Consider the following 115343-nt stretch of genomic DNA (forward strand, 5'->3'; position numbering starts at 1 on the left):
AGTACCTCCTACGGTGCCGAGCTTGGCATCGACTCCACCCAGCTGGTGGTGGCACTGCTCGTCACGCAATTCGTGGCCTTCCCCTGCGCGATTCTGTACGGCCGACTGTCCGGCCGGTTCGGCAGCAAGACGATGATCACGGCCGCAGTCGTGGCATACATGTGCATCGTGTTCTTTGCCGCGTTCTTTCTGAAGTCGGCCGCGGAGTTCTGGATTCTGGCGATTCTGGTCGGCATGTTCCAGGGCGGCATCCAGGCGCTCTCCCGCTCGTACTACGGCAAGATCATTCCCAAGGATCACGCCAACGAGTACTACGGCTTCTACGATATCTTCGGCAAGACCGCGAGCATCCTGGGCACGTTCCTCGTGGCCACCACCACGTCGATCACCGGCAACGCCTCCCTCGGCGTGCTTTCCATCGCCATCCTGCTGGTGTTGGCGTTCGTGTTCCTCCTCCTGCAGAAGGACCCAACGCAAGCGTAATGTCACCCATCAATCAGCAACAGGAACGCCGAAGCAGCAATAAAAACGGCAGATCCTACCGCCCGAGCCGCGACCTGAAACAATGTAGCCCTGCACAACGCACATATTTTGACAGGGCGGTAGTTGTCGCAAATTCTGCGACAACTACCGTTGGTGAATCGAACGCTATAATCAGAAACTTTCAGATGCTGAGTTCCATGCAGTGCCCCCTGTGACCGCAATGCGGGCAGGTAAGCTTGCGTGTCTTGGGCGTGTGTGCGGCGAATACGAACTCTCGCATACCCGGCTGGAAGGTCTCATGGCAAGCCGGACATAGGTACTGCACGCGGGAGCGATAGTACTTCGTCGCCGCAACGGCGAGCGCAATCGCCAGCAGAACGGCGACCGGCAGCGGCCACCATACGTCTGTCATCACACCGATGACGAGGCATGCAATTTGCAACAAAGTCGCGGGCAATCCGATTGCCAGCATGACCAAATATGTGGTGCGCAGGGAATGAGTGGTTGTGGTGTTCATAACGGTTGCCATGTCGGTTAATGTTGGCGATACGAAGTCAGACGCCGAGACCGTCAGTGCTTTGCGCAGCTGCAAGCAGTCATCAAGACGTTGCTTCTGCTCGGCGATACCCGACTGCAAGGATGCCGTCTGCTGATCCAGCAAATCAACCAGCACCCGTTCCGGCCGCTCGTCCGACAGAATCGAGCGAATCCGCTCCAGCTTGAAGCCGAGTCCTTTGAGAAAAAGGATGACCCGCATCCGCTCGACCTCTGCAGTCCCATACAGTCTTCGGCCGCCGTCGCTGATCTCATTGGGAATCAACAGACCTTTGGCGTCGTAGTACTGCACGGTTCGCACACTCACACCAGTGAGTTTGGCGATGTCCCCTGTGGTGCATCGGCTGTCCGTTTCATCGTCCATCGACATGGCCTAACCTCCTTTCACCAAGCAATATGCCGCATTACGCAACGTCACAAGCAACATATGACGCAACGTCGACCACAAAACCTTCACATATAAGCGGACTGTGGAAAGACATCCGACCATCGCAATTGTGCACTGGTTCACAGTGAATACCCCGAACCAGTTAGACGGCAGAACAGCATTACAGCCACACCTGTTCTTCAGGCTTTACCTCGCCGACCGCATTGGCCACACGTATGGCATCATTCCGACTCAATCTACCGGTGAATCCCTGTAGATCCGACCAGAGGAACCGCACCAGCTGCGCACAGCGAGCGGTCGTCAGATGGGTAAGCCCGGCATGCTCATACTCGGGCAGTTGCACATCGCCCGCCCCATGCCAGGTTGGATTGCTGGTCAGTTTCACAGCCACTCCGCCGTCATCGTCGGCTTGTATGACGATGGCGGCCACGTAATGGTTGCGTGATTTCGTCGGATCATCCTCGAACCGCACCTGCATGCGATACACGTCGAAGACATGCAATTGCTCCGGAACCGGCATCAATTCCGGAATATCATGATTATTCGCCATCGCGCCACGCCTTGGGCAGTACGGCAACACCATCGGCGCCCCGGCTTGGATTCAACACCATGGCGTTCGGCACTTCGACCACCGGATATCCCTGTTCGTCGACCCCACGGTACGTAACTCCATTGGCGGCAACATGTCCCGCGCGAGGCAGCACGGGTTCAGGCGCCTTCACCTCGAACGGAATACGACGCTGCGACACCAACTGCACGCTGGCCATATTCACGAACGTATTGAAATTCAATCCCATGGAATCAAGAATGGCGTTCACTTCAGCTTTGAGATCATCATCCATGCGAACAGTGGTAGTGCTCATAATGAATCCTTTCCAAAGCCAATTGTATTACTAATGACTTCTTTTCTCAATATAATCCGTAGGATGCTTAACGCTTTTGCATCATGACCTTGACATCGGGACAATCCCGCGTGAAACCAATCTCTGCCTTTGCGCTCATCAGCTGGGGAGCTCACGGTCACACTCATGCGTCGCAGACCACGAGCCTCACGCGCCTCCTCATTCCACATCTGTGTTAACAACATGTGTTAATCGCATGCATCGCCACCATGATTCCCCAATGATTTCGAGGGTTCCCCGGTCTCACTATTGTTTCTTCCCTAAGACCGCCTCAATCATCGGCACCTTCCTGGTAGCCACCACCACGTCCCTGACCGGCAACGCCTCGTTCGGCGTGCTCTCCATCGCCGTCCTGCTCGTCGCGGCGCTGGTCTTCCTGCTGCTGCAGAAAGACCCGACGCGAAACTAACTAATTTGCGACGCGCAATCAGCGCTCGCGATAATCCTTGAACAGTTGGATGGCGGTGGCCGCGATTCCGCACAGCACGCCGCCGATAGGCCATGCGACCCAGAACATGCTTGTAACGCCGGTCGACCAATCACCGCGCAGAGCAGCTGGGCTCAGGAACAGCAAGCACAGGCCAATCAGCGTGGCTATCATCATGATGATGCCGCATACCGCGCCGGTCAGTTTGGCGTAGAAATCCTGCTCGCCCGCATGCTCCTTGCGGTCGTCCTCGGCCGCTTTGTTGTATGCGTTGATATTGAGCAGACTGTATCTCATGCCGCAGTAGACAAACCCGAAAACACCGGGCGCACAGAGCAGCAGAAAAATTGCGTTGGGCCAGCCATCGGAGACGCCGAGCATGTCATCGGCATACACCGTCACCGCAATGCCAATCAGAATAGCCGAGATGCCACCGACGATGCCGATTACCAGCAGCCGCAATTCTCGGCTGCGGTCCTCCCCGGTGTAGAAATCTTCTACGTATGGGTGACGCCGTTTGAAGTCAATACGCGACAGACCTCCTGGAATCAGCATCGCCAGCCCCGCAATCACACCCACACAGACGCACAGAAACGTCAGAAAATCGTTGAGCGGCGTCGCTCCGAGAATGGAATTGCTGGAATCGAACAGGTTGCCGATGCCAACCCCGGCGACAATCGCAGCAACACCGCCGGCAATCAGCAGCGCGAATCGGCGGCGATGTTCATCGTAGCCAGTGATATCCTGCGCAAGCTCCGCGATAGGAGCGATTATGCCCGCCGTTTTGGAAGAAGCGGCTAAAGGCGATGCCGTCTCAGCCGAGGAGTCAACATTCGACGAACCGGCCGCAGAAGCCGACGCGGCAGGCCGACTCACATCGCCAAGTACCAGATCATCAAGCGTGCAGCCGAACAGGTCGCAGATCATAAGCAGCTTGTCCATCTCGGGATAGGCCTTTTCGGATTCCCATTTCGAAATGGCCTGACGCGAGACGCCAAGCAACATGGCCAATCGTTCCTGGGTCAGGTTGCGTTGCGCACGTAGGTACTGCAGGTTAGCGCGAAAACTCATTGGAATGTCCCTTCATACGTAATCTTTATCATGTCATGTTCGGCCGATGGGCTCACTATGGCATGCCGTCCATGTCACCCGCCACCATCTTTGGGTTGCAATCGCCGGTTATTCGAGCGCAACCACAAGTTGCATCGGCGGAATTCCGCCATTCCGTTGACCTGAGCAGCTTTAACATCGCACTCCACGAGACCGAAGCTTTTCCAGCTATGCGAGGGCAGCTTGTCTCACCTGCCACCACGAATCCGCTTCGACCCACGTACACATCTGTGTACAGCAGCGCTCGCAATCGGTTACCTACGACCCATATGATTTGCTGAGCGACCGCAAAACACGCAATAGCCGAGACAACACCGTCAGCGTTAAAGCTTAAGGCGACTACTTGCCCAATAGTCCGGAAATCTGGCTGATGATGTCAGCGGGCAGTCCTGCTTGTTCGGCAATGGATCCGAGGTCCAGATTGGCACCCTGCTCCTGAATTGCGCCAGCGACCTGACTGATCTGGTCGGCGGAGATGTTTTCCTCCGCCAGCGCCTGCAGCTCGTCAAGTCAGTCGGCGTTCAAATGGTCGCCAACGACCTGTTGATTTCACCCAACTGATCGGCATTGAAATGCTCACCGATTACCGCCGGCAAATCACCAATCGAACCGAGATTGAAATCCCCGCCAAGCACATTGCCTAGATTGTCTGCGGCAGAATTTTTCAGGCTATCGAACAGTCCCACATGTGCCGCTGGTACTGCTTGTTCAGCAACTGCTGCAGAGCATCGCACAGACCCTGCATCAATCGCCGCTCTTCGGCAGACAAGTCCCGCGTCTTACGCATCACAGCCCACGCCATCAGCCGCCGAAAAACTGGCATTGGTATCAGCTGAAGCCGCCGCTTCCACGTGCGTTGATTCTCAACCATGCTCATCAATTCGTCGCGAGCCTCTTGACCCATATCCCGAGCCAGCGAACACGTATTGGACAGCACCAGTCCCTCGATGCGTTCGGGATGGAACTTCGCCACGATTTGCGCGATCACGCCACCCAGCGACTGCCCAACCAGCCACACATGCTCATCCAACCCGTCCAGCAGGCTAGCGACGGCCCGCGCAAGCTTGGCGTTCGTGGTGAACTGCTCCTGATAATCAAACGTAATGACCGAATAATGCTCAGCGAATCGCTCGAAATGCAGATAGAACAGGTCGGGCAGCCCGATGCCGCCTGGCAACAGCACAACCGTAGCGCGGACGACGGGATTGCGATAGTACCGATATGAGAATTCCGCGCCGCCCGGCAATTGCATGGTTTGTTGCGAGTATCGCGCGCAGAACGAGGCAAGATTACTCATTGTCGATATCCCTTTCGATTGGGAGGCCTCACACAAAATCGCGTCTCTCGCTAATTGCGTGAGCCAACATGACTCCGATTGCGGGAGCGCAACACCGGTAGCGCCACTAATGCAGACATAGGCGTCCGGCAAATGGGCCAGATGGGCAAATGAGCACAACAAAAAAACTCAGCGTACGTTCTTCATCGCCGAAAATAGTCCGGGAAATCGTACGTTGAGGGACCGAATGCCCAAGGGGAAGCAAAAACGCTCGCAGTATATAGCTAGCGAGCGCGAATCTCAGGTGGGCGATGTAGGAATCGAACCTACGACCCCTTCGGTGTGAACGAAGTGCGCTAGCCGCTGCGCCAATCGCCCGAGGCAGTGATGAAAAAACCGGCAGTCACCTGCCGGCAATCCATCAAGTGGGCGATACAAGATTCGAACTTGTGACCCCTTCCGTGTCAGGGAAGTGCGCTACCACTGCGCCAACCGCCCGGGTCATTCTCCAGCCGAATCAATCGCGATTAATTGGCCTTTCGAGAGCGGACAACGGGACTCGAACCCGCGGTCTCAACCTTGGCAAGGTTGCGCTTTACCAACTAAGCTATGTCCGCATTCGTCACCCTCACAGGCAACAGATGTTAAAGATACGCGCTCCGTTGGAGAAATGCACCTGCCCTGCGTGTCCCGCGGGTTTTCGGGCTTTGCGGCCAATCACCGAGTCCGCCCATGAACGTAGTTCGCCGTAGCCGCATACAGCAGCCATGCGGCGGGCATGGCCAGCATGGACAACGGATAGAACCATTGAATCGGCGCATTGCCGTACAACAGTCCGCCAACAATCGGCCCCAATGACATGCCCAAATCGATGCCGGCGTAATACGTGCTGTTGGCGATGCCGCTGCACGCAAACAAGTGGCCAAATGCGACGTTGGCCACGATTTACTGAGTAATGAGCGTGTTCCACGCCCGCAGCCACCGATTCTTCGCTTAAGGCGAAGTGGTTGTCAGCGCGGCAACTGCACAATGAGAGCGTTACCAACAACCAATGCAAACCCGCCGGCAGCCGTAGCCGCCGCCCGCAAGGCCGTGGTTGAGGCCGACGGCGTGTGGATCTTCTCCCCCGAATACAACTACAGCTACCCGGGCGTGCTCAAGAACCTGCTCGACTGGCTGTCCCGCCCGCTGGAGCCGTTCCCGGCCGAGTCCGCTTCCGTGATGGTCGGCAAGAAGGTCGCCCTGTCCGCTGCCGCCGGTCAGTCCGCCGGCGCCGGCACGCTCGCCAAGCTCAACGAGGTGCTGGGCTTTGGCAAGACCGAACTGCTGCCCACCGACAAGCAGGTCGGAGTGGCTCTGGCTCCCGAGGCTTGGGGCACCGGCAAGCTCACCCTGTCCGATGAAGACGAGGCGCGTCTGGCTGCCGAGGCTGACGCCTTCCTCGCGCTCGTTGCAGAGTAGTTCATACTCGCAATAGCCGAGCCCAATAATCTTTCAGAACGTAAAAATCCCTCCGGTTCCTCTGACCGGGGGGATTTCTTATACGTCATCGATTACGCATAGATTCAATGGCGGCAATGTCACCGCCGCCAAGGGTTAGCTCATGCGATAATCAATACCCTCCGAGACAGTGACGCCCAATCACGACGTGAAATTGCGAGTTTTTCTTTAGCGAGAGGCATCTCAGCCTGATCAAGCGACTGGACACATGCCCATCTTCGTTCAAAGAGGTACATTTGAGACTTTGCAGAAAGCTATCTGCCTTCAAAGGGGTATTGAAACTCTGATATCGCAAGTATGAGCGTTGATATTCCAACGAAGATACTCGCGGTCTCGCAGTCTAGGTACTCCTTTGAAAGTAGATGACATTCTGCAACTTCTTTGGAAAGCTGATTTAGAGGTCTGAAAATATCTATCTCCATTTCGAGAGGCGGATGCGAACCGTTCCGAAGGTCTAATTCCATTTCGAGGGGCTGATTTGAACCGTTCCGAAGGTCTATCTCCGTTTCAAGGGGCTGATCATCCTATGCACCACGAGTATCAATGGCATAACGTCAACGCCATTCCGCCGTTTTTGCGTCTTGTCTACTTGGGCAACAACCCCTTGAAACGGAAGTAGACTTCCGGCGAATGTCAAATCTGCCCCTTGAAGTGCGAGAAGCCCCTCCTTCACGGAGGGGCTTCTCGCACTTTGTTAATTTTTATCTCACTGAGGCTGTGTCAGTGAGAAAAATATGCGAGGCAGCTCCCCTCAACCGAGGGAAGCCAGGGGATATCAAGCCTCGTAGTAGCCGTCGGCACCGAGACGGGCGTCCGGGTTGAGGAGCATGGCCTTTTCGACCTCGTGGTGGTCGTAACCGCGGTGATCCTCGTGGAAGCGACGGTTATCGATCGGCTCGTAGAGCGCGGCGCGACCCATCATGCCTTCCTCGAGGTGACGCTGGCCTGCAGCCAAGCGCGCGTTGGCACGCTCACGCCAGGCTTCCAGCGCGGCCTCGCCATCGGCCTTGGCCACGGCGGCCTCGAAGGCACCGGGGTGAACCAGCGCCACGAAGCCGGAGACGTGTCCGAAGCCGAGCGAGGTGGCCAGACCGGCCTTGACCGGGCGACCAGCGGTCTCACGACCGAACTCGTCCTCGCCGCCGCCGATGCGCAGGGGCTTCCTGACCCAGACCATATGGTCGTCGCGCTGGAGTTTCGGATCCACGCAGTCGAGCGATGCGTTCGCCGGAATCACGCCGGACTTGAACAGCTGCGTCAGACCGTTGACTTGGAAGATGCAGGCACCGCCCTTGGCGTGGCCGGTGAGCGTCTTCTGCGAGATCACGAACAGCGGGTTGCCGTCGGTGCGGCCGATGGCGTGGGCCAGCGTGTTGTGCAGCTCGGATTCGTTCGGGTCGTTGGCATTGGTGGACGTGTCGTGCTTGGAGACCACGGCGATGTCGTCGGCTGAGACGCCGAGCTTGGCCAGGTCGTGCACGAGCTTGGAGTCCTTGCCACCGAGGCCGGCAGCCAGGGCACCGAGGCCCGGAGCCGGAATCGAGGTGTGGGCGCCATCCGCGTAGGAGTGGATGAAGCCGACCACGGCAGCGACCGGCAGGCCGAGCTTCTCGGCGATGTCACCGCGGGTCACAAGGATCGTGCCGCCACCCTGGGATTCCAGGAAGCCGCCACGGCGACGGTCGTTCGCACGGCTGAAGAAGCGCGCGTCGATGCCCTTGCCGTACATTTCCTCCGAGTTGGCAGTGGCGTTCATGTTGCCGAAGCCGATCACGGATTCCACGCCGATGTCGTCGATTGCACCGGTGACCACGAAGTCGGCCTTGCCGAGGGCGATCTTGTCAACGCCCTCCTCGAGGGAGACGGCTGCGGTGGCGCAGGCGGAGACGGGCTGGATCATGTTGCCGTAACCGCCGATGTAGGACTGCATCACGTGAGCCGCGACCACATTCGGCAGGGCCTCCTGCAGGATGTCGGTCGGAATCTCGTGATTGAGGAAGCGGTCGAGGTACAGCTTGCGCATCGACATCATGCCGCCGAAGCCGGTGCCCTGGGTCGAAGCCACCAGCGAGGGGTGGATGGACTCGAGGATTTCGGCCGGGGTGAAGCCGGCGCCCAGGTAGGCGTCCACGGTGGTGACGATGTTCCACAGGGCGATCTTGTCGACGTCGCCGACCATCGAGGCGGGGATGCCCCATCGGGTCGGGTCGAAGCCCTTCGGGAACTGGCCGCCGACCGTGCGGGTCATGGTGGCGCGGCGCGGCACGCGGATCATCGAGCCGGCGTGGCGGGTCACGTTCCATTCGCCGGATTCCTCATCCGGGGCGATAGTGGTGTGAGCCTCGTCCAACTTGACGTATTCGGCGGCGACTTCGCGGGTGGGCACGGAGAAGGTGACGTCGTGGTCGAGGAAGACCTCGGCTTCTTCTTCATCGGCGCCGTCCTTGTAGTCGTCGCCCATGCCTTCCTCGAACGGGCGGATGCCGGAGCGGGCCACGACCTCGTCGTGGTAGCGCTCGGCGATGTCCTCTTCGGGCACCAGGTTGCCGTCGGTGTCGTACCAGCCGGGCTTCGGGCTGTCGGCCCAAGTCAGCAGGCCCATGTTCCATGCAAGTTCGAGCACTGCGCCGGCAGACAGATCAACGGTGCCGTCCGGGTGGATGCCGAGTTCGGCCTGGGTGCGCGTACGACCGGAACCCCACGGGCCCAGCTCACCGACGGAGACGATGACGATTTCGTCCTCCGGGCGGGCGGTGACGTTCTGCCAATCGGCAAGGTCGACCGGGGCCTGCTTGGTGACAATTGGGGTGGGCAGAGCCTTGAGAGTGGAGCCTGCGGCGCCGCCCTCCGGCTTCTCTCCCTCAATCGCAGCCTTCTCAGAGGAAGCTTCCTTCTCCGCATCGGCCATGGCCTCCGCGCGCAACGCCTTGATGTCGATGGGCTCGGAGCCAAGGCCACCGGTCAGATCTACGTCGAGCGGAGCCTTGAGGGCCTGCTCGCGCGATTCTGCGGTGCACAGGTCGAGCAGTCTGGCCGCAATCTGCGCGGTGGAGTAGGTGTGAATGCCGTGGCGCTCGACGACGGCGACCAGCGGGTCGTTGCCGCCCATAAGGCCGGTGCCACGCACCCAGCCAATCTTCGGGTGAGCGAAGGTGACGCGGCTCGACCACACCTTTTCGGCGCGGGCGCGATTGACGATGGCGTCGAAGGCGCTCTTGACCTCGCCGTAGGCACCGTCGCCGCCGAACACGCCGCGGTTCGGGGAACCGGGCAGCACCACATGCAGCTTGTGCTGCACGTTGGTGTCGGCACCGATGTGGCTGAAGCCGGCGATGGCGCGTTCCACGCCCCACAGCATCAGTCGGGCCTGCGACTCGAACAGGTCGCCGGAGTCGGCAAGCGTGCCGTGAACCGGCGGGGCGGCGAACGGGAAGAACAGGGTCGGCTCCCACGCGGGCTTCAAGATCGTGGTGGTGGCACCAGAGGTCTTCTTCTGCTCGTGGCCCACCCAGTCGACCAGCGCGTCAACGTCGCGATAGCTGGAGAGATTGGCCGGAACCAGCCACAGCTTGGCGTTGCCGGTGGCGTGCTCGCGGTACGCCTGCTTCGCCCAAGCCTTGATGGACGGCTTGAAGCTGTGCGAGGTGGCCACCACGGTGGCGCCGCCTGCGAGCAGGCCTTCGACCACCTGAGCGGCGATGGAGTTCGGGCTCACACCGGTGACAATGGCGATGTCGTTCGCGTAGCGGGAGGCGTTCTTGTCGGAAGTAACGGATTCGAGGGCTTCGGAAGCGGCCTTCTGGAAGGCGGCCTTGAGCTCATCGTTGTTCGACTTGTCGGCGAACCACTGGGCTTCGGCGGCGATGGTCTTGCCAAGGCCGATGAAGCTGCCGTTCAGAGCGGCGGGGTCGTTGTCGTAGTAGGCGCGGGCGAGGTCTTCGCGGGCGGAGGCCCAACGGTCATCGAAGAGGATGGCCTTGTTGGCATCAAAGCGTGGAGCGACCTGCTTGGGCCAGTCGGAGCCGAGCTCGGCTTCGACCTCGGCCACCACGGCGGCATTCTCGTCCTCGGATTCCTCCGGAGCCGGAGCGGCCACGCCGAGCTCGTTCAGCACGAAGCGGGCGGTGGCGGCAAGCACGCCGTTGGAACCGGTGACCTTCTCGGCGAAGGCGTCGAGTGCGGCGGAATCGACCACGGCACCGCCAGCGGCACCACCGGCGGACGGCAGAGCCACGGCAACGCCCTTAAGCTGGGCGACCACTTCAACAGCGGCGTCGATCAGCTTGTCGGCTTCCGGCTTGTTCTGCACGGCAGCGGTCGGCAGCTTGGCCAGGTCACCGCCACGGGAGCTGGAGCCCTCGCGGGTATCGAGCAGCAGTGCGGCAAGCACGCTGGCCACCCAGCCTTCGCCGAGCTGCCACACGTTGGCCACACGGTCGCGGATGTACTGCTGCTTGACGCCGGCGGCACCGAACAGCGAGCGCAGACGATCGCGCAGTGCCTCGGAGAGCACGGCACCGAACGGCTTGTAGTTCGGGGCGGCCTTGTTGACGATTTGGGCGAGCTTGTCGAGCGTCGCCTCGGCGGCACCGTCCACGCTGGCCACGCCCAGCTCGGAGCTGATGTCCATGAGCAGCTGGTTACGGCGAGAGGAAACGCCGTTGGTCAAGGTATCGGTGGTGTCGTTGCTGCCGATCTGGTCAAGACGAACCTTGGCGGCGTATGCCATGAGGACGCCGATGCCATCGGAGGCTTTGAAGGGCAGGTCTGCGACGGCGGCACCGGACGGGGTGCCGGCGGGAGCGGCAAAAACCGGAGCGGCCGGTGCGGGAGCAGCGGCAGCAGCCGGCGCTGCGTCAGCGGCTGCGCTCGAGCCAAGCTTGGCGACGGCGGAACCGCCGGCGGGAGCGGTTTCGACCGGAGCCGCGGTCTCTTCCGGCTCGTCGTCGGGAACCAGCGAATCGGTGTCGGTCATGTAGACGCGGCCCTCATCGCGGCCGACGTTGTAGACCACCGTGTCGTTGCCGGCGAACTCGGGCAGACGCAGGGTCTTGGCACCGAGGTTGGCGAGCGTCGGAGCGTTGCCGAGGCCGACTTCGACGTACTCTTCGACGCCGAGACCGCCCTGTTCACGCTTGCCGAACAGCAGTGCCTGGGTTTCGATCCAACGCACCGGGGAGGCGAATTGCCAGGAGAGCAACTCAGTGAGCAGCAGTCGGCCGAGCTTCTGGTCATCGGCGGCGTAGGAATCCCACACGGCCGGGTCATCCAGTGCGGCCTTGATACGCTCGGAAGGCACGACTTCGAGGATCTTGGCGGCGAATTCCTTGGTCATCTCGAACGGCGAAGCCACGAGGTTCGGAATGTAGCGGTCCACCAGACGGCCACGGTAGTCGATGTAAGCGGGCAACAGCGCGTCGAGCTTGTCGCGGAATTCCGGCACGCCCTTGCGCAGCAAGGTGGAGTGGAACGGCACATCAATGCCGGGCACCAGCATGAACGCGGGCTTGCCGCCGAATGCGGCCACGCGACGGGCGGAATCGGCCTTCAGCGCCTTGAGACCGGCGATCGTGCCAGCGATGGCGTACTGCTGGCCGGCGAGGTTGTAGTTCACGATCTCCAGGAACTCGCCAGAGGCCTTGGCCACGGATTCCACGTATTCCTTGACGTGAGCGTCGTCCACACCGAACTGGTTCGGGCGCAGGGCACCCATGCGGTAGTTGGAGCGGCCCTGGGCGTCACGCTCGATGAGGTGGTGCATGGTGGAACCACGGTGGAACACGAGCTCCAGTACGGTTTCCAGCGGAATCACGTCGGCGAATGCGGACAGCGCGTTGTACTCGCCGAGCGAGTGGCCGGCGAAGTAGGCGGGCCAGATGTCGGCGCCGGCTTCGCGCAGGCGCGCGGTCTGGGCAAAAGCAACCGTCGCGAGCGCCACCTGCGTGAACTGCGTCAGGTTGAGCAGGCCTTCGGGGTGACGGTAGGTCACGCCGTTGGCGGTGAGCTCCTTCGGGTTATCGCGCACAAGACCCAGGATCGAGAAGCCGAGCTTGGCGCGGGTGAGCTTGTCGGCGCGCTCCCACACGTCGCGGGCGGCGGCGGACTTGGCGCGCTCGTCCAGAACCATGCCCTGCTTCTGAATGCCCTGGCCGGGGTAGACGAAGGCGGCGCGAGGCGCGCGGACCAGTGCGGTACCGCGGGAGACTAGCTGGCCGTCGATACGGCAGGTGACTTCGAGGGTCATGCCGCCGTGGCGCACCTTGCCGACGCGCTCCACGGAGATCTCGACGGTGTCGTCGAGCTGGACCATGCCGTACATGTTGTAGGTCCAGCCGGCAATCTCGTAGTGGGCGCCCTTCTCGTCCAGTGCCTGCACGGCGTGCTGGGCGGTGGCGGACAGCCACATGCCGTGCACAAGCGGGGCGGCCAGACCGGAGATGCGGGCGCCGCGCGTGGAGGTGTGAATCGGGTTGAAGTCGCCGGAAGTGCGGGCAAAGGCGGTCATGTCGTGCGGAGCGACGACCTTCACACGGCGCAGCAAGCGGCGCGGCGTCGGAGCGACTTCCGCGTGCTCGGCATCGCCGAATTCAGGAGCGTCAGCCGGCAGAGCGTCAGAGTAGACGCGGCCACGAATGGCGAAACGCTCGGTTTCGCGGGCGAGCAGCGTGCCGTCGGCAGCGGTATGAGTCACGTGAATCGTGACCACACGGCCGGAGGCGGACTCGAAGTAGTCCTCAGCCCAAGACTTCAGCGTGATGGTTTCGCCAGTGTGCTTGAGCAGATCCTCCTCGTTCACCTCAAGTTCGATGAGGTGGTCGAGGTGGACGGCGTTGAGCAGGCCTTCGATAACCGGGTAGCCCTTGACGTACACGGAGCCGAGCGCCGTGTAGATCGCGGGCCAGGCCGGGCCGACCAGCGCATCAGGGGCAATGCGGCTGGGTTGCAGGGTGGAGGGCAGAGCGGCACCGGTGGCCGCCTCATGGTCAAAGCCGAGGTTGGCGGACAAGGTGTAGGTGGCAGTGGCGGTACCGAACGGCCTGTTCTGAGCGGTCTCTCCCTCAGTCACGGCATTCGCCGTGACAGCTCCCTCGTCAGAGGGAACAGACAGGGTGGGCATCGCGGTGAGCTTGTCGCCGGTGATGGCGGTGTTGCCAATGCCGGCGGTGGCGGCGAGCATTGCGTACACGTCCGGAATCAGACGCTCGCGATCCACGACCGGCACTCGGCCAAGCTCGGTTCCTTCCACGATGAGCGGAATGACGATGTCACGAACGGCGTGCTTGGAGGTGCCGCCGTCCGGGTCGTTGTCCCAGTAGGTGTCGAGGTGGATATCCAGATCGTACTTGCCGGCCGCGGCGTCGAACGCGCGGATTTCATAGTACTGATCGCCCAGAGCGGTGCCGTAGGCGGGGTTATCGGTGATGTGGCCGACCCAGGAGATGTTCGGGGACTTGCGGATGAAGTCCTCGGCAGAAACAGCCTCGCCAAGTGCGGCGAAGTCGTTGTTTTCGGCGGCATTCTGCTCGGCCTTCACGCGCTCGATGGCCGCGTTCTCGAAATGGCCGAGGATATCGGCGATCGGCTCGTCCACGGTGGTGATGCCGGCCACGGAAATCGGGCCGGGGATGGCGCGCACGGAATCGGCGGAATAACGCTGATCCTCGGACTGCCAGAGCTGGTCCTGTCCCCACCAACGCAGCAGATCGTTGTCGATGACCGGCACGAACGGCATGGGCTTGGGGTATTCGCGCACGAGCACCGGGAACCAGGCCACGTCGGCCGGGACCACCTTGAGTTCGGCGGTCTGCGGGTAGGCCAGAGCGAGCTTTTCCAGCGCGGGGGCCGGATCGGCGAGAATGCCGTCGCGGGTCAGCAGGCCGGCGGCAGCGGCCTCATCGGCAGAAACGCCGTCGGCGGCGAACAGCTTGGAGGTGAACTCGCCGGAGTCGGTGTCGTTCGCACGGGCTTCGATGCGCTGCAGCAGGTGCTGGAATCGGTCGGCGTAAGTCGGGTCGGCCCATGGGAAGGCGAGTTCGGCGAAGCGCTGTGCCCACTCGAGGTAGGTCATGGAGGCCAGATCGCCGAAGTAGGGCTTGGCGGTCTTGTTCAGGGCCTCGATGATTTCCTTACGGCGGGAGTCGAGCTCCTCAGGATGCTTCATGACGCGTACAAGCAGGCGGCCGCATTCGGCGGAGTCGTTCTCGAGCTCATAGATGTCAGCGTGCAGGTGGCTCAGGCCTGAGGACATGCCACCGACCGACTTGCCGGACGGCACCCAGTGGGCGGCCTGCGGGGCGAACACATCATCGGACTTGGCGTCGGCCGGAATGCCGGGCGTCTTGACGAGCATCTGCTTGACTTCGGGGCTGGTGTGGGCTTCCTTGGCGGTCATCGCAGCGGTGCCGATAAGCACGCCGTCGACCGGCATGTCCGGCAGACCGTAGGCGTGGGCCCACTGGCCGGAGATGTAGTCGGCCGCGCGTTCGGGGGTGCCGATGCCGCCGCCGGCGACCAGCACGAGGTTGTCGCAGGCGCGCACTTCGGCGTAGGTGGCGGCGAGCAGGTCATCCAGGGCTTCCCAGCTGTGGTGGCCGCCGGCCTCGCCGCCTTCGACCTGAATCATGATGGTGGTGGGGGCCACGGCCTTGGCGATGCGCACGACCTGACGAATCTGGTCGACGGTGCCGGGCTTAAAGCTCACGTACGGCAGACCATCGGCCTGCAGGTTCTTGATGAGTTCCACAGCCTCGTCCAGCTCGGGGATGCCGGCGGAAACGACCACGCCGTCAATCGGAGCGCCGGAAGCACGCTTCTTGGGCACGATGCGGGAGGAGCCGAACTGCAGGTTCCACAGGTAGCGGTCCATGAACATCGCGTTGAATTCAACCGTGCGGCCTTCCTCAAGCTCGTCTTCGAGGGCGGCGATGTGGCGGTCGAACACTTCGGCGGTCACCTGGCCGCCGCCGGCAAGCTCGGCCCAGTAGCCGGCGTTGGCGGCTGCGGCCACGATTTCCGGCTCCACGGTGGTGGGGGTCATGCCGGGCAGCAGCACCGGCGGCTTGCCGGTGAGCTTGGAGAACTTGGTGACCAGCTTGGCGCCGGCCGGGGTCTCGATGACGCGCGGCGCGAGTGCCTTCCAGTTCTGGGTGCGCTCGGGCTCGCTTTCCAAGGTGGAGAGAGCGGAGCGTTCGGACAGCGTGGTGGCTTCGACCACGCCGATGCCGGTGCCCTGCACCACGTTGCCGATCAGCTTGCCAAGCGTGTTGCCAGGGCCGAGGTCCACAATCCACAGCTTGGCCGGGTCGGCGGCGTTGAACAGCGCCTTGACGCGGGCATTCCAGTCCACATGGTTGAGCAGCACTTCCTCAGCGAGTGCGCGGGTGCGATCCTGGTCAAAGCCGCAGGCGCCAGCCCAAGACACGGTCTGCTCAACAGCTTCGGCCATGAGCGGAGAATGGAAGGGCAGGGTGACTTCGAGGTATTCGAGAGTGGGGTTGAACACAGTGCCGCCGTGGAGCTTCTGTTCACGCAGCTTGGCCTGGTGCTTGTGCTCGCGCTCGGTTTCGAGGGCGAGTGCTGCCAGGTCTTCCGGGTGGCCGGAAAGCACGTGGTGGTTGTCGGAGTTGGTGACGGCGATGGAGATCGGGCCTCGGGCGTTGTTCACGCGCTTGACCAGAGCCTCAACCTGTTCGCGGGTGGCGCCCTTGACGGAGAGCATCGGGCTGGCCTCGCCGTACTTGGGGTTCAGGCCCAGTTCGCGCACGCGGCGAGTGCCGGCTGCACCGATCAGGGCGGCGACGGCCAGAATCTCGTCGAGGGTCTTGCCGGCGGCTTCGATGGAGCCGGCGGCCTCGATGGCACGGGTCATGTGCACGGCGAGCACGCCCTGGGAGTGGCCGAGCACGGCAACCGGCTTGGCGGCGGCCACACTGTAGCCAAGGTGTTCCAAGTCGAGCAGGGCGCCGAGCTGGGTCAGGGCCACGCCTTCCACGGATGCGGTGGCGTCGGCTGCAGCGCTGAGGCGGGCCGGGTTCGGGGTGAAGCCGAACAGGTCGACCGGACGACCGGTGGTGGCCAGCAGGTCAGAGGCGGCCGGGGCGAGCAGTCGGTTGGCTGCGGCGACGTGGCCACGCAGGGCCTCGTCAAGACTGGGATCGGTGGTCTGGTCTGCCAAGGCGACCGGCCACGGGGTGGACTGGCCGGCGAAAGCGAGCGCATGAGGCTCGGTGGTCAGGCGGTTGAGGAAGAAGGTGGACATTACTTTCCTTACTTGTGTTTTGGTTGACGTCTTCAAAAATCAAAGTGGCTGGTTGCCATGGTGTTTGGTGGTGCGCTTGATGCGGCGCTTGGTAGCAAGCGTGGCCAGCGATTCGACGATCACTTCACGGGTTTGTTCGGGGTCGATCATGCCGTCGATCTGCCCGATTTCCAGCGAGAGGTTCGCGTTGACGGTGCTGGTCTCGTACTCCTTGATGTACTTGGCCCGCAGCGCATCGACGTCCTGTCCGGAGGCTTTGGCCTTGGCCAGGTCATGGCGGTGGATGATGTTCACCGCGCCGGCCGCACCGAGCACCGCGATCTGGGAGGAGGGCCACGCGAAGTTCAGGTCCGCGCCGATGGCTTTGGATCCCATCACGATGTACGCGCCGCCGAACGCCTTGCGCAGCACCACGGTCACCATCGGCACTTGCGCGTTGGCGTAGGCGTAGATCACCTTGGCGCCGCGGCGGATGATGCCGGCGTGCTCCTGGTCGGAGCCGGGCTTGTAGCCGGGCACGTCCACGAGGGTGACCACGGGCAGGTTGAACGCGTCGCATAGTCGCACGAATCGGGCGACCTTCTCGGACGAGTCGACGTCCAGGATGCCGGCGAGCACGTTCGGCTGGTTCGCCACGATGCCGACCGGCTTGCCGTCGATGCAGGCGAAGCCGACGAGCGCGGAGGCGCCGAACAGTTCCTGCACCTGCACGAATTCGCCGTAATCGACGATGCAACGGATCACTTCGAGCATGTCGTACGGCTGGCGTTCGTTGGCGGGCACGATGGTGGCGAGTCGCTTGGCGGTTTCGCGTTCGGCGCGGGTGGCGGCGTAGGCGTAGACCGGCGGCTTGCTTTCGCTGTTGGACGGCAAGTAGGCGAGCACGGTGCGCGCGTAGTCGATGGCATCCGATTCGTCCTCGCCGAGGTAGTGGGCCACGCCGGACACCCGGTTATGCACTTCGCCGCCGCCGAGGTCGGCCATGGAGATGGTCTCGCCGGTCGAGGCCTTGACCACGTCCGGTCCGGTGACGAACATGTTCGAGTTCTCGCGGGTCATGATGATGAGGTCCGTCAGTGCCGGGCAATAGACGGCGCCACCGGCGCAGGGGCCGAGGATCAGGCTCAGCTGGGGCACGAAGCCGCTGGCCTCGCAGGTCTTGCGGAAGATGCGGCCGTACTGGGTCAGGGCGGCCACACCTTCCTGGATGCGGGCGCCACCGGAGTCCACGATGGCTACGATCGGCACTTTGAGGTCGATGGCCATGTCCATCAGTCGGCAGATCTTCTCGCCTTCGGCGGTGCCGAGGGTACCGCCCTTGACGGAGAAGTCCTGGGCGTAGACGGCGGCTTTGCGGCCGTAGACCTGGCCGAAGCCGGTGATGACGGCCGCACCGGCGTTGCCGCCGGCGATGTTGCCGCCCTGGAAGCGACCGATCTCCTCAAACGTGCCAGTGTCGAAGAGCAGGTCAAGGCGTTCGCGCGCGGTTTTCTTGCCTTTGGCGTGCTGTTTGTCGCGGGCGCGCTCTTCGGCGGCGCGAGCCAGTTCGGCGGCCTTGACCACGGCGGTGCGCAGCGGCTGGTGAGCCGGAGGCTGGGAGGCGTTGGTCGCCGAGGTAGCAGTCACGGCATTGACGGCCGGCGAATCCATAATGTCAGTCATTGCCGCCCTCCTTCTTGGAGTCCTCGGCCTTGGCCACATCCAGAGTGACCAACGTGTCGCCGGCTTCCACACCATCGGCTGGACCGACGAAGATCTTCTTCACTTCGCCTGCGGCCGGCGCGTACACGTAGTTCTCCATCTTCATGGATTCGAGCACCACCAGCAAGTCGCCCTTGGCCACCTGCTGACCTTCGGACACGTTGATGCGCGTGACCACGGCCTGCATCGGGGACGCGATGACGCCGGATTTGGCGCCATCGTTCGCCTTGGCGGCGCCGGAGGCCACATTGTGCAGGCCTGCGCCGCGCAACGGCTGAGTGGGTCGCTTGGCACCGCGGGCGCGGGCCGATCCGGTGATGTTCTCCACGATGTCGAGCGGCACGGTGAGCTTGACGCGGCGGTTGTTCATCTCGATGACAAAGGTTTCGGACGTGGACTTGTCGGACGCGGCAGGAGCTGCGGCACCAGCCAGCGATGCCGGCTGACCCGAGCTGGCGGAAGCCGGTGTGCGGTTCAGGTACGTGCGTTCCAGCCACTTGGTGGACACGGAGAACGGGTGACCGTTCTCGGCGGTGAAGTCGTCGTTGCGGAAGATCTCCTTGAACAGCGGAATCGGCGTGGGCACACCTTCGATCACCAGCTCGTCCAGCACACGGCGCACACGGGCCACGGCGTCAAGGCGGTTCTGGGCGGTGACGATGACCTTGCCCATCATCGAGTCGAACTTCGGGGAGATGGTGTCACCCTGCTCCACACCGGTGTCGATGCGCACACCGGGTCCGGCCGGCCACTGAATCTTCTCGAGGGTGCCGGAACCAGGGGTCAGGTTGGTGACCGGGTCTTCGCTGGTGATACGCAGTTCGAAGCTGTGGCCGCGCGGCTCAGGGGCACGGGTGAGTTCACCGCCCGCTGCAATGTTGAGCTGTTCGCGCACCAGGTCAAGGCCGCTGACCTCTTCGGACACGGTGTGTTCCACCTGCAGACGCGGGTTGACTTCCAGGAAATACACCTTGCCATTCGGGGTCACCATGAATTCGCAGGTGCCCAAGCCCACATAGCCGACCGTGGTAAACAGGCGGCGGGAGTACTCCTCCAAAGTGCTGACGATTTCCTCGGGCAGGAAAGGCGCGGGGGCTTCTTCCACAAGCTTTTGGTTGCGGCGCTGCAGCGAGCAGTCACGGGTGGAGTACACGGTGAAGTTGCCGTGCGAGTCGCGTCCGGACTGGGTCTCGACGTGGCGTGCCTTGTCCACGAACTTCTCGATGAAGTATTCCTTCAGATCGCCGCCTTGCAGCGCGTCGTGGTTCATGTAGAAGCGGCGCAGTTCCTCGTCGTCATGCACCACGGTGATGCCGTGGCCGCCACCGCCATCGGTGCGCTTCATCATGATCGGGTAGCCGTGGGTGTGTGCGAAGTCGAGCAGGGTACGCACATCGGTCACCGGTTCGGACAGACCTGGCACGGGCGGTACCTTGGCACGCAGGGCCACGCGGCGGGCGGTGATCTTATCGCCGAGATCCACGAGCGCGGTGTGGTGCGGGCCCACCCAAATGGCACCGGCATCCTCGACCTTTTGCGCAAAGCTCGGCACTTCAGACAGGAATCCATAGCCGGGGTGCACGGCGTCCGCACCGGTTTTGTACAGGATGTCGATCAGCAGATCCTCGTTGAGGTAGGTGTCCTTGTAGGTGTCGCCGGAAAGCAGGTATGCTTCGTCGGCCATGTCCACATAGCGGCTGTTGCGATCCTGTTCGGAGTAGACAGCCACGGTGGAGATACCCATCTCCTTGGCCGTACGCACTACGCGAAGCGCAATCTCGCCTCGGTTCGCAATCAGCAGTTTTTTGACAGTATGAGCCATAACGTCAAATTGTGCCCTTGATATGAGGTATGGGACAAGCTGAGTTCGCACAAAACATATCATCGGCTTTTGTAGGCCATGAACAAACGAGTGCGTAAGTTCCGGGAGCGTAACCGCATGCCCACGCACCCCTTAAGACTTGGAACATCAGGGTTTTTGGCGCTATTGACCAAGCACGCCGGAAGTTGACGCCATTCATGTATTCGTCAACTTACAACAAACCAGAATCGGAAAATTTGTGGGTTATCACGAAATCGCACGAAACCGAACACTCCTACGATGGCAACCGTAAGTTCGGGGGAAGGCTCAACGTACAGGCGGATACAGCCAATGGATCGGCACTCGATTCAGGCATCAACCGCCTCGTTCCGCAGTCGATGGTACGCATGCCAAGCCGTCCGCAATATGGACGGCTAATGCGCATCAAGGCCACATAAGGCCACGGCACTCCCACTCCATCGCATACCGCCTGCCAGTAACGGCGATAGCACACAACATAGGGGTATTCATCATGCAGACTTCACACACCACCTCATCCACTGCGGCCACCGCATCACTCGGCCGCCGCATCGTCGCCGCTTCGTGGAAGCCGGCGCTGTTCGCCGTACTGATGTGGCTGTCCGCAGCCGCAGGCGCAATCCCGATTCCGGGCACACCGGTACCGATCACCCTACAGACTTTCGTGGTGATGCTTGCTGGTCTGATGCTGCCGTGGCGTCAGGCGGGTTCCGCCGTCGCCGCTTACCTGGCAGCTGGTGCAGTCGGTCTCCCGGTGTTCGCGGGCGGCGCTTCCACCATGGCTCTGGTCGGCCCGAGCGCCGGCTTCCTCTTCGGATTCCTGCCTGGCGTGATTGTTATCGCGCTGCTGCGCGGTAAAGCCAACACCTCGTCCGCTTCCGCCGCCGCTCTCACCGCAGGCCGCTACCTGCTGACCGCTCTGGTTGGCGGCGTCGTGGTGGTGTACGCCCTTGGCTTCGTCATTCAGTCCGCGCTGACCGGCGTACCGATCGCCGCCGTGGCCTTGGCTTCCATGGGCTTCGTCGCCGGCGACGCCATCAAGGCAGTCGTCGCCTCCTTGGCCGCAGCCGGTCTGTCCAAGCTCGGTCGCTGACCTACAGCACTCCTACATCGGCGGTGCGGACCGTATGGTCCGTGCCGTCTTCTGTTCTTAAGATCAATGAGGCATCTTCATTAAGCCCGATTGCCTCACCAATCAGCGTGGTGCCATCGGTGAAGTGCGCCTCGACCTGACGGCCGCGCGCCCAACATACCGCCTTCATCTCTTCACGCAATGCCTCGGCCTGCCCGTGCGGATCCGCAATGAACGCTGCCAAGCGCTCTCGGAAGCCCTCAACCTCACGTTCGGCCACCGCGTCACGCATCTCGTTGAACGACGGCAACCCCGAAACGTGCAGCTGCAGCGAAGTCGACTGCGGCGTCGGCAAACGGCTCGCGCCCAACGCCAAATTCAGGCCGACCCCGAAGACGACGACAACATCATCATCAGCTTCCCCGTCCGGCAACAACACCAGTTCAGAGAGCAGTCCGCCGAGCTTGAGCCCGTGGCAGAACACGTCGTTTGGCCATTTGAGCTCCAAAAAACAATCCTGCTTATTCGGAGCGGCGCCATATTCCTTAATCATGCCGTTCAGCGCATCGAGCGTGACCAGGCCCGCAATCATCTGCAGCCAGCCGTTCACCGATTCGTCGGTGGCGATCGCGCGAGGAATGCGCACGGCATAGGACATCGTTGAGCAACGGCCAGGCTGACTGATCCAGGTATGACCATTACGCCCTCGTCCGGCGCTCTGCCAATCGGTGGCGACTACACCGACGGCAAGCGTGCCGCCCTTGCGCTCAGGCAGCGTCAACGACCCGTCACCTATCATGCGCGCAGCCAACGCGTTGGTCGAATCAGTCTCGCCCACGGCGACTACTTGATCTGCAACGGCTTTGGTTCTCGGTAGCTGCGGCGTTGCAGCTTGCAAAGCAATCATCATGGGAACTACGTTACCCCGATTTGCGCGACCAGATTCCCGATGTCTCGCGAAAAAGCGCACAAAACCGCCCATTTTCGGCCAATACCTCGGTGTGAACGCTCACACGTGAGCAAAGTCACACCATGCAGATGGCCCGCATACGATTGCAGTCATAGCGGCCTTGCCTGCGTCTGCAATCCACCGGCGAGACGGCGACCATCACACATCTGCATCCGTTGACCTGTGCGGCTACCATAGACTGTCATGACGTCACCAGCCTCTTCACTGCCTGCTGCCGCAGCCCACCCGCGCCTTGCCCGTGTGGGCGCTGCTGCACGGTGGATGCTGGCCGTACTGGCTTGCCTGTGGCTGGCACTATGCACAGCGGTGGGACCGTTGTACTGGGATTTTGAAAACGGCACCATCGCCAATTGGAATTGGACCAATACCGCATTCTTTGTGCTGTCGTTTGCCATCTACCTTGGGCTCATCGTGATTATGGTGCGCTTTGCGGCAGGACAGCGCGTGCTGCCACGGGCGATCAGCGGGAGACTCAGCCGGGCCGGGCAGCAGCACAGCAATCAGGCTCTCGAACCATCGCAGTCCCAGTCCGTCGTCGCCGACTCCAATGTCTCCAAGCGTCACGCCACCGCTGCGTCCCGCTTCGCCACCTTGGGCCGTTGGATCACCCGCGGCACGAATCGGTTCTGGAAGCTCGCACTCGTGTTCTTTATCGGTTGGCTGTGGGTGCCGACCACCCTGCTGGCCGCATTCGGCGCGGATATCCGCTCGCAAATCCGCGAATTCAGCTGGGCCTGGAACCAATGGACCGGCCTGCAACAGCCGTATATCGGCTTCTTCTCCTTCGTGCCAATGGACATCTACCCCACCGCGCACTATATGTGGCCGCCTGACTCCACTTATCTGACCGACCAGCATAACGTAGTGCTCACCGTGTTCTACGGTGCGGTGGCCGCATTCTCGCGATATCTGACCGGCTCGAACGATGCAGGCATCGTGGCGCTTGCCGCTGGACAGATGCTGCTCGCCGTATTCTGCTGCGCCGCAACCGCCAACCGATTCCTCAATCGACCGTGGATGGGCGTGGCTCAGTCAACCAAGGACAAGAACGGCTCCAGCACCAGCACCGGCAGCGTATCCTCGACTACCAGCGCGCGCATCGCACAGGATTCCGCACCCCAGCTTGCCGGGGGGCGTGCCCGATTCCTGATTCTTGTGTTCTTCCTGTGCTGCCCGCTGGCCGTGTTCGCCACGATCTCCATCACCAAATCGCCGCTGTTCGCCTTCTCGTTCGTCTGGTGGTTCGGCATCTGGTATGAGCTCACCCAGACATGGAAGCCCGCGGGAAAGCGCAAAGGTCTGACTGCTACCGCACCCATCCGCTTACCACGTCATAGTTTTGTTGCGTTCGTTCTTTCCACTGCAGTGATGCTGATTTCCGCGAAGTACGCCTGGTACATCATCGCCCTACAGATCGTGTTGGCGCTCATCGCCGACCGCCGTCGTTGGACAACCTACGTCGTGGCTCTGCTTATCCCCACCATGCTGATTCATGGCGGCATCTCTCTTGCAATCTCCTCCGGGGCGATTATCGGCGGCGACCCCATCGAAAGCCGCGGCGTGCAGTTGCAAATGATCGCCCGTGTGGCCAGCCGCAATCCAGAAGGCATCTCGGAGGAAGCCAAGAAGAATCTCTCTGACGTGTTCAATCTGGACCAAATGGCCGACGCCTATTCCCAGCAAGATGCTGACCCGGTGAAATCCTCAGGTATTCAAGCCAAGAAAGTCAGCTACAAGTGGCGCACGGTGACGCCCGAGGACATGACCAATTTCAATAAGGCATGGTTCGAAATCGTCAAGGACAATCCGGTTATCGCACTGGATGCATTGCTGGCCAAGTGTTTCGGCTACTTCAATGTGACCGACCAGCCATACGTGTCGATGGACTACTACGTGACCAGCGACTACGTGCAGAAGAACTCCACATGGATTAAGAGCTACAACCACAACTGGCGCGAGCAAATTACTGGATTCACCCGGAGCTGGGGCAAAATCCCGGTGATCGGCTGGATTACGCACGGCAATTTCTATGTGGTGATGACGCTGCTGATCGGTGCCGCCGAAGTGATTCGCCGCCGCTGGCTCACACTGATGACCCATATTCCACTACTGTTGCTTATGGGCGTGATGATTACCGCACCGGCCAACAACTTTGAACGGCACATGCTTCCGGTGGCGTTCGTGTTCGGTTTCGTAGTGCTCACCTATTGGCGTGAATCCTTGGTCGAACGTCGGATTGCTCGGCAGGCACAGTCTTCAGCATCGACGACAATGACCCTGCCGCAATAGTTGCGTAAAACGATTGACAATGTGATGCCGGCAGAATCGTTGTCCAGTGCCGGTACCGCCAACGCTAGACTGGTATATATGTCAGATTTTCTCGAACTACTTGCCGCCGACGCCGCCAATTCGTCTGATTTCACAGACCGTTCCGGCATCTCTGCGACCGACCGTGCACGCACTGTGCTGTTCGAGTGCCTGTTCAATCATCTGGCCGACGACCGCGTGGCCTCGCTCTTCACCATCCTTGGCTTCGAGCATGATTTTACCTGCTACGCCATTGCCGGCTACCCCGCTCGCTCCGCCGCCCGCAGCCGTGTTGACATTGAAAAGATCGTGGCCGATTTTGGCGGAACATGTCTGACTGCCGAACGTCCGATAACCGGACTCACAGGCGCTGACAATGGTACGGGCCGTACCGCTGTTGTGGCCCTGATTCGTCCGGTCGGTGCGGCCACACCGGAAATCATCTGTAACACCATCGCCCCGGCTTTCGACGCCGACCGTCCTATCGCCTTGGGATCGCAACGTACCGGCGCCGAAGGCGCCATGCGATCCGTTCAGGCCACGCTGTACTGTCTGAGAGCCGCTCCGGCCTTGGCTGCCACCGCGCAGTCCCTCCCCCGCCCGCTGCGCACCGATGACGCGCTGCCAGAACGCGCGCTGATTGGCGACGAAGATGCTCGCGACGAGCTGATCCGTGTGGTGTACGGTAGCCTAACCGCTGCAGGACCGGATGACCCTACATTGCTGACCGTCTCGACGTTCCTGAAATACGGGGGATCACTGGAGACCTGTGCCAAGGAACTCAATGTGCACCCCAACACCATCCGGTACCGTCTCAAGCGTGCAGCGGAATCCACCGGCTGGGACGCCACCGACCCGCGTGAGGCGTACGTGCTTATTACGGCCATCGCTCTAGGGCGTATGGCCACAGCGCAGTAAATCGTTTTTTCGTGTTCCCCGCTGGCATGCGCTGAATCGTATCCCATACCAATTCAGCCTATGACGCGACAGGCCTCATCAGACAAGGCAGACGAAGGCCACTGCGGCTATTGCAGGGCGTTGTCTCGTACAGTAGGACTGAGCCGCCCCCAGCCGGCTGTTGCCGACATGCAGCGTGAAATCACCCAACCCAACAACCAACCTGCATATAGCAAAAGGCGGCTCCCACCACAGTGGGAACCGCCTTGATTAGCTACTCGGAGCTAAGCCCGATCAGGCCAAGGTGTTCGGATCAACCGGAACGCCCGGGTTCATCGTGGAGGTGATCGTTGCCTTGGTCAGGTAACGGCCCTTCACGGTGGACGGCTTCAGACGCTTGACTTCGTCGGCCACGGCCTTGAAGTTCTCGTCCAGAGCGGACTCGTCGAAGCTCATCTTGCCGATGAGGAAGCTCAGGTTGCCGTTCTTGTCGACACGGAACTCGATCTTGCCGCCCTTGATGTCCTTGACAGCCTTGGTGACGTCCATGGTCACAGTGCCGGTCTTGGGGTTCGGCATCAGGCCACGCGGACCGAGCACACGACCCAGACGGCCGACCTTGCCCATCATGTCCGGAGTGGCAACCACGGCATCGAAGTCGAGGAAGCCGCCCTGAACCTTGGCGATCAGGTCATCATCACCGACGATGTCGGCGCCGGCCTCGGTGGCCTCGGTGGCCTTCGGGCCACGAGCGAACACGAGGACCTTGGCGGTCTTACCAGTGCCGTGAGGCAGGTTGACGGTACCACGCACGAGCTGGTCAGCCTTGCGCGGGTCAACGCTCAGACGGAACACAGCCTCGACGGTCTGGTCGAAGTTGTAGGAGGGCATGCTCTTGAGCAGAGCAATGGCCTCGTTGGCGGTGTAGAGGTTGTTGCGATCGACGCGCTCAGCGGCTTCGCGGTACTTCTTGGAACGCTTTACCATCTGTCCTTCTCCTTATCAGTCCGTAACCGTGATGCCCATCGAGCGAGCAGTGCCCTCGATGATCTTCATGCCGGCTTCGATATCGCGAGCAGACAGATCTTCCATCTTGGTCTCAGCGATTTCGCGAACCTGCGCCTTGGTGACAGAACCGACCTTGTGGGTCAGCGGGTTCTCGGTACCCTTCTCAATGCCAGCAGCCTTCTTCAGCAGAGCTGCAGCCGGCGGGGTCTTGAGAACGAAGGTGAAGGAACGATCCTCGTAAACGGTGATCTCGACAGGGATGACCTGGCCCATCTTGTCCTGCGTCTGGGCATTGTATGCCTTGCAGAAATCCATGATGTTCACGCCGTGGGAACCCAGAGCCGGGCCCAGCGGCGGGGCCGGGTTGGCCTTGCCAGCCTGAATCTGGAGCTTGATCAGCGCCGAGACTTTCTTCTTGGGAGCCATAATATGGTTCTTCTTTCTATAACGCGGTTCAAATGGTCGCCGTCCGTGTCCATCTACTCAGCCCAATCGGTCTTGACTCATTAGGTATCCGATTGTGCTCAATATTTGGCCGCGGTCGGTCTCCTCCCGCAACTTATATTGCTGTGCTGTGCTAGCGGGTCTTCCCTCCAGACACAAGCTTTCCCATTATGTCGTCTCACCCGGACAACAACTGGCCATAAGTCCGCCCCCGTTCTCGCCATCGGCAGCATCATCCACAGTTGTTCTCATCATCGGACTGCGTCATCCACAATCGCCACCCACCTAACGACATCAATGCACCGCCCCAGCGTCAGAAATTTAGGAAAAGAGCGGCTTCGTCCTAAAATTCTGTCACTGAGTCAAAGCCAGTGACAGAAATTTAGGAAATCAACCCCAATCTCCTAAAATCCTGTCACTAAGACTCACTTAGCGACAGAAATTTAGGACGACTGGGATAATCTCCTAAAATCCTGTCGCTAAGCATCCACCGCACCATATTCAGCCGATGATTTGCCCTGGCATATCCACAGGAAGCTGGAACCACATAGGTCGTTCTGGCTTGCATATCCCAGAGCACCCGGTTTAGTTTCAAACAATGAAGACGCACAAGGAAGTAGCCGCATTATTGCAAACCGCACAACGAGAACAACGCTGCGCCATTGGCGATGGAGGCAAACTCTACACCGCCTTGAGACGGCGGACAAAGATCGGAGAAGTTGTCTCTCCTTATCCCAATCTGTTTGCAGCCACGTCATATTGGAAATCATTAAACGTTGAGCAACAGTCAATGCATCTCATCCGCGCATTAGCCAAAGTCCACCCGACATGGACGTTCGCGGGATTGAGCGCCGCCTGTGTCTACCAGTACGAACACTCATACTCTCTGCATAACGGAACGGTGGATATCGTCTCGCCAAAAGGTGCAAATTGCGGTGGGGCAAGCGGACTGAATCGCATATACATGGCAAGATGTTCACAATATCGATGTCAGGGCATACTCGTTACCTCACCGGCACGAACACTGATCGACTGTGCTTCGCTTCCTTTCGATAAAGCTCTAGCCATCTACGATTCTGCACTGCGACTTCAACATGTAACTAAGCTCGACGTCGAAACCCTAATCGTTCAAACTGACTGCAACGAAACGAACGTAAAAAGGCTGCTACGTTACGCTAATCCCTTACGAGAGAACGGCGGCGAGTCATGGACCTATGCACGTATCAGGCAGCTTGGCTTCGCCGAGCCTTTATTCCAGACTGAGTTTGATAATCCCGCCAATCCCGAAATGCCGTATCGTGTTGACTTTTGCTGGAAGCTCCACGACGGACGCATCATCGTGGTTGAATATGACGGCATTGCCAAATACAGGGACACCAGTAATCCAAGCCGTGCTAATCTCATGGCAAAATTTGAGTATGAACGGCAGCGAGACGCCAATCTCAAAACGCAAGGAGTCACCAGCATCAAGCACCTGTTCTATGAAGACGTCTCCGATCTTAAACGACTGAATGCGCTACTCACCGCCATCGGCATACCCAGAATTCGGTAATAAACGACAAACTCATACGGTGACTACGGCACCGTCCATACATTTGTCTGGAACAACATCACACCGGCGATGCTCCACAATGCTGCGTCCTCGTAGTGACAGAAATTTAGGAAAAGAGCGGCTTCGTCCTAAAATTCTGTCACTGAGTCAAAGCCAATGACAGATATTTAGGAAACCAACCCCAATCTCCTAAATTTCTGTCACTAAGACTCACTTAGCGACAGAAATTTAGGACGACTGGGATAATCTCCTAAAATCCTGTCTCTAACGAACAAGGGATGCCCTAGGAACTACAAAGTTACCGGTTACGACTGCAATTACGGTTTGCGACTACGGTCACGATGCGACGAGATGCCCGATGACTAACAACAACAAAAAGCCCGACCGTGATGGCCGGGCTTTTGCTATTAAACCTTGCTATTAAACCTATTAGTCGAGCTTCTGCACCTGGTGGAAGCCGAGCTCCACAGGCGTATCGCGACCGAAGATGGACACGAGCACGGTGAGCTTCTGGGTGGTGGGTTCCACGTCGGAAACGACAGCGGCCATAGTGGCGAAAGGACCATCGGTAACGGTGACCTGGTCACCCATGGCATAGGAGACCTCGACCTTGCGCTTCTTGGCGGCAGCGGGCTTGTCGCCGGCGGCCTTGAGCGCTTCGGAGGCAATCATCGGGGCCATCATGGCCACGACTTCCTGACGGGAGAGCGGAGCCGGATCCTTGGACGGACCAACGAAGCCGGTCACGCCTTCGGTCTCACGCACGACACGGCGAGCGTTCTCGTCCGGCCACATACGAATCAGCACGTAGCCAGGAACACGCACGCGGGTGATGACCTTCTTGCCCTTTTCGGTGTGCTTCTCGACCTCTTCCATCGGCACCTCGACCTGGAAGATCTGATCTTCCATGCCGAAAGAAGCCACACGGGACTCGATGTTGGTCTTCACCCGCTTCTCGTAGCCGGAGTAGGTGTGCAGCACGTACCACTTACCGTCAAGGGTGCGCAACGACTTGGAGAACTCATCAACAGCCTTCTGGCCGGCGTCGGTTTCCTCAGCCTGCTCGGACTCGTTGACTTCGGATTCTTCTTCCGCCGACTCAGCCACGGTTTCAGGGGAAGCCACAGGAGCTTCGGCAACAGGTTCGGCAGACTCAACGGCCTCGGCCGGAGCATCAGCCACAGGAGCCTCATCGGCCGCCGCATCCACGTTCTCCAGAGCAGCGTCGAGATTCTCGAGATTCAGTTCATCACTCATGCGTTGTCATTCACCTTCAGGTTATGCGTAAATCAGCCGAAAATACCCAGCGTGGCCTTGACCAGACCGAAGTCCATGCCGGTAACGAGAGCCATCAGCAGCAGCACGAAGATGAACACCGCCAGAGACCAGAAGAACAGTTCCTTGGCAGTGGGGGTTACGACCTTGCGAAGCTCATCGATGATCTGCTTGATAAACAGACCAATACGCATGAAGACATTCGGCTTGACTGCCTTTTCGTTTGTGCTCGTCTTAGCCATTCCGTACCTCGCATCAGCTGCTTGATTATTGAAGAAACTTGGCAGGGAAGGCGGGACTCGAACCCACAACCTACGGTTTTGGAGACCGTTGCGCTACCAATTGCGCCACTTCCCTAGGTGAAGTTCACCTTGGCTGGCGTTCCGTAGAGAACGCTTCGCCATGGCGGAAACCGCCAAGTTGTTATAGTAACGGCTGGGGTGGATTAAGGCAAATCGCGTGTCGGATAAACTGCAAAATCGCCTCCAAAGACGACCAAGGGGAGCCGGGCTCAACGCGCCCAAAACTCCCCTCAGGATGCGCTCCCCTCTTCGGAGGGGAAAGGAACGGTTTACTTCGCCCAGTCCTTGAAACGCTTCATGCCCTCGGCCAGATCGTCGTCGGCGAGAGCATAAGAGAAGCGCAGGTAACCGGGAGCGCCGAAGGCTTCACCGGGAACAGCGGCCACGTGAGCTTCGTCCAACAGAGCGGCGGCAAAATCGGCAGAAGTAGCGCACACCGTGCCGTTGGAACCCAGCGGCTTGCCCAGCAACGCGGTGATATCCGCAAACGCATAGAACGCACCGGTCGGAGTCGGGCAATACACACCCTCGATGTCGTTCAGAGCCGCAACAATCGCACGGCGACGCACATCAAAAGCCTTACGCATCTCGTATACCTCATCCAGAGGGCCGGATACGGCGGCCAATGCGGCACGCTGAGAGATATTGGCCACATTCGAAGTCATATGGCCCTGCAACTTGGTGGCGGCTTTGGCCACCTCAGCCGGGGCGACCATCCAGCCGACACGCCAGCCAGGCATCGCGTAGGTCTTGGCCACACCGTTAAGCACCAGCAGCTGGTCGCGGCATTCCGGCACGGCAGCACCGATGTATGTGGTGCGCGCGTCGTCATAGTTCAGGTGCTCATAAATCTCATCGGAGATAATCCAGATGTGGTGCTCAACAGCCCAACGTCCGATGGCTTCCACGGTTTCCGGCTTCCATACGGCACCGGTCGGGTTGTTCGGCGAGTTGACGATGATGGCCTTGGTCCGCTCGGTGCGGGCAGCCTCAAGCGCCTCCAGCGACGGCTCAAAGTTCACGTCGGCACCGGCAAATACCTCCACCGGCACGCCATCCGCCAGCTTCACGGCCTCAGGGTAGCTGGTCCAGTACGGAGTGGGGATGATGACCTCGTCACCATCGTTGAGCAGAATCTGGAAAGCCTCATACACGGCCTGCTTACCGCCGTTGGTCACTACTACCTGATCGGTGCTTACCTCGTAGCCGGAATCGCGCAGCACCTTGGCCGCGATGGCCTCGCGCAGCTCGGGCAAACCCGGAGTGGGCGTATACTTGTAATTCTTCGGATCAAGACACGCATCGGCAGCGGCCTTGACCGCGTTCGCGGGAGTCGGGAAGTTCGGCTCACCGGCACCAAAACCGATAACGTCAAGACCGGCGGCCTTCATTGCCTTGGCCTTGGAATCCACGGCGAGCGTAGCGCTCGGTGCCACAGTGTTGATACGGTCGGAAAGAATCTGCCATTGCGCCATAGTCATGGCTCTTACGATAACCCCAACGCACGATGTTTGGAAGTGTGTTGCAGGTCTCAGCAAAACTGGACATCCGCATAGGGTCTGTGGTGCAATGGAGCTGCACACAGCAGGTTGGGAAAGCGTGCCGGAGGAGAGATTATGGCAAAGCATCACGAAAGCCATGACAGTCGTGGGACTCGCCGCAGCACGGTCGAGCCACGTGTGGCGTACAGCCGCAATGCCGAAACGCATAGCGCTCATGACAGACAGTTGCACTACGGGCAACACGCCAGCCACCGTTCCGCTACCGCAATCGCAGCACAGCGCACGCGACGTATCGCTGTAGTGGTGGTAGCAGCCGTGGTGGCAGTGGCCTTGGCAATCACCGTCGGTGTCGTTACGCATGGGTGGTTCGCCCGGCAGTCTGCGCCATCCACGCAACAGCAGCTTCCGACCACCGCGCATAAATCACTTACCCGTAAAACCGTGCCGCAGTTGGATCCCGGCAACATCGTCATCGGTGTCAACGGCAGCGAAACCACCTATGTGCTTAAAGGCGAGCAGTATGTGGAGGGCGGCGCGCATGCCATCGAGCCGGAAGACGGCGTACTGACCGGCAACATTGTCACTACCGGCACCGTAGACACGAACACTCCCGGCGATTACACGGTGCAATACACGGTTCATGATTCGACCGGCCATGAGGCATCCGCCACGCGCACAGTCAAAGTAGTGGACACGATGGATAAGCAGACCGGCGGTATTCCCGTGCTGATGTACCATTATGTCTACGACCCGGCGAATCCGCCTGCAGACGTTGACGCGAACTGGATTCCGACCACGTCACTCGAGCCGCAGCTGCAATACCTGACGCAGAACAATTTCTATTACCCGTCCTGGCCCGAGGTCCGCGCATTCATCGATGGCAAGCACAGCCTGCCCAAGCACAGCATCGTGATGACTTTCGATGATGGCGAGCCGCACTTCTTCCAGTACGGCACCCCTCTGCTGGCCAAGTACAAGGTGCCGGCCACGTCGTTCGTCATCGGGGCCGACGGCGAGGCACTGAACAAGATGAAGACCTACGCCACGCCATATCTTGAGTATGAATCGCATTCGTTCGACATGCACCGCGCCGGTGGCACGGTCGGCCACGGCGGACGCATCAGCGCAATGAGCCATCAGGAGATTGTGGATGATCTCAAGCAGTCGGAGCAGGTAACCGGCTCCTTGCAGGCATTTGCCTATCCGTTCGGCGATACCACGCCAGACGCGATTGAGGCGGTCAGGGAGACCGGCGCATTGGCGGCGTTTACCACTCAGTACGGCTGGGCCGATGTCGGTGCAGATCCTATGAATCTGCCACGTGTGCGCATTCAGGGCACCGGTTCGCTGGACACGTTCATCGCAGCGATTCAGTGATGTGGCGAATAGATGCAGGAAGTGTTGCTCTGCCTCACCGTACTTGACGGCTCCCCCATCAAAGGGAACGCAATAGCTTACACCAGTACAAGATTGTCGCGATGCACAAGCGGATGCGCGTACTGATCGCCCAGGAATCGCTTGAGCTGGGCCGTGTTGCGACCGAGCGTCTGCGGAATCTCCTCGGAGTCGAAGCCGGCCAGGCCACGGGCCAGATGCGTGCCGGATTCGTCATCGATCCATACAGGATCGCCGGCGGAAAAATCGCCATGCACATCGAGAGCGCCGGCGGCCAGCAACGATGCCCGACCACCACGAATGGCCTTGGCCGCACCCGCATCAACCACAATCGTGCCGCGCGGTTCAGCCGCGAAACCAATCCACAGGCGGCGTGAAGATCCACGGGCCTTGACCGGCGCGAATACCGTGCCCACCGGGTCGCCCATCATTGCGGGGCCTGCGTTTGAGGCGCATGTCAGCACAGTGGGGATGCCGGAAACGGCAGCCACGCGAGCGGCCTCAAGCTTCGTAACCATGCCACCGGTACCGACTTTGGAGCCCGAGCCGGACACCCGGATATCACCCAGCGCATCGATCACATTGGGCACGTATTCCACGCGGCGCGATCCAGGCTGGGCGGGCGGCGCGGTGTACAGCGCATCCACGTCGGTGAGCAATACCAACGCTTCGGCACGCACCAGATTGGCCACCAAAGCAGACAGCCGGTCGTTATCGCCAAAACGAATCTCGTTGGAGGCCAGCGAGTCGTTCTCATTGATGATCGGCACCACGCCCAGATCGAGCAACCGGTCCAACGTTCGTTCCACGTTGCGGTATTGGGTGGCTCGAATCGTGTCTTCTGCAGTAATCAGAATCTGGCCCACCCGAATACCGAATCGGCCGAATGCGGCCTCATATCGAGCCATCAACAGACCTTGTCCCACGGCGGCAGTGGCCTGCTGGGTAGCCACATCAGCCGGTCGCTCATCAAAGCCCAACGGGCCAAAGCCCGCTGCGATAGCACCGGAAGAGACCAGCACCACACGGCCGCCCATCAACCGCACTTGTGCCAATGCGGCGGCAAGTGCGTCGAGCTTGCCAGGGTCGAGGTGCCCGCTCGGCTGGGTCAGGGAACTGGATCCGACCTTGACGACGATAGTGCCGGCAGCGGCAATCATGCGCCGTACCTCGGCCTGACTTGGTGTGCTCATTTGTTTTCCAATTCCGCCTCCGACGGTGGAGCTGTCAATCTGCAGCCGACCAGGACTACCCCCGTCTCGCTGTGCTCGACAGCTCCCGCCGGCGGGAGCAACTTCATTATTCTTCCGATGCGCTATCGTCGGCGGATTCGCCGTGACCAAACAGGCTGGTCTCATCGTGGCGATCATCATCGACGGTCGGGTCGGCCCAGTGGCCGGCCTTGCGTTCAGCCATCATCGCATCGCGCACAGCCGCACGGGCATCCATCATCTCGTGGTACTGGGCACGACGTTCGGCATTGGAGCGGCGGTGAGCGCGCGGATCCTGCTCTTCAAGACGCAAATCCTTGCCGCGTGCACCAAGGTTGGAGCCGTCGAGCATTTCGGCACCGGCGGAGATGGTCGGATCCCAGTCGAATTCCACCATGCGATCGCCTCGGCCGATGCGGATCTCATCGCCTGGACGGGCACCTTTGCGGCGCAGTTCGTCTTCCACGCCGAGCTTGGCCAATCGATCGGCCAGATAGCCCACGGCCTCGTCGTTGTCGAAGTTGATCTGCATGACCCAACGCTCCGGCTTGGCACCACGAACCTCGTAGAACACCTCGCCGTTGCCGAGCTCACGGCGTTCCACGGTGAAGTCGAGTGCGTTGCCGCCCTCGTCAGCGCGGCGAGGACGACGACCGGTCCTTTCAAGAGGCTTGATGACCACGCGGGCTTCTTCTTCGGCCTCCTCACGGCTGGCCACTTCCTCGCGCATCTCATGCACCAGCTCAGACAGGGCGAAGTTCAGTTCCTTCAATCCCTCATGGGATGCAGTGGAGATCTCAAACACCTTGAGACCGAGCTTCTCGAACTCCGGACGCACAAATTCAGCCAATTCCTTGGCCTCGGGCACATCGATCTTGTTCAGGATAACGATACGCGGACGCTCGGGAATCGGAATCGCACCCAGCGGCAACTCCAGCTTGTCGGCGTAGAGCGCAAGCTCGTTTTCCAGCGCCTGATAGTCGGACATCGGGTCGCGATCAGGCTCCAGCGTGGCGCAATCAATCACATGGGCGATGATCTCCGTGCGCTCGATATGGCGCAGGAATTCCAGACCCAGCCCCTTGCCTTCTGACGCACCCGGAATCAGGCCGGGCACGTCGGCGATGGTGTACCGGGAATCGCCGGCGATAACAACGCCGAGGTTCGGCACCAGCGTGGTGAACGGGTAGTCGGCGATCTTCGGCTTGGCGGCACTCATCGCCGCAATCAGGGACGATTTGCCGGCGGATGGGAAGCCCACCAACGCCACATCGGCGATGGACTTGAGCTCCAGAATCACATCGCGCTCTTCACCCAGTTCGCCAAGCAGGGCGAATCCAGGAGCACGACGGGTCTTGTTGGCCAGTGCGATGTTGCCCAAACCACCGGCACCACCTTGCGCAACGACAACGCGGTCGCCCTCATGGCGCAAATCGGCAAGCTGCTCGCCAGGATGTTTGGTCTTGCCCTGCTCGCCGCGCGCTTCAAACACCACAGTGCCGCACGGCACGGGGAGGATCAGATCCTCGCCTTTGGAGCCATCCTTGTTGTCACCCAGACCCATCGTGCCGTTACCGGCAGTGCGATGTGGCATGAACCGATAGTCAAGCAGGCTGGTGGCGTTGCGGTCGGCCACGAATACCACGGATCCGCCGTCGCCACCATTGCCGCCGTTCGGCCCGGCCAACGGCTTGTACTTCTCGCGACGAATACCGGCCGAACCGTTGCCGCCGTCGCCGCCACGGACATGGACGGTTACTCGATCCACAAAATCACTCATATTGATTACCTTACAAAAAAACCGCGTCCTTACGGGCGCGGCTTGAAAAGCTTAACGCTATATCGCTCAGGCAGCGATGACGTCGACGACCTTGCGGTCACGGCGCACACCGAACTTCACAGAGCCATCAGCGAGGGCGAACAGCGTGTGATCCTTGCCCATGCCGACGTTCTGGCCCGCGTGGAAGTTGGTGCCACGCTGGCGGACGATGATGTTGCCGGCCACGACGGCTTCGCCGCCGAACTTCTTCACGCCGAGGTACTGAGGCGACGAATCGCGACCGTTACGAGAGCTGGACGCACCCTTCTTATGTGCCATGATTCATGGTCCTTTCTATAACTCAGGCAATCGCCGTGATCTTGACGATAGTCAGCGGCTGACGGTGACCCTTGCGACGAGCAACGCCAGTCTTGTTCTTGTACTTCTGGATGTTGATCTTCGGGCCCTTGGCCTCGTCGTTCACAACCTCAGCCTTGACGGACACCTTGGCCAGATCGGCGGCAGCAAGGGTCACCTTGGCGCCATCGACCAGGAGAGCAACCGGAAACTCCACGGTATCGCCCTTCTTGGCGTCGAGACGGTTCACGAGGATGGTGTCGCCAACCTCGACCTTTTCCTGATGGCCACCGGCCTTCACAATCGCGTACATATTCGTTCCTTTTATGTTTTGGAAAGCTACCTTGCCCAACACGCACCGAGCCTGCGGTCAGACACCGAGTTTCGAATCTACACCTACACGCGGACTAAAGCAACTGGTTTTTATCTGCGTGTCAAGCACGACACACCCCGGCTTTTCGCAACCGAGGGTATGCCCGCATGAAACATTTGTCTAATGCTACTCCTCCTCGGTGTTGTTGGCGGCCACGGCAGCAGCTGCAATCTGGGCCAGTTTGGCCTTGACATCAGCGCTGGAGCCGGCCGGTTCCGGAGCTGGGGCAGTGCCTCGACCATGCTTGTTGGTCTTGACGAACGGATCACCGCCGCGCAATGCGTACGGGTCATCGTAGTCGGCGGAAACAGTCGGCTGATCGTGCAGGATAAAGCCACGACCCTTGCAAGTCGGGCATTCCTCGGAGAACGCCTCGACCAAGCCCTGACCGATGCGCTTACGGGTCATCTGCACCAGACCAAGCGAGGTGACCTCGGCCACCTGATGCTTGGTCCGGTCGCGCGCCAGGCATTCGACTAGACGGCGCAGCACCAAGTCACGGTTAGCGGGCATGACCATATCCACATAGTCAATCATCACCATGCCGCCGATGTCGCGCAGTCGCAGCTGACGTGCAATTTCCTCAGAGGCCTCCAAATTGCAACGCGTCACCGTCTCCTCAAGGGACTTGCCCTTGCCGATGAAGCGGCCGGTGTTCACATCAATGGTGGTCATGGCTTCAGTGCGGTCGATGACGATCGAACCACCAGACGGCAGGTAGACCTGACGCTCCATGCCCTTTCTGAGCTGGGAGTCGATCTGCCACTTGTCGAACACGTCCTTGCCCTCATGCTCGGCCGGGTCCCACTTCTCCAGCTTATCCTTCAAGTCGGGGGCCATGGTGTCGAGGTACTCCTCGATACGGTCGTAGACCTTGTCGCCTTCGACGATGAGCTTGCCGAAGTCGTCGTTGAAGATGTCGCGCACCACACGGATAGCCACATCGGGCTCGCCCTGCAGGAGCTTCGGGCGCTTGCCATGCCAGAATTCCTCACGCTTGGCGTTGATGCGCTCCCACTGGCGAACCAAAGACTCAAGATCCTTGACGATGGCTTCCTCGGAGGCGCCCTCGGCTGCGGTACGGATGATGACACCCATATCCTTCGGGGCGATCTTGGAGACGATGCCCTTGAGCCGGCTACGTTCGCGTTCGGAGAGCTTGCGGCTCACGCCGGTCATGCCGCCGGACGGCACAAGCACCAGGAAGCGGCCGGCGAGCGTGACCTGAGAAGTCAGGCGGGCTCCCTTGTGTCCGATCGGATCCTTGGTGACCTGCACGAGCACCGGGTCGCCGGACTTGAACGCCAACTCGATGCGGCGCGGCTGGCCTTCGAGACGCGCGGCGTCCCAGTTGACCTCACCGGCGTAGAGCACGCCGTTACGGGCCTGGCCGATGTCCACGAAAGCGGCTTCCATGCTGGGCAGCACGTTCTGTACACGGCCGAGGTAGATGTTGCCCACGGTCTGCACTTCCTGGATGTCGGAGACGTAATGCTCGACCAGGATGTTGTCTTCCACCACGGAAATCTGGGTGTGATGTTCCTTCTCGCGCACCACCATGAGGCGATCGACGTTCTCACGGCGTGCGAGGAAATCCTGCTCCATGAGCTGGCTCTGGCGGCTACGCTCACGACGATTGTCACGGCGTCGCTGTTTCTTGGCCTCAAGACGGGTGGAGCCTTCCACATCGGTGATCTCATCGATGTACTGCTGCTTACGGGAGCGGCGAGTCAGCTGCTGATCGTCCTGCTCATCACCGCTCTCGGCATTCTTGCCTCCGCGGCGGCGACGGCGACGGCGGGTAACGGTCTGCTCCTCGTCATCATCACGGTCGCGCTCATCGCGATCATCGCGACGGCGACGGGAATCGTCACCATTGTTCTCGGAGGACTCGCTGTCGTTGTTGGAAGCACCGGACTCGTTGCGGGAGCCACGGCGACGGCGACGGCGGGAACGGGTGCGAGTGGAGTCGGACTCTTCGTCGTTCTCCTCTTCAGCAATCGGCGAGTACGTAATGTCATCCAGCTCGAGGTCTTCCTCAATCTGCTCGACTTCGGCGGCAGCACGGCGCTCCTGGGCGTTCAGGCGGCGGGAACGGTGAGAACGGCGGGAATCGGACTGGTCATCAGCGTCGAAATCATCCTGAGTCTCATTACGGCGACGATTATTGCGGCTGTCATCGCGGTCATCGTGATCATCGCGGTCATCATGATCGCCGTGATCGCTGCGGTTCGACCGGCGGGAACGAGACGGGCGTTCCTCGTAATCGGCCTCATCCTCACGGGCGCGGGAGCGACGAGAAGAGCGGGAACGCTGTTCGCCATCATCTTCCTCATCATCACGATCATCACGTCGCATGTCCGGGAGCACCGGCTCTTGGAACAGCAGGGAAGTCATCGGCTTGCCACGACGGGCGGATTCATGCCCTGCAGGCAGCGCATCAATCACATCCAGCACGCGCTCATCGGGGTTTTCTTCGCGCGCGTCTTCCGAAGAACGGCGGCTGCGAGTACGACGGGCCGAGCGGGGCTCGTCATCGCGGTCATCGCGGTCATTCGTAGTGGAACGACGGCGACGCACCGGACGATCGCCATCCTCATCGGAGTCGTCGACCGCAGTACGGCGGCGAGATGAACGCGGCGCATCATCATCTTCGAGATCGTCAATCACAGAGCGACGACGGCGAATCGGACGCTCATCGTCTTCCTCGAGATCATCGGACACCGCGCGACGACGGCGCACCGGGCGCGGCTCATCATCGTCATCAGCCACAGCACGACGCCGAGTCGGACGGTCCTCATAATCGGCATTATCGGCAGAGCGGCGGCTACGGGTGCGGCGCGCCGGACGCTTCTCGTCATCGGAGGCGTTATTGTCGGCAGTTCCTGTGGAAGCAGATGCATCGGCATCAGGCAAAGCGGGTGCCTCAAACAGCGGGGCGGCGTGTTCCTGGACTTGCAGCTCAAGGGATGCGCCGGCAGCACCGGTGCCACGCACTACACGACGGCCACCGCGACGGCGGCGAGTCGGCTGCGATGCTTCGGCGTTCGGCTCGGAAGCTCCCGAAGCCTGTGATTCAGTATTGGATACGGTTGAGTTATCGGTTTCGTCACCGACGAAACCTTCACGGTTCTCAGTGGGCACAATGCTCCTCGCGGCACGCTGCATCGCGACGCCATCCAGGCCTGTACGCTCGTCTCACACCATGCTCTCACCATGGCCGCGCAAATCCTTTGCGCCGCGTAAAGGCAACTTCGTCTCAAGTCTGTCCTGCGAACGGCGGACACCGGCGCTTACGTTGTCTCGTTCTCGAGAGCCGTAAGGGGATCAACGCCATTACACACGCTGATGGTTATGCAGAACCACCGTCTTTCAGTATGCCACACTTTTTGCACGGGCGCGCCCAGCGCTCTGGCACACCACGACCTATCTGGCTCCCCTTACACACGGATGAGCCCTATCTTGGCTCCCCTCTCTGAGGGGAGCTGGCTGCGAAGCAGACTGAGGGGAGCCTGGATTCACGCCGAGCACTCCCCTCAGTCACCTACGGTGACGGCTCCCCTCAAAGAGGCTGAGCCGAAAAATCTCACACCAGCCAGTCTTCGAGGATTGCGGCCATAGCAGTCAAATCAGATTCGGGCACTTGCTCGTCGTGCTTATGCGCCAGTAACGGGTCTCCGGCACCGAGGTTGACGGCCGGAATCCCGAGCTGAGAGAAACGTGCCACATCGGTCCAGCCAAGCTTGGCCAGCGGATCGCGACCAGTGCGCTCCTTGACCAGACGAACCAGTTCCTGCGCAAGCGGCGCGCTCAGGCCGGGGCGTGCAGAAGGACTCTCATCCTTCATCTCGATGCCATAGCCCTCAAACACGCCACCGGTGGCCACATGTTCGCCGTTACCAAGTTCAGCACCCGCATCCGCACCCATCATCAGCGCCTTGGCCTCAGCCAGGTTCTTGTCCGGAGCGAAACGGTAGTTGACATGCACACGGCATTCGTCGGGAATCACATTCGTGCCCTTGCCGCCGGAAATCAATGTGGCGTTGAGACCCTCACGGTAGTCGAGCCCATCCACATTCACAGTCGCGGTTTCATAAGCATTGAGTCGGTTCAGAATATCAGCGGCCTTGTGGATGGCGTTCTCTCCCATCCAGGCGCGGGCAGAGTGCGCGGCGACTCCATGCGTGACCACATCGAAACGGATCGTGCCGTTGCAGCCGCCTTCGATGCCACTATTGGTGGGCTCACCGATAATGGCAAAATCACCGGCAATCCAGTCGGGGTGCGTTTCGACCACCTTACGCAGACCGTTCTTTTCGGCGGTGACTTCCTCGTGGTCGTAGAACACATAGGTGAGGTCGACTTTCGGAGTGGTTCCCGATGTGAGGCCATCAAGTGTAGCGGCGAGATACAGCATCACCGCATCGGAGGCCTTCATATCCGTGGCACCACGGCCCCACAGCACACGGTCTGCGGGATGGGATTGGGAGATTTCCTCGCGAATGAGCGGATCACCAGGTTCAAGCCACTTCGGAGGGAAGTTGTCGATTACCGGCACGGTGTCGAGGTGACCGGCCAGAATCACGCGATTCGACTTGCCAAAATCGGTGCTGGCCACCACCGTGTCGCCGTGACGGCGGACGGTCAGATGCTTCTGTTCATTGAGGAAAGCCTCAACCTCATCGGCGAGCGGGCCTTCATGATCGGAGACAGAGAAGTTCTCCATAATCTGGGTGAGCAGACTGTTCAACTGCTCAGCAGTGGAATCGTTGCGGTTCAATTCAAGCGTCATGAGTACAGAGTACCGCGTGACAAAGCGCACAGTTCACCCACTACATGAGATTTTGTCGCCGAATACATATTTATGTGTCACACTAGGGTGGCGAAAGGGAGGAACATGCCAGGTCTCATCAGCGCCATGCAAGGCTTCTGCGTTATCGGCATCGTGATTGCGGTGGGATATGTCGCCGCTCGAATGCGCATCGGAGGCCCATCCGCTCAGATGGTGCTGAACCGCTTCTCTTTCTTTGTGTCCAGCCCGTGCCTGATGTTTGCGATTCTGTCCAAGGAACCGATTTTCGACATCTTCCATCCATCAATCATCGTGGCGTTCTTCTCTGCGGTGCTAGTGGGCGTGGCGTTCCTGGTGCTCAATCAGATGTTCTTCCACCTGAACGCCCCGGATGCCACCATCGGCGCATTGAACTCGCTGTATCTGAACTCCAACAACATCGGTTTGCCGATTGCCACCTATATTCTGGGCAACCCGGCGCTGGTGGCACCGATTCTGGTTATGCAGCAGGCCATCTTCACGCCGGTGGGCCTGACTGTGCTTGATGTGACCACCAAGGGCAAGGTCTCCGTCAAGGAGATTGCCAAGCAACCGCTGCATCAGCCGCTGCTTATCGGCTCGCTGCTGGGCATCGTGGTCTCTGCCATCTCCGCAAAGATCGGCTGGTTCCCGGTGCCGAAGTTCATCTTCGACCCGATTGACATGATCGGAGACTCTGCGGTGCCGATGATTCTGATGGCGTTCGGCATGTCCTTGCACGGCACCAAGCCGTTGCAACAGAAGGGCGATCGTCCGGCCGTCTTCACCGTAGCGGTGCTCAAGAACGTGATCATGCCGATCATCGCGTTCCTGCTCGCCTACTTCGTGATGGGCTTCCGCGGTTCCGAGCTGTATGCCTGCGTGGTGCTCGCCGCCCTGCCCACCGGCCAGAACGTCTACAACTACGCGGCTCGTTACAACGTGGGCCTCACTTTCGCGCGCGATGGCATTCTCATGAGTACCATGACCAGCCCGGTGTTTATCGCGATCATCGCGGCGCTGCTGAGCTGAGCCGGCAACTGTAATCACCGTAAAAAAACTTCCGCGAAATCCACCGTAGGATTCCGCGGAAGCCTGAGATATACGCTACTTGAGAATCGCCTTAATCGCCTCATACTGCTGAGCAATGAGTTGCACCGCTGGCTCACGGATCAGGGTGGAAATGTTCAGTCCCTTGGCCTTGACCGCACCCTTGATGGCGGAGATGAACAGGTCGGTCTGATCGTACAGCGCCATCAGGTGGCTGATGCGTTCGGCGGCCTCAATTGCGGTGCCATAGTCGCCGGCCTCATATGCACGGTGCAGCGTAACGAAGGTCTCCGGCTCCACATTGGTCATGCCGCAGATCACGCCATCGCCGCCGGAGACGCGGTTGACGAGATAGTACTCGTCGAAACCGGAGAACACCGCAAACCGTGGATTCACGGCCTTGACCGCGCGAATCACCTTGCGGGTGTGGCTGATTGTGTCGACCGTGTCCTTGATGCCGACGATGTTCGGGTGCGCGGCGGCAAGCTCGGCCACGAGCTCCGGGGTCAAGTCGCTGCCGGTGCGCGGTGGGAAATTATAGAGGATCACCGGAAGATTCGTCGCTTCAGCGACCGCGCCGAAGTACGCCTTCGCGCCTCCCGCAGTAGGGCCGAAGTAATACGGCGAAACGACCACGAGCGCATCCACTCCACTTGCTTCGACTGCCCGCGCGAAGTCGATCACATTGTTCAAGTTGGTATCGCCCACGCCCGCGAACACCTTGATGCGCCCGGCGACATGCTTGGCCACGAAGTCGACCGCCTGCTTCTTGACGTCCAGAGGGAAGGCATAGAACTCGCCGATGCTGCCAAACACCAGCACGCCGTTGATACCGGCCTCGATCAGATGATCGAGATGCTGCCCCCAACGTTCATAGTCGATGTCACCGTCGTCCTTGGTGATGGTGATGGATGGACAGATGATGCCCGAGAATTCGGCGCTGCTTGTCATGATTGTTCCTTTCGTTACGGAATAGGGGTGCCGCACAAGCGGCACCGGGTTTGCGGCCTCTCCCCAGTCGTCCTGCGGACGATAGCCCCCTCATCAGAGGGGGCTTGGGTTTAGTCGATGTTGTAAGCGCGGCGGGCGTTGTTTTCGAAGAAGTCCTCGTCCTCGCCGAACGTGTCCAGCATGAGTTGGAAGTGCGTGGCAAAGGTCGAGTTGAGTTCCACGACCGGCCAGTTGGAGCTGTACAGCACCTTCTTCGGGCCGAATGTGTCCCGCACGTATTTCACGATGTCCGGGTCCACCGGGTTGTCGCCGGAAACCTTGATATACGAATTCGGCAGTTCGGCCAACGCTGCGAGCGCGGCGCACGATTCCTCATCAAGCCCGGGCACGTTGCCGAGATGATCGATGATGACCGTCACTTCAGGAACCTGCGAGAACGCCTTGGCCATGTCGCCCAACTCCGGGCCCCGGTTGCACAGCTCAAAAGGCATTCCCTTGACGGCCATCACACGTAGGCCGGCGATGAATTCGGGTTCGAGGGCTCGGCCCCGTGGCTCGGAATCCACATGCAACGGCTCCCTGATGCCATCGGCGTTGATCGGAACACGCATCCATGGGCTTATCCGCCCCTGCAGCATGCGCTTCAGGATCAGAGGGCTGGCATTCTCGTACAACAACCGGTCCTCGAGCTCGTGATCGGCCGCGTCGACCTCCACATATACGCCGCCGAGGAAGTTCACGCCAAACTTGGCGTACTGTGCGGCTAGGTCTTCAATCGTGTACTTGTGTTGCAGCGAGGGCAATCCTGCCAGCCATGGCAAATCCTGCGCATCCGGATCCCAGATATGGAAGTGGGAATCGATTACGTTGAGTGTCATGTCAGGCCTCCTTCAGACCGATCTTGGAACCCCAGAATGCGTACCATGCCACGAACAGGAAGCCCGGGACCATCACCAGGATGGCGATCTCGATGCCTGCCGCATCCTGAATCACACCGAGCAGCAGCGGAATCAACGCGGCGCCCACAATGCTCATCACCAAAGCCGAGGAACCGGTCTTCGCCGCGGAACCCTTGATACCTTTCAGCGTCAGGGAGAATATGGTCGGGTATCCGATGGAAATGAACAGATACGCCACCATGAACGCGATGACGGAGACCTTGCCCAGGCCAAGGAATACCACGAACATCAGCACGGCTGAAATGGTCATGTATACGCCAAGAATCTTCGCGGGATCGAATTTGGCCATCAATGGGGTGGTGGCGAAGCGTCCGATGGTGAACAGCAGGGAAAGCACGGAAAGCATCATCGCTGCGGTGCCGGCTGTGACGCCCGCGCCCCAGTGCTTGAGCGCGTAGGCGGAGAAGACCGCCATGCCGGCCACTTGCAGGCCGATGAAAATGAACTCGGCAAGCACGCCCAATGCGAAGTGCGGGCGCTTGAGCAGGCCGAAGAAGGAGCTGTTCTCGGAGGAGGCGCCGCCCGCGGCCTCCTCTTCGTCTCCCGGAGGCGTGGGCAGCTTGAACAGCGCGAACACGGCGAGCACCACGACCAGCACAACGCCGATCACAATGTATATCGTGCGGGTATCATTCAGGAACTGCGTCTTAGCGGCGTCGAAGCCGGACTCGCCTGATGCGACGGTGGTGCCGAGAATCTGGCCAAGAATCAGCGGGCCAACGATGTTGCCGACGCCGTTGAAACTCTGCGCCATGTTGATACGGAACGATTCGCCCTTTTCATCACCCAGCTTGGTGATATACGGATTGCAGTTGGTCTCCAGCGATGCCGCGCCGAGCGCGATAACGAACATGGCGAACAGGAACAGGCCGTAGCTGGCCATGCTGGTGGCAGGGATCACCATGAACGCGCCCAGAGCGAACAGGAGCAGACCGGAGATGACGCCGCCCTTATAACCGAAACGCTTGGCGATCAAGCCGGCCGGAATGGCCATGACGAAGTATGCGCCGTAATAGGCCACCTGCAGTAATGACGCTTCGGCGCTGCTGAGTTCTATGTAGTTTGCGAACGGCGAGTTCAACGCGTTCACGAGGTTCATGGTCAAACCCCAGATAAAGAACAGTGAGGTCACCAGCACAATGGCGATGGTCGCCTTGGAACCGGTTGTGTTTTTGGATGTCATCATTGACTCCTTAGTGATACGAGTTTCCCCGATATTGCCTAGCGAGAAGTGGACCACCCTGGGCCATGTTGGTAAACGGATGACCCAGGGCGCGGGTGATACGGGCGGCATACGCGGATACGGCGTACGGATGGAGCAATGATCAAAGCTCCGGAATTGCCGCGCGAATATTCGGGAAAGGGCTGCTTGTCAGCTCAGCGCACGGTCAAGGTGGACATAGCCGCCATCGACGTACACCCACTGACCGGTGGTGTGGCTGGAGCGGTCGGAGAGCAGGAATGCCGCTTCATTACCGATCTCTTCGGTGGTGGTCATACGATGTTCCAGCGGAATCTTGTCGGTGATCACCGACAGGCGCGCCTGCTGGGCCGCTTCATCGCCAAAGGTCTTGATCCAATCGGCATAGAGCGGGGTCCAGCACTCGGAGACGACTATGGCGTTGACACGCACGCTATCGTGCACCAATGCGGCGGCCCATTCACGGGTCAGGCCCAGGATCGCGCCCTTGGCGGCCGCATAGGCGCTGGTCTTGCCTTGGCCGGTAAGCGCGGTCTTGGACGAGATGTTCACGATGGATCCGCGGCTTTCCTTGAGATACGGCACGGCCGCGTGGACCAGCTCGTAATAGTGAGTCAGGTTGCCGTGAAGCGATTCCTCGAACTCACGCCAAGTAGTGGTCTCGAGATCCTTGTTGTCGTTCTTTCCGGCGTTATTCACAATGCCATCGATATGGCCGTACTTCTTGTATGTTGCTTCGACGACGCCGGCGATCTTGTCGGTGTCGTTGAGGTCAAGCAAGTGCACATCATAGGTGGTGGTGTACTGCTCGATATCCTTCTTGAACTCGTCGAGAGCGCTGTCGGGTCGATTAATCACCACCGGGATGGCCCCCTCCTGGGCCAGTTGCAGCGTGATGCCTTTGCCGATGCCTTTGAAACCGCCGGTGATGATGATGACTTTGCCTTCGAGATGCAGATCCATGGGAACTCCTTCGTCCATCCTTATTCTGCGTTTCATGGGTGTTCCATGTCACGCCCGGCCGGGGCTTCGGCGCCCCAGCCGGAGTGGTTGTGTGTTGTTGTGTTGAGTTGTGTTGTTCAGTTATGAATTTCCAATTGCGGTCAGCAGCGATACAGGTACTTCTCGGCCGTCTCCAGCGTCATTTCGGTACCGTTGCCCGGAGCGGTCGGAGCGACGTAGTTGCCGTCCTTGATCTCAGTCGGATGAACGAAATGTTCGTGCTGATTATCGACATATTCAATCATTCGGCCATCCATCGTGCCGGATACCGCCACATAATCGAACATCGCGAAGTGACACACGGCCTCGCACAGACCCACGCCGCCGGCGTGCGGGCAGACGGGCTTGTTGAACTTCTTTGCCAGCAGGTATTCGAGCACGATCTCCTGCGGACCGGCCACTCGGGTGGCGTCAATCTGCATGATGCCGAAGGCGTTGGCCTGCAGGTACTGCTTGTACAGGATGCGGCTCTGCATCTGTTCGCCGGTGGCGACCTTGATGGGATTGATGGCGCGCGCAATCGTGGCGTGGCCAATCACGTCATCCGGGCTGGTCGGCTCCTCGACCCACGCCAGATCGAAGTCGTGGAACTTGTTGATCCAGTCGATGGCGGTGGGAACATCCCACACCTGATTGGCGTCCACGGCGAGGCGCACGTCGGGGCCGATGGCCTCACGGGCCTTGGACAAGCGGCGCAGATCGTCATTGATATTCTGGCCGACCTTAAGCTTAATCTGCTTGAAGCCCTTGACCTGGGTCTCCTCCTTGGCGAGGGCCACCATCTTCTCATCCGAGTAGCCGAGCCAACCGGGAGCGGTTGAATAGCCGGGGTAACCGACCTCCAGCAGATGCTTGATACGCTCGGCCTTGCCCTTCTGACCCTCTTTGAGAATCGCAACGGCTTCCTCAGGGCGCAGGGCGTCGGTCATGTAGCGGAAATCGAGCGTGGAGACCAGCTCCTCCGGCTCCATCTCGCCCAGCAGCAGCCACAACGGCTTGCCCGCACGCTTGGCCTTGATATCCCACAACGCGGAGAGCACCGCGCCGATGGCCATATGCTCCACGCCCTTTTCAGGGCCAAGCCAACGCAGCTGGGAATCATGCACGAACAGGTCCCATGCAATGCGCATGTTGTCGAGCAGTTCCTCGGTGTTGCGCCCAATCAGCACCTGCGACATCGATTCGATGGCCTTGCAAACCACGTCGTTGCCACGGCCGATGGTGAACACGAATCCCACACCCGTGATGCCGTCGTCGGCGCTGGTGGAAATCTCCACGTACGCAGAGGAATAATCCGGATCGGGGTTCATTGCATCCGAGCCGGAAAGCGTCGTTGAAGTGGGGAATCGGAAGTCATACGTCTTGACTTTGGTGATGGTACTCATGTGTTCGGGCTCCTTCGCCTGGTGTGAACCAACGGCTATATCATACGTCCGAATAAAGAAATTTGCAAGCCTATTTGCGAAAATTTTTATTCAAGGCCGGACAAAGGGCAAGAAAACACGGAATTGTTACGGCACAATGCGCCATAATGGTGGGAACATCGACGAAATCGTCTCAGTAATTGAACGGCGAATATTCAAGAGGGAAGCACCGATGACTAACGATACATCCACCCACAAGCTCAAGGTCGGCGAGCTCGCAAAAATCGCCGGCGTATCCGCATCCACTGTTTCCAAAGTCATCAATGGCAGGCCAGGCATTTCCGACGAGACGCGGAGACAAGTCGAGCAAATCCTCAAAGATCACGGTTACTCAAGGCCTCTGGTCAACACCAAACTCTCCCCCACCATAGAGCTCGTCGTCGAATACATTGAGCACAACGGCACGATGGAACTCATCAAATACGCCTCATACTGGGCGCAGCAGGCGGGCCTCGCCATCACGGTCACCCAGACCAACCATGGCGATGCCACGGAAGACTGTTTCCGCGGCATCATCGATAGAAATCCCCAAGGCGTGATTATGCAGCAGATGGGCGGTCTGACCACTCAAGCGAAGTCTTTGTTGAAATCGCGCAGTATTCCCGTGGTCATCATCGACCCAATCGATACCGTCGATTCGGATGTGATGAGCGTGTCCATCGATAACTGGACCGCAGGATACCAGGCCGGCAAACACCTGCTGTCGCTCGGCCATCGACGCATCGCCGTTATCCGGGGGCCGGCGAACCTACAGACCAGCATCGCGCGCTATAGCGGATTCACCGCCGCTCTGCAACAGGCCGGGGTGGATCTGCCGGAGTCCTATATCGAACAGGGCGACTACTTCCCCGCCGAAACAAGCTATGAAGCAGCCTGCCGGCTGCTGGAACTCACCGACCGACCCACCGCGATTTTCTGCTGCAACGACTTATCTGCGGTAAGCACGTATCGTGCCGCACGAGAGCATAAGATCGCGTTGCCAAAGCAATTGTCCGTCATGGGGTTCGACGACATTTTCCCCGCCGGCCAACTCATGCCCTCCCTGACCAGCGTGCATCAGCCGTTCAGCGAAATAGCCCAACGCGCCGTGCAGATGATCATCGACAGCCGCAAGGGCAATCAGGGTGATATGCACGTCATCCTCCCCACCAGTGTCGTCACCCGGGAAAGTACCGTACCGCCTCAGTCATCGGCCCGATAATCGGCCAGATTCAAGCTGGCGGCCACCCGATTGGACGCGAACGCACCCACCGAAACCAGCGCATAGCACAGCACAAGCCCGCCGAAGAAGCTGGCCAGCGTGGCCGGTTCGGTCATCGAAGCGGCGAACAGAGGGGCCATAAGCAGCATGGAACAGCCGCCGGCCACGATCACCACGATGTTGAGCGGGGTGAGTACCTCGATGAATCGCGCACGGTTCAAGGTCTTGACATCAGTGCCCTCCAACACCAGCATGCGATATTCGCCGGCCTGATCGTACACGCTGCCGGCCTGCATCACACCGGAGCTGACCGCGGCAAGCACAGCGGCGAACACTAGCGTCAGGATGCCGCCGGTGCCGATGTCGCGAATGAACACGGTGGACGGGTCGTTGGCGTCACCGACCACGGCGGCCGATCCGAAGAATCCGCAGATCGAGGTGATGCCGGCGATGAACACGGCCAGTGCAATGCCGGACACATTGCGCCACGCGCGCTTCGGATTGTCGAGAATACGGCGCATGGCAATCATCGTGGCCGCGTCCTTGGGCCGTTTGGCCTTGGCTTTGGCGCGGGCGGTGACCACCCAGGAGCCCACGAGGTTCACCAGCGCGAAGCACAGCAGCATGAAACCGATGATCACGCCGTACATCACTACTTCACCGGCCTGAGCCAGCACCATCGGATTCTTGAACAGAAGAACGGCAATCACCATGATGACGGCGAACACCACCACACGCCAGCCGGACGGCAGCGTAGTCGCAACGCGTGAAGTGACGCCGAGTGGCGTGATGGCCACGCGCCGAAGCGTGACCAGCGAAGAGATCAGCGCCAACACGGTCACGCCAACAAGCGTAATGATCAAGGCAATCGGCCCCACCCACAGTTGCTCGAACGTAAACGTCTGATTCTGGAAATGCAGCAACATGATTAGGGGGATCAACACGCAGTACCCCGCGATGCCAATCAGCGCCCCCACCAAGGCCTGCCCAGCCGCATCAAGCGCCGTAAGGCGAATAACTTGCCCCGTGGTCGCGCCTGCCAAGCGCAGGGATGCGAGCCGAGCGTCACGACGGGACGCAGCCAATCGCGCGGCGGAACCGGCAAGCGCCACGAACGGCACAATCAGCAGCAGGCAGGCAAAGAACGCCAGCACGACGTATGCCGTGGCGTATTGATCCAGGCTGTGGGGATTGGCGATACGCTGCTTCCAGATTTCCGCTGTTCCGGGTTTGCAAGCGTCGAGATTGATTGCGCATCCAATGGTGTGGTCGGCGGAGGCGCGCCACATGAACCCATGCACGCCGCCCAAAACGGTGAGAAAGATAGTGGTGGCTGCGGCAAAAGCAATGATGGCCAACACCGAAGTATGACCCGCACTGCCACGCGAGCCGGGGCGATGGAACAATCGCCACAATGCGAAAGCGCTCATCGTACGCCTCCCAGCTGGCCGTCCTGCATGGTCACGGTGCGCGAGCAGAACGAAGCGACGTTGGGGTCGTGGGTGACGACGACCACGGCGGAACCGTTGTCCCGCGCGGCGGCCATGAGAATGCCCATGACCTCGCGGCCGGTGGCTTGGTCGAGCGCGCCGGTCGGCTCGTCGGCGAAGACCACGGCAGGTTTGACGGCGAGCGCACGGGCGATGGCGATGCGCTGCATCTGTCCGCCGCTCATCTCCCCCGGCCGGTGCGTGGCGAGCGCGCGCAATCCCATGCGTTCCAGCCACAGGATCGCCGTGTCGGTGGCGGTGCGGTAGGGCATGCCGTCAAGCATCATCGGCAGGGCGATATTTTCGACCGCCGGCAGTTCGGGCAGCAGCTGGCCGGATTGGAAGACGAAGCCGAAGGCGTTGCGGCGCAGTTTGGTGCGGCCGGCATCGCTCATGGCATCCAGATTCGAGCCACGGAAGGTCACTGTGCCAGCGGTCGGCTTGATGATGCCGGCGAGCGCGTGCAGCAGCGTGGACTTGCCGGAGCCAGACGGGCCCATGACAGCAACCGTCTCACCCTCACCCAATGCGAAGCTCACGTGGTTCAGGGCAAGTGTGTGCATGGTTGGCATGGCGAAACCGGGCTGACCATTGGCAGCGGGAACCGCAGCACCTGTTCCGGCCGGAATCACACTGGTAACGCCATGACCGGCCTGCGCACGGGCCATATTGGCGGTGTAGTCCATGACCAAGTCATGTGCCTCGATCACCGGAGACCACTGCTGCCGTGCGTCCTGTTGTTGCACTGCTTCCGGTGCGGTCTGAGTCTGCTGAAATTGCTGTGTTGCTGTATTCATACTCCCGAGAGTACGGATCGAGCAGAAGCCTGACCATCAGGCTGCGGTATGAACCTTTTCAACCGCCCCACCCACCTCTCATCCGCAAGGATTAGAGATTCGCAGTCGATGCGACAATACTTTTATCAATGGCAATGTGGATAACTTCGGAAGCTGGAGCCACATAGGTCGATTCGGCTGGACATGCGAATCACGCGAACGGTATGTTCATGGAATCAGCGTGCTGCACGCTCGCAAATCGGACATACCAAGCAAAGGAGCTCACGTGGCCATCGCAATCGATATCCCAAACATATCAATTTCGTCCGTACAAAAGCCGTACAATAGGGGTATGACTACTGAGAACAACAAGAACAGTCGTTTTGAGATGAGGCTCACTCAAGAACAACGATCCAGAATCGATCAAGCGGCCGAGTCCAAAGGCCTGACTGCGTCGCAATGGGCATTGTCGAATCTGCTCGCCGCCGCAGACAGGGATATCCATGAAGCTCACATCATTCGACTGAACAATCAAGCGTGGAATGATTTCACCGCCGCATTGGACGAACCCATGGGACCACGTCTGACTGAATTGTTGGAAAGCGATCCGATATGGACGTGATCAACTTCACCAAGCCCCGACGCCTGACTGCAAACGACGACATCTCCGGTTTCGATTGCGGTCTGTCACTGGTCAATGATTGGCTGGCAAGACATGCCGCCACGGCGGGTAGACAAGGCACTGCCGTGGTCTATGCCACCTTCACCAAGGACATCAATGGCACTGATATGCTGGCTGGATTCTACACACTAAGCGCATACAGTATTGAACACTCGGGGGCTTCCGGCTGGCTGAAACGCAATAGCCCGAACCCCATCCCCGCAATCTTGCTAGGCATGATGGGCGTAGACATCAGATTTCAAACCATGCATGTCGGCAGTCAACTACTCCGAGATGCGGTACTTCGTTCCATGAACGCCGCCGCCATCATTGGAGCGCGAGCGCTACTTGTAGAACCTGCCACCGACCAAGCAGTTGCATTTTACGAACGATATGACTTTCGGCACATCCCCAAATCATCCAGAATGTTCACCCCACTCAATATCCGCAATCACCGATGATGTGCGATCGGTAACCACTATTCAGTGCCGGTCATTATCAGAATCGCATTCAGGCACCGCACTCATCCTTGCGCGGCGGCCAGCTCATCCAGACGTGCGGCGAAACGGGGCCAGTCGGTTTTCATGGCGGTGAGGAGCTTGCGGTTGGGCACGTCGGCAATCGGCACCCAGCAGACTTCCATACTTTCGTCGTCGTTGGCCTTGGGCTCAACGGTGTAGCCGGACTTTTCGAAGGCGAACACGGTGGTGTATGCCCACGGACCATGATCTTCGCGGTAGGAACCAACCACCTCAATATCCTCGGGCGTGATATTCGCCTCCTCATAGCTCTCGCGCAGCGCGCCCTCAATGGGTGACTCGCCATCCGCCGTGGCACCGCCAGGAATGCCCCATGTGCCACCCTCGGCGCTCCATGCGGCGCGATGCTGCATAACCACATGAGTCACCTTGCCGCTCGCAGCATCGCGGCGAGCCAGCAAAATGCCGGACGCGCCGTTGGTGCCCCAATGCTTGCGACCGCATGCGCAATCCACCCAGCCGTCGCCAGGCTGGTGCACGTTCTCCACCGGCGGCAGAATGCCGGCGTGCTGGTTGCCCGAAGCCTTGCTCTCCGGCGCCAGCTCACCACGGTCTACGTTCCACAGGTCAGTCCATTTGACGCCTAATTCACCAGCCAAATGCCGAGCCAGCGGCAAGCTGAGGCCGATGATACCGTGCGGATCGCCCTCGATGCTGTCAATGAACGCACCACCGAAGCCCTCGAGCGTGAACGAACCGGCGACTTCCAGCGGCTCGCCAGTGGCGATGTACCGCTCGATGTCATCGTCGGTGAACTCACCGAAATGCACTTTGGCGTGACTTGCACCGCGCACAGTACGTCCGGTTGCAAAATCGATGAGGCAGTGGCCGGTCCACAGTTCGCCGGTCGCGCCGCTCATACGCTTCAGTCGTTCGCGGGCCACGGCTTCGCTGTGCGGCTTGCCGTAGCATTCGCCGTCCAGGAGGAACATCGAGTCGCAGCCAAGAATCAGCGGGCCGACTGTCGCCTCGGTCAGTCCCGACTGTCCGGCAATAGCGGTGGCGATGGGTTCGGTAACGGTCGGCATATCGATGCCGGAGAAGTCGCGCGTGGTGGCGATTTCCGCCTTGGAATAGTCAATGGGCTTGCCAGCGGCGGCTTTGCACAGATCTTCGACGGCAGCTTCGCGTTCCGAATCCTTGATTTCCTTGGCCTTGAGCGGGTAGGCGATCACGCGGTCACCGGTCGCGGCGGCGGCAGTATCGGCCACATCACGATACGCACGATGAACGGCCTCGGCCTTGGCCGTGGCCAGAATCATCACGCGCTGCTTGATGCTCAGATCGTCGACGGTGACGCCTTCTTCACGGGCGGCCGCTTCCAGCGCAGCAGGCTCATCCACGTGCGAGACGCGAATTGTGGGACAGATACCCGCCGAATACAGCACGTCACGGCGAGGCTTGGACTTGGAAGCAAGAATTAGCGGAATGGACATGACTTAAGTCCTTATGCTCCCGCTGGCGGGAGCTGTCGAACGAAGTGAGACTGAGGGTGGTCTCTGCCGGTATGGGGGGACCACCCTCAGACCGCCGGCGGCGGCCAGCTCCCGCCAGCGGGAGCCTTCTCCTCGACTTAGCGACGCTCGATTTCGACGCCGGCGGTGTTGATGGGCAGGTGAAGCACACGCCAATGGCCGGAAGCAAGCTGCTCCGATGCGATCTGATCGATGGCTTCGCGGGCGTTGCCGTAATGCAGCACGAGCACGCAGGGGCCGGCACCGGAGACTGCGGCGGCATAGCCCTTGGAGCGGAAGAGCGCAATGAGCTCGGCGGACGGCGGCATCAGGGCACCGCGATACGGCTGATGCAACTTGTCCTGCGTGGCGGTGAACAGCAGCGCGTTGGACTGGGCCTGAGCGGCCGCAAGCTCGTCAGCGAACGCCGATTCACGGGTTCCGCCAGCGCAAGCGCACGCATCGGCATCCTGAGCCGGAGAAGCGGCGACGCCGGACTTGCCCTGCTGGGCGGCCTGGGCCAGCACCACGGGATTCATCGCAGCGGGCAGCAGACCCACGCGAGACACGTTGTAGACGGCGTCCTTGTATGGCAGTTCCCTAGGCAGCGCCTGACGGGCCTTCTCAGTGGACAGCTCATAGTCGGGCACGAACACGGCGGCGGTGATGGACGGGTCCACCGGGTAGTTGACGGCGTGGAATCCGCCGTGCAGCGGTTCACCACCAGGAACGGCGACCGAGCCGACGCCTTCCGCGGTTTCGAAGTCCCAGGAGACGGTCAGGCCACCGAACACGGCCGGGGCCACATTGTCCGGGTGTCCTTCAATCTGGGCGGCCATATCGAAGACGGCAGGACGGTTGAGGTCACCGGTCTGGGCGAAGGCCGCGGCGGCGGCGATGCCGGCCACAATGGCCTCGGCGGAAGAGCCCATGCCACGAGCCTGAGGGATGTTGTTGGTCGCTTCCAGCGTGAAGCCGAGTCGGCCGAGGCCGAACGTGGCACAGGCACGGCGGAAAGTGGAGACCACGAGGTGGGTTTCGTCACGTGGGAGGGTGTCGGCACCCTCGCCGTGGATGATCACGCGGGCAATGCCGTCGTTCGGGTCGTCGTTGAGCGTGAAAGTGAGCTCGTCATGGTAGTCGAGCGCCAGACCCACGGTATCGAAGCCGGAGCCGAGGTTGGCGGACGTGGCGGGCACGCGCACGTGAACGCTATTGCAGATTGGATTCATGGTTGTTCCTTAAAAAGGAGCTCCCCTTGTCAGGGGAGCTTGGGTATTCAGCTTGCACCGTTCGACCGCCTCATCAGAGGGAGCCTAGACGGTGTCAGTCCAGCACGCGCAGGATGGACGGCTCACCGGTCACGAAGTCGAGGGACTGCACAGCCTTGACGGTGTTGCGCAGGGTCTCTTCGTCGGTCAGGTGAGTCACCACGCGCAGCTGCTGGATCTCACCGTCATAACCGGGATCGGTCATAGTGGGCTTCAAGTCCTGGTTCACGCCGTTGATGGAGACGCCGTTCTTGGCGAACTCGGCGGCGATGGCAGCCAGCACACCCGGCTTGTCGTGAATCAGGAAGCGCACGGCAAATGCGGCCTTGGAAGCGGTAATCGGAGCCTTCGGCAGATTCTTGTACAGCGGAATGGAGGGGCCAGTGCAGCCAGCGGCAATGTGACGGGCTTCGGTCACCACGTCGCCTACAACGGCGGAAGCGGTCGGAGCGCCACCGGCACCGCGGCCGTAGAACATCAGATCGTCAGCAGCCTCAGCCTTGACGAACACGGCGTTGAAGGAGCCGTGTACGGAGGCCAACGGGTGGCTCTCGTCAATCAGGGCCGGATAGACACGAGCAGAGACGCCGGCTTCGCTATTCTCGACCACGGCAAGCAGCTTGATGACCTTATGCTCGGCGGTGGCGGCGGCGATGTCATCAGCAGTGATCTTGGTGATGCCTTCAACGGACACATCGTCGATGGTCACGGAGGTGTGGAAGCCGAGGGTGGCCATGATGGCGGCCTTGTTGGCAGCGTCGTAGCCCTCGATGTCGCCGGTCGGATCGGCTTCGGCGTATCCCTTGGCCTGAGCATCCTTCAGAACATCATCGAACTGAAGACCCTTGGTGGTCATCTCGTCAAGAATGTAGTTGGTGGTGCCGTTGACGATGCCGAGCATGCTGGTCACCTTGTCGCCGACCAGGGACTCGCGCAGCGGGCGCAGGAACGGAATCGCACCGCCCACAGCAGCCTCAAAGTAAATATCAACGCCCTTGGTCTCGGCGGCCGCATAGATTTCCGGGCCATACTTGGCCAGCAGCGCCTTGTTGGCAGTGACCACGGAAGCGCCGGATTCGATGGCGGCAAGCACAAACTTGCGAGCCACGGTGGTGCCGCCGATAAGCTCGATGACGATGTCCGAGTTGGTGGCCACGCTCATTGTGTCGGTGGTGACGATGGACTGATCAATCCACGGGAACGCTTCGGTTTCCTTCGGATCAAGGCAGGCGACGCCGGTCAGTTCAATCGGTCGTCCGATTCGGGCTGACAGCTCGCTCTTCTGTTCCACGATCAGTCGGGCAGTCTGAGATCCGACGGTGCCCGCTCCCAAAAGTCCAACGCGAATAGGGCTTTCATTCAGCTGTGCCACAAGGTTCCTTCCTATTGATGCCACATCATCCGCCAAAGGCCGCGGCGGATGTCCGCTTACTATCCTACGTAAGGAATCCGACACGCCGTGGCGGAAAATCTTCATCGAAGCGCATGCGGCCAATATCGATTGAATCTTTCCAATCGCCAGGCTCACTGGTCTGTCGGTGGCCATCGCCGCAGCAATGGACTGGATGTCCGGCTTCAACTTCTCGGCCGGTTTGGTCGACTTCGTTCTAGGCTGGCCGCTGGCAACAAAACCTTACATGCTCATCGTGCAAGGCCTGGTGTTCGCAGTCATCTACTACTTCGTGTTTGACTTTGCAATCCGCAAGTTCAACCTGATGACCCCGGGCCGCGAGGCCGAGGAAGTCGCTGCTGTGGACGAGGCTCCGGCCGCCGGCGAAGACAAGTACATCACCATGGCCTCCCGCATCTACGCGGCGCTGGGCGGTGCTTCCAACGTCAAGTCCATCGAAAACTGCACGACCCGCCTGCGCTTGGTGGTGAACGACACCTCGCTCGTCGATCAGGATGCCATCAAGAAGACCGGTGTTCCGGCCGTCAAGGTGCTCGACAAGACCAACCTACAGGTGATCGTCGGTACGGATGTGCAATTCGTGGCTGATGCGATGAACGACATCGCCAAAGGTGTGACCGTTGGAGGCGACACGGCCCCAAAAGCGTGACGGCAGCACCCGCTGCCGCCCCTAAACCCGCAGGCACAGCTTCCACAGCCACCGTGCTTGCCCCGGTCGATGGCACGATCGAACCGATTGACCAGGTGCCCGATGAGACCTTTGCCGAGAAGCTCCTCGGCGATGGCTTCGCGGTGATACCGAAGTCAGACACGATCGTCGCACCGGTGTCCGGCAAGGTGTCCACAGTCGCCCAGGCCAAGCACGCCGTCGGTATCACCACCGACGCAGGTCTGGAAGTGCTGGTGCATATCGGCATCGACACCGTGCAGCTCAATGGCGACCCGTTCACCATGAAGGTCACCGAAGGCCGGCAGATCACCGCAGGCGACCCGATCGTCGAGGTGGATTGGAACGCGGTTCGCGCTGCAGGCAAGGCCACGGATGTGATTGTTGTGTTCACCAACCCGGCGTTGGTGGATGCGCTGGCCATCACAGCTGCCGGAGCCGTCACCAACGGCTCTCCGGTCGGTACCGTGACCACCAAGTAAGCAACTGGTTCCACATAGAGGGCCTCCCGTCTCGCGGCGGGAGGCCCTCTCGTATGCGTTATTGAACGGCATCGAACAGCTATGCCGCTTTGTCGTCAGCCTTGATCCAAGTCCAGCAGGTCATCGATGGTCTGGCGGCGCAACATAACATGCGCGCCCTGCTCAGACACGGCGACCACAGCTGGAATCAACGCCTGGTTATAGTTGCTGGCCATAGTACGGCCATATGCTCCGGTGACCGGCACGGCAAGAATGTCGCCGCGCTTCAAATCTGCGGGCAAACGCACCTCATGGACCACGATATCGCCGGATTCGCAATGCATGCCGCACACGCGGGCAAGCATCGTCTCAGTAGAGCCGGTTCGGTTGGCCAAACGTGCGGTGTAATCGGCTCCGTACAGTGCCGGACGGATATTGTCGGACATGCCGCCATCCACAGACACATACACACGCTCGTCAATCGGGTTGCCGGCACTGTCTTTGGCATCGCTCAGGTGCACATGCTTGATGGTGCCTACACGATACAGGGTCACGCCGGCTGGAGCCACGATGTAACGGCCGGGCTCGAAGCTGATGGCCGGGGCGGGCATGCCCAGAGCACGGTTTGTGTCGCTGACCGAGCCGGCCAGACGAGTGAGCTCCACATCGATGTCCATGGAATCTTCGCCGTCGGTGTAGGCCACGGAGTAACCACCACCGAGATCGATTTCGGGCAGGGTGTAGGCGTCGGTGGCCCACAGGGTCTTGCGCAGCAGCATCATGCGCTTGGCGGCGTGGATGAAGGCATCCGCGTCGTGGATGTTGGAGCCGATATGCGAGTGAGCACCGACCAGTTCCAGCACATCCTGATTGGCCAGGATGGTCTTGAGCACGGCAATGGACGGACCGTCTGCGATGGCTTCCATAGCGGCGGCAAGTACCTTATCCGTATCGGAGACTTCCTCATGGCTCAGGTCGTACGGATACTTGACGTCATAACGCAGTTCGCGTGCCGGTTTGCCGCTCCCGCTGGCGGGAGCTATCGGCGTAGTCGACTGAGGGTGGTCATTGCCGGCATTAACGTCCGACTCCGCAATACGCGCGTTGGTCGCGGCAGGTGTCACGTCCGTCAGGTTGTTCAGCACGTCGAGCACTGCGGCGTCGGCTCCGGCCGCCAGCAGCGGGACGCCGAACTTCTGATCCTCGTGAGCGGTGGAGATGTATTCGTGACCACCGGCATGCACGCCGACAGTGACACGCAGCATCACGCGGGCACGCTTGCCGAGTTTACGGGCGATGGCGGCGATGCGCTCCGGCTCATTAGGCTCATCGACCACGATTTTGGCGAAGCCCTGTTCGATGGCCAGCGCGATTTCATCATCGGACTTGTTGTTGCCATGCAGCACTAGGCGGCGGCCGGGCACACCGGCAGCGAGGGCGATTCGCATCTCCCCCATCGTGCAGGTGTCCACAAACATGCCAGCCTCGGCGACCAGTCGCACGATTTCCTTGGACAGGAACGCCTTGCCGGCAAAGCTCACGTGCGTGGTGGAAGTGTTGAATGCCTCGGCTGCAGCGCGTACGAAGTGCTTGGCACGGGCCGATACCTCATCGGTATCGATGAGGTAAAGCGGCGAGCCAAACTCGTCCAACAGGGATTCGGCGGTGCGGCCATGAAATGCAATGGCACCATTGGCATTCACGGCCGTGGCGGCCGGCCAAATTGGAGAAATAGGCATAATCACATCTTTTCGGGGGCGGTAACGCCGAGGAGGTCAAGACCGTTGGCGATGACCTGCTGGACGGCGTCGTTGAGCTTCAGGCGGGCGGCGGCGCGGGCCGGCTCCGGGTTCTTGGCGATTTCCAGGGCCTTGCGGGCCTCGTCGTCACCACGGGTTTCCGGATCGGTCAGGGCCATCGGCACCACGCGCTCCACGTTGTACCACTTGTGGTAGGTGGCGGCCAGCTCTTCGAGGTAGCGGGCCACCTTGTGCGGCTGGCGGTCGTCGGCCGCGGTGGCGAGCACGCTCGGGAACTGGGCGAGGGCGGCGAGCACTTCGCCATCGGCCTCGGTGTCCAGCAGGGACAGGTCGGCGCCCTCGTAGCTGAGGCCGGCGGCTGCCGCGTTGCGGTCCACGTTCTTGGAGCGGGCGTGCGCGTACTGCACGTAGTACACCGGGTTGTCGTTGGTGTGCGAGGCGAGCAGAGCCAAGTCGATGTCGAAGTTCTGGTTGTAGTCGGATCGGGCCAGCGAGTAGCGGGCGGCGTCCACGCCGACCACGGAGACCAGGTCGTCGATGGTCACGACGTTGCCGGCGCGCTTGGACATGCGTACGGGCTTGCCGTCCTTCATCACGTTGACCAGCTGGCCGATGAGAATCTGCATGTTCTTGCCGGGTTCGTCGCCGAAGGCCGCGCACATGGCCATCATGCGGCCGATATAGCCGTGGTGGTCGGCGCCGAGCATATAGATGGCCACGTCGGCCGGGTTTTCGGCGCGGTGGCGCTTGTCCCAGTAGTAGGCGATGTCGGCGGCGAAGTAGGCGAACTCGCCGTTGGACTTGATGATCACGCGGTCCTTGTCGTCACCATGCTTGGTGGATTCGAACCAAGTGGCGCCGTCCTTGTCGTAGATATCGCCGTGAGATTTAAGCTCTTCGATGGCGGCTTCGACCTTCTTGTCGACGTAGAGGCTGTTCTCGTGGAACCAGACGTCGAAGTTCACGCGGAAGTCCTTCATGGACTTCTGAATCTCGTCGAACATCATCGGCACTGCGCGCTTGCGGAATTCCTCGCGCACTTCGGTGTCGTCCTCGCCGAGCGGTTCACCGTCATCGTTCAGGCCCTGATCCTGGTGGGCCAACGCGGTCAGGTTCACGCCGTCGGCCTTGGCTTCGGCTTCGACGCGGGCGGCGATCTCGTTGATATAGGCGCCCTTGTAGCCGTCGCACGGGGTTTCGGTCTGGTAACCGGCGCCGCCAAGCTTGTTGGCCTCGGCCCAGGCGGCGACCAGTGACTTGGCGAAGCGGTTGATCTGCTCGCCGTGGTCGTTGAAGTAGTATTCGCGCACCACCTTGGCACCGTTGGCCTCCAGCACACGGGCCATGGCGTCGCCCACCGCGGCCCAACGGGTGCCACCGATGTGAATCGGACCAGTGGGGTTGGCGGAAACGAACTCGAGGTTCAGGGTCTGGCCGCCCAGATGGGCGTTGCGGCCGTACTCGTTGACCTTGTTCAGGTGCTTGTCGCCATCGACCGCAGGGGCCGCGGCAAGCACAGTGTCCACCACTGCGGCGGCCGAGGCGGAATCAAGGGTGATGTTGATGAAGCCGGGGCCGGCAACCTCGACCTTGGCGATGCCGTCGGCTTCGGCCAGTGCGGCGGCGAACGGCTCGGCCAGATCGCGCGGCTTCATGCCGGCCTTCTTGGCCAGCTGCATGGCGATATTGGAGGCCCAATCGCCGTGCGCGCGGTCCTTCGGGCGCATGACGGCGAGCTTGTCGATGGGCGGGATCAGCTCGTCGGTCAGTTCTCCGGCTTGACCGGCTGCGACGAGGTTATGGGCAATGTTGGAAATCAGTTCACTTAAGGCTTCAGGGCTCATTCTTCTAAGGATACCGAGAACGGCGACACTTGCGGTCCGGTATGCCTATAGACCGCCCCCGCTGGCGGGGGCTGTCGGCCTTGGCCGACTAGGGGGTCTTACCACCACGGCAAATGACCACCCTCGGTCTCGCTCCACTCGCCAGCTCCCGCTAGCGGGAGCCCCACCGCAATATTCCGAAACATACCAAGCGAAAATCGGCCATCAGCAATCCCCTGAAAACGTTGGGGGCTCACCGGAACCGCTATACATACCATCGGTCGGTATCTATAGTGATCGGCAACGCCGCATACCGCATACCGCAGGGAGGCCAGCATGGCACGTAACGCGCACCCCGAGGTGACGCGCAATCGCATTCTCGACGCCGCGCAACAGCTGTTCATAACCAAAGGCTACGAGCACACCTCCATCCAGAACATCGTGGACGAACTCGGCGACCTTTCCAAAGGCGCGATCTACCATCATTTCAAATCCAAGGAAGACATCCTCGAAGAGCTCATCAACCGGGACAACGACGTGCAGGACGACTTCAACGAATCGGTGATGGGCCGCAGCGACCTCACCGCTCTCGAAAAGTTCCGCATATTGTGGCACTATTCGATAACCGCACAGGACCATGTGCAGATCATGCGCGCCGCCATGCCCATGCTGAGCGACCCGGTTTCGTTCGCCGCAAACATGCGGATCTGGAGCAAGCACCTGCCCGAACGGTTCCTGCCGCTGATTGAAGAGGGCGTCAAGGACGGCTCCATCCCCACCGCATATCCGCGAGAGGCCGCCGAGCTGCTCTCGCTCCTGCCCAACTACTGGCTGATGCCGTATTTCTATCCGGCGAGTTTGTCCGAGATGGAGCACCGCGTACGGTGTCTGGCAGCCATGCTCAGCGCGATTGGCGTGCCGATTTTCGACGACGAACTTATCGAAATGACCGCCAAAGGCATGATGACGTTCGACAGACTCCCCTCAGCCGCCTGCGGCGACAGCTCCCCTCAGAGAGGGGAGCCAAGGAAAGGCTCACAATGAACACAGCAATAAAACGCAAGAACGACAACAGCCCCCAGCGCCCGCCGCGTTCCCGCGACTTCGTGCTGTTGGTCGCCGGCCAGGGTATTTCGCTGTTCGGCAATATGATGCTGCGTTTCGCCATGTCGATGTGGGTGCTGGACGAAACCGGCTCGGCTACCGTGTTTGCCTCGGTACTGGCCGTATCCATCGTGCCCACCATCCTGCTCTCCCCGTTCGGCGGTGTGCTGGCCGACCGCGTCAACCGCCGCACGATCATGGTGGCACTCGACGCCATCTCCGCCACGCTCGTGCTGGCGAGCGCCATCGTTTTCGCCGCCGCGGGCTTCAATATCGCGGCCATCGCCACCATGCAGGTGCTGCTCGCCGTACTCGGCGCGTTCGAGACGCCGACCGTACAGGCCGCGCTTCCCCAGATGTTCCGGCAGTACGGCCCTGCCACTATGCGCCAAGGCATGGCCGTGATCAATCAGGTTCAGCAGTTGAGCTCCCTGCTGCCAAGCTTCCTCGGCGGCGTGCTATATGCCATGTTCGGCATTCGCCTCATGATGATCATCACCATCGTGAGCTTTGCCGGCGCGGCCGCGCTCGAATGCTTTATCCGTCTCAGCGCACCTGACCGCGGAGACGAAGAACTACCGACACCAATCGAAGACCTCAAAGCCGGCATACGATTCCTTGTGAAAGACCGTCCCAACGTGTTCAAACTGTTGTTGTTCTCAGCCGCACTGAACTTCGTTCTCATCGGATACTCCGGCGTCGGTTTCCCCTACACGATTCGCACCGTGCTGGGCTTCAATGCCACCGTGTATGGCATCGCCGACGGTCTGATTGGCGTTTCCGGAGTAGCAGGCGCCTTCATCGCCGGCCTGTTCGCCGCAAAACTCACCATGCGCTGGTTGCCAGGATTGATGGCCGCACTCGCGTTAGCCATGGTTCCACAGGGCATAGTATTCCTGCTGCCGGTCGGCGCATGGACCAAGCTCATGATACTCATCATCTTCACTTGTGGCACAATGATTGCCAGCTGTTTCACTAACCTCATCGCCGTGCCCACCATCCAACTCAATACTCCTGAAGCGATGACCGGCAAAGTGATGTCCATGGCCGCGGCTGTGAGCATGTGCGCCCAGCCGCTCGGCCAGATGGTGTACGGATGGGCCTATGACCGGATGCCGGTAGCAGCAGTGTTGTTCATCTCCACCGTATTGTTCGGAATAATCACGGCGATGCTCGTGCCGCTGTCCAAACAATTCGAGGACTAAACGGCTCAATACAATTCTGGCTTCTCTCAATGAGAGAAGCCAGGAAGATCAGTCGAAGTCGGCGCCGAGCGCCTCGAGCTTGCCACGGAAGTCGGCATAGCCACGGTCAATCAACGAGATGCCATGCACATCGGACGGACCGGATGCAGCCAGCGCAGCAATCAGATGCGAGAAGCCACCGCGCAGATCCGGCACGTCAATATCGCGGCCGGTCAGCGGGGTCGGACCGAAGATCACAGCGGAATGCTTGTAGTTACGCTGCTGGAAACGGCAGGGCAGGGAGCCCAGGCATTCGCGATAGAGCTGAATGGTGGCACCCATCTCGACCAGTGGCTTGGTGAAGCCGAAACGGTTCTCGTACACGGTCTCGTGCACAATCGACAGACCATTCGCCTGAGTCAAAGCCACCACGAGCGGCTGCTGCCAATCGGTCATAAAGCCGGGGTGCACGTCGGTTTCGATGGCCACGGGCTTCAAGTCACCGCCCGGATGCCAGAAACGAATGCCCTTATCGGTCACCTCAAATTTGCCGCCCACCTTGCGGAACACGTTGAGGAAGGTAATCATCTCCGGCTGGGTGGCACCCTTGACGAAGATGTCGCCGCGCGTGGCAAGCGCCGCAGACGCCCAAGAGGCAGCTTCAATACGATCGGTCAGCGAAGTGTGCGTGTAGCCTTGCAGCTCCTTGACACCTTCAATACGGAACGTGCGATCCACATCCACGGAAATGATGGCGCCCATCTTCTGCAGCACGCAGACCAAGTCCATAATTTCCGGCTCAGTGGCGGCACCAGAGAGCTCAGTCTTGCCTTCCGCGAGCACGGCGGCCAGCAAAGTCTGCTCAGTGGCACCTACAGACGGGTACGGCAGGTGAATCTTCGCGCCGTGCAGACCATTCGGCGCAGTGATGTGAATGCCGTCCTTATGTTCCTTATCCACGGTGGCGCCGAGCTTGCGCAGGGTCTCCAAGTGGAAGTCGATTGGACGGCCGCCGATTGCGCAGCCGCCGAGGGCCGGGATGAACGCCTCACCCAGACGGTGCACCAGCGGGCCGGAGAACAGAATCGGAATGCGGGAGGAGCCGGACAGCGTATCCACGTCGGCCACGTCGGCCAGCTGTACATGGCTGGCGTCGATGGTCACGATGCCCTTCTCGCCGTTCACGTCCACATCCACGCCGTGCAGTCGCAGCAAATCGGAGACCACGTGCACATCGCGGATCTCCGGCACATTCTTCAACACCGACTTGCCCGGCGCCAGCAGCGCGGCCACCATGGCCTTGCTCACGAAGTTCTTCGCGCCACGCACCTTGATCGTGCCATTCAGCGGCTTGCCGCCTTCAACATGCAGCACGTCATCCGGATTCTCAGCCACGCCACTCTCCTATACGAACAATTCTGAACAATTGCACAAAATGCTATCGTCTAGTTTGCCATAACCCATGTGCCGACTCGGTGAAATGCGCCTGAAGCCGAACGATGGCAGCCGCAAGCGTGAACTTTCCCTCTCGGATACTGAACCGAGACCCCAAGTCCAACCTCCCGCAACAAACGTGATCTTCCTCACAGCTGAGCCCACGGTGTTCCTCATGCTTCTACGCTACGATTCAGGGCAATGGCACCTGACGCCATGGCCACAAGCAAAGGAGCATTCATGACCACCGTCGCCGTTATTGGCTGTACACACGCCGGCACATTCGCCGCCACCTCAATTCTCGCCGAACACCCCGATTGGACCGTTCACGTTTTCGAGCGCAACGGCACGCTCTCCTTCCTTTCCTGCGGCATCGCCCTGTGGGTGGGCGACCACGTGTCCGACCCGAAGAAGATGTTCTACTCATCTCCCGCCGCCTTGGCCGAAGCCGGTGCGACCATGCACATGCGCACCGATGTGACCGACGTGAATCTTGACACCAAGACCATCACCTACCGCTCTCTGGAAGACGGTGATGACGCTCCCGAGCAAACCCTCGCTTTCGACAAACTGGTCGTAACCACCGGCTCCCGCCCCGTAATCCCGCCGATTCCCGGCATCGATAGCCCGCACGTACTGTTGTGCAAGAACTGGGATCACGCCATCGCCATCAAGGAGAAGGCCAAGACCGCCAAGTCCGCGGTGGTCATCGGTTCAGGCTACATCGGCGCGGAGATCGCCGAGCAGTTCAGCGTCACCGGCGTCAAGACCACGCTGGTGGACGGGCTCGACCGCCCGCTAGCCAATAATTTCGACAAGACCATCACCGATCAGGTGGCGGCGGCGTTCGAAGAGCACGGCGTGACGCTCGCGCTCGGCCAGAAAGTGGTGGAATTCCACGACAACGACGACAATACGGTCACCGTGGTCACCGAAAAGGGCGAATACACTGCCGAGATGGCAATCCTGGCGGTCGGCTTCCTGCCGAACACCGATCTGCTCAAGGGCAAGGTGGATATGCTGCCGAACGGCGCGATCGTGGTGGACGACTACATGCAGGCTTCCGTGCCGGACGTGTATGCCGCCGGTGACTCCGCCACCGTGTTCTACAACCCGACCGGCCAGCACGATTACATTCCGCTGGCCACCAACGCGGTGCGCCAGGGCCTGCTAGTCGGCCGCAACATCGAGGCGCCGACCGTGAAATACCTGGGTACGCAGGCCACGTCCGCCGTGCAATTGTATGATCTCTCGCTCGCCGCCTCCGGCCTGACCCGTGCGGGCGCCGAACGCCGCGGGCTCACGGTCCACGAAACCTCGCTCACCGAGGATTACCGCCCGGACTTCATGCTCACCACCACACCGGTCACATCAATCCTGACCTGGGATCCTGAGACTCGTAAGGTCAAGGGTGGCCAGTTCTGCTCCAAGGCCGACATTTCCGGCGCGGCGAACGTGATCTCCATGGCCATTCAGGCCGGCTTCACCACCGACCAGCTGGCCAACGTGGACTTCCTGTTCCAGCCCAACTTCGACAAGCCGGTCTACTACGTCGGCGCCGTGGCCATGAAGGCGGCGGCTGAGTAAAATCCATCGATCTGCCTGCATCCTGCACGATACGTGAGCTGTCGGCAGCGAAAGCGTCCGTAAGTATGCGAGGGTCTCGTCGAGCCGCATACTTACGTACGTTCGTTCTCTTGCCGCAGCTTCCGTCCACCGTTTCAGTCAAATATGCAACATAACTACCTGTTATGCACATTAGGTATTGATTTCCAATTTACAACTCGACTATCATGGAACTTTCGCCATTTTTTGCGTATCAGTATCCCTTGGTTTCATTGACGCTGAGACATCGTTATCAATAATCTCTATAAGCAATAGTGATAAACGGCTCCTTTCCAGCGTTTCACCGCTATACACTATTGCCCGTTGCTGCAATCGATACCACCGCACTTTGCATACGGTGAGGTCCTGCACTGACACGTAACACTGGAGAACATGGTTAGATAGAGAGGGGCCACCTCCAAATGAACTCATACTCACTGAAAAAGACGGCGGTAAAAGCTCTTGCGGCCGTCGTCGCGCTGAGCACTCTGACCGGTTTGGCCGCCTGCGGTTCCGCGCAAGCCGCTGATAGCGGTGAAAAAACACTGAAAGTCGCACTGGTCGTGCCGAACAAACCGTATGCATACGCCGAAAAAGACGGTAGCCCCGCAGGCTTTGAATACGAAGTTCTGAAGAAAATCGACGATCAGAACAAGAACATCAAGCTCGAGTACTCGACTCTTGAATACCAGAATGCACTTATTGGCCTCAAGGAAGGCAGGTACGATCTGGTCAGCGGCACCTTCTTCCGCACGCCGGCTCGTGAGAAGGACTACCTGGTCACCAAGCCGTACAACTACTACTTCCTGAACCTCATTGTGAACCCGAACAGCAAAATCAAGACCATGGAAGACCTCAACGGCAAGTCCGTGGTGCCGATCGAGTCCACCGATGGCCGTTACGTTGCTTTCCGCGATTGGCAGAAGAAGCACCCGAACGTCAAGATCAAGATGGAGGCTTCCTCCACCCAGCCGACCTTCACCGACATGATCCAGCAGGTGCACGACGGTACATATGACGCCGTTTACCTGTCCAAGGACCAGTTCGATGGCGTCAAGGACAGCCTCGGATACCCGATGAAGGTCACCGACGCCGTCGACGGCCGCGACACCGTCTTCCTGCTCAACAAGAAGAACCAGGACGCGCAGCAGCAGGTGAACAAGTCCATCGAGGCCCTCACCAAGGACGGCACCTTGGCCGGTCTGACCAAGAAGTGGTTCAAGCAGGATAACTTCGCCCTTGCCGAGAAGCTCGGCATTGCCGACAACGGCTGATCTCAGTTGTATTTCGCTTGAGATTCGCTGAATAACTATACGAGGGGCCATATGGATTCCGGATTGCAAATCATAGTGAATGTATTGCCAGGCATGCTTCAATACGTTCCGATGACGTTGGTGTACACGCTGGCGCCCAGCATCATTGCCGCGATTTTGGCAGTGTTCATCTGCCAAGCACGGCTTCGTGGCACTGGCGTCGTGTACTGGCTGGTATCGCTGTTCGTGTCTTTTTTCCGAGGCACTCCCCAGCTGGTACAGCTGTTTCTGATTCTGTATGGCCTTCCTCGACTGCTCCTCATCATTGGCATTGATATCAATGATTGGTCGGCAGGTACGTTCTACATCATCGCCACCACACTGAACCTGTCATGCTTTGTGGCTGAAGCGTATCGTGGCGGATATCTCGCTATGGATTACCGCCAGATCGAAGCTGGCTACAGCATTGGTTTCAGCCGTCTGCAATGCTTCTTCCATGTCATCGTGCCGGGAACGCTGCAGAATGCTGTACTCAATTTGAAGAATCTTGCCATTGATGTCCTGAAAGGCGCCTCACTGGCCTACACTATCGGCGCAATTGAAGTCATGGGCTATGCGGATCGCATGATTGGCTTGAATTCCGGCGTAGGCAGGCTGTGGGTGCTCGGCGTCGCCGCAGTTATCTATTTCGTACTGGTTGCGATTCTCGAGCTGCTATTCAATCTGGCTGCAAAGCACTACCAGCGTTACGGGAAGGCGTGAGACTATGACTTTGGATTACGAATTCATGGGGCAGGATATTCCGGTCCTGCTGCGCGCACTGCCCGCTACTATCACACTTACCTTATGGTCGATGCTTGTGGCGTTGCTGTTCGCCGTCGCCTGCGGCGCCTTTATTCTGGTACGCATCCCCGTACTCAAGCAACTGGTCATCGTCATCAATACGTTTATCAAGGGCGTGCCGCTGGTCATTCAGCTGCTGTTCTGCTACTACGCGGTGCCCATCGTGGCCAAAGGTCTCGACGGATTCCTCGGCTATCATTTCGACCCGCGCAACCCGCCGTATTTCCCGGCCGCGGTACTGGCACTGGGATTGAACTTCGGCGCATACATTACCGACGTAGTGGTTTCCTCGGTTCGTGCCATTGACCACGGGCAGATTGAAGCGGGCAAGGCATGCGGCATGCGCCGTCGAGAAATCATCTGGCATATTCTGCTGCCGCAGGTAGTTGTGGTGTCTATCCCCGATATGGGCAATTACTTTATATGGCTGCTCAAGGGCACCAGCGTTGCCTCTCTGGTCGGCGTTGCCGAGCTGTTGGGCACGGCGAAAATCAGCGCCAGCCAGAATTACGATTTCCTTGAAGCGTACTTGGTTGCCGCACTGCTCTACTGGGTGGTGTGCGTGGTTGCCGAATGGTTGCTGAACCTGCTGTACGCCAAACTCGGCAAATTCAATATCAAGGAAGATGATGCCATGCAACAGTTCTCGTTCTTCTTCTTAAGCAAGCAGGCGAAATCCAAGTTGCGCAGAAAGGTATCTGTCATCGCCTGATGACATACACGCAGCAGCATCGCATCGAACAATAATTTCAAGCAGTGCAAGTAGTTCAAGCAGTTTCACATCCTAGGGAAGGAAATCTCATGGCATTCGAAAACAATGTTCCGAGCATCGTCAACCCGGTGGTGGACGGCCTTCGCGACATTTCCGCTCGTCGCGCCGCAACCATCAGCAACATGATTGACGAGGCCGCCAAGCACGGCCTGGACGATCAGTTCGCCTATGACGCCGTATGGACGTACGGTGCCGACAACGGTAAGGAATTCGCCCAGCAACTTGGCGAGCATCCGGCCTTCCGCCAGTTCGCAGATGATTTCGGCCGCGATCACAACGAGCAGATCTATGAGATGGAGCGTGTGGTCGACAACGACGACGAGCTGGAGATTCATTTCCATTACTGCCCGTACGTCACCGAATGGGTAAAGCAGGGCAAGAATCCTGAGCAGATTGCCCGTTTGTGCGACGTTGCCATGGCCGGAGACCATGCTTTTGCGCAGGAGTTCTCCTACCTGGATTTCACGCTTGAAGGCACAATCGCCAAGGGCGACCCCGTGTGCACCTTGCGCTTCGTTCGCCGCAAGGACCACGAACTGGCCAAAGACGGCCAAGGCTTTATCAAGACCAAGAAGGCTGCCTAAGCGTGGCGCAATCCCGTAATTAGGCGCTAATACATAGGATCAAAAAGGAACGTCATGGAATACGCCATCAGCGTCGAAGACCTACATAAATCCTTCGGCGACAAGGAAATCCTGAAAGGCATTTCCTTGCATGCCGCCAAAGGTGAGGTAACCGCCATTATTGGCCCCAGCGGGTCAGGCAAGACCACCTTGCTACGCAGCATGAACCTACTGGAGACCCCGGATTCGGGTGTCATTACCATCGGTGGAGTCAGTGTTGATTGCGGCAAAAAAATCAAACATGCCGATGCACTGGCACTTCGCCGTCAAACCGCCATGGTGTTCCAGGACTACAACCTGTTCAAGAACAAGACCGCGTTGCAGAACATCACGCAAGGTCTACGCACGGTAAAGAAGAAGTCCAAGGCCGAGGCTGACGAAATCGCCCGCAAACAACTGGAATTGGTCGGCTTGTCTGATTTCGCCGACTATTACCCCATTCAGCTTTCCGGTGGTCAGCAGCAGCGTGTTTCCATCGCACGAGCACTGGCTTTGAACCCGACCGCGATCCTGTTCGATGAACCGACTTCCGCGCTTGATCCGGAATTGGTGGGCGATGTGCTAGAAGCGATTGGCACAGTGGCCAAGCTGGGCATCACTATGGTGATTGTGACGCACGAGATTCGTTTTGCGCGTAAGGTTGCCGACAAGGTGGTTTTTGTGAACCAAGGTGTCATCGTGGAAGAGGGCACTGCCGAAGAGGTTATCGACCACCCGACCCACGAACGCACCAAGGCATTCCTGAGCCGCATCAACGATAAGTAATCGGCGTCCGGCCAACGTGAAAACGGGTGTGGCCTGTACGTGCACATGCATTATGAACAATGCCATGCGCATACAGGCCACACCCGTTTTCACGTGTTCAGCAGACCGTAACGCCTTGCCGTTATTTGATACTGGACTTAATCTTGCGGGCCAGTTCGGCATCCCACATCGCGCCGGTGGCGGACATCACCGAGTCCGCACCGGCGTTTCTGTATGCCTGATAGTCGGCCGGCGAAACCACGCCGCCCACGCCATTGATCTTGAAATCAAGACCGAGCTTCTCGCGGATCGCGGCCAGACGGGCGACCATGTCGAGTCCAGCGCCGCGAATCGCGTTGCCGCATACGCCTGAACGGTAGCGGCCCGCGCCGGGCAGTGCCTGGTTACCGTTGGCGTCGACCAGTTTGGCGGAAATCGTGTTGATGGTGCTGAAGCCCTGCACGGTGCCGTGGCCCACGGTGGAGCGCACCATGAGCTCCAGGTCATCATCGCTGGGGATGTAGGCGAGCTTGACCATCAGCGGAATATCGCCGATCTCCTGCTTCACGGCTTCGGTGATGCGACCCACGAGCAGCGGATTATGGCACAGCAGCCGATTGTGGCCTTCGTTGGGGCAGCTGGTGTTCATTACCATGAGCTTTGCACCGGTTTCCTTGATCAGCCGGGCGGTGGTGGCGTGGTCGGCGATGTATTCTTCCTCGCTCATGCCTTCCACGCGCGAGCCTTGGAAGCTCGGCACCAGCACTTGGCCGAGACCGGCGGCGGCGATGGCCGCGCGCATGTCCGGCTGCCAGACGTCCGGGCTTTGCGAGGGTACACCGAAGCTGTTGGAGATGGAGATCGGCTGCTCATAGTCGGTGTCGGCGAGTACGCCCTCGTCCAGTTCTGCGCTGCCCGGGGTCAGCGAGCCGTCCGCCGACTTGGGATGCACGGCGAGCACGTTCGGGAACGGATTGCAGCCCCATGCCCGCGAGCGCACGGTTTTGTAGGTAGCCAGATCGAAGCCCATGCGGAAAGCGGCCGTAGTGAACCGGCTGTTCAACAGCGGACCTGCGGGAATGCCGAACGGCAGGTTGACCGGCTGGCCAAGGAAGGCAGCGGATCCTGGCTCCCCCACTACACCATCTGACGTCTTTTTCCCTGGCTCCCCCTCATAGGGGGAGCTGTCACCGGAGGTGACTGAGGGGGTCGCCTTCAGCGCCTCGGCGAACGCCCCAAACGGCCCTTGCTCATAGTTATCTTCATAGCTATGCTTCACATCGTAAAACGGCTCAAAATCACTCATAGTTCAACGATAAGCCACGCCCGGCCATCACACGCACAAATAGCGCGCTTACCCCTGCACGCCTATACCCAGCACAATGAACACCGCAAACCACAACGGTTGCATGCGCCCACCACCGTACTGGCTGATACGGCCGAGCTGATTGGGCTCACCATAGCTGTCGACGTGTGGGCCGCCGAGCCAAAATTCGCGGGTGAAAATATCTCGATGACGCATGAGCAGCAGGAAGCCGAATGCGAGCAATACCGAGACCAGACCGATAATGCCGTCGTATTGGACGGTGATGTTGCCGTTGGACGTTGATATGCCGATGGCGATGGCGGACATGTCATTGGCCACCGAATCGTGAATCATATGGGCCAGCTCCTGCTCGCGGGTGATACGTCCGAGTATCCGTTCGGCGCGAGCAGCACGGGCATCGGCTTCGAACGAACGGCGGAACGCCGAGCCAAACGCCACCAGGGACCCAAGCATCAACAGGTTCAGCACCAACGTTGCCGCAAACACAATTAGCGAATACTGCGGCAGTGTGATCTCAACCGGAGCTGCAGCGCTGGAGCCGATTGCATCGTCCTTGGTTGTATCGTTCAGCGCGTCAATCGCACCCCGAATAATGCTGCCACCCACCGATGCTGATTGCAGCATCGCGAATCCGAGAGCATCCAGTACGGAATAAGCCAGTGGTACAGCGACCGCGACGCGTTTGGTAAACACGTAACCGACTGCCAAAAACACCGTTACCAACGCAGTGCCACCAGTAATCCACCAACCTTGCAGAGGCAGCAGAGCCGCGGCCAGACAAACCGCAACCCCAACCGCGCCGGTTCTCATCATGCAGGCGGCGAACTGATAACGAAAGATTCGGAATCCACAGCACCAGCTCAACAACAATCGCGGCATTGTCCATGAGATTGCTCAGGGGCGAATCGATGATGTCCGAGCCGTTGCCGAACGAATAGCCCATCAATGAGCCGATGCCGCCGGAGATGATGCCGACTGCAGCCGTCAACAGTATCGTGAACAAATGCACCCACCAGTATTCACCGCGTGAGGCACGGCCGTGAAAGATGAACGTCTTGCGGAAGAATCGCACGATTAGTTACGCAATCCATGCCATCAACAGCACTTCGCCGTTATATCTGCAACCATTCAGCGTAGTGCAGCTCACCGTTTCAGCGGCTGGTGCGGACACGGACATCCGGCTGGACGCGGTACCCGGTACCTTGCAGCTGGAGCTGGAGCGGTGCCGTGAAACATCTCGTGAAACACTGCGTGGAACATCTCGTGAAACAATCAATCTCCAGTGCCCTGACGCATCTACGCAACAGGAATCCGCACTTGAGCAACCTACAAGCCAAAGCCGACACCGGCCTCCGATACAACAACTGCTTTGGAGGCACAAGACAGCTCCGAAACGTACGCATCTGAGACGAACGCAGCCGCTGACGTTTATATCGCGCCGCTTCCCCACCGCATCACCGTCACGGGAGCCAACGGACTGGCACAGTTCGTACTCATCACCCGCCGCACCCGGGTACAGTCGGTCACCCGCTCGACCACCCTGTGGCGTGAGCCGCACGGCATCGAACGCATCACCATGCCCCTGTTCGTCACCAACGGTCTCGACACCCTCCGCTTTCTCTTCCTACACCGCGCAGACGCCGATATCCTGAGCCGTTGGGCGGACGGTCCGACCGAAGTATGAATTTCAAAGGTCTCACTGGTGAGCAGCCAGTGAGACCTTGTTTATGCGATGGAGAGAGTTAGATAATGCCGCGGTCGGCCAACGGGCCCGTCCAATTATCTTCAGGCTCGCGGGCGGACTCGATTTTTTCTTCGGGCCAGTGCTTGGCGGGGATGGTCTTGGGCTTGAAGGGGAACTTTTCGGCGCGCATCTTTTCATAGGCGGCGATGTCGTCCTCATGCTGGAGCGTCAGGTCGATATCGTCGTAACCGTTCATCAAGCGCCAACGCACGTAGTCGTTGACCTCGAACGGCAGGGTCACGTCGCCGCAGGTGACAGTGCGGGTCTCCAAAGACACGGTCATCTCGCGGCCGGGTTCTTCCTCCAGCAGCTTCCACAGGAGCTCAACAGACTCCTGCGGCATGATCGCGGCCAGCACACCGTTCTTGGCGGTGTTGCCGTAGAAGATGTCGGCGAAGCTGGGGGCGATGACCACGCGGAAGCCGTAATCGTGCAGCGCCCACACGGCGTGCTCGCGGGAGGAGCCAATGCCGAATTCGGGGCCGGCTACCAGAATCTGGCCCTTGCCGGCGTACTCCGGCTTGTTGAGCACGAAGTTCGGGTCGCGGCGCCATGCGTAGAACAGGGCGTCGTCGAAGCCGGACTTGGTCACGCGCTTCAGAAACACGGCGGGAATGATCTGGTCGGTATCGACGTTGGAGCGGCGCAGCGGCACGCCCACGCCGGTCAGGGTGGTGAGTTTTTCCATGGATATCAAGCTTTCAGTTCTTGCCCCACTGGCGGGGGCTGTCAGCTTTGCTGACTAGGGGTGGTCGCCGGCATACAGCGTCTCAAGACCACCCTCAGTCAGTCTTCGACTGACAGTCCCCGCCAGCGGGAGCCAGTGTGCAGTATTTACAAATCGGCGGGGGACGAAATCGTGCCGCGAATAGCAGTCGCTGCGGCCACGGCAGGCGACGCCAGATGCGTACGCGACCCCTTGCCCTGGCGGCCTTCGAAGTTACGGTTCGAAGTGGAAATCGAGCGTTCGTTCGGCACCAGCTTGTCCGGGTTCATGCCCAGGCACATCGAGCAGCCGGCGTTACGCCATTCCGCACCGAAGTCCTTGAACACCTTGTCAAGCCCTTCCTTTTCCGCCTGCAGACGCACGCGGGAGGAGGCCGGCACCACGAGCACGCGGTGAATGTTCTCCGCCTTGTGATGTCCCTTCATAATCGCAGCGGCCTGACGCAGATCATCGATACGACCATTGGTGCACGAACCGATGAACACCGTGTCCACGGCGATGTCCTTGATCGGCATGCCCGGCTTCAGACCCATGTACGTAATCGCGCGTTCGGCGGCGGCACGCTTGGTGGCGTCGGCGATCTTGTCCGGTTCCGGCACGTTCGCGGTGATCGGCAGACCCTGACCGGGGTTGGTGCCCCAAGTCACGAACGGGCCGAGCTTGGTGGCGTCGATATCCACTACCTTGTCGAACATGGCATCGTCATCGGTCTTCAACGTCTTCCAATACTCGACCGCACGATCCCACATCTCACCTTCCGGCGCATGCGGACGGCCCTTCAGGTACTCGAATGTGGTCTCATCGGGCGCAATCATGCCGGCTCGCGCACCGGCCTCAATGGACATATTGCATACGGTCATGCGCTCATCCATGGTCAGGTTGCGAATCGCTTCGCCACGGTATTCGATGACGTGGCCCTGGCCGCCGCCGGTGCCGATCTTGGCGATAATCGCCAGAATGATGTCCTTGGCGGTAGCATCCGCAGGCAGCTTGCCGTTGACGTTGACGGCCATGGTCTTGAACGGCTTCAGAGACAGCGTCTGCGTGGCCATGACGTGCTCGACCTCGGAAGTACCGATGCCGAATGCCAGCGCACCGAATGCGCCGTGCGTCGAAGTGTGCGAGTCACCGCACACGATGGTCATGCCCGGCTGGGTCAGGCCCAGAATCGGCGCGAATGCATGGACTATGCCCTGATCGGCGTCACCCAACGGGTGCAGTCGCACACCGAATTCCTTGCAGTTCTTCTCCAAAGTGCTCAGCTGCAGAGCGCTCGTTTCATCCGGATTCGGACGATCGATGTCAACAGTAGGAGTGTTGTGATCTTCGGTGGCGATGAGCTGATCCACGTGACGCGGCTTGCGGCCAGCCAGACGCAGACCCTCAAATGCCTGCGGGCTGGTGACCTCATGCATAAGCATCAGGTCGATGTACAGCAGGTCGGGCGCACCGTCGCTGCCCCTGCGCACCAGATGATCGGCCCAGACCTTCTCGGCCAGTGTCGTTCCCATAGCGTTTCCTCCAAAAATTCCGCGCGAGGTATTGTGTTCGCGCCTTGTTCGTGGTATTAGCCTATGTGGTGACGTTTGGCCCGGCCACAAGCAGGCCGGATATTGAGATACGCCCCCAATTCCCCCATGGCCACTCTGTGAGACACTTCCCCGATTTGGTATTTCACTATGTGAGATGGCATAATCGCACGTATTATGACTGATTCCCAAGAAGAACCACTGAACAACGGTCTGACCGACTCTGAGCCAGCCGAGACCACCAACGAGACCGCCGCAAAGGATGACGGGGAAATCCATTCCGGCGTCGGCGTTCTTGATAAAACCGTAAAGATTCTTGATGCGCTTGAATCCGGCCCGTCTACGCTCGGCCAACTCGTGGCCGCTACTGGACTGGCGCGACCGACCGCTCACCGTCTGGCGATCGCCCTGGAGCGCCATCGTTTTGTGCTGCGTGATCAGCACGGCCGCTTTGTGCTCGGCTCCCGTTTTGCCGAACTGGCCGCCGCCGCCGGCGAGGATCGATTGCTCACTGCCGCTGGCCCGATTCTGCAGACCCTGCTCGACCGCACCGGCGAATCCGCGCAAATCTACCGCCGCCAGGGCGACCAGCGTGTCTGCATTGCCGCCATCGAACGCGCTTCCGGCTTGCGTGACTCCATCCCCGTGGGCGCCATGCTTTCGATGGAAGCTGGCTCCGCCGCTCAGATTCTGCTGGCCTGGGAGGATTCCGACCGCCTGCACCAGGGACTGCGCCACGCCAAGTTCACCGCCACCAAGCTGGCCGCAGTGCGCAAGCGCGGTTGGTCTGAGTCCGTGAACGAACGTGAAGAGGGCGTGTGCTCGATTTCCGCGCCGATCCGCAACGCTTCCGGCCAGGTCATCGCCGCGATTTCGATTTCTGGCCCGACCGGCCGCATGGGTGCCGCCCCCGGCCGCCGTTACGCGCCGCTGGTCATGGCTGCCGGCAAGTACCTCACCGAGGCTTTGGTCAAAGCAGTTCGCTAGTCATCACATACATTGCCCCCGCCGGCGGGGGCTGTCCGGCATGACCGGACTGGGAGTGGTCAGCATCACCGCTCAAACCACCCCCAGTCGACTCCGTCGACAGCCCCGCCAGCGAGGGCAGTTTTGTTATGCGCTACCTAAACAGGCCGGACAGCTGGCTCCACAGCGACGGCTTGCGCAGCAGATCATCGCCCTCGCCCTCGCCCGGAGCGGCCTGGTTCACTGCATACGTGTAGGCGCGTTTGGAACTGGGTTTACCCACCAATTCGCCGAATTCCAGCAATTGCGTGCGTGGATCATAGGGATGGCGAATATCGAATTCAATCAGCCGTGTGGCACGCTTGGCCGGCGCCGGGCCGTATGTATTGAAACCACAGGTAGGCGTGGCCATCAATAGCAGCCCCTCATATTCACCTACGAATCCGTTGCGATGGTCATGGCCCGCCGCCACACCGATATACCCCTCGCGCAGCGCCTCAAACTCGTCCGACTCATCCGGGCAGGAGATGCCCTCCCCCAGATACCCGCCGGCTTGGGTGCGATCCTCGTCCAATACATAGTAGGTATCCGCGTGCTCGCGATAGCCCTGCATGGCGAAAGCCGCGTTGGCTGCCACCGGTCTGAGCACCTGATAATACTCCGGCAGCGGCATGTGCTGGAACACCATTGATTTGGCCCCGATGCGCTCAGGCAAGGCCTTGAGGAAAGCCAAGGTCTCTGGCGAAGGTGAGCCGAAGCCGCCTCCATGCGCATAATCACCGGAGTTTACCAGCACCAGGCCAAGTACGTTGCGCGTGCAGTCCACATCCATCACCGGCAATGCGAAGGTGCCGGGAGCAGCAGACGGGTACATCGCGACGGAATCACTCGCCGAGGCATCAGCCGACTCATCAGCGTCTTCGCCATTGAGCGTCTCAGGCGAGCCGTCTTCGCGACACATATATATGGTCTGCTTGGCCAGCGCATCGCTCGGCGGATTGATGCATCCGGGGAACTCTCGGTAGATCTCATCAAGCTCGGCATCGCTCAGACCGCACTGGAAATCATGGTTGCCATAGGTCACCGCCCACGGGATGCCCCGCGTTGCCAAGGGAGCGGTGAATTGGCCGATGGCCTTGCGCACCAATTCGCGCGTGTGGCTCAATGCAGACTCAGGAATCGTCTCTTCGCACCAACGGCGTTTGCGGAAGCTCTTGGCAAAAGCCGGATCATAGCCGGCAATCTGGTTGCCGGAAAAAATCACTATATCGGGGCGAGTGGCATCAAGACTGGCTTCGATCAGAGACACCGTATCTTTGGATACCTTGGTACCGTCTTGGATATCGGCAATCTGCAGCACGCGAAACTTACCGGAATGATGGAATTGCAGGTGCCCCAAACGCGCGGAAATGGAAACCGGGCGATGGTCCCCCACCTCGGCCGGCTTGATTCTGGGCTTGGAGAGCAAGCCCTCTGGCGCACGCTGTGTTTCCGTCATGACCTCCACTGTACACACAAACGAAAAGGCCCGCCGGAGCGGGCCTTTTCTACAAGTTCAACTACTGGAGCAGAATCTCTGCACAACATCATCGTTGCAACGGTAAGTCTTTCCAATGCCCGTCCAACGTAACAGTCCTCGTGACCATACACTATTTGTGGGCTCCGCTCTGTTCAGTTGTTCTTGTACCTCATAATCTATTCACGCCTGCCGCTTCCTGCAAGTTGAAGACGGCAGTTGTGCTGTTTTTATCACAAGTGTTCAATTGAACTAAGAAAACCCGGAAAAACGAATCAAAACGTTCGTTTCAAACCCGTCCGATGTTTGATTGTGTTCTGTTCGCTGCAGTTTACGGCGTGTCGCAACGGCCACCAACCCCACTACCACATGTTCAATCGAACATGACTCATTCACATAAACGAACATCCGACAGGAGCTCCCAACCGACTCCCAGCAAACCAACGTGAACACCCGCTGAATTTTGGCGAGTTCAGTAGTTTTCCGGCCACTCCAGAGCTTACGATGTAAGTTATGGCACAGATATTTGACGCACCCTCGAAGGCAATCCTGCGCAGTCAGATCGCAGAGCATATTGCCGAGAACGACAACAACGACCGCCGCGTCGACCAGGAAGGCGAGGCACCACTGCCCAAGGACCGCTTCTTCGACCGCGAGCTGAGCTGGCTGAAGTTCAACCAGCGCGTGCTCGAATGCGCGGAAAACGAAGATATGCCCCTGCTCGAGCGCGCCAACTTCGCCGCGATCTTCGCCTCGAACCTTGACGAGTTCTTCATGGTGCGCGTCGCCGGCCTGAAGCGCCGTATCGACTCGGGCATCGCCGTGCCGTCCGCAGCCGGCCTGAGCCCGCGCCAGCAGCTGCGCGCCATCAGCGAAACCGCACATCGCCTGCAGAACGAACACGCACATTACGCGATTGACACGATTCTGCCCGAGCTGGAAAAAGAGCACATCGTGCTGCTCACGTGGGACAAGCTCACCTCCGCCGAGCAGGAGCGACTCTCGCGCTACTACCGCCAGCAGGTCTTCCCCGTGCTGACACCGCTCGCCGTGGACCCGGCCCACCCGTTCCCCTACATTTCCGGCGGTTCCATCAACCTCGCCGTGATCGTGGAGAACCCGGCCTCCGGCAAGTCTCACTTCGCCCGCGTCAAGATTCCGGGCAACCTGCCACGCCTGGTGCCGGTGGACGACATGACTGATGAGGAATCGCGCGACGAGCGCTATGGCTTCATCGCAATGGAAAAGCTCATCGCCGCACATCTGGAATCCCTGTTCCCCGGCATGATCATCAAGGAAGCCCGATCCTTCCGCGTGACCCGTAACGAAGACATCGACGTGGAAGAGGACGATGCCGAGAACCTCCTCAACGCCATGGAGAAGGAGCTGCTGCGTCGCCGCTTCGGACCGCCGATTCGTCTGGAAATCACAGACACCACCAGCCCGTTCCTTTCCCAGCTGCTCGCCGACCAGCTCGGTGTGAGCCAGGACGAGGTGTATCGACTGCCCAGCCCGCTGGATCTGACCGTGCTCTTCGAGCTCGGCGGCGTGGATCGCCCCGACCTGAAGAACCGCCCGTTCGTGCCGACCACGAACCGCCAGATCGCCGAGGTCGAGTCCTCCCGTGCGCAGGACATCTTCGCGGCCATCCGCGAGCGCGACATCCTGCTGCATCACCCCTATGACTCCTTCTCCACCTCCGTGCAGGCCTTCCTTGCGCAGGCCGCCGCGGATCCGAAGGTGCTGGCCATCAAGCAGACCCTGTACCGCACCAGCTCCAACTCGCCGATCATCGACGCCCTGATTGACGCCGCGCACGCGGGCAAGCAGGTGCTGGCTCTGGTGGAGATCAAGGCCCGCTTCGACGAGGACGCCAACATCGCCTGGGCTCGCAAGCTCGAGCGCGCCGGCGTGCACGTGGTGTACGGCATCGTGGGTCTCAAGACCCACTGCAAGCTCATCGAGGTCGTGCGTCAGGAAGCCGACGGTCTGCGACGCTACTGCCACGTGGGCACCGGCAACTACAACCCGAAGACCGCGCGACTCTACACCGATCTGGGCCTGCTGACCTGCGATCCGGTGGTCGGCCAGGATCTGACCCGACTGTTCAACCAGCTCTCCGGTTACGCGCCGAAGTCCAGCTTCCACCGTCTGCTGGTGGCCCCGCGTACCGTGCGCACCGGCCTGATTCAGCGCATCCGCCGCGAGGAGGACGCCGCACGCGCCGGTAAGGAAGCGTGGATCAAGATCAAGGTCAACTCCATCGTGGATGAGAAGACCATCGACGCCTTGTACCGTGCCTCGCAGGCCGGTGTGAAGATCGACATCGTAGAGCGCGGCATCTGCGCCCTGAAGCCCGGCGTTCCCGGCCTGTCCGAGAATATTCGCGTGCGTTCGATTCTTGGCCGCTTCCTGGAGCACTCCCGCATCTACGCTTTCTGCAATGCGGACGGCCCGCAGATCGGCGAAGGCCCGGCTTCCGGCCCTGAGGTCTACATCGGTTCGGCTGATTTGATGCACCGCAACCTCGACCGCCGTGTGGAGGCTCTGGTGCGTGTCACCGCGCCGGAGCAGATCGACGAACTCATTCGCTACGTGGACCTGCAGATGGCCGACTCCACTATGAGCTGGCACATGCAGCCTGACGGCACGTATGTGCTGCACACCAAGGACGACGAGGGTCGCCCGCTGGTCGACAGTCAGGAATACCTGATTCGCAAGCACCAGCGCCGCCCTAGCTCGCATAACTGATCCCACTCGATGCTCCCATTGGCGAAAGCTGACTGAGAGTGGTCAATGATGCCCGGCTCCTCTTGTATGAGGTTGCCGGGCATCGTCGTTCAGAGAACAAAACTACGTAGCGGCAGTCGATTGCCCTACAATACAAGGGATGGGTACGAACAGCATGAGACGAATCGTGGAGGCCGCCGGCGGCATCCTCTACCGATGGAAAGACAACGTAGAGCCCGAGCAGGCATCGTCTCCGTCAGCGAATGCCAACATCGCCACCGATGGCACGATCATCACGAACGCCGCGCATGCCACGAATACGGCAGACGATACTACGTCATCCTCCGGCGCATCAGACGCAGCCCCCTCCTCAACAGGGGCCGACGCTCCCCTGACCGGCACAATCGGACAAGCGACGCACGTCGATTCGGCCGGCTCTTCAGCCAAGGATGCGAACGACCCAGCTTCCGCCGACAATGTGCTCAATCACATCGAACTCTGCGTGGTGCATCGCCCGAAGTACGACGACTGGAGCTGGCCGAAAGGCAAAGTCGATCCGAACGAATCTCACCGTCATGCCGCGGTTCGCGAAATCGGCGAGGAATCCGGCCTGCCTGTGCAGCTTGGCCCCTATCTTGGCGATATCGAATATCCACTGTCCGAGGAAGGCAGCAAACGGCGCCATACCAAGGATCGCACGGTGGACACTAAGCACGTCCAGTTCTGGATGGCCACGCCAATCAGTGCGATTGACAACCTGCGCCGCACTCACGCGTTTGGCCCGGTGCATCGGGCGGATATCGGCGAAATCGATGAGGTTGTTTGGCTCACCCCGGCTGAGGCACGCAAGAAACTCAGCCATTCCACCGATAAGGACATCCTCGCACTGTTCGTTGACCGGGTGCAGGAGGGTGCGCTGGATGCCGTGCCGGTGATTATTGTGCGCCACGGCAAGGCCGAGGCCCGCAAGCTGTGGAAAGGTTCGGACGCCAACCGACCGATTACGCCGAAAGGTGCGTCTGCCGCGTATGCGCTGAACCGTGAGCTCGCCTGTTTCAATCCGACCCGCCTGGCCACCTCGCCGTGGGTGCGCTGCCAGGAGACGCTGGAAATGTTCGCCTGGCAGACCGGGCGCGACATGGTTCATCTCGACCCGCTCACCGAAGACGCCTTTGCCGCCGACCCCGATGTCGCATGGGAATGTCTGCTCAGTGAGATTGATTTTGCGCTGGAGCGTCGTCAGCCCACAGCGATATGTATGCACCGGCCGGTGATTGGCGGTATGTTTGAACATCTGCGCAAGATGTGCGCTTCGACGGCTTTGAGCAAACGCCTGATCGCCAAGACACCGTTCATGCCGACCGGTACGGCGGTGGCGTTGTTCGTGATACCGGGCAGCTCAAATGCCACGGGCAAGACTGGTGACGGCAACAACGCTGCCAGTCTTGGCGCTGAAGTTTCGGCTTCTGCCGAACAGGCCAATTCGGCTGGCCACAGCAGCTCGCCTAATCACTCGGACAGTGCTAATCAGCCGCTTTGCGCCGACGTAACCATTATCGATATTCAGAAAGTGCAACCGCTTGTCTACTAGGCCCGCATTCCCCGATTCCTCCAATTCCTCGGCTGCCGCCGCAGCCGCCCACGCCGCGCATAATGGTACCGCCGGCAGCCTGGGCCCCGGTTTTGGTTCTTTGCGCGCGGCGGGCGCAGCGTTTGGCCCGGCTCGCATGGGCTCCGGCCGTCCAGCCCGCCCTGCTCAGCTCGACCCAGCCGTAGCCGATGGCCTGGCTGGCGGATTGGATCCGCAAGCGTTGAGCGAGATGAGTCATCTGTCTGCCGCAGCACTGCTGGATCGCGTGCGGCATAATGAGGACCCGGAAGTCGTGCATCGCGTGCTAACGCTGGTGGAGACCGTCGGCGTGGATGAAATCGCCGAACTATGGAGTGACGCCGAACCCGATTCGTTGCCCGGTGTGCTGTGGCGGCTGTACATGCTGCGCACATGGATGCGAACGAACCGCGACTCGATTGCCCACCTATGGCGCGTGGGTGAACCGGTGGCCACCACCGCGTCCGCCATCGCCGGCGTGGATCAGGCCCCCACCGAAGACGACATCGTGCGACTGGCTGATTCGATTCTCTCCGGCGCGTTTGTGGGCGATTTCGCCGTGGCGCTGGAGCGTGCGGCCGCGTTTACCGACGTGGTGGCATTGGGCTTGCGCGTGGAGACACGGCGCATGGTCGAGCGAGCAACGGCTAATGGCGGCATTGCTTCACCCGCTGACGAGAAGACCGCACGCACCAAGGCAGCACGCCTCATGCACACCTCCGCCAGCCTGCTCTCCACCACCAAGGACTTCCAGCACGGTGCTAACCTCTGGCGCCGCGGACGGCTGGAGTAATAGCTTGTTTATCTCCCCTGATGGGCCGAGCCGCAGGGGAAATGCAGGATGCGTTGCCGGGCGAGAATGATAGTCGAGCTAATGGATTGGCCGAAGGCTCTGATTGCAGGACGAGGTGTCCATCAGAGGGGGCGGCATTGCTTTGCAACGAAGCCCCCTCTGATGGGGGAGCAGTCACGGGCGATGCACGTGACTGAGGGAGAGACCCAATCCATCACTTCAACATCAACCATCAGCTGACATCGGCCTTCCCCGGCGCGCCACGGCTCATCGCAAACTATACTGAATATCCGCGTCGGACCGTGCTTAAGCCCCGGGCTCCATTTTTTGCCGCCGCGAGCGGCCCTTGCGCCGACAGGCGCTTTCGCGGTTCGGCGCTTTTCTTCTTTCCATCACTCGGGACACTCCTTCATGCAATTGCAACAGCATCCCCATCATTCTTTGCGCCATCAGCGGGGCAAAACCGCGATTAAACCCAAGAGCCACCCCGCTGAGCAACCAAAACGGGACAGCACTGCGATTCAATCGCAGAAACACCCCGCTGAGCACGTCTCAGCGACGTAAAACCACGAGTTAACCATGAAATCGCTCCGCTAAGCAATCTAAGCGAGGTAAAACTGCGATTAAACCGAAGTATTGCCACACTGAGTTCGACTCAGTGAAGCAAAATTGCGAGTTAACCGACGGATTGCCACACTAACAACCACTAAGCGGGGCAAAACGGCGATTAAACCGAAAGACCACCCCACTGAGCCCGTCTCAGCGGGGCAAAACCACGACTGAGTCAACGGTTCGCCCCGCTAAGGTCGGCGCGCAACGGCATAACCCCCAATCCCGCCGGATAATGCTCCATTTCAGTTCCGATTCAGCCGCAATCCTCGAGCCAAAGGAGACTCGGATGGAGTCGGCTCCGTAGAACAGGGCTCCAGCCCAAGCAACAACGACAGCACCGATACGGAAGAGGCCGCCGACCACGCCTGCGGATGGCAAGCCGCAGGATACGGAGAGGGACTGTTCTCCCCCGAATCACCTGAGTACAATTCCGGAATCTGGTAGTCGAAAGCATCGGCAGCGCGAACCAGTCCATCAGCCACGCGCAGTGCCTCCTCCTCATAACCTTCTGCACGAAGACCATTCATCACGATGGCACTGTCATGGGCCCACACCGATCCGCAATGATAGCTCTCAGGCCAGTACCCACCAGCCAGTGTGCTCATGGTACGCACGCCATAGCCGCTGAGCATGTCATCGCCAACCAAACGGGCCACCACATCGCGCACACCCTGTTCATCAAGAATGCCCGTGCCAAGCAGATGCCCAATATTGCTGGTCAAGGAATCAACCGGCTTCTTGTCTCGATCCAGCGCAATCGCCGGATAGCGGCCATTGCCGTCATCAACCCAGAAAACCTCGTTAAACCGGGTCTTCAGCCGCTTGGCCCATGCGCGCCAATCCTCAGCTCCAGGACGCCCGAATTTCTCCAGCACATCCGCGCCGAGTATGGCCGCCTGATAGGCATATCCCTGCACCTCGCACAAGGCGATTGGGCCGTCAGCAATGCGCCCATCGTTCCAGCGCACGGAGTCTCCCGAGTCCTTCCAGCCCTGATTGCTCAGACCGTGGCCAGTGCGATCGATGTATTCCAAGAATCCATCACCATCGCAATCGCCCCAATCACGCAGCCAGGCAAGTGCGGCCTCAAGGTTCGGCAGCAACGCCTCAATCTCCTGCTCAGGCGCACCCCAGCGCAAGGCCTCAGCAAGCAGAATAATCCACAGCTCGGTGGCATCGATTGTGCCGTAGTACAGCGGAGGCAAGCTGGTGCCGTCATTAAATGCACCGGTCTGCACCAACGGCTCAGCACGCAGTTCATGCATGATTTTGCCGGGATCAGCATTGGTCTGAATATCGGATTCAGTAGCTTGGAAGTGCGCCAGAGTGCGCAGTGCGCCCATCGCGGTACGAGTCGTCAGCGGCAACATGAAACGTGCAGCCCATAGGGAATCACGACCGAACAGGGTGAAGAACCACGGTGCACCGGCCGCCAAAAACTCATCGTCCGGCAAAGCCGGAATCGACATCCGCAAACCATCGAGATCCCTCAAAGAGGTATTCACCCAATTGGAGACACGGTTATCGGCGGCCTCCACCTGAACATCGGCCCACGGGCAATCGGCATTCGCCGCGATAACGGCATTGCGCGGCGAGCTCACCGCAATATGCAGACCGACTGAAGTCTCCGCGCGAGCAGGAATCGTAACCTGCCAGGAGATCACGCAATCAAGACCATCAAGGATGATTGACGGCACCCCACTACCATCCTGCGGCTCCGCGGTTACCGTGGCACGCAGCTCGCCGTACGCCACCTCTGCGGAACATGCATCACCGGGCACTCGGGAGAGAATAACCTCGCTGTTAGCTGCGGCAGAGGATGACGCACCACCTTTGATCTCCTGCATCGAAGCCATGTCAAAGCGCAATTTCACTGAGAAATCAAGCGTCACCGGATCAGTCATCACGCTACGCAACACATATCGCTCATGCAGGGCATCCGGTTCCAGAGTGCGGTTCTCCGCGATACGAACCGAGGGATCCACCGTCGGGCCATCAACATTGCGGGCCACCATGGAAGACACACCCACTCCTTTTTGGGGAGAGTTCCATGCGATCGCTGTGGGTGCCTCACCGTTCACAACCGGAATGATGCGTGAGATGATACGAGTATCTCCCACATAAAATCCGGCGATATTGGCCGCCCCCGCGTGCTGCTGCGATGCGTCCACAGTGCCGTCTGCGGTTTCCCACAGTTGGGCAGGCGCCACAACAAGAGGCTTCATGTCGTGCATCCATGGCTGTCGGATACGCTCAGTGCTGTTCATATGTTCTCCGTTGATTGTTGAAAAGCGAATAGTTATTGTTGCGCAGACCCGTCATTCCTTGACGGAGCCTTCCGAGCTGTTCATGATTTGCTTCTGGAAGATGAAGAACAGCACGGCGACGGGGATGGTCATGATGACGGCAGCCGCCAGTTTGACCGGGTATTGGTTACCTTGGGACAGCTGACCACTGGCCAACGAGGCAACACCCTTGGTCAACGTGGTCAACGCCGAAGACTGAGTCGAAACAATGAAGTGCGACAGCTCATTCCACGAGCCCTGGAAGGACAGAATCGAGATAGTCGCGATTGCCGGACGTGCCATAGGCAGCACGATTGACCAGAAAATACGGAATGTTCCCGCACGATCAATCATCGCCTGCTCCTCCACAGACCGCGGAATCGACTCAAAGAAATTCTTCATGATGAACACGCCGGTCGCATCGATGAGCAACGGCAGAATCATGCCTGCATAGCTGTCGTAGATGCCAAGGCTCTTGATGATGAGGAACTTCGGAATAAGCAGCACCACCATCGGCACACTCATCACGGCAAGCAGCAGGCTGAAGACGACATTGCGGCCACGGAAGTCAATACGCGCAAGTGCATAGCCGGCCAGGGAATCGAAAAACACACGACCCAGCGTGACCACAATGGTCACGATGAACGAGTTCTTGAACCATACCGGGAAGTCCGAGTTCAGGAACAGCTTCTTATAGGCTGCCGTCGTCCAGATTTCCGGCACCAGCGAGACCGGATTGGCGGTGGCATCGGCATCGGTTTTGAACGAGGTGGCAATCTGAGTGACGAATGGCATGATGTAGATCACTGCCAACACAATCAGAATGATGTACAGGATGATGCCACTGTGGAAGAAACGCTTGAGCCATGATGCGCTGTTATCGCCACGCACAGTGTTGGATACCTTCGACTTGCTCATATCAGATTCCCCTTTCTGCGCTATCTTCGGCAACCGCCGCATCAGCGGTCTGCGCCCTGGCAGCAGCTGGCCGCCCTACTCTCAATGTGGCGAGTTCTTCGCGGTTCAATGCGCGCGCCTCGGCTTTCATGGCCTCGTAATCGGTCCTGCGGCGTCGAGACATCTTCTTGTCCTTCATCACCCAGCGCTGAATCCAGGTCATGACGATGATGATGACGAATAGGATGAAGGAGATAGCCGCGCCTCGACCCCATTCCTGGCTGTTGAACGCTGCGGTGTACGACAGGTACGCAGTGGTCAGCGTGGTCTTTGCCGGGCCACCCTGAGTACCCGTATAAATCTGATCGAACACCTGCCATGTACCGATGATGCCCAATGTGACGACGGTGAAAATCGTGGGCTTCAATTGCGGCACGGTCACCTTCCACATACGCTGCCACGGCGTTGCGCCGTCCATGATCGCCGCTTCTTCAGTGCCTTCGCCGATGCTCTGCAGCGCGGCAACGAACATCAGCATAAAAGTGCCCGAAGTGGTGAAAATAACCATGAGGATGATGGCGACCATCGCCACCGAAGGCCCGGCAAGCCAATCCCATGCGCTGACGCCAAGGAAGCTGTGTTCGGCCAGCGCCGCCGGCCCATTCTTGACGCCCAAAGCCGACAACAGGATATGGATGATGCCTCGCGGATCGTTGAACCAGTTGGGACCGTTGACACCGAACCATTTGAGCATGGCGTTAATCGGACCGGCCGCGTTGAACAGGAACAGCCACAACACGGTGATTGCCACTGAGCTGGTGACCGACGGGAAATAGAACGCCGTGCGGAAGAAGCCACGCGCCTTGAGGATCTTACGGTTCAGCATTACCGCAAGTCCCAGGGACAGCAGCGTCTGCAGCGGCACCACGATCAAGGTGTACCAAGCATTGTTGCGCAGAGCCGTGCCGAAATCGCTTTGCGCGAGACCCGGAGCGGTGAGCACGTCACTGTAATTCTTTAGCCCCACAAAATCGACGGACGAACCAAACGGCGTGCCTCGACCGCTCCAATTCGACACACTCACCCACAGCGCCATGATGATGGGAATAAACATGAACGCGCCAAGGATGATGATCATCGGCAGAACGAACAGCCAACCGGATATCTCCTGGCCTTTGTGATCAATGCGCTGGCGTTCGACCTTGTTCGCACCCAACTTGCGTGGCTTCGGTGCCTTTTGTGATGAGGACATGCTCCGACTCCTTTGTTGATAATGTTCGCGATTCCGATTGCGGCGGCCGACGGTCGTCTCGGTCAGAGAGCGAAGACCGCCGCAATCGATGGAATCAGTAGATTCGGCTACAGATCCGGGATCTACTTGAGGATGGCCTCAATGTTGGTCTGGGTCTTGTCCAGAATCGTCTTGGCGTCGCCGGTCTTCAGACCTTCCAACTGCGCGTTGAGGTCGGTGATCACGTCGGCGGCACCCTTGGCGGTCGGCACGGTAACCGAGTAGTTCAGGCCATCCATGAAGGCGCTCAGGTCGGGGAACTCGCTCTTCCACTTGTCGGCGAGCGTCTTGGTGGCGGGCATGATGCCAAAGGCCTTGGCGAAGTCCATAACCACGTCATCGCTGGTCAGGTATTCGACCAGATCGATAGCACCCTTCTGATCCTTGCTGTCGGCGGCGATGCCCCAGCCGTTGGTGAAGTGCATGGTGCCCTTGCCGGCCGGGCCTTCCGGCAGCTCGACGACCTTGTACTTGACGTCCGGGTAGTCGGCGGACAGGCCGCCGGTGATCCAGTTGCCTTCGATGGTCATGGCAGCCTTCTTGGAGCCGAAGGCCTCGCCACCCCAGCCGGCGCCGAGGTCGGAGGCGTACTTGACGGTGTCGGAGTCGAGCAGAGTCTTGACCTCTTCAAGGCCCTTAACGCTCGCGTCGCTGCTTGCGATGGCCTTGGTGCCATCGTCACTGACCAGACCACCGCCAGCCTGCTTCAGGAAGACGCCGACTCGTGCGTATTCGCCGTTGAACGCCAGTCCAACATGATCAGCGGTGGTGAGTTTCTTGGCCACATCGGCAAGCTGGTCCCAAGTGGTCGGGATATCGGCATCGGTCAGGCCGGCCGCGGACCACATGTCGGTGTTGATGACCAGCTGCAAGGTGGACACATCCTTCGGGGCAGCGTAAAGCTTGCCGTCATAGGTGAACGTCTGCAGCAGGTTGTCGTAGAAATCGCTCTTGTTCTTCAGCTCGTCGCCGTAAGCAAGCAAGGAGCCGTTGGAAGCGTATCCGGCGAGCTGCTCGGGAGCTAGGTAGAACACGTCGGCGGGATCGCCGCCGGCAAATCCCTGGGACAATTGCTGCGCCATATCGTTGGCAACCTGCACGGTGGCCTTGGTGCCGGACTTCTTCGACCATGCGGCAACGGCCTTCTTGACGGCCTCGGTCTCGGTGCCACCCGAAGAACCGATCAGCACGGTGAGCCCTTTCGAGCTGTCGCTGGTCAGGCCATCGGACTTGGCGGAATCATCGAATCCACTGCCTCCGCCGCAGCCCGCCAGAAGCGCCAGCACGGCCACCGAAGCCGCGGTCATCACGGTCAGCTTGCTCCTCATCATCGTGTTTCTTCTTTCTCGAGCGCTATGCCCGTCCTTGTCTTCATCATCATTGGTTAAGTTATGCAATCATTAGAACGTTCAAATAATCGCTATTCCTTAAGTTTCGGTTCTACAGGAACCAAAACCATTGGTACTCGATTTTTCAGTCATCGACTCAGCATTGAGAAATGATGACTTAATTTTTACGTTCTAATAAGTGGCTATATAATAAACACCAATATTTGAATCTGTCAAATCAGGTACGATTATTGGAACGAACCAATAAGTCCGAGCACCACTGTTCGAGCTGTACATGAACATAAAGGGAAGCACTATGGTCAGCATCAAAGACGTCGCCAAAGCTGCCGGCGTCTCGCCCCAAACCGTATCCAACTGCATCAATAACCCCGCAGTGGTCAAGCCAACCACACGCAGACTTGTCAACGATGCCATCGCTCTCCTGAATTACACCCCCAACGCGTCCGCTCGCCGCCTGCGAACCCAACGCAGCAACACCATAGGCATCGGCATCGCCCCCGTGAACTATTCACAGGTATACGATCGCTTCCTGCATGCGCTGGTCACCGAAGCCGATTCCAACGGCATTCGCGTCATCCTATACAAAACCGACTCGCAACAGGATGAAATACGCCAATTCGAGGCGCTTACCGCCCGCGGCGACGTCGAAGCTTTCGTGCTCACCGACACCACTCACAACGATCCACGACTCGAATGGCTGCATGACCATCATCAGTCTTTCGTCCTGTTCGGACGGCCTTGGGGCTCAGCGGATATGCACGATCCCCTCACCCCCTGGGTGGACGTAGATGGGCGCGCCGGCATTGCGGACATGACGCAGCACTTGATACTGCACGGTCGCAAACACATCGGATTCATCGGCTGGCCAGGCATTTCCGGAACAGGCACAGATCGTTACCGCGGCTGGAAGGACACCATGCTCGCCGCGAAGATGGCCACTGCCGACGAATTCGAACAACTTTACGAAGAAGGCACGGACGACATCACCGCCGGGCAAACCGCGTGCATCTCGCTATTGGACAGACGTCCTGACCTCGATGCCATTATCTGCGTCAGCGACACGCTGGCCATCGGCGCCGCCACCGCGCTGCCCAATGACACCGATATCGTCATCACCGGATTTGACGACACCGTATCCGCCCAATCAATGGGTCTGCCCAGCATTGCTCAACCTTTGACCGAGATCGCGCGCAACATTATGCACATCATCCAAAATCGGCTTGACGCAACGTCGCCTGCGCATACGGCGTCGTCTCTCACGTCGGAATCCCCTGACAATTGCCACATTCTGCTGCCACCGTCCATCGTGATTCGGTAGACGGAGTTCCAGGAACGCAAACCCACGATCTAATCGCAAAAGTGCCCCGCCGAATCCATCTCAGTGAAGCAAAACCACGATTAGACCGAAGAACCACCCCACCGAGAGCCACTCAGCGAAGCAAAACCACGAGTTAACCATGAAATCGCTCCGCTGAGCGATCTGAGCGAAGCAAAATCGTGATTAAAACGAAGTATTGCCACACTGAGCTCGACTCAGCGAGGCAAAACCGTGATTAAATCGAAAGACCACCACGCTGAAAGCCACTCAGCGAAGCAAAACCGCGATCGGCTCTAGAAAACACCTCGCTGAACCTATCTCAGTGGAGCAAAATCGCGAATAAATGGACAATCCGCACCACTGAGACTCCCTCAACGGCGCAAAACTGCGATCCAATCGGACATGTACCCCATGGAACAGGATGCGCGTGGCCCGCACGAGGCAATCCGCCCCCCCCGGGGGCAAACTCCAATTCGGCGGGTCGAGAAACTTGGACTAGGCTGGAGCATATGGAACTTCACGTTTTGAATCATCCGCTGGTTGAGCACAAGCTCACCGTTTTGCGCGACAAGAATACCCCTTCCTCCACTTTCCGCGAGCTCGTCTCCGAACTGGTCATGCTTGAGGCCTATGAGGCCACCCGCAACCTGTCCGTCGTGGCCGCACCAATCGAGACGCCGGTCGCCCCGATGACCGGCAAGAAGCTCGCCAAGCCACGTCCGATTATCGTGCCGGTGCTGCGCGCAGGTCTGGGCATGCTCGACGGAATGACCCGCCTCATGCCTACTGCCGAGGTCGGTTTCTTGGGCATGAAGCGCGACGAGGAGCACCCCACCCAGCAGGTCACGTACGCAAACCGCTTGCCGGAGGACCTGTCCGGCCGCCAGTGCTTCCTGATCGACCCGATGCTCGCCACCGGCGGCACGCTGGTTGCCGCCACGCATTATCTGGCCGAGCGCGGCGCCAAGGATGTGACCGCAATCAACATCATCGCGGCTCCTGAGGGCATTAAGTACGTTGAGGAGCACATCGACCCGTCCATCGACTTCAAGGTCGTGGTGTGCGCGGTCGACGAAAAGCTCAACGACAAGTGCTACATCGTGCCGGGGCTCGGCGACGCCGGCGACCGCCTCTACGGAGTAATTGATTAACGGAGCGTATACCGCCTTTCCTCGGCACTCGACGCACCATAGTGCGCCTTCGGCTTCGGACGGCGTCTCCGCACACGTTAATCAATTCCTCATGATTGACTGATTTTTGGACTCCCGCTGGCGGGAGCTGTCGAACGAAGTGAGACTGAGGGTGGTTGATATCGGAAACTGACCACCCTCAGTCGGCTACGCCGCCAGCTCCCGCCAGCAGGAGCCAAATCTATGGAATGACCTTATGCAGATCGACATTATTGCGCCGGGACGCGTGAAGGAACGTTACCTTCGCGATGCCATTGACGAGTACTCCAAGCGACTCTCGCGCTATTGCAAGCTCAACATCATTGAAGTCGCGGACGAGAAGACGCCCGACCATGCCTCCGAGGGCGTGGATCGCCAAATCAAGGCCAAAGAAGGCGAGCGCATAGCCAAACATCTGAAGGACGGCGCATTCGTCATTGCCCTTGCCATTAATGGCAAGCAGCTTTCCAGTGAAGAACTGGCCGCAAAAATCAATGACCTAGGATTGCGCGGTACCAGTCATATTCAGCTGGTTATCGGCGGGTCGATCGGACTCGATGATGCGATCCTACGTCGCGCCGATTTCCTGCTGAGCTTCTCGAAGATGACGTTTCCACATCAGCTTATGCGCGTGATTCTGCTGGAACAGATCTACCGTGCCTACAAAATCAACGCCGGCGAACCGTATCACAAATAATCACTGTCTTGGCTCCCCTCAGGGGGGAGCCAAGTTGCTTGCTCACACCTCGTCGGGTACAAACGCCTCGAAGATGTGACGGTCGAAATACGGCTCACATTGAGCAAGCTCCTCACTGGAACGCACGGTCCAGGAAACCGCCGTGGCGCCCATCGAGCGAGCGAGCTTGACCTGCGGCGAAGCACCACCAGTCCAGTCATACGCCACAAAATCAGGACGAGACAACCAATTAAACGCCAGCAGTCCGGCAGTCCATTCAGCCGCACCATGCTTATCCAGCTTTGCCGGCCAGCTCAACTGGCCACGGCACACCTCAGGATGATGCTCCTTGTACCAGTTCACCGCACCCGGGTGGAAGGACTCGACCACGTAAGGCCCGTCATACGCCTCGAGCAACGCATGACCCTTTTCCATCAGCTCTTCGCTGCGCTCGTCCCATGCACGATTATTGCTGAACTTGTATTCCACAATCAGCGGCGCACGACCGGCCACCACGTCCAAAACATCAGAGAACAGCGGCACATGCTGGTAATAGCCTTCCGGGGCTGCGGACGGCGTGACGACCAGAGGCGGGTTCTCGCCGGCACCCGGCAGAGGCTCAGCCTTGAGATCGCCGGACTTACCGTTCGGGAACAGCGGGATGCGGGTGAGCTCGTCGTAGGTCAAGTCCTCAATCAACCGCGAATCTCCGGCCACACGCAGCAAATCAGCATCATGCACCACAACCACTTGGCCATCCAGCGTAAGTTGCACGTCAAGTTCTATGCCATAGCCGGCCTCGCACGCGGCAGCGAATGCAGCCAAGGAATTCTCAGGCGCAATCGGACCAGTTGTATCCGCACTGCCATAGCCCGCCTTGATGGCCATGGCACGAGCGAGTGCCACATAATCGTCGTTTTCAGCGATGGATTGCCCCGTGGTATCGGACTGGGCGCTGACGGGATTGTCACCGGCGTAGTCCGCGATATCGGCAACATTCACCAAGCCGGAACCGGCATCATGCAGACCGCGATGCGCATACCAGACCTCGGGGATCGAGGGTACGAAATTGCGGCGCTTGTCATTGAATGTGCGCGGGGCCACGGCCCACACTGCGGCACCTGCGGCGGCCACGCCGGCCAGCACCACGTTTCTCCAGAGCTTCGACGACATTGGAATCCTTCCTGTTGGGCTGCCTCTAGCTTAACGCTTCTGCCAGCCATTGTGGAGTGGTTGGATCATCCGGCTTCAACGCACGGTCAGGGTGATTGGCGCGCAGCGGCTCCCAACTGAAATCGGCCAACAGATCGGCGGGTTTGCAAGGGATTGGAGCGGATTGTAAACGTAACAGCCAAGCACAATAGCCAATGATTTGTTCAGGGGTCACGCCACGGGCTCGCAGGGCTCCCATATCCAGAGAGCGTTCGCGCTTGGCTAAACGCCGACCGGCCGCGTTGTCGATGAGGGGCAAATGCACATACTTCGGGTGTTCGGCAGATACTCGTGCATCGCTCGCGCACTCCGGCCGGAATCCTCCGGCCAGCAGGCATTGGCGAATCCACATCTGCAATGCAGTGGAGCGTAGCAAATCACGGCCACGCACGATGTCGTCAACGCCCATATCCAAATCATCCACAACCACAACAAGCTGATAGCCGAACAGTCCATCAGCTCGGCGAATCACCGAATCGCCCACTTCATGAGGCAAATCGTAATGCTGTGGACCGTAAACACAATCATCAAAACTTGTAATACAGTCGGCAATTCCATCGCCACGCACGGGCGTTGACGCTTCCGATGACGTATATAGGTTCGCAAACGGGCCGTCCGACATTGCCCTCGGTTCTGGCATGGCGATGCGAACGGAGTGCTGGTCGCCGCGAGCTAGTCGGGAATGCACCTCGCCGGGATGATTGCGAAGCAAATGACGGCAGGTGCCGGGATAGACCATGAAACCGTCGCCTTCGTTGGGGGCGGAAGCCGCACGGATATCGGCACGCGAGCAGAAGCAGGGATATAGCACGCCTCGCGAGCGCAAGCACTCCAATGCATATTCGTAGCGTTCTGTGCGTTGGGACTGGAATATCGGCTCGCCGTCCCAGTCAAGGCCCAGCCAACGGAGATCATCCAGCATGAGCCGATCGGCACCGGCAATCACGCGCGGCTTATCCACGTCTTCGATGCGCATCAGCATGCGGTCACCACGAGAGCGGGCCGAAAGCCATGCGGCCAGCATGGCATACACGTTGCCGATATGCATGCGTCCCGATGGTGTCGGCGCAAATCGTCCGGTCACTAGCCCTCCCTTCGTCCGCCAACACTCACTTTCCTACCATATGCAGCAGTGAACACCTTGATATCACGGTTCTTCCACTCTTGGGAAACGCAATTGAGACGGACCGGGAAGATACTTCCGTTTCGAGGGGCTGATTTCGATGTTGCGGGAGGTCTACTTCCGTTTCAAGGGGCTGGCAGCCAAGTAGATAAGGCCCCAAAACGGCGGAATGGCGTTGCCATAAAGCCACTGATACTTGCGGTTCAATGGATGAGCAGCCCCTCGAAATGGAAGTAGACCTCCGAAAGAGGGCAAATCAGCCCCTCGAAATCGAGATAGACCCACAAAGACGAAAAGGTGGGTATGACCGCTACCATCCCCACCTGTTTAAGAGATTTTGCAGAGAAAAACCACTGTTGCGAAGCCGCCCGAACTCCCTTCAGTCAGCTTCGCTGACAGCTCCCCTCGGAGAGGGGAGCCAGTGATTGTCACTTGTCTTCGGAGACGTTGTCTACGCTCACGTCCGGATCGTCGGAGGCAATCTGGTCACTCGCCCAGGCGGAGAGCTCCAGGTGTTCGCCGCCGGTCTGGTCGACGAGCACGGTGTCGCCGTCGTGGACCTTGCCGGCCAGCAACATGCGGGCCAGCTGGTCGCCAACTTCGGTCTGCACCAAGCGACGCAGCGGACGAGCGCCATAGGCCGGGTCGTAGCCGGTGTTGGCCAGCCACTCGCGAGCCGAATCGGTGACGTCCAGCGTGATGCGACGGTCGGTCAGGCGCTGGGCCACGCCCTTGACCTGGATATCCACGATGCCGCCAAGCTCCTCGCGCGTGAGCGGGTGGAACATGACAATATCGTCCAAACGGTTCAGGAACTCCGGCTTGAAGTTCATGTGGACCGCATCCATCACGGCCTTTTTCTTGGCGTCGGCGTCCATGTCCTCGTTCACGAGGAACTGCGAGCCCAAGTTGGAGGTCATGATCAGGATCGTGTTCTTGAAGTCCACGGTCCTGCCCTGACCATCGGTCAGGCGGCCATCATCGAGTACCTGCAGCAGCACGTCGAAGATCTCCGGATTGGCCTTTTCGACTTCATCGAACAGCACCACGGAGTACGGGCGACGGCGCACGGCTTCGGTCAGCTGACCGCCCTGCTCGTAACCCACGTAGCCCGGAGCCGCGCCGATCAGGCGCGAGACCGAAGCCTTCTCCATGTATTCGGACATGTCGATACGGACCATGGCCTTCTCGTCGTCGAACAGGAAGTCGGCGAGCGCCTTGCCCAGCTCGGTCTTACCCACACCGGTGGGACCAAGGAACAGGAACGATCCGGTCGGACGGTTCGGGTCGGAGATACCGGCACGCGAACGACGCACCGCGTCGGACACGGCGGCGATGGCTTCCTTCTGGCCGATCACGCGCTTGCTGAGGTAGTCCTCCATGTGCAGCAGCTTCTCGTTTTCGCCCTGCATCAGGCGGCCAACGGGAATGCCGGTCCAGTCGGAGACGATTTCAGCCACCGAGTCGGCATCCACGCGGTCCGGAACCATCGGCTCATCAGCCGGATTCTCGGCACCCGCATCAGCAGATTCGGCGTCCGCGCTCTCCGCGGCGGCAAGCTCCTTCTGAATGGCCGGAATTTCGCCGTACAGAATCTTCGAGGCATCCGCCAGATTTCCCTCACGGGTGAACTTATCCGCCTGCACACGCAGGTCATCGAGCTTGGCACGCAGGTCACCGACCTTGTTGTGGCCGGCCTGTTCCGCATCCCAACGCGCCTTGAGGCCGCTGAGCTTCTCGCGGGTGTCCGCGAGTTCGGCTTGCAGCTTGCCCAGACGCTCCTTGGACGCGGGATCCTCGGCCTTCTTGAGCTGCATTTCCTCCATCTCAAGACGGGTCACCTTGCGCTGCAGCTCATCGATTTCCTCAGGCGAGGAGTCGAGCTCCATACGCAGGTGGGCAGCCGCCTCATCAACCAGATCGATGGCCTTGTCCGGCAGCTGACGACCCGAAATGTAGCGGTTCGACAGGGTTGCGGCGGCAACCAACGCGTCATCGCCGATTGTTACCTTATGGTGAGCCTCGTAACGCTGCTTCAGGCCACGCAGAATGGCGATGGTGTCTTCCACGGAAGGCTCGCCCACGAACACCTGCTGGAAACGACGCTCCAGCGCCGGATCCTTCTCGATGTTCTCGCGGTACTCGTCCAGCGTGGTCGCGCCGATCAGCCGCAGCTCGCCGCGGGCCAGCATGGGCTTGAGCATATTGCCGGCATCCATGGAGCCTTCGGCCGCACCCGCGCCGACGATGGTATGGATCTCGTCGATGAAGGTGATGATCTGGCCGTCCGCGTTCTTGATTTCGTTGAGCACGCTCTTCAGGCGCTCCTCGAACTCACCACGGTACTTCGAGCCGGCCACCATGGAGCCCAGGTCAAGGGAGATGAGCTTCTTGCCCTGCAGGGTGGTGGGCACGTCGCCCGCCACGATACGCTGGGCCAAGCCCTCCACGACGGCGGTCTTGCCGACGCCAGGCTCACCGATCAGCACAGGGTTGTTCTTGGTACGGCGGCTCAGGATCTGAATCACACGGCGAATCTCCTGGTCACGGCCGATGACCGGGTCGAGCTTGCCTTCCTTGGCGGCGGCCGTCAGGTCGGTAGAGTACTTCTCCAAAGCCTTGTACGAGCCTTCCGCGTCCGGGCTGGTGACTTTCGCGCCGCCGCGCACGCCGGGCACAGCCTTACGCAGGGAAGCGGCGGTGACGCCGTTTTTCTCCAGGATTTCAGCCGACTGGTTCGGCTTGCTGGCCGCGATGCCGATGAGCAGGTGCTCGGTGGAGACGTATTCGTCGCCCATCTGCTGCATTTCCTTCTCGGCCTGGGCGATGGCTGCGGTCAGCTGACGGCTGGCCTGCGGCTGCGAAGTGCTGGAGCCGGACGCACTCGGCAGCGCGACCAAAGCGTTACGCACGGCAGCGCCGATGGCCTGTGGGTCTCCGCCCGCGGCCTCGATGAGGGAGCGCACCACGCCGTTTTCCTGACGCAGCAACGCATCCATGACGTGCAGGGTCTCGACCTGCGCGTTTCCTGCGGCGGACGCACTCTGAATCGCGTCGCCGACGGCTTCTTGGGCCATAGTGGTGAACTTCTGTTCCATATCGTATTCCTCCATGTCATGCGTTCCGCTGCGTCTCGTCTTGAGGTTTCGCACGCTCTGCGAGCGCCGTAGCAGACCGCAATGTGTCGTTATCTGATATGCTCAACCGACCTGACGCCTATTCTATTCCCAAAAGTTGAGTGTAAGTGACTCAAGTTTTGGAACCCGCGCAGGTTTTCGAGTGAGGAAGGTTAGAGACGGCGCCAGAAATGGTTGAAATTGGTCTGTTTTGGGGTTGACCACTCTCAGTCCGCTTCCGCGGACAGCTCTCACCAGCGGGAGCAAGCCTAGACGGGCGTCCACAATATGCGCCGGGAGGCGAAATATGCCCCGCGACACTCCTATACTCGCACTCGGTTTGTTGTGCGCTTGAACCGCTCCCCGACTACTGCGGCTAGCGCGTTGTGGGATAAGAGAAGAACATGATTTTCCAAGCCGGTTCGCTACTGCTCGTTATTATCGGCGCCTACGCACTCAAGCACGTCCATATTTTCGGCGAACGCGATTACAGGGTTGTTCAAGGACTGGTGTTCAACCTCACGCTGCCGTGCGCGATTATCCTGTCGTTCGCCACTAACAAGCACGATATGCACATGCTGTGGATTGTGCTGTTCGGCTTCTTCGCCTGCGCGATTCCGCTGTTCATCGTGTATATCGGATCGCGTGGCGACGAGAAGAACTACCGCGCCTTCCAAATGCTCAACGCCTCGGGACTGAATCTCGGCGCGTTCTGTCTGCCGGTGGTGCAGACCTTTATGGGCGCATCCGCTGGCTTGCCGATCATCATGCTCGATATCGGCAACGCCACCGTGGCCACGGCAGGTTCACTGACCATCACGCGCACGCTGCTGCATATGGACGAGAACTTCAAATCGCTGCCGCTTATCCTGCGCCTGCGCAACATTGCCCGTGATTTTCTGAGTTCGATTTCGTTCGACATCTACATGCTGATGCTGGTGTTCATGTTCCTGCACATCACGATTCCGCAGCCTATCGTCACAATCATTACGCCATTTGCCAACGCGAACGCTTTCTGCGCCATGGCGATGATCGGGCTCATGATGGAGATTCCAGACAACCGTAAAGACAAGGTGGAGCTGGGCAAGGTAATCGCCTGGCGTATGGCGTTCGGCGCAATTATCGCCGTAGCGGCATGGTTCCTGCTGCCGTTTGACATGAGAATCCGCGAAATCATCGTGCTGGGCTCCTTTGCCCCAATCACGATTTTCTCGACCAAGTTCACCGATTCGTTGACCGGCAATGCCAAGCTCGCCGGCTTCTCATTAACAGTGACGGCCATCATCAGCTTGGTGGTGATGACCGTCTTGCACGCGCTTCTACCGGGAGCGTAAGGCGCGTTTCTGAGTCCTACGCCCGCACAATCACGTTGCGCAGATCGCCAATACCCTCGACGTGCACAATGGTCTCGTCACCGGGATCAAGATGACCGGAAGCATTCGGCGTACCGGTCATGATTACGTCGCCGGGCAGCAGTGTGGAGAAGCTGGAGATTGCGGCGATCTGCTCAGGGATGCCGTGAATCAGGTTTGCGGTAGTACCGGATGCCATCGGCACGTCCTCGCCGTTCAGCGTGAACGAAATCTCGGCGTCCTTCCAATTCAGGTCATCACGCATCACAATCCACGGGCCGAGCGGGCAGGAGGTATCGAATCCCTTGGCTCGCGTCCATGTGGGATCGATGCCCTGCAGGTCGCGCAGCGTCACGTCGTTCACGCAGGTGAAGCCGAGCACGTAATCCATTGCGTTCTCAACGGATACGTTCTTGGCAATACGACCCATCACCACGGCCACTTCAGGCTCGAAGTTCATGTCCTTGGAGCAGGCCGGGTACACGATCGGATCATCGGGGCCAATCACCGAGGTGGACGGCTTGGTGAAAATCACCATGTTCTCAGGCGCATGGGCGATTTCCGAATGGCCGGCCTCGTGCATGAACTGGGCGTGCGCCTCATAGTTCTTGGCCAGACCGTAGACCTTGGAAGGAATCACTGGAGAAAGCAGGCGGATGCCATCGCCATCAACCGGGTAACGATTACCGGTAGGAGCGACTTGGTCGCCGGCCAGCGGATGACCGTCCAGCTCGATGAGGTAGTCCTTGCCGTCCGTTTCGTCCTTCTGCACGAAGGCGTAGCGCGGCGAATCATTCAAAGAAAAACGTGCGAGTCTCATGACTCCAAGACTACGCCCAGCCCGCGCCCGGCAATGACTATTCCTCCCACGGCCGGTCAATGCCACGCCGCAGGAATCTCATCACCTATTCATTCGCTGATGGAAACCGCTGGAGAGTAGACGGTAAAAGCAGGGGACCATTCCGACACGCCATTCAGCTGCTCAAGCGCGCGATCCAAATCATCGATATCGATATCGCCAGAATCGTCGTAGTCGTACTGGTCGTCATAATAGTACGAATCATACTGATCGTCCATGTCGTCGTATCTGCTGTATGAATAATCCGACCGCAAATCATTCGTCACGGCATCGCCCATACCCAAAAAGAGACCGACGATAATCATCACAATCAGCAGCAGCTAGATGCCCAGCTTTGCCACGCTGATGATGATGCCCGCAGTGGCCAAGCCTTTGCCTTTGCCGCCCTGCCGTTTGATCTGGTTCAAGCCGATGATGCTGAAAATCAAACCGATGATTGAGGTAAAGAACGAGCAGACAAAGCCCGCAATGGCAAACCCGTTGTACTGCTGATTGGCCGCTGGGGGCATGTAGCCATACTGCTGGGCATAGGGCTGGCTGTAGTTCGGATTGTACTGCTGCCCATACGGCGTTCCGCCTTGAGCGTACGGATTGTACGGTGTCTGCGGAGGCACGGAACCGCCACCAGGATAAGTATTATTAGGCTGCTGGGATCCAGCCTCGCCGGATGGATTTGCAGCACCCGAATCGGATTCAGATGAAGGCGCCGGAGCCTGCTCGGGCTGCCACGGCGACTGCCCCGAACCGGCATAAGGATTGGTGTTGGAATCAGTCATAGCCTCTGCTCCTTCAGCTTGCGCACGCCTCGCGATGAGGCATGACTTTCATTCTATCCCCAGTGACAATCGTAACGACAGTGACAATCGTAACGAAAGACGTGCGGGAATACGACATCCCCTTTCTACAGCCCCCAGCAATCGAACTCCTACACAGTTAGACTTGTGATATGAGACATCGTCGTTTTGCCGTGGTTCTTCTCGTACCGCTGATTGCGCTACTCGCTTCTTGCGGGACGCCCCAATCTGCGCCAACCACTGAACCAAAAAAGCAGCAATCCTCGCAGACTCCCAAGAGCAACAGCAAGACGGATTCCAATCAGCAGAAGACTGTTGTTGATGACCCAACCCAGGGCGACTGGACAGACGCCTACTCCGGCCCCAGTGATCTGGACGGGGAGCTTGACGAAGCATGGCTGGATTGCGCACCGCACAATGCGCCCGATCCCGAGGCATTCTCCTGGAAGAGGTCTACAGATCACAGCAAAGTGTGGATGCACGCCACCGAGGGCGGTATGGATGGCTCGTCACAGCGCTCCTGCATGGCCGATGAACTGGATATTGCGGACACCGCAGATCTCAGCGACTCGTGGACTGTGACGTCGCTGGGAGATTATGACCGTTATCAGAAGCGCAGCGGCAACGTCATTAATATCGTCTGGCAGTACAGCGACGCAGTCAAAAAGTCGCTCACCGTGGAATCTGATTCGTATCGCGTCACCTTGCCCTACTCGTGGCACAACAAAATCACCACCTCGGTGGACGGCAGCACCATCACCGTCACCGACCGAGAACACCCGAAATATGCGCTATGCACGTTCCGAGTCTCGGATTCCAGCAACGCCGGAGACATAGGTACCAGCCTCATCCAGAAATATCAGGCCGGCAACACCCCCGTGCAGATGTGGGCCACACGATGGGCACTTGTCGCCGCCTCCGACCCGGCCTCCATTTCGGCGGACGATGCTGAAGACGTTACCGATCTGCAAACCGGAGGCACCGTTGAATATGACTCCATCTCCGCCCAGATTCGCGCCGGAGACACCTCAGGCGTATTCGCCATAGACGACTACCTCAAAGCGCACATCGCCGTCAGCGGTTTGTAGTCACCCCAAAGAATCAACAAGTCCGAAGCCGTCATGATTATCGTTGGCATAATCATGACGGCTTCGGACTTGGGGTTGGATTCGTTGCGTAATCGCGCAATCGGCTGTTACTTGGCCAGCAGCGGTGCGACCCGCTCCTCGTAAGCGGTGAGGGCGGTGTCGATCACGTTGTGCATGTCGTAGTACTTGTAAGTGCCGAGGCGGCCGCCGAACACGGTGTTCGGCTCGGCCTTGGCCTTGGCCTCGTACTGGGCGTACAGTGCCTTGTCCGCGTCGGTGTTGACCGGGTAGTACGGCTCGTCGCCGCGCTCGGCGAAGCGGCTGTATTCCTCCCACACCACGGTCTTGTCCGGGTTCTGGGAGTCGTGGCGCTCCGGGTTGAAGTTCTTGAACTCGATGGCTCGGGTGTAGGGCACGTCCGCGTCGGAGAAGTTCATCACCGGGCATCCGAAGTGGTCGCCCTCGTCGTAGCGGATCTCCTTGAAGTCCACCGTGCGCCACTTGAGGTCGCCCAGCTCGTAGTCGAAATAGCGGTCCACCGGACCCGTGTACACCACCGGCACGCCCGCGGCCTTGAGCGCGGTCTTGTTGTACGGCTGGGATTCGTCGAAGAAGTCCACGCCCAGCTCCACGGTGATGCGCGGGTCGTCGATCATGCGCTCCATCCACTTGGTGTAGCCGTCCGCGGGCAGCCCCTCCCACGTGTCCCTGAAGTAGCGATTGTCGTAGTTGAAGCGCACGGGCAAGCGTTTGATGATGGCGGCCGGCAGCTCGGAGGGGTCGGTCTGCCACTGCTTGCCGGTGTAGTTCTTGATGAACGCCTCATACAGCGGGCGACCGATCAGCTGGATGCCCTTGTCGTTGAGGTTCTGCGGATCAGTGCCGGCCAGCTCGCCCGCCTGCTCGGCGATGAGCTTCTGCGCCTCGGCCGGCGTGTAGTGCGCGTGGAAGAACTGGTTGATAGTGCCCAGGTTGATCGGCAGCGGGTAGACCTCGCCATCGTGCGTGGCGTACACGCGGTGCACATAGTTGGTGAAGCTCGTAAAGCGGTTCACGTAGTCCCACACACGCTTGTTGGAGGTATGGAACAGATGAGCGCCGTACTTGTGGATCTCCGCGCCCGTCTCCTCATCGATATACGAGTATGCGTTGCCGCCGATGTGGTCGCGCACGTCGATGATGTGCACGCGAGCGCCGGTGTGCTCCACCGCCTGCTGCGCCACCGTCAGGCCAAACAGGCCTGCGCCAACGATAACGAGATCGGGATACTGGGTGGTTTCGGAATTGTTCGGTGCACCGGCCATAGCAAGCAACCTTTCACAGGTCATGTTCATTTTCCCGAAAACCCATGTTACCCGAAAGCAAGAAAACAACCAACAAAACCAAAAATGCACATAACAACCTGCCAGCCAAAGATGAAAGCCCTCATACAATACTCGGCAACCCAACGGTTGCATAGAATTTCATAAAACCCTGAGTTCATTACTCAGCATCGTCTGCAGGGAACGACATAAAGCATTGCCTGCCCGCAAAACAAGGAAACCACCGCACCAAGTTCTGCAGGCAGACATTGCATGTCAGACGGGCGCACTAACGCCCTCGTCAAAGACCGCTACTCATAGTTGCGGTGTCGGGCCGCCATTTCCGCGTACCCAATATTATCGCGCTCATGCAGTCCGTACACGATGGCATCAAGCAGAATCCACGACGCTGTTTCCCATAATGTGCCCATGGGTTGCACAGTCGGCACCAAATCGCCAGAGCCCTTATACACAGATGCAGGAATGAACACCACATGATCGGATAAACGCGCAGCATCGCTATTCGGCACGCCAGTGACACACACCACCGTTGCACCGGTATCCTTAGCCAACTGCGCAATCGTCAATAGATGTGCGATCTGCCCTGATCCGCAGGTGAAGAAAAACACATCTCCCTCACCCAGCGCCGGAGCAGTATCATCCCACACCCAGTGGCTATCGTAGCCAAGGTGCATGAGGCGCATGCAAAACGCCCGGCAAGTAAGCCCCTCACGCCCAACACCAGCACAAACAATGCGACGCGCAGACCGCAAAACGGGGAGGACTTCATTCACCGCCTGATAGTCCAGACGATCGAAAGTCTGCCTCAGCTCGGTCAGAATACCTTCCGCCTGCGCTGCGTCGACTACACCTTTAGATAATTCACTCATTGTTAGACTCCTTGGTCTTGACCGAAGTGGAAGCAGTATCCGCCGCGACTTTCGCGGTGCGCCCTGTCCGGTTTGCTCGCAGTTCAAACGCCCGGCTCAGCACCATGACAATCACCAGAGCAGAACCCCAAGCAAGGTTCTTGACGAACGGGGAGAAATTGAGAATGGTGAATCCAGTCTGCAGCACCTGCAACATGATCACTGCCAACAGCAGATTGCCAAACCGACCACGGCCGCCAAACGGGTCAAAGCCGGCAAGCACCACGACCAGAAGAGCCTGCAACAGGTACGTTTCACCGAATCCAACACGCGCGGAATTAACTCGAGCAACCATGACCATCGCAGCCAAACCTACGAAAATGCCTGCCGCAGCATAAGCGAGGACCAACGTTCGGTTGACGCGATGCCCCGAGAACAGCGATGCCACCGGATTGGAACCGTAGAAATATAGTTCACGACCGTATCTCGTGCGGCTGGTTATCCAGCCAACAACGAGATAGCACACCAATCCGAGGAGGAACACCACCGGTACGCCGGCGACCGTAGAAATGCCCAGCATCGCGTAATCCAGCACGCCAACACCAATTGATGAACCGTTGGTTGCCGCAGAAGCTATTCCCGTAAACAACAGCTGAGTACCCAACGTCGCCACAATCGGATTGACGCCGGCTAACGAGACAAGAAGACCGTTCACCATGCCGCAAACCACCGTTGCGACGATGCCCAGCAACACCGCCACAGCAATTGAGACCCACGGCGAACCGAGACGACCCATTTCGCTTCCCGACAACATCCACGCGATGATAATTGCGGAAACGTTCATATTAGCAACCACCGAAAGGTCGATGCCACCAGTGAGCATCACAATGCCCATGGCGAGCGCCAGAAACATGAACTCGCCAATCTGGAATCCCATGGATTGCAATGTACCGACGTTGTACAGCGTATCGCCAAGCAGGATATAAAACCCAAGGCAAACCACCACAACGGCTCCATAGAGCACCTTGCTGGAACGGTCCACGCCGCTCCACCACGTGGCAATCGGGTTGCTGCGAGGACTGCGCCCCGACTTGCTTTTCGTTTGCTGTGCCATGATGATCACCTCAGACCAGGAAAGACATGTTACGACGGTTGCGGCGCTTTTCGCCGTAATAGATGACGACCACCGCCGCGACCATAACCGCGCCGATGAACAGGTTGTTCCACGAGGATTGGATACCCATGAACACCAGAGTGTTGTTCAGCAACTGCACCAAGGCAACACCTAGGAACGTACCCAGCAGGGTGCCATAACCACCAGTGATTCTGGTACCTCCAATAACCACTGCAGCAATCACCGTCAGTTCGGTACCCATAATGCTGGTCGGATCAACAAACTTGAGGTTCGAAAAAGAGATGATAGCCATCAGCGCAGCCAGCACACCCATGAGCGGATATATGAACAACTTGATGTGCAATGGCGATAATCCCGCTCGCCTTGCAGATTCCTCGGAATTGCCAATTGCATAAACACCGTGTCCCAGTGTGGTGTGATTCATCACGAACCACACTGCCGCGTATACGATCACCGCGATGAGGAAGAAGCCCGCAATGCCGTTTTCCTGCCCTTTGACGGTGAAAGAAATCACGTTCCATCTACCAAAGCTCAACATTGATTTCGGCATCTGACTTATCGTCACCGGTTTAGTGCCCACCAACGTAGTCATTAGACCATAGAAAATCGATGACGTACCAAGCGTCACAATGAACGTGGGCAATTCCAGCCAATGGATGAGCAGCGCGTTGACAGTACCGAGCAATGCGCCAATAAGCGCTGCGACAACCACGATGAACAGCATCGAATCAATACCCGTTCGCACGGCAATGACCACCGACGTATAGCCAGACATAATCGCCACCGCCGGAAACGACACATCAATGCCACCCGCAATCATGATTACATACACGCCAGCCGCGAGTATCGCCATACCGGTGCCGTTGCGAGTCAGATCGGCAAGCGTACCGAGCGAAAGGAAATTGGGGTTGATTACGGAGACGATAATCGCATATGCCACGATGATGACCATTAGGGTCTTTTCCATGGAATTGAATTTCTTGGCCCTGAGCAGCGGGACCTTATCGGCTTGCCGCGTCATCAAGCCACCTCCTTGTTAGTCGGATGGGCAGCCACATCAACTACTCCAACACCATTGCGATCAGCATTACGGTAGATGGCAGAGAAACCTGGCTTGAGCTGCTCGCCACTAAGTTCCGTGGTTACCGCACCCTGCACGAATATGGCAATACGGTTACAAACAGCCAGCAACTCTTCTTCCTCGTCGGAAATCACCAGAATGGCAATTCCCCGTGAAGATAGCTGCCGAATGATCTCGTATATCTGCGATTTGGATCCGACATCCACACCCACAGTCGGCGAGTCAAGAATAAGTAGCTTCGGCGCAGTGGCCACCCATTTTCCTAGCAGCACCTTCTGCTGGTTGCCGCCAGACAGCGATTGCGCCAGCAGCGCCAAGTCACGGGTGTTGACTTGCAGGTTCACTAATGTGTCTTCACCGATCTGACGCTCCTTTTTAACATTGACCACGCCGAATCTGCTTGAGATTCTTTCCAGCACGCTAGCCGCACTGTTCTGCAGCAGATTGCGGTCAAGAAACAGCCCTTCGCGATGCCTGTCTTCGGGCACTAAGGCAATGCCATTGGCAATAGCATCACGAGGATTGCGAATAGCTGCAGGCTGACCGTCGATAGCTATGCTGCCACCGGTCAACGCATTGAGACCGAAGAGAGTAAGAGCGGTTTCCGTGCGTCCCGATCCCAATAGACCACTCATACCAACAACCTCGCCTGCCTGTACCCTCAATGTCACATCAGACACTTTCGAAGCCTTGACATGTTTCATCTCGAGCACCGGTGTGGCATCAGCTACGATATGGTTCTCGGGAACACCAAATTCCACGTCATGCCCGGTCATCAACGCGGACAGCTTGCGGCTATCGAGCTGCGAAGCCTGATATGTACCGATTACTTCACCGGAACGGAACACCGTGATACGGTCAGCCACGGAAAACACTTCATCGAGCTTGTGCGAAATGAAAATAACCGACACCCCGGATGCCTTGAGCGCACCAATGGTACGGAGCAGACTGTCCACTTCAGTAGAGGTCAGCGCGGTAGTCGGTTCATCCATAAAGATGACCTTCGCGTTCAACGCCAAAGCTCTGGCAATAGCAACCTGCTGCTTGGACGCCATGGATAGGTTCTCCACGCGGGCGTCCAAATCGAGATCAGCGCCAATTCGCGCCATTGCTTTGCGCGATACATCTTCGGCATATTGAGGATTGATTAGCGATCTATGGTGATGAACATGCTCAGGCAGACAGATGTTATCCCGAACGCTCATGGTGCCGAACAACGAGAGATCCTGATGGATCACCGCTATACCCAGACCGATTGCCTGCCGCGCGGTTAGGCTCTCGTATGGCGTGCCATCCACCGTGATAACTCCCCCGTTGGGTGTCAGCACACCCGAAAGAATCTTCACGATGGTAGATTTACCGGAACCGTTCTCGCCGGCTAGACAGTGCACTTCACCGCCGACAATGTCCACGTTCACATGCTTGAGCGCCTGCACACCGCCAAAGTTCTTGGAGATATCCGTAGCCTGCAATCGCATGTTCATCACCTTGCTTTCTTGATTTACTGGTGGTTGGCCAAGTGGCTACGACAATCTAGAAGGGATACTTGCCGTCCGCGTAATCGCCCTTCTTCAACACCAGAGGGGCGTCACCATAAACCTGATGACCTTTGACCTCAACACTGCCATAGCCATCCGCCTTCAAATCAAGGCCGGTCTCGATGGATTCACCTTTGACCTTGTCATAAGCCAGCTGGAGCGCGGCATATCCGGCATCGGCCGGACGCCAAGTCTGTGCATACTGTACCCAGCCCTCATCGATGTAGGGCATGTCCACAGAGGGAATACCGAGAGAGGAAACGTAGATATTCTTGTTGTTGCGTTCCTTGAGCACAGCGGCCATATTGGAGCCAGCCGAAACGGAGGTGCCAAAGAAGCCCGTGATATCTGGGTGAGCATTGAGGATTTCGGTAGCAACCTTGCGCGCAGTGTCATCGTCGTTGTTGTCCTCATAGGGCTCATCCGAGACGAACTCAATGTCTGGGTAATCCTTTTCCAGCATGCTCTTGCAGGAGTTGTACCAAGCCATATGCGTTTCCATGGTCTTAGAACCGACCACAGCTGCAAGCTTGCCTTTACCACCCATGCCTTCAGCCAATGGCTTGCAGAACGCTTCACCAAAGTCCGTGTTCTGGAAGGCCTCAATGTCATAATCAACGTCGTCAGCAATATTGCTTGCCTCATGAGCGATTACGACAATGCCCTTGGCCTTGGCCTGCTTAATCACCGGCTTGAGCGCCTGTGGATCATTCGGAACCACGACAATGGCATCAACATCCTGCGAGATGAGATCTGACACCATCTGCACCTGCTTTGCCGAGTCACCCGAATCCGGTGCAATCTGCTTGACATCGACCTTGCCTGCATTGTCTTTGCCAAACTGCTCAACACCGGTCCGCATGTCATCGAACCACGGGATACCTTCTTGCTTGGCTACCAACACCATCTTGACGGTATCTCCACTCGACTTGCTGCCGCCTACCAATCCACCCGATCCACAGGCTGCTATGGGTGCGAGGCATGCGACCGCAAGCCCTGCCGCTAACGTTGTTTTCAGTGTGTTACGCATCTTGTGTCTCCTTTGATATGTAGATGCTTGTTTCTCTGATTGTTCAGTTATGACTTACGCTGATTGAGGTCGGTCGCAACCGGCCAGATGGTTAGACGTGCAGATTTCTGCTTTACAGCTGGATTCCGCTCCCATGACGCCCCACATCAGCTCGTGCCTCTGATCGGAGCATGAACCTCGACGACATCTCCTGGAAGCGTTCCAAAATAAACGGCGCATAATCGCAGATGTAATCGCTAGACAGATGTGGGGTCCATACTGGTGGCTCGGCACCACCCTCATACACCCATGCCGCCTGGCGCGCGGCACCGTCCGCCACGTATTCGCTGTATTCCGGCACACATACAGGCAGTCCGAGCACCGATGGGGCAATGCGACGCACTGCTTCGGACTGGGCTCCGCCTCCAATGAGGTTAACCTTGGTAACCGGAATACCGAGCTGCTGGAATGCACGGATTCCGACGCCCACACCACACAGCATGCCTTCAATGGCAGCTCGCGCAATGTTCGAAGTGGTGAGATTTTCGCAAGTGATGCCATGAATGGAGCCAGTGGCATCTGGATAATTCGGCGTTCTCTCTCCTTCAAAGTACGGCACCACAACTAGTCCTTCGGCACCGGGAGGTGCACATAACGCGGCCCTAGAGAATTCAGCATGGCTCATGTTGAGCAACGCTCGGAACGTGTCGACAACGCGCGAGGCGTTCAACGTACACACCAACGGCAGATAGTTTCCGCTGGCGTCCGCGAAACCAGTCACATATCCTTCAGGATCATGCGTAGCAACAGCCGACACCAGCGACACCACGCCCGACGTCCCGATGGATATAGCCACTTCTCCCGGCTTGAGACCAAGTCCAAGCGCCGCACCGGCATTATCTCCGGCACCTGGCCCGATTACAAGATTGCGTCCATCGATTTTCACTTCAGACACACGCCGCGCAGGTGAGGCGACCCAAGGCAACCGCACACGATCCGCAAATTCGGCTCCCGCCGCAAGCTCCAACAAATCCTTGCAATATTCATTATCTTGCGCGGAGTAGTAACCGGTGCCCGAAGCATCAGAACGATCCGTGACCAGTGTGTTAATATCGTTGCCGCCTAGTAGATCCCAAGTAAGCCAGTCATGTGGTAACGCCACAGCTGCGGTACGAGCCAAATTATCGGGTTCATGAGTAGCCATCCACCTGATCTTCGTCACTGTCAACGAGGCGACAGGCACGCTGCCCGTCCGATCAGCCCATCGACGTTTGCCTTCGCGTTCATTACCGTTGCCGAGTTCCGAGATGAGGTCCACCGCATCACGAGCAGATCGTGTGTCATTCCACAGAATGGCATTGCGGACCACCGCACCACGCTCATCCAACGCGACCATACCGTGTTGTTGGCCAGCTATGGATAGTGCGACCACGTCGTCCAAACCGCCAGCCTGGTGCACAGCCTCATCGAAAGCCGAGCGCCACACCTGAGGGTCAATCTCCGTTCCGCGCCTATGCCTGGCCGCGCCCGATCTCACTAATTTGCCGGTATGCAAATCACGAATGACGACTTTGCAGGATTGCGTTGATGAATCGACACCTGCCACGAGTTGCTGCATGGCCCCTCCTCAACTTCATCGTTGGGTTTATTGCTTTATGCAACATACTAAAGCAGGGAATATACTTTGTCCATTCTTGCAACAAATCGGCGTTTCGCCGCATAGTTATGAATATGTAATGACACAACACCAGCCATACCGCGAGATGTGAGGCATACTTGTATGTATGCCCTCTCACACAATTGCACCCGGCCGCAACGTAGCCGCCGGCACCGCTACCACACTGGATGCCGCCAGCGGCACCACAGTGCGCAACCATAACCTCACCATGCTCGCCAATACAGTCGTAACCGGCTCACGTCATCCTTCGCGGGCCGACCTTGCCCGCATGACCGGACTCAACCGCTCTACCATGACTAGGCTGGTAGAGCATCTCATCAGTTGCGGCATTATTCGAGAGCTCAATTCGGAAAGCACCGGGTCAGGCCGCCCCGCTGTTCCTCTCGCCCCGGCCCTACATACCTATGCAGCGATTGGCGTAGATATTTCCACAGGCTCTGTCGAGGCTTCTGCAGTCGACCTATCGGGCGAAATTCTTGCGCAGCATTATCAGCAACTCAATACCTCAAACGCCGAGAAAACATTAACTGTTGTGCGCCGCATCATTGATGATCTGCGCATGAGGGCAACAGATGCCGAGCTCACTACGGTCGGCATCACCGTAGCGTTGCACGGACTCATCGCCACCAACCACACTTATCTGCTGAGCAGCCCCAATCTTGGCTGGCACGACATTGACCTGCTGGAGGAACTGCGTAAAGCTGCGCCACAGAATATGTTGCCCCAAATCAACTTTCTCAACTCTGCCGATGCAGGCGCCTATGCAGAAACCTATCTGCGCAACAAACAGGACATTCCCCTATCGGATTATCTCTACGTCTCTGGCGGGACTGGTATCGACGCTGCAATCGTCAAATGCGGCGGATTCGACACAGGATGTCACGGCTGGGCAGGAGAACTTGGCCATGTCTATGTAGCTGAAGGCAGACGCCAATGCTCGTGCGGCAATACTGGGTGTCTAGAAACGTTTGCCGGACAATACGCTCTGATGGAGGCCAGCGGTCTGGCACCACACTCTTCTACCGGCAACTTGTTTGCCGCACTGTCTCGCAAGGAGCCAGACGCCTGTAAAGCCGTGAAATCAGCCGCACACTATCTCGGCATTGCATTAGCCTCGTTTATCAACATATGCGACATTCCCACCATTGTGCTTGATGGACTATATGCACAGCTATTTGAATATCTGGATAAGCCACTACAGCGTATGCTCACCGAGCACACGCTTTCCTCGCAATGGGCAGATATCAAAGTACTGCGATCCGTTTCCACCAGCAATTCCGTGGCATTTGGAGCAGCATGGAAGGGGCTCATCGAATTTCTCTCCACACCGGATCGCTGGCAAAAGCAGAATGATGAACAACTTGGATACTTCCCCATTACAGATACGCCGTCAGTGACAATCTGAGAGGGCGCGAACTTCAGCGAATACCTCATCAGCCATTACAGCAGCGGTTCTTGGCAATCATTCTCCCGCTTTCCCAAGTACAATGGATATGTGAAACATCGTCGTTTTACTGCACTATTCCTTGTGCCGCTCCTCACTTTGGCAACCGCCTGCGGCGCAAACCAGTCTGCGCAGACCACGGAATCACAGCCGCAGCAACAAACCAACACACTCAAAAGCAACAGGACAAGTCGGGTTCCGACTCGGCAAAAACCACCGTAGCCGATCCGCCCCAAGGCAATTGGACCGAGACGTATTCCTCACCCACCGATTTGGACGGCGAGCTGGATAAGGCATGGCTGAAATGTACGCCGCAGAACAATCCCGATCCGGAAGCATTTGCATGAAAACGCTCCACCGACCACAACAAAGTATGGCTGCACACCACCAAAGGGCAAATGGATGGTGCAACGCAGCGCTCATGTATGGCCGACGAACTCGACATTCCAGACGCCACCGAACTCACCACTTCCTGGACGAAGACAGCACTGGGTGATTACGACCGGATTCAACGTCAGAGCAACAACAGTATTGACATAGTCTGGCAGTACAGTAACGCCGTCACGGCATCGCTCAGCGCACAAACCGATTCCTACCGTGTCACATTGCCCTATTCCTGGCATAACGAAGTCAGCATTTCCGTGGACGGCAACACGATTACCGTCACGGACAAAGAGCACCCAAACTACTCGCTATGCACGTTCAAGGTCTCCAAGACACCGACGCAGGAGATATCGGCAATAGCCTCATCGAGAGATACCAAATCGGCGATATGCCCGTGCAGCTGTGGGCCACACGACGAGCATTCGGCGCCGTCACCGACCCTGCGTCTATATCCGCCGAGGACGCAGAGGACGTTACCGAACTGCAAACTGGAGACACCATTGATCACGAATCGCCGATCAGCCAGATTCAGTCCGGCGACTATTCCGGATTGTTCACCATCGACGAGTTCCTCAAGGCGCACATTACCGTCAGTAGTCTTTCGCGATTTGCGCATGACTGAACGATGATTCCGGCAAACAATATCAAGAAACATGTCATACTGGATATGTCCACATAAAATAACTGCCAGAGGAAGCACCAAGCCTTGCCAAACTCCACTCCCCTCATTTCCATCATCGTGCCGGTGTATAACGCCGAAGACTACCTGCGTTACTGCATTGATTCGATCCTGCAGCAGTCGTACACGAACCTCGAGGTGATTCTGGTGGACGATGGGGCCAAGGATTCCAGCCCGGCCATCTGCGATGAGTATGCGGCGCAGGACAGCCGCATCACCGTGATCCATCAGGAGAACGGCGGCATCGCCAAGGCCCAGAACACCGGCCTCGATGCCGCACATGGCGAGTACATCGCGTTTGCCGACAATGACGACATCCTCGACCGCTGCAATATTGAATATCTGCTGCACGCATTGCAAAACACCGGAGCGGATATGAGCAAGGCGCGTTGGCGTCAGTTCGGAGTCTCCCAGTTGGGCGAAGTGTCCAAAGAGGCCGAGACGGGCGCGCAGGCGCCCGGCAAAATCACTGTGTTCGAGCACCCGCTCGCCGCCTACCAGACCGTGTTCTGCAAAAGCCTGCGACTGCTCGGCAGCAAGCTCGGCCGCAACACCGAGGCCCGCTACTTCAACGAGGCGAACTGGTGCCGCCTGTACAAGCGCGAGCTGTGGGACGGCCTGCGGTTCCCCGAGGGCCATTACGCGCAGGATATCCGCATGGCAGGCCCCCTGTACGCCCGCATGGGCAAAGTGGCCGACATCGATTGCGTGCTCTATTACTGGCTTCAGGAGCCCGACTCAGTGACGCACTCGAAGCGAACCGCCGCATTCTGGCATGACAACGTGCTTTCCGCAGCCGAGAACTT

General features: G+C 59.2%; 93 protein-coding genes, 4 tRNA genes and 1 pseudogene (2 of these 98 cut by a window edge). 36 read left to right on the forward strand and 62 right to left on the reverse strand.

Going from position 1 to position 115343, the window contains the following annotated elements:
- Nucleotides 1–483 carry the 3' end of an MFS transporter gene (locus tag NBH12_RS00600; protein WP_052790439.1) on the forward strand. The gene continues 819 nt to the left of window position 1, outside the view, so only the last 483 of its 1302 coding nucleotides appear in the window; its start codon lies off the left edge, out of view; its stop codon occupies nucleotides 481–483.
- A 181-nt stretch (nucleotides 484–664) separates the two neighbouring features.
- On the opposite strand, the gene NBH12_RS00605 is transcribed toward NBH12_RS00600, so the two are convergent.
- The 3 genes from NBH12_RS00605 to NBH12_RS00615 all read right to left on the reverse strand — a co-directional run bounded on the left by NBH12_RS00605 (nucleotide 665) and on the right by NBH12_RS00615 (nucleotide 2289).
- On the reverse strand, nucleotides 665–1408 hold the full coding sequence (locus NBH12_RS00605; RefSeq protein WP_025222158.1) for a MerR family transcriptional regulator: 744 nt from the start codon (nucleotides 1406–1408) through the stop codon (nucleotides 665–667).
- Between the two features lie 178 nt (nucleotides 1409–1586).
- Nucleotides 1587–1976 carry a hypothetical protein gene (locus NBH12_RS00610; RefSeq protein WP_025301437.1) on the reverse strand — a complete coding sequence of 130 codons (390 nt, stop codon included), beginning with the start codon at nucleotides 1974–1976 and terminating at the stop codon, nucleotides 1587–1589.
- Nucleotides 1966–2289: a type II toxin-antitoxin system RelB/DinJ family antitoxin gene (locus tag NBH12_RS00615; RefSeq protein WP_013140191.1), complete on the reverse strand. Its 324-nt coding sequence runs from the start codon at nucleotides 2287–2289 to the stop codon at nucleotides 1966–1968. The genes NBH12_RS00610 and NBH12_RS00615 overlap by 11 nt, the downstream gene beginning before the upstream one ends.
- Before the next feature lie 259 nt (nucleotides 2290–2548).
- On the opposite strand from NBH12_RS00615, the gene NBH12_RS00620 reads away from it, so the two are divergent.
- The gene (locus NBH12_RS00620; RefSeq protein WP_003829805.1) at nucleotides 2549–2737 is read left to right on the forward strand and encodes a hypothetical protein; all 189 of its coding nucleotides are present in this window, start codon (nucleotides 2549–2551) and stop codon (nucleotides 2735–2737) included.
- Between the two features lie 18 nt (nucleotides 2738–2755).
- On the opposite strand, the gene NBH12_RS00625 is transcribed toward NBH12_RS00620, so the two are convergent.
- The 7 genes from NBH12_RS00625 to NBH12_RS00655 all read right to left on the reverse strand — a co-directional run bounded on the left by NBH12_RS00625 (nucleotide 2756) and on the right by NBH12_RS00655 (nucleotide 6083).
- Complete coding sequence (locus NBH12_RS00625) at nucleotides 2756–3826, reverse strand: helix-turn-helix transcriptional regulator (protein WP_007057713.1); 1071 nt, start codon at nucleotides 3824–3826, stop codon at nucleotides 2756–2758.
- Nucleotides 3827–4386: 560 nt separating this feature from the next.
- On the reverse strand, nucleotides 4387–4551 hold the full coding sequence (locus NBH12_RS00630; RefSeq protein ID WP_003829801.1) for a hypothetical protein: 165 nt from the start codon (nucleotides 4549–4551) through the stop codon (nucleotides 4387–4389).
- Nucleotides 4530–5162 (reverse strand): alpha/beta fold hydrolase, encoded by a 633-nt coding sequence (locus NBH12_RS00635; RefSeq protein ID WP_014484310.1) that lies wholly within the window; start codon nucleotides 5160–5162, stop codon nucleotides 4530–4532. Before NBH12_RS00635 ends, NBH12_RS00630 begins: the two co-directional genes overlap by 22 nt.
- Nucleotides 5163–5446: 284 nt before the next feature.
- A tRNA-Val gene (locus tag NBH12_RS00640) sits at nucleotides 5447–5519 on the reverse strand.
- A 48-nt stretch (nucleotides 5520–5567) separates the two neighbouring features.
- Nucleotides 5568–5639, reverse strand: a tRNA-Val gene (locus NBH12_RS00645).
- Between the two features lie 46 nt (nucleotides 5640–5685).
- A tRNA-Gly gene (locus tag NBH12_RS00650) sits at nucleotides 5686–5758 on the reverse strand.
- Between the two features lie 100 nt (nucleotides 5759–5858).
- Complete coding sequence (locus NBH12_RS00655) at nucleotides 5859–6083, reverse strand: hypothetical protein (RefSeq protein WP_014484311.1); 225 nt, start codon at nucleotides 6081–6083, stop codon at nucleotides 5859–5861.
- An 87-nt stretch (nucleotides 6084–6170) separates the two neighbouring features.
- Here NBH12_RS00655 and NBH12_RS00660 point away from each other — a divergent pair, with 87 nt between their 5' ends.
- Nucleotides 6171–6602 carry an NADPH-dependent FMN reductase gene (locus NBH12_RS00660; protein WP_014484312.1) on the forward strand — a complete coding sequence of 144 codons (432 nt, stop codon included), beginning with the start codon at nucleotides 6171–6173 and terminating at the stop codon, nucleotides 6600–6602.
- 814 nt (nucleotides 6603–7416) lie between these two features.
- Here NBH12_RS00660 and NBH12_RS00665 read toward each other — a convergent pair.
- The 3 genes from NBH12_RS00665 to NBH12_RS00675 are packed head-to-tail and all read right to left on the reverse strand — an operon-like array spanning nucleotide 7417 to nucleotide 20422.
- Nucleotides 7417–16899 carry a type I polyketide synthase gene (locus tag NBH12_RS00665; RefSeq protein ID WP_250819051.1) on the reverse strand — a complete coding sequence of 3161 codons (9483 nt, stop codon included), beginning with the start codon at nucleotides 16897–16899 and terminating at the stop codon, nucleotides 7417–7419.
- Between the two features lie 39 nt (nucleotides 16900–16938).
- Nucleotides 16939–18561: an acyl-CoA carboxylase subunit beta gene (locus NBH12_RS00670; protein WP_016462630.1), complete on the reverse strand. Its 1623-nt coding sequence runs from the start codon at nucleotides 18559–18561 to the stop codon at nucleotides 16939–16941.
- A complete protein-coding gene (locus NBH12_RS00675; protein WP_250819052.1) occupies nucleotides 18554–20422 on the reverse strand; it encodes an ATP-binding protein in 1869 nt (622 codons plus the stop codon). Before NBH12_RS00675 ends, NBH12_RS00670 begins: the two co-directional genes overlap by 8 nt.
- Nucleotides 20423–20933: 511 nt before the next feature.
- On the opposite strand from NBH12_RS00675, the gene NBH12_RS00680 reads away from it, so the two are divergent.
- The gene (locus NBH12_RS00680) at nucleotides 20934–21533 is read left to right on the forward strand and encodes a biotin transporter BioY (protein ID WP_003829790.1); all 600 of its coding nucleotides are present in this window, start codon (nucleotides 20934–20936) and stop codon (nucleotides 21531–21533) included.
- Between the two features lies 1 nt (nucleotide 21534).
- Here NBH12_RS00680 and NBH12_RS00685 read toward each other — a convergent pair whose 3' ends face one another.
- Nucleotides 21535–22422 (reverse strand): biotin--[acetyl-CoA-carboxylase] ligase, encoded by an 888-nt coding sequence (locus NBH12_RS00685; protein ID WP_025263278.1) that lies wholly within the window; start codon nucleotides 22420–22422, stop codon nucleotides 21535–21537.
- 243 nt (nucleotides 22423–22665) lie between these two features.
- Between NBH12_RS00685 and NBH12_RS00690 the strand changes: the two genes are divergently transcribed.
- Entirely contained in the window at nucleotides 22666–24771 is a 2106-nt protein-coding gene (locus NBH12_RS00690; protein ID WP_250819053.1) for a DUF6020 family protein, read from the forward strand.
- Nucleotides 24772–24849: 78 nt separating this feature from the next.
- Nucleotides 24850–25707, forward strand: a complete 858-nt coding sequence (locus NBH12_RS00695; protein ID WP_025300058.1) for a helix-turn-helix domain-containing protein — start codon at nucleotides 24850–24852, stop codon at nucleotides 25705–25707.
- Nucleotides 25708–25980: 273 nt separating this feature from the next.
- Here the strand turns inward: NBH12_RS00695 and rplA are convergent, their stop codons facing one another.
- Together rplA and rplK are read right to left on the reverse strand one after the other, a co-directional pair.
- Nucleotides 25981–26673, reverse strand: coding sequence for a 50S ribosomal protein L1 (gene rplA, locus NBH12_RS00700; protein WP_003829786.1), 693 nt, complete (start codon nucleotides 26671–26673; stop codon nucleotides 25981–25983).
- A gap of 15 nt (nucleotides 26674–26688) precedes the next feature.
- Nucleotides 26689–27120, reverse strand: coding sequence for a 50S ribosomal protein L11 (gene rplK, locus NBH12_RS00705; protein WP_003829785.1), 432 nt, complete (start codon nucleotides 27118–27120; stop codon nucleotides 26689–26691).
- A 616-nt stretch (nucleotides 27121–27736) separates the two neighbouring features.
- Between rplK and NBH12_RS00710 the strand changes: the two genes are divergently transcribed.
- A complete protein-coding gene (locus NBH12_RS00710; RefSeq protein WP_250819054.1) occupies nucleotides 27737–28690 on the forward strand; it encodes a hypothetical protein in 954 nt (317 codons plus the stop codon).
- Between the two features lie 429 nt (nucleotides 28691–29119).
- Here the strand turns inward: NBH12_RS00710 and nusG are convergent, their stop codons facing one another.
- The 4 genes from nusG to NBH12_RS00730 form a co-directional block, all read right to left on the reverse strand.
- Complete coding sequence (nusG, locus tag NBH12_RS00715) at nucleotides 29120–29947, reverse strand: transcription termination/antitermination protein NusG (RefSeq protein ID WP_250819055.1); 828 nt, start codon at nucleotides 29945–29947, stop codon at nucleotides 29120–29122.
- Nucleotides 29948–29979: 32 nt separating this feature from the next.
- The gene (gene secE, locus NBH12_RS00720) at nucleotides 29980–30207 is read right to left on the reverse strand and encodes a preprotein translocase subunit SecE (protein ID WP_065454324.1); all 228 of its coding nucleotides are present in this window, start codon (nucleotides 30205–30207) and stop codon (nucleotides 29980–29982) included.
- 39 nt (nucleotides 30208–30246) lie between these two features.
- A tRNA-Trp gene (locus NBH12_RS00725) sits at nucleotides 30247–30322 on the reverse strand.
- Between the two features lie 214 nt (nucleotides 30323–30536).
- A complete protein-coding gene (locus NBH12_RS00730; protein WP_065454325.1) occupies nucleotides 30537–31742 on the reverse strand; it encodes a pyridoxal phosphate-dependent aminotransferase in 1206 nt (401 codons plus the stop codon).
- Between the two features lie 141 nt (nucleotides 31743–31883).
- Here NBH12_RS00730 and NBH12_RS00735 point away from each other — a divergent pair, with 141 nt between their 5' ends.
- A complete protein-coding gene (locus NBH12_RS00735) occupies nucleotides 31884–33146 on the forward strand; it encodes a polysaccharide deacetylase family protein (protein ID WP_025222171.1) in 1263 nt (420 codons plus the stop codon).
- Between the two features lie 77 nt (nucleotides 33147–33223).
- Here NBH12_RS00735 and proB read toward each other — a convergent pair whose 3' ends face one another.
- The 6 genes from proB to dapE form a co-directional block, all read right to left on the reverse strand.
- Entirely contained in the window at nucleotides 33224–34357 is a 1134-nt protein-coding gene (proB, locus tag NBH12_RS00740; RefSeq protein ID WP_065452741.1) for a glutamate 5-kinase, read from the reverse strand.
- Between the two features lie 106 nt (nucleotides 34358–34463).
- Nucleotides 34464–36155 (reverse strand): GTPase ObgE, encoded by a 1692-nt coding sequence (obgE, locus tag NBH12_RS00745; protein WP_250819056.1) that lies wholly within the window; start codon nucleotides 36153–36155, stop codon nucleotides 34464–34466.
- A gap of 66 nt (nucleotides 36156–36221) precedes the next feature.
- Nucleotides 36222–36473 (reverse strand): 50S ribosomal protein L27, encoded by a 252-nt coding sequence (rpmA, locus tag NBH12_RS00750; RefSeq protein ID WP_003829776.1) that lies wholly within the window; start codon nucleotides 36471–36473, stop codon nucleotides 36222–36224.
- Nucleotides 36474–36495: 22 nt separating this feature from the next.
- Nucleotides 36496–36804, reverse strand: a complete 309-nt coding sequence (gene rplU, locus NBH12_RS00755; RefSeq protein WP_014484324.1) for a 50S ribosomal protein L21 — start codon at nucleotides 36802–36804, stop codon at nucleotides 36496–36498.
- A gap of 186 nt (nucleotides 36805–36990) precedes the next feature.
- The gene (locus tag NBH12_RS00760) at nucleotides 36991–40032 is read right to left on the reverse strand and encodes an Rne/Rng family ribonuclease (protein WP_250819057.1); all 3042 of its coding nucleotides are present in this window, start codon (nucleotides 40030–40032) and stop codon (nucleotides 36991–36993) included.
- Between the two features lie 418 nt (nucleotides 40033–40450).
- The gene (gene dapE / locus NBH12_RS00765) at nucleotides 40451–41656 is read right to left on the reverse strand and encodes a succinyl-diaminopimelate desuccinylase (RefSeq protein ID WP_025222175.1); all 1206 of its coding nucleotides are present in this window, start codon (nucleotides 41654–41656) and stop codon (nucleotides 40451–40453) included.
- Between the two features lie 105 nt (nucleotides 41657–41761).
- On the opposite strand from dapE, the gene NBH12_RS00770 reads away from it, so the two are divergent.
- Nucleotides 41762–42706, forward strand: a complete 945-nt coding sequence (locus NBH12_RS00770) for an AEC family transporter (protein WP_014484327.1) — start codon at nucleotides 41762–41764, stop codon at nucleotides 42704–42706.
- 75 nt (nucleotides 42707–42781) lie between these two features.
- Here NBH12_RS00770 and NBH12_RS00775 read toward each other — a convergent pair whose 3' ends face one another.
- The 5 genes from NBH12_RS00775 to NBH12_RS00795 form a co-directional block, all read right to left on the reverse strand.
- A complete protein-coding gene (locus NBH12_RS00775) occupies nucleotides 42782–43675 on the reverse strand; it encodes a dihydrodipicolinate synthase family protein (RefSeq protein ID WP_077149653.1) in 894 nt (297 codons plus the stop codon).
- Nucleotides 43676–43785: 110 nt separating this feature from the next.
- Nucleotides 43786–44553, reverse strand: coding sequence for an amidohydrolase family protein (locus NBH12_RS00780; protein WP_021649966.1), 768 nt, complete (start codon nucleotides 44551–44553; stop codon nucleotides 43786–43788).
- Between the two features lies 1 nt (nucleotide 44554).
- Nucleotides 44555–45817 carry an MFS transporter gene (locus NBH12_RS00785; protein WP_051317564.1) on the reverse strand — a complete coding sequence of 421 codons (1263 nt, stop codon included), beginning with the start codon at nucleotides 45815–45817 and terminating at the stop codon, nucleotides 44555–44557.
- A gap of 189 nt (nucleotides 45818–46006) precedes the next feature.
- Entirely contained in the window at nucleotides 46007–46798 is a 792-nt protein-coding gene (locus tag NBH12_RS00790) for an SDR family oxidoreductase (RefSeq protein WP_013141362.1), read from the reverse strand.
- 140 nt (nucleotides 46799–46938) lie between these two features.
- A complete protein-coding gene (locus NBH12_RS00795; RefSeq protein ID WP_003829764.1) occupies nucleotides 46939–48222 on the reverse strand; it encodes an enolase C-terminal domain-like protein in 1284 nt (427 codons plus the stop codon).
- 211 nt (nucleotides 48223–48433) lie between these two features.
- On the opposite strand from NBH12_RS00795, the gene NBH12_RS00800 reads away from it, so the two are divergent.
- On the forward strand, nucleotides 48434–49462 hold the full coding sequence (locus NBH12_RS00800; protein ID WP_025332477.1) for a LacI family DNA-binding transcriptional regulator: 1029 nt from the start codon (nucleotides 48434–48436) through the stop codon (nucleotides 49460–49462).
- On the opposite strand, the gene NBH12_RS00805 is transcribed toward NBH12_RS00800, so the two are convergent.
- Entirely contained in the window at nucleotides 49444–50892 is a 1449-nt protein-coding gene (locus NBH12_RS00805; RefSeq protein ID WP_014484329.1) for an FtsX-like permease family protein, read from the reverse strand. The genes NBH12_RS00800 and NBH12_RS00805 overlap by 19 nt on opposite strands.
- Nucleotides 50889–51749: an ABC transporter ATP-binding protein gene (locus tag NBH12_RS00810; RefSeq protein WP_052789333.1), complete on the reverse strand. Its 861-nt coding sequence runs from the start codon at nucleotides 51747–51749 to the stop codon at nucleotides 50889–50891. Before NBH12_RS00810 ends, NBH12_RS00805 begins: the two co-directional genes overlap by 4 nt.
- A gap of 331 nt (nucleotides 51750–52080) precedes the next feature.
- Between NBH12_RS00810 and NBH12_RS00815 the strand changes: the two genes are divergently transcribed.
- Nucleotides 52081–52350 carry a type II toxin-antitoxin system TacA family antitoxin gene (locus NBH12_RS00815; protein WP_003829756.1) on the forward strand — a complete coding sequence of 90 codons (270 nt, stop codon included), beginning with the start codon at nucleotides 52081–52083 and terminating at the stop codon, nucleotides 52348–52350.
- Entirely contained in the window at nucleotides 52341–52850 is a 510-nt protein-coding gene (locus tag NBH12_RS00820) for a GNAT family N-acetyltransferase (RefSeq protein ID WP_003829754.1), read from the forward strand. The genes NBH12_RS00815 and NBH12_RS00820 overlap by 10 nt, the downstream gene beginning before the upstream one ends.
- Nucleotides 52851–52912: 62 nt before the next feature.
- On the opposite strand, the gene NBH12_RS00825 is transcribed toward NBH12_RS00820, so the two are convergent.
- The 3 genes from NBH12_RS00825 to NBH12_RS00835 form a co-directional block, all read right to left on the reverse strand.
- Nucleotides 52913–54364, reverse strand: a complete 1452-nt coding sequence (locus tag NBH12_RS00825) for a Maf family nucleotide pyrophosphatase (RefSeq protein WP_003829751.1) — start codon at nucleotides 54362–54364, stop codon at nucleotides 52913–52915.
- Nucleotides 54365–54501: 137 nt separating this feature from the next.
- Entirely contained in the window at nucleotides 54502–55614 is a 1113-nt protein-coding gene (locus NBH12_RS00830; protein WP_003829750.1) for a homoserine kinase, read from the reverse strand.
- A 94-nt stretch (nucleotides 55615–55708) separates the two neighbouring features.
- On the reverse strand, nucleotides 55709–57025 hold the full coding sequence (locus NBH12_RS00835) for a homoserine dehydrogenase (RefSeq protein WP_025222186.1): 1317 nt from the start codon (nucleotides 57023–57025) through the stop codon (nucleotides 55709–55711).
- 166 nt (nucleotides 57026–57191) lie between these two features.
- Between NBH12_RS00835 and NBH12_RS00840 the strand changes: the two genes are divergently transcribed.
- Together NBH12_RS00840 and NBH12_RS00845 are read left to right on the forward strand one after the other, a co-directional pair.
- Nucleotides 57192–57713 carry a glucose PTS transporter subunit EIIB gene (locus tag NBH12_RS00840; RefSeq protein WP_042994342.1) on the forward strand — a complete coding sequence of 174 codons (522 nt, stop codon included), beginning with the start codon at nucleotides 57192–57194 and terminating at the stop codon, nucleotides 57711–57713.
- A complete protein-coding gene (locus NBH12_RS00845; RefSeq protein WP_060618331.1) occupies nucleotides 57710–58213 on the forward strand; it encodes a PTS sugar transporter subunit IIA in 504 nt (167 codons plus the stop codon). The genes NBH12_RS00840 and NBH12_RS00845 overlap by 4 nt, the downstream gene beginning before the upstream one ends.
- Nucleotides 58214–58308: 95 nt before the next feature.
- On the opposite strand, the gene NBH12_RS00850 is transcribed toward NBH12_RS00845, so the two are convergent.
- Both NBH12_RS00850 and argS read right to left on the reverse strand, forming a co-directional pair.
- Nucleotides 58309–59931, reverse strand: a complete 1623-nt coding sequence (locus NBH12_RS00850) for a diaminopimelate decarboxylase family protein (RefSeq protein ID WP_060618330.1) — start codon at nucleotides 59929–59931, stop codon at nucleotides 58309–58311.
- A gap of 2 nt (nucleotides 59932–59933) precedes the next feature.
- On the reverse strand, nucleotides 59934–61796 hold the full coding sequence (gene argS, locus NBH12_RS00855) for an arginine--tRNA ligase (protein WP_025222190.1): 1863 nt from the start codon (nucleotides 61794–61796) through the stop codon (nucleotides 59934–59936).
- A gap of 315 nt (nucleotides 61797–62111) precedes the next feature.
- Here argS and NBH12_RS00860 point away from each other — a divergent pair, with 315 nt between their 5' ends.
- The gene (locus tag NBH12_RS00860) at nucleotides 62112–62819 is read left to right on the forward strand and encodes a TetR/AcrR family transcriptional regulator (protein ID WP_003829738.1); all 708 of its coding nucleotides are present in this window, start codon (nucleotides 62112–62114) and stop codon (nucleotides 62817–62819) included.
- Entirely contained in the window at nucleotides 62816–64084 is a 1269-nt protein-coding gene (locus tag NBH12_RS00865) for an MFS transporter (protein ID WP_179134332.1), read from the forward strand. Before NBH12_RS00860 ends, NBH12_RS00865 begins: the two co-directional genes overlap by 4 nt.
- Nucleotides 64085–64132: 48 nt before the next feature.
- On the opposite strand, the gene murA is transcribed toward NBH12_RS00865, so the two are convergent.
- Nucleotides 64133–65458 (reverse strand): UDP-N-acetylglucosamine 1-carboxyvinyltransferase, encoded by a 1326-nt coding sequence (murA, locus tag NBH12_RS00870; protein ID WP_003829734.1) that lies wholly within the window; start codon nucleotides 65456–65458, stop codon nucleotides 64133–64135.
- A gap of 279 nt (nucleotides 65459–65737) precedes the next feature.
- Here murA and NBH12_RS00875 point away from each other — a divergent pair, with 279 nt between their 5' ends.
- From NBH12_RS00875 to NBH12_RS00900, 6 genes are all read left to right on the forward strand, one after another.
- On the forward strand, nucleotides 65738–67084 hold the full coding sequence (locus NBH12_RS00875) for an NAD(P)/FAD-dependent oxidoreductase (RefSeq protein WP_250819058.1): 1347 nt from the start codon (nucleotides 65738–65740) through the stop codon (nucleotides 67082–67084).
- A gap of 440 nt (nucleotides 67085–67524) precedes the next feature.
- A complete protein-coding gene (locus tag NBH12_RS00880) occupies nucleotides 67525–68376 on the forward strand; it encodes a transporter substrate-binding domain-containing protein (RefSeq protein WP_250819059.1) in 852 nt (283 codons plus the stop codon).
- 93 nt (nucleotides 68377–68469) lie between these two features.
- Complete coding sequence (locus tag NBH12_RS00885; RefSeq protein ID WP_226790546.1) at nucleotides 68470–69117, forward strand: amino acid ABC transporter permease; 648 nt, start codon at nucleotides 68470–68472, stop codon at nucleotides 69115–69117.
- 4 nt (nucleotides 69118–69121) lie between these two features.
- Nucleotides 69122–69910: an amino acid ABC transporter permease gene (locus NBH12_RS00890; protein ID WP_003832267.1), complete on the forward strand. Its 789-nt coding sequence runs from the start codon at nucleotides 69122–69124 to the stop codon at nucleotides 69908–69910.
- 89 nt (nucleotides 69911–69999) lie between these two features.
- Nucleotides 70000–70554 carry an L-2-amino-thiazoline-4-carboxylic acid hydrolase gene (locus NBH12_RS00895; RefSeq protein WP_003832268.1) on the forward strand — a complete coding sequence of 185 codons (555 nt, stop codon included), beginning with the start codon at nucleotides 70000–70002 and terminating at the stop codon, nucleotides 70552–70554.
- Nucleotides 70555–70608: 54 nt separating this feature from the next.
- A complete protein-coding gene (locus NBH12_RS00900) occupies nucleotides 70609–71358 on the forward strand; it encodes an amino acid ABC transporter ATP-binding protein (protein WP_003832269.1) in 750 nt (249 codons plus the stop codon).
- 121 nt (nucleotides 71359–71479) lie between these two features.
- Here the strand turns inward: NBH12_RS00900 and NBH12_RS00905 are convergent.
- The 3 genes and pseudogenes from NBH12_RS00905 to NBH12_RS00915 form a co-directional block, all read right to left on the reverse strand.
- Nucleotides 71480–72457: pseudogene (locus NBH12_RS00905) on the reverse strand (diguanylate cyclase); the annotation flags it as partial.
- Between the two features lie 234 nt (nucleotides 72458–72691).
- Nucleotides 72692–73288, reverse strand: a complete 597-nt coding sequence (locus tag NBH12_RS00910; RefSeq protein ID WP_250819061.1) for a hypothetical protein — start codon at nucleotides 73286–73288, stop codon at nucleotides 72692–72694.
- The gene (locus tag NBH12_RS00915) at nucleotides 73239–73736 is read right to left on the reverse strand and encodes a DUF805 domain-containing protein (RefSeq protein ID WP_003832274.1); all 498 of its coding nucleotides are present in this window, start codon (nucleotides 73734–73736) and stop codon (nucleotides 73239–73241) included. Before NBH12_RS00915 ends, NBH12_RS00910 begins: the two co-directional genes overlap by 50 nt.
- 297 nt (nucleotides 73737–74033) lie before the next feature.
- Between NBH12_RS00915 and NBH12_RS00920 the strand changes: the two genes are divergently transcribed.
- Entirely contained in the window at nucleotides 74034–74348 is a 315-nt protein-coding gene (locus NBH12_RS00920; RefSeq protein WP_106648084.1) for a cobalt ABC transporter ATP-binding protein, read from the forward strand.
- Nucleotides 74349–74406: 58 nt separating this feature from the next.
- On the opposite strand, the gene leuD is transcribed toward NBH12_RS00920, so the two are convergent.
- Both leuD and leuC read right to left on the reverse strand, forming a co-directional pair.
- Entirely contained in the window at nucleotides 74407–75096 is a 690-nt protein-coding gene (gene leuD, locus NBH12_RS00925) for a 3-isopropylmalate dehydratase small subunit (protein ID WP_003829718.1), read from the reverse strand.
- Between the two features lie 146 nt (nucleotides 75097–75242).
- Nucleotides 75243–76646, reverse strand: a complete 1404-nt coding sequence (leuC, locus tag NBH12_RS00930) for a 3-isopropylmalate dehydratase large subunit (protein ID WP_003832279.1) — start codon at nucleotides 76644–76646, stop codon at nucleotides 75243–75245.
- Between the two features lie 195 nt (nucleotides 76647–76841).
- On the opposite strand from leuC, the gene NBH12_RS00935 reads away from it, so the two are divergent.
- The gene (locus NBH12_RS00935; protein WP_019727389.1) at nucleotides 76842–77651 is read left to right on the forward strand and encodes an IclR family transcriptional regulator; all 810 of its coding nucleotides are present in this window, start codon (nucleotides 76842–76844) and stop codon (nucleotides 77649–77651) included.
- A 133-nt stretch (nucleotides 77652–77784) separates the two neighbouring features.
- On the opposite strand, the gene NBH12_RS00940 is transcribed toward NBH12_RS00935, so the two are convergent.
- Entirely contained in the window at nucleotides 77785–79128 is a 1344-nt protein-coding gene (locus NBH12_RS00940; RefSeq protein ID WP_250819062.1) for a metallophosphoesterase, read from the reverse strand.
- Between the two features lie 531 nt (nucleotides 79129–79659).
- Here NBH12_RS00940 and NBH12_RS00945 point away from each other — a divergent pair.
- The 3 genes from NBH12_RS00945 (at nucleotide 79660) to NBH12_RS00955 (ending at nucleotide 84278) form a co-directional block, all read left to right on the forward strand.
- A complete protein-coding gene (locus NBH12_RS00945; protein ID WP_052787748.1) occupies nucleotides 79660–81897 on the forward strand; it encodes an RNA degradosome polyphosphate kinase in 2238 nt (745 codons plus the stop codon).
- A gap of 154 nt (nucleotides 81898–82051) precedes the next feature.
- Nucleotides 82052–83467 (forward strand): NUDIX hydrolase, encoded by a 1416-nt coding sequence (locus NBH12_RS00950; RefSeq protein ID WP_250819084.1) that lies wholly within the window; start codon nucleotides 82052–82054, stop codon nucleotides 83465–83467.
- Nucleotides 83457–84278: a hypothetical protein gene (locus tag NBH12_RS00955; protein ID WP_015439270.1), complete on the forward strand. Its 822-nt coding sequence runs from the start codon at nucleotides 83457–83459 to the stop codon at nucleotides 84276–84278. The genes NBH12_RS00950 and NBH12_RS00955 overlap by 11 nt, the downstream gene beginning before the upstream one ends.
- Nucleotides 84279–85132: 854 nt before the next feature.
- On the opposite strand, the gene NBH12_RS00960 is transcribed toward NBH12_RS00955, so the two are convergent.
- From NBH12_RS00960 to NBH12_RS00975, 4 genes are all read right to left on the reverse strand, one after another.
- Nucleotides 85133–87157, reverse strand: a complete 2025-nt coding sequence (locus tag NBH12_RS00960; RefSeq protein WP_250819063.1) for a glycogen debranching N-terminal domain-containing protein — start codon at nucleotides 87155–87157, stop codon at nucleotides 85133–85135.
- Nucleotides 87158–87208: 51 nt separating this feature from the next.
- On the reverse strand, nucleotides 87209–88093 hold the full coding sequence (locus NBH12_RS00965; RefSeq protein WP_106641739.1) for a carbohydrate ABC transporter permease: 885 nt from the start codon (nucleotides 88091–88093) through the stop codon (nucleotides 87209–87211).
- Between the two features lies 1 nt (nucleotide 88094).
- The gene (locus NBH12_RS00970) at nucleotides 88095–89324 is read right to left on the reverse strand and encodes a carbohydrate ABC transporter permease (protein ID WP_003832293.1); all 1230 of its coding nucleotides are present in this window, start codon (nucleotides 89322–89324) and stop codon (nucleotides 88095–88097) included.
- Between the two features lie 122 nt (nucleotides 89325–89446).
- The gene (locus NBH12_RS00975; RefSeq protein WP_106621125.1) at nucleotides 89447–90694 is read right to left on the reverse strand and encodes a sugar ABC transporter substrate-binding protein; all 1248 of its coding nucleotides are present in this window, start codon (nucleotides 90692–90694) and stop codon (nucleotides 89447–89449) included.
- Nucleotides 90695–91007: 313 nt separating this feature from the next.
- Between NBH12_RS00975 and NBH12_RS00980 the strand changes: the two genes are divergently transcribed.
- The 3 genes from NBH12_RS00980 to rlmH all read left to right on the forward strand — a co-directional run bounded on the left by NBH12_RS00980 (nucleotide 91008) and on the right by rlmH (nucleotide 93896).
- Nucleotides 91008–92030 carry a LacI family DNA-binding transcriptional regulator gene (locus NBH12_RS00980; protein WP_250819064.1) on the forward strand — a complete coding sequence of 341 codons (1023 nt, stop codon included), beginning with the start codon at nucleotides 91008–91010 and terminating at the stop codon, nucleotides 92028–92030.
- A 509-nt stretch (nucleotides 92031–92539) separates the two neighbouring features.
- Nucleotides 92540–93181 (forward strand): uracil phosphoribosyltransferase, encoded by a 642-nt coding sequence (gene upp, locus NBH12_RS00985; RefSeq protein ID WP_015439273.1) that lies wholly within the window; start codon nucleotides 92540–92542, stop codon nucleotides 93179–93181.
- Nucleotides 93182–93416: 235 nt separating this feature from the next.
- Nucleotides 93417–93896 (forward strand): 23S rRNA (pseudouridine(1915)-N(3))-methyltransferase RlmH, encoded by a 480-nt coding sequence (gene rlmH, locus NBH12_RS00990; RefSeq protein ID WP_003829688.1) that lies wholly within the window; start codon nucleotides 93417–93419, stop codon nucleotides 93894–93896.
- A 42-nt stretch (nucleotides 93897–93938) separates the two neighbouring features.
- Here the strand turns inward: rlmH and NBH12_RS00995 are convergent, their stop codons facing one another.
- The 3 genes from NBH12_RS00995 to clpB all read right to left on the reverse strand — a co-directional run bounded on the left by NBH12_RS00995 (nucleotide 93939) and on the right by clpB (nucleotide 99308).
- Nucleotides 93939–95048, reverse strand: a complete 1110-nt coding sequence (locus tag NBH12_RS00995) for a glycerophosphodiester phosphodiesterase family protein (protein WP_014484352.1) — start codon at nucleotides 95046–95048, stop codon at nucleotides 93939–93941.
- 25 nt (nucleotides 95049–95073) lie between these two features.
- Nucleotides 95074–96171 (reverse strand): tRNA glutamyl-Q(34) synthetase GluQRS, encoded by a 1098-nt coding sequence (gluQRS, locus tag NBH12_RS01000; protein ID WP_052788300.1) that lies wholly within the window; start codon nucleotides 96169–96171, stop codon nucleotides 95074–95076.
- Nucleotides 96172–96638: 467 nt separating this feature from the next.
- On the reverse strand, nucleotides 96639–99308 hold the full coding sequence (gene clpB / locus NBH12_RS01005; protein WP_250819065.1) for an ATP-dependent chaperone ClpB: 2670 nt from the start codon (nucleotides 99306–99308) through the stop codon (nucleotides 96639–96641).
- A 422-nt stretch (nucleotides 99309–99730) separates the two neighbouring features.
- On the opposite strand from clpB, the gene NBH12_RS01010 reads away from it, so the two are divergent.
- Nucleotides 99731–100660 carry an AEC family transporter gene (locus tag NBH12_RS01010; RefSeq protein WP_065464572.1) on the forward strand — a complete coding sequence of 310 codons (930 nt, stop codon included), beginning with the start codon at nucleotides 99731–99733 and terminating at the stop codon, nucleotides 100658–100660.
- Between the two features lie 16 nt (nucleotides 100661–100676).
- Here the strand turns inward: NBH12_RS01010 and NBH12_RS01015 are convergent, their stop codons facing one another.
- The 3 genes from NBH12_RS01015 to NBH12_RS01025 all read right to left on the reverse strand — a co-directional run bounded on the left by NBH12_RS01015 (nucleotide 100677) and on the right by NBH12_RS01025 (nucleotide 102313).
- Nucleotides 100677–101498, reverse strand: a complete 822-nt coding sequence (locus tag NBH12_RS01015) for a fumarylacetoacetate hydrolase family protein (protein ID WP_021649942.1) — start codon at nucleotides 101496–101498, stop codon at nucleotides 100677–100679.
- Nucleotides 101499–101587: 89 nt separating this feature from the next.
- Nucleotides 101588–101842 (reverse strand): hypothetical protein, encoded by a 255-nt coding sequence (locus NBH12_RS01020; RefSeq protein ID WP_250819066.1) that lies wholly within the window; start codon nucleotides 101840–101842, stop codon nucleotides 101588–101590.
- 15 nt (nucleotides 101843–101857) lie between these two features.
- Entirely contained in the window at nucleotides 101858–102313 is a 456-nt protein-coding gene (locus tag NBH12_RS01025; protein WP_250819067.1) for a DUF4190 domain-containing protein, read from the reverse strand.
- A gap of 170 nt (nucleotides 102314–102483) precedes the next feature.
- Here NBH12_RS01025 and NBH12_RS01030 point away from each other — a divergent pair, with 170 nt between their 5' ends.
- Entirely contained in the window at nucleotides 102484–103419 is a 936-nt protein-coding gene (locus NBH12_RS01030) for a hypothetical protein (protein WP_052828780.1), read from the forward strand.
- A 107-nt stretch (nucleotides 103420–103526) separates the two neighbouring features.
- On the opposite strand, the gene glf is transcribed toward NBH12_RS01030, so the two are convergent.
- The 7 genes from glf to NBH12_RS01065 form a co-directional block, all read right to left on the reverse strand.
- Nucleotides 103527–104723 (reverse strand): UDP-galactopyranose mutase, encoded by a 1197-nt coding sequence (gene glf / locus NBH12_RS01035; RefSeq protein ID WP_052828781.1) that lies wholly within the window; start codon nucleotides 104721–104723, stop codon nucleotides 103527–103529.
- 308 nt (nucleotides 104724–105031) lie between these two features.
- Nucleotides 105032–105610, reverse strand: a complete 579-nt coding sequence (locus tag NBH12_RS01040) for an SIS domain-containing protein (protein WP_016462673.1) — start codon at nucleotides 105608–105610, stop codon at nucleotides 105032–105034.
- Nucleotides 105603–106703, reverse strand: coding sequence for an ABC transporter permease (locus tag NBH12_RS01045; RefSeq protein ID WP_052828782.1), 1101 nt, complete (start codon nucleotides 106701–106703; stop codon nucleotides 105603–105605). Before NBH12_RS01045 ends, NBH12_RS01040 begins: the two co-directional genes overlap by 8 nt.
- Before the next feature lie 10 nt (nucleotides 106704–106713).
- A complete protein-coding gene (locus tag NBH12_RS01050) occupies nucleotides 106714–107745 on the reverse strand; it encodes an ABC transporter permease (RefSeq protein ID WP_016462675.1) in 1032 nt (343 codons plus the stop codon).
- Nucleotides 107745–109283: a sugar ABC transporter ATP-binding protein gene (locus NBH12_RS01055; RefSeq protein WP_016462676.1), complete on the reverse strand. Its 1539-nt coding sequence runs from the start codon at nucleotides 109281–109283 to the stop codon at nucleotides 107745–107747. The genes NBH12_RS01050 and NBH12_RS01055 overlap by 1 nt, the downstream gene beginning before the upstream one ends.
- Before the next feature lie 55 nt (nucleotides 109284–109338).
- Entirely contained in the window at nucleotides 109339–110373 is a 1035-nt protein-coding gene (locus NBH12_RS01060) for an autoinducer 2 ABC transporter substrate-binding protein (RefSeq protein ID WP_052828783.1), read from the reverse strand.
- A gap of 112 nt (nucleotides 110374–110485) precedes the next feature.
- Nucleotides 110486–111970 (reverse strand): xylulokinase, encoded by a 1485-nt coding sequence (locus NBH12_RS01065; RefSeq protein ID WP_014484364.1) that lies wholly within the window; start codon nucleotides 111968–111970, stop codon nucleotides 110486–110488.
- A gap of 166 nt (nucleotides 111971–112136) precedes the next feature.
- Between NBH12_RS01065 and NBH12_RS01070 the strand changes: the two genes are divergently transcribed.
- The 4 genes from NBH12_RS01070 to NBH12_RS01085 all read left to right on the forward strand — a co-directional run.
- Nucleotides 112137–113435: an ROK family transcriptional regulator gene (locus NBH12_RS01070; RefSeq protein ID WP_014484365.1), complete on the forward strand. Its 1299-nt coding sequence runs from the start codon at nucleotides 112137–112139 to the stop codon at nucleotides 113433–113435.
- 50 nt (nucleotides 113436–113485) lie between these two features.
- Nucleotides 113486–113821, forward strand: coding sequence for a hypothetical protein (locus NBH12_RS01075; RefSeq protein WP_003829663.1), 336 nt, complete (start codon nucleotides 113486–113488; stop codon nucleotides 113819–113821).
- Between the two features lie 347 nt (nucleotides 113822–114168).
- Nucleotides 114169–114480, forward strand: a complete 312-nt coding sequence (locus NBH12_RS01080) for a hypothetical protein (RefSeq protein ID WP_229028597.1) — start codon at nucleotides 114169–114171, stop codon at nucleotides 114478–114480.
- Between the two features lie 84 nt (nucleotides 114481–114564).
- On the forward strand, nucleotides 114565–115343 hold the 5' portion of the coding sequence (locus NBH12_RS01085) for a glycosyltransferase family 2 protein (RefSeq protein ID WP_052828784.1). It continues 268 nt past the right edge of the window; only the first 779 of its 1047 coding nucleotides appear in the window; it begins with the start codon at nucleotides 114565–114567; the stop codon falls past the right edge of the window.

This window comes from Bifidobacterium sp. M3-N-101, from assembly GCF_023656805.1.
GTDB lineage: Bacteria > Actinomycetota > Actinomycetes > Actinomycetales > Bifidobacteriaceae > Bifidobacterium > Bifidobacterium breve.

What these genes read in the sequence shown, in the direction of transcription:
- NBH12_RS00605 (WP_025222158.1), bottom strand. Translation starts at nt 1,408, where the DNA reads ATGTCGATGGACGATGAAACGGACAGCCGATGCACCACAGGGGACATC.
- NBH12_RS00610 (WP_025301437.1), bottom strand. Translation starts at nt 1,976, where the DNA reads ATGGCGAATAATCATGATATTCCGGAATTGATGCCGGTTCCGGAGCAA.
- NBH12_RS00615 (WP_013140191.1), bottom strand. Translation starts at nt 2,289, where the DNA reads ATGAGCACTACCACTGTTCGCATGGATGATGATCTCAAAGCTGAAGTG.
- NBH12_RS00620 (WP_003829805.1), top strand. Translation starts at nt 2,549, where the DNA reads ATGATTTCGAGGGTTCCCCGGTCTCACTATTGTTTCTTCCCTAAGACC.
- NBH12_RS00625 (WP_007057713.1), bottom strand. Translation starts at nt 3,826, where the DNA reads ATGAGTTTTCGCGCTAACCTGCAGTACCTACGTGCGCAACGCAACCTG.
- NBH12_RS00635 (WP_014484310.1), bottom strand. Translation starts at nt 5,162, where the DNA reads ATGAGTAATCTTGCCTCGTTCTGCGCGCGATACTCGCAACAAACCATG.
- NBH12_RS00660 (WP_014484312.1), top strand. Translation starts at nt 6,171, where the DNA reads ATGAGAGCGTTACCAACAACCAATGCAAACCCGCCGGCAGCCGTAGCC.
- NBH12_RS00665 (WP_250819051.1), bottom strand. Translation starts at nt 16,899, where the DNA reads ATGTCCACCTTCTTCCTCAACCGCCTGACCACCGAGCCTCATGCGCTC.
- NBH12_RS00670 (WP_016462630.1), bottom strand. Translation starts at nt 18,561, where the DNA reads ATGACTGACATTATGGATTCGCCGGCCGTCAATGCCGTGACTGCTACC.
- NBH12_RS00675 (WP_250819052.1), bottom strand. Translation starts at nt 20,422, where the DNA reads ATGGCTCATACTGTCAAAAAACTGCTGATTGCGAACCGAGGCGAGATT.
- NBH12_RS00680 (WP_003829790.1), top strand. Translation starts at nt 20,934, where the DNA reads ATGCAGACTTCACACACCACCTCATCCACTGCGGCCACCGCATCACTC.
- NBH12_RS00685 (WP_025263278.1), bottom strand. Translation starts at nt 22,422, where the DNA reads ATGATGATTGCTTTGCAAGCTGCAACGCCGCAGCTACCGAGAACCAAA.
- NBH12_RS00690 (WP_250819053.1), top strand. Translation starts at nt 22,666, where the DNA reads ATGACGTCACCAGCCTCTTCACTGCCTGCTGCCGCAGCCCACCCGCGC.
- NBH12_RS00695 (WP_025300058.1), top strand. Translation starts at nt 24,850, where the DNA reads ATGTCAGATTTTCTCGAACTACTTGCCGCCGACGCCGCCAATTCGTCT.
- rplA (WP_003829786.1), bottom strand. Translation starts at nt 26,673, where the DNA reads ATGGTAAAGCGTTCCAAGAAGTACCGCGAAGCCGCTGAGCGCGTCGAT.
- rplK (WP_003829785.1), bottom strand. Translation starts at nt 27,120, where the DNA reads ATGGCTCCCAAGAAGAAAGTCTCGGCGCTGATCAAGCTCCAGATTCAG.
- NBH12_RS00710 (WP_250819054.1), top strand. Translation starts at nt 27,737, where the DNA reads ATGAAGACGCACAAGGAAGTAGCCGCATTATTGCAAACCGCACAACGA.
- nusG (WP_250819055.1), bottom strand. Translation starts at nt 29,947, where the DNA reads ATGAGTGATGAACTGAATCTCGAGAATCTCGACGCTGCTCTGGAGAAC.
- secE (WP_065454324.1), bottom strand. Translation starts at nt 30,207, where the DNA reads ATGGCTAAGACGAGCACAAACGAAAAGGCAGTCAAGCCGAATGTCTTC.
- NBH12_RS00730 (WP_065454325.1), bottom strand. Translation starts at nt 31,742, where the DNA reads ATGGCGCAATGGCAGATTCTTTCCGACCGTATCAACACTGTGGCACCG.
- NBH12_RS00735 (WP_025222171.1), top strand. Translation starts at nt 31,884, where the DNA reads ATGGCAAAGCATCACGAAAGCCATGACAGTCGTGGGACTCGCCGCAGC.
- proB (WP_065452741.1), bottom strand. Translation starts at nt 34,357, where the DNA reads ATGAGCACACCAAGTCAGGCCGAGGTACGGCGCATGATTGCCGCTGCC.
- obgE (WP_250819056.1), bottom strand. Translation starts at nt 36,155, where the DNA reads ATGAGTGATTTTGTGGATCGAGTAACCGTCCATGTCCGTGGCGGCGAC.
- rpmA (WP_003829776.1), bottom strand. Translation starts at nt 36,473, where the DNA reads ATGGCACATAAGAAGGGTGCGTCCAGCTCTCGTAACGGTCGCGATTCG.
- rplU (WP_014484324.1), bottom strand. Translation starts at nt 36,804, where the DNA reads ATGTACGCGATTGTGAAGGCCGGTGGCCATCAGGAAAAGGTCGAGGTT.
- NBH12_RS00760 (WP_250819057.1), bottom strand. Translation starts at nt 40,032, where the DNA reads ATGCAGCGTGCCGCGAGGAGCATTGTGCCCACTGAGAACCGTGAAGGT.
- dapE (WP_025222175.1), bottom strand. Translation starts at nt 41,656, where the DNA reads ATGACGCTTGAATTGAACCGCAACGATTCCACTGCTGAGCAGTTGAAC.
- NBH12_RS00770 (WP_014484327.1), top strand. Translation starts at nt 41,762, where the DNA reads ATGCCAGGTCTCATCAGCGCCATGCAAGGCTTCTGCGTTATCGGCATC.
- NBH12_RS00775 (WP_077149653.1), bottom strand. Translation starts at nt 43,675, where the DNA reads ATGACAAGCAGCGCCGAATTCTCGGGCATCATCTGTCCATCCATCACC.
- NBH12_RS00780 (WP_021649966.1), bottom strand. Translation starts at nt 44,553, where the DNA reads ATGACACTCAACGTAATCGATTCCCACTTCCATATCTGGGATCCGGAT.
- NBH12_RS00785 (WP_051317564.1), bottom strand. Translation starts at nt 45,817, where the DNA reads ATGACATCCAAAAACACAACCGGTTCCAAGGCGACCATCGCCATTGTG.
- NBH12_RS00790 (WP_013141362.1), bottom strand. Translation starts at nt 46,798, where the DNA reads ATGGATCTGCATCTCGAAGGCAAAGTCATCATCATCACCGGCGGTTTC.
- NBH12_RS00795 (WP_003829764.1), bottom strand. Translation starts at nt 48,222, where the DNA reads ATGAGTACCATCACCAAAGTCAAGACGTATGACTTCCGATTCCCCACT.
- NBH12_RS00800 (WP_025332477.1), top strand. Translation starts at nt 48,434, where the DNA reads ATGACTAACGATACATCCACCCACAAGCTCAAGGTCGGCGAGCTCGCA.
- NBH12_RS00805 (WP_014484329.1), bottom strand. Translation starts at nt 50,892, where the DNA reads ATGAGCGCTTTCGCATTGTGGCGATTGTTCCATCGCCCCGGCTCGCGT.
- NBH12_RS00810 (WP_052789333.1), bottom strand. Translation starts at nt 51,749, where the DNA reads ATGAATACAGCAACACAGCAATTTCAGCAGACTCAGACCGCACCGGAA.
- NBH12_RS00815 (WP_003829756.1), top strand. Translation starts at nt 52,081, where the DNA reads ATGACTACTGAGAACAACAAGAACAGTCGTTTTGAGATGAGGCTCACT.
- NBH12_RS00820 (WP_003829754.1), top strand. Translation starts at nt 52,341, where the DNA reads ATGGACGTGATCAACTTCACCAAGCCCCGACGCCTGACTGCAAACGAC.
- NBH12_RS00825 (WP_003829751.1), bottom strand. Translation starts at nt 54,364, where the DNA reads ATGTCCATTCCGCTAATTCTTGCTTCCAAGTCCAAGCCTCGCCGTGAC.
- NBH12_RS00830 (WP_003829750.1), bottom strand. Translation starts at nt 55,614, where the DNA reads ATGAATCCAATCTGCAATAGCGTTCACGTGCGCGTGCCCGCCACGTCC.
- NBH12_RS00850 (WP_060618330.1), bottom strand. Translation starts at nt 59,931, where the DNA reads ATGCCTATTTCTCCAATTTGGCCGGCCGCCACGGCCGTGAATGCCAAT.
- argS (WP_025222190.1), bottom strand. Translation starts at nt 61,796, where the DNA reads ATGAGCCCTGAAGCCTTAAGTGAACTGATTTCCAACATTGCCCATAAC.
- NBH12_RS00860 (WP_003829738.1), top strand. Translation starts at nt 62,112, where the DNA reads ATGGCACGTAACGCGCACCCCGAGGTGACGCGCAATCGCATTCTCGAC.
- NBH12_RS00865 (WP_179134332.1), top strand. Translation starts at nt 62,816, where the DNA reads ATGAACACAGCAATAAAACGCAAGAACGACAACAGCCCCCAGCGCCCG.
- NBH12_RS00875 (WP_250819058.1), top strand. Translation starts at nt 65,738, where the DNA reads ATGACCACCGTCGCCGTTATTGGCTGTACACACGCCGGCACATTCGCC.
- NBH12_RS00880 (WP_250819059.1), top strand. Translation starts at nt 67,525, where the DNA reads ATGAACTCATACTCACTGAAAAAGACGGCGGTAAAAGCTCTTGCGGCC.
- NBH12_RS00885 (WP_226790546.1), top strand. Translation starts at nt 68,470, where the DNA reads ATGCTTCAATACGTTCCGATGACGTTGGTGTACACGCTGGCGCCCAGC.
- NBH12_RS00890 (WP_003832267.1), top strand. Translation starts at nt 69,122, where the DNA reads ATGACTTTGGATTACGAATTCATGGGGCAGGATATTCCGGTCCTGCTG.
- NBH12_RS00895 (WP_003832268.1), top strand. Translation starts at nt 70,000, where the DNA reads ATGGCATTCGAAAACAATGTTCCGAGCATCGTCAACCCGGTGGTGGAC.
- NBH12_RS00900 (WP_003832269.1), top strand. Translation starts at nt 70,609, where the DNA reads ATGGAATACGCCATCAGCGTCGAAGACCTACATAAATCCTTCGGCGAC.
- NBH12_RS00910 (WP_250819061.1), bottom strand. Translation starts at nt 73,288, where the DNA reads ATGCTGCAATCAGCATCGGTGGGTGGCAGCATTATTCGGGGTGCGATT.
- leuD (WP_003829718.1), bottom strand. Translation starts at nt 75,096, where the DNA reads ATGGAAAAACTCACCACCCTGACCGGCGTGGGCGTGCCGCTGCGCCGC.
- leuC (WP_003832279.1), bottom strand. Translation starts at nt 76,646, where the DNA reads ATGGGAACGACACTGGCCGAGAAGGTCTGGGCCGATCATCTGGTGCGC.
- NBH12_RS00935 (WP_019727389.1), top strand. Translation starts at nt 76,842, where the DNA reads ATGACTGATTCCCAAGAAGAACCACTGAACAACGGTCTGACCGACTCT.
- NBH12_RS00940 (WP_250819062.1), bottom strand. Translation starts at nt 79,128, where the DNA reads ATGACGGAAACACAGCGTGCGCCAGAGGGCTTGCTCTCCAAGCCCAGA.
- NBH12_RS00945 (WP_052787748.1), top strand. Translation starts at nt 79,660, where the DNA reads ATGGCACAGATATTTGACGCACCCTCGAAGGCAATCCTGCGCAGTCAG.
- NBH12_RS00950 (WP_250819084.1), top strand. Translation starts at nt 82,052, where the DNA reads ATGAGACGAATCGTGGAGGCCGCCGGCGGCATCCTCTACCGATGGAAA.
- NBH12_RS00960 (WP_250819063.1), bottom strand. Translation starts at nt 87,157, where the DNA reads ATGAACAGCACTGAGCGTATCCGACAGCCATGGATGCACGACATGAAG.
- NBH12_RS00965 (WP_106641739.1), bottom strand. Translation starts at nt 88,093, where the DNA reads ATGAGCAAGTCGAAGGTATCCAACACTGTGCGTGGCGATAACAGCGCA.
- NBH12_RS00970 (WP_003832293.1), bottom strand. Translation starts at nt 89,324, where the DNA reads ATGTCCTCATCACAAAAGGCACCGAAGCCACGCAAGTTGGGTGCGAAC.
- NBH12_RS00975 (WP_106621125.1), bottom strand. Translation starts at nt 90,694, where the DNA reads ATGATGAGGAGCAAGCTGACCGTGATGACCGCGGCTTCGGTGGCCGTG.
- NBH12_RS00980 (WP_250819064.1), top strand. Translation starts at nt 91,008, where the DNA reads ATGGTCAGCATCAAAGACGTCGCCAAAGCTGCCGGCGTCTCGCCCCAA.
- upp (WP_015439273.1), top strand. Translation starts at nt 92,540, where the DNA reads ATGGAACTTCACGTTTTGAATCATCCGCTGGTTGAGCACAAGCTCACC.
- rlmH (WP_003829688.1), top strand. Translation starts at nt 93,417, where the DNA reads ATGCAGATCGACATTATTGCGCCGGGACGCGTGAAGGAACGTTACCTT.
- NBH12_RS00995 (WP_014484352.1), bottom strand. Translation starts at nt 95,048, where the DNA reads ATGTCGTCGAAGCTCTGGAGAAACGTGGTGCTGGCCGGCGTGGCCGCC.
- clpB (WP_250819065.1), bottom strand. Translation starts at nt 99,308, where the DNA reads ATGGAACAGAAGTTCACCACTATGGCCCAAGAAGCCGTCGGCGACGCG.
- NBH12_RS01010 (WP_065464572.1), top strand. Translation starts at nt 99,731, where the DNA reads ATGATTTTCCAAGCCGGTTCGCTACTGCTCGTTATTATCGGCGCCTAC.
- NBH12_RS01015 (WP_021649942.1), bottom strand. Translation starts at nt 101,498, where the DNA reads ATGAGACTCGCACGTTTTTCTTTGAATGATTCGCCGCGCTACGCCTTC.
- NBH12_RS01020 (WP_250819066.1), bottom strand. Translation starts at nt 101,842, where the DNA reads ATGATTATCGTCGGTCTCTTTTTGGGTATGGGCGATGCCGTGACGAAT.
- NBH12_RS01025 (WP_250819067.1), bottom strand. Translation starts at nt 102,313, where the DNA reads ATGACTGATTCCAACACCAATCCTTATGCCGGTTCGGGGCAGTCGCCG.
- NBH12_RS01030 (WP_052828780.1), top strand. Translation starts at nt 102,484, where the DNA reads ATGAGACATCGTCGTTTTGCCGTGGTTCTTCTCGTACCGCTGATTGCG.
- glf (WP_052828781.1), bottom strand. Translation starts at nt 104,723, where the DNA reads ATGGCCGGTGCACCGAACAATTCCGAAACCACCCAGTATCCCGATCTC.
- NBH12_RS01040 (WP_016462673.1), bottom strand. Translation starts at nt 105,610, where the DNA reads ATGAGTGAATTATCTAAAGGTGTAGTCGACGCAGCGCAGGCGGAAGGT.
- NBH12_RS01045 (WP_052828782.1), bottom strand. Translation starts at nt 106,703, where the DNA reads ATGGCACAGCAAACGAAAAGCAAGTCGGGGCGCAGTCCTCGCAGCAAC.
- NBH12_RS01050 (WP_016462675.1), bottom strand. Translation starts at nt 107,745, where the DNA reads ATGACGCGGCAAGCCGATAAGGTCCCGCTGCTCAGGGCCAAGAAATTC.
- NBH12_RS01055 (WP_016462676.1), bottom strand. Translation starts at nt 109,283, where the DNA reads ATGCGATTGCAGGCTACGGATATCTCCAAGAACTTTGGCGGTGTGCAG.
- NBH12_RS01060 (WP_052828783.1), bottom strand. Translation starts at nt 110,373, where the DNA reads ATGCGTAACACACTGAAAACAACGTTAGCGGCAGGGCTTGCGGTCGCA.
- NBH12_RS01065 (WP_014484364.1), bottom strand. Translation starts at nt 111,970, where the DNA reads ATGCAGCAACTCGTGGCAGGTGTCGATTCATCAACGCAATCCTGCAAA.
- NBH12_RS01070 (WP_014484365.1), top strand. Translation starts at nt 112,137, where the DNA reads ATGCCCTCTCACACAATTGCACCCGGCCGCAACGTAGCCGCCGGCACC.
- NBH12_RS01080 (WP_229028597.1), top strand. Translation starts at nt 114,169, where the DNA reads ATGCACGTTCAAGGTCTCCAAGACACCGACGCAGGAGATATCGGCAAT.